Annotated in this window: 104 protein-coding genes, 14 tRNA genes and 5 pseudogenes (2 of these 123 only partly in view); 33 read left to right on the forward strand and 90 right to left on the reverse strand. The window is 44.3% G+C overall.

Going from position 1 to position 115,343, the window contains the following annotated elements:
* From FY534_RS09700 to FY534_RS09720, 5 genes are all read right to left on the reverse strand, one after another.
* Positions 1-1,084 carry the 5' portion of an aspartate kinase gene (locus tag FY534_RS09700; protein ID WP_238413487.1) on the reverse strand. The gene continues 170 nt to the left of window position 1, outside the view, so 1,084 of the gene's 1,254 nt are visible here — the first part of the coding sequence; it begins with the start codon at positions 1,082-1,084; the stop codon falls past the left edge of the window.
* 80 nt (positions 1,085-1,164) lie between these two features.
* Positions 1,165-2,544: an argininosuccinate lyase gene (argH, locus tag FY534_RS09705; RefSeq protein WP_203114438.1), complete on the reverse strand. Its 1,380-nt coding sequence runs from the start codon at positions 2,542-2,544 to the stop codon at positions 1,165-1,167.
* Entirely contained in the window at positions 2,541-3,845 is a 1,305-nt protein-coding gene (locus FY534_RS09710; protein WP_203114439.1) for an argininosuccinate synthase, read from the reverse strand. Before FY534_RS09710 ends, argH begins: the two co-directional genes overlap by 4 nt.
* Positions 3,842-4,909: an ornithine carbamoyltransferase gene (argF, locus tag FY534_RS09715; protein ID WP_072873397.1), complete on the reverse strand. Its 1,068-nt coding sequence runs from the start codon at positions 4,907-4,909 to the stop codon at positions 3,842-3,844. Before argF ends, FY534_RS09710 begins: the two co-directional genes overlap by 4 nt.
* A 275-nt stretch (positions 4,910-5,184) precedes the next feature.
* On the reverse strand, positions 5,185-9,717 hold the full coding sequence (locus FY534_RS09720) for a glutamate synthase-related protein (RefSeq protein ID WP_370541528.1): 4,533 nt from the start codon (positions 9,715-9,717) through the stop codon (positions 5,185-5,187).
* 181 nt (positions 9,718-9,898) lie between these two features.
* On the opposite strand from FY534_RS09720, the gene FY534_RS09725 reads away from it, so the two are divergent.
* Positions 9,899-10,396 (forward strand): N-acetyltransferase, encoded by a 498-nt coding sequence (locus FY534_RS09725; protein ID WP_072873398.1) that lies wholly within the window; start codon positions 9,899-9,901, stop codon positions 10,394-10,396.
* Between the two features lie 101 nt (positions 10,397-10,497).
* Here FY534_RS09725 and FY534_RS09730 read toward each other — a convergent pair whose 3' ends face one another.
* Genes FY534_RS09730 through argC form a run of 3 tightly spaced genes read right to left on the reverse strand, consistent with a single transcriptional unit; the run spans position 10,498 to position 13,508 of the window.
* Positions 10,498-11,619, reverse strand: coding sequence for an aspartate aminotransferase family protein (locus FY534_RS09730; RefSeq protein WP_238413488.1), 1,122 nt, complete (start codon positions 11,617-11,619; stop codon positions 10,498-10,500).
* A 19-nt stretch (positions 11,620-11,638) separates the two neighbouring features.
* Complete coding sequence (argB, locus tag FY534_RS09735; protein ID WP_203114441.1) at positions 11,639-12,433, reverse strand: acetylglutamate kinase; 795 nt, start codon at positions 12,431-12,433, stop codon at positions 11,639-11,641.
* Positions 12,434-12,452: 19 nt separating this feature from the next.
* The gene (gene argC / locus FY534_RS09740; RefSeq protein WP_072873401.1) at positions 12,453-13,508 is read right to left on the reverse strand and encodes an N-acetyl-gamma-glutamyl-phosphate reductase; all 1,056 of its coding nucleotides are present in this window, start codon (positions 13,506-13,508) and stop codon (positions 12,453-12,455) included.
* 210 nt (positions 13,509-13,718) lie between these two features.
* Here argC and FY534_RS09745 point away from each other — a divergent pair, with 210 nt between their 5' ends.
* Positions 13,719-13,952 (forward strand): hypothetical protein, encoded by a 234-nt coding sequence (locus tag FY534_RS09745; protein WP_129583518.1) that lies wholly within the window; start codon positions 13,719-13,721, stop codon positions 13,950-13,952.
* Positions 13,953-14,120: 168 nt separating this feature from the next.
* Here the strand turns inward: FY534_RS09745 and FY534_RS09750 are convergent.
* The 18 genes from FY534_RS09750 to FY534_RS09835 form a co-directional block, all read right to left on the reverse strand.
* Positions 14,121-14,196 (reverse strand) — tRNA-Arg (locus tag FY534_RS09750).
* A 125-nt stretch (positions 14,197-14,321) separates the two neighbouring features.
* Positions 14,322-15,029, reverse strand: a complete 708-nt coding sequence (locus FY534_RS09755) for a PspA/IM30 family protein (RefSeq protein WP_072873403.1) — start codon at positions 15,027-15,029, stop codon at positions 14,322-14,324.
* A gap of 65 nt (positions 15,030-15,094) precedes the next feature.
* A complete protein-coding gene (locus FY534_RS09760; protein WP_129583520.1) occupies positions 15,095-15,901 on the reverse strand; it encodes a heavy metal-binding domain-containing protein in 807 nt (268 codons plus the stop codon).
* 41 nt (positions 15,902-15,942) lie between these two features.
* The gene (locus tag FY534_RS09765) at positions 15,943-16,914 is read right to left on the reverse strand and encodes a heavy metal-binding domain-containing protein (protein ID WP_238413489.1); all 972 of its coding nucleotides are present in this window, start codon (positions 16,912-16,914) and stop codon (positions 15,943-15,945) included.
* 102 nt (positions 16,915-17,016) lie between these two features.
* Positions 17,017-17,403 carry a hypothetical protein gene (locus FY534_RS09770; RefSeq protein ID WP_072873406.1) on the reverse strand — a complete coding sequence of 129 codons (387 nt, stop codon included), beginning with the start codon at positions 17,401-17,403 and terminating at the stop codon, positions 17,017-17,019.
* A gap of 72 nt (positions 17,404-17,475) precedes the next feature.
* Complete coding sequence (locus FY534_RS09775; RefSeq protein ID WP_203114443.1) at positions 17,476-19,014, reverse strand: anthranilate synthase component I family protein; 1,539 nt, start codon at positions 19,012-19,014, stop codon at positions 17,476-17,478.
* A 44-nt stretch (positions 19,015-19,058) separates the two neighbouring features.
* Complete coding sequence (locus FY534_RS09780; protein ID WP_072873407.1) at positions 19,059-19,616, reverse strand: anthranilate synthase component II; 558 nt, start codon at positions 19,614-19,616, stop codon at positions 19,059-19,061.
* A gap of 233 nt (positions 19,617-19,849) precedes the next feature.
* Positions 19,850-19,926 (reverse strand) — tRNA-Ile (locus tag FY534_RS09785).
* Between the two features lie 14 nt (positions 19,927-19,940).
* Positions 19,941-20,017 (reverse strand) — tRNA-Asp (locus FY534_RS09790).
* 3 nt (positions 20,018-20,020) lie between these two features.
* Positions 20,021-20,096: transfer RNA gene (locus tag FY534_RS09795), tRNA-Met, on the reverse strand.
* 37 nt (positions 20,097-20,133) lie between these two features.
* Positions 20,134-20,208: transfer RNA gene (locus FY534_RS09800), tRNA-Val, on the reverse strand.
* A gap of 1 nt (position 20,209) precedes the next feature.
* Positions 20,210-20,284 (reverse strand) — tRNA-Glu (locus FY534_RS09805).
* A 7-nt stretch (positions 20,285-20,291) separates the two neighbouring features.
* A tRNA-Asn gene (locus tag FY534_RS09810) sits at positions 20,292-20,366 on the reverse strand.
* Positions 20,367-20,401: 35 nt separating this feature from the next.
* A tRNA-Ala gene (locus FY534_RS09815) sits at positions 20,402-20,477 on the reverse strand.
* A 4-nt stretch (positions 20,478-20,481) separates the two neighbouring features.
* Positions 20,482-20,564, reverse strand: a tRNA-Leu gene (locus FY534_RS09820).
* Position 20,565: 1 nt separating this feature from the next.
* Positions 20,566-20,642, reverse strand: a tRNA-Arg gene (locus tag FY534_RS09825).
* Positions 20,643-20,713: 71 nt separating this feature from the next.
* Positions 20,714-20,790: transfer RNA gene (locus FY534_RS09830), tRNA-Ile, on the reverse strand.
* Between the two features lie 151 nt (positions 20,791-20,941).
* The gene (locus FY534_RS09835; RefSeq protein ID WP_203114444.1) at positions 20,942-21,970 is read right to left on the reverse strand and encodes a ThiF family adenylyltransferase; all 1,029 of its coding nucleotides are present in this window, start codon (positions 21,968-21,970) and stop codon (positions 20,942-20,944) included.
* 200 nt (positions 21,971-22,170) lie between these two features.
* Here FY534_RS09835 and FY534_RS09840 point away from each other — a divergent pair, with 200 nt between their 5' ends.
* The 6 genes and pseudogenes from FY534_RS09840 to FY534_RS09870 all read left to right on the forward strand — a co-directional run bounded on the left by FY534_RS09840 (position 22,171) and on the right by FY534_RS09870 (position 25,327).
* Positions 22,171-22,845 carry a thiamine phosphate synthase gene (locus FY534_RS09840; protein WP_203114445.1) on the forward strand — a complete coding sequence of 225 codons (675 nt, stop codon included), beginning with the start codon at positions 22,171-22,173 and terminating at the stop codon, positions 22,843-22,845.
* A pseudogene (thiO, locus tag FY534_RS15045) lies at positions 22,842-23,970 on the forward strand (glycine oxidase ThiO). The gene FY534_RS09840 and the pseudogene thiO overlap by 4 nt, the downstream one beginning before the upstream one ends.
* Before the next feature lie 2 nt (positions 23,971-23,972).
* Positions 23,973-24,173: a sulfur carrier protein ThiS gene (thiS, locus tag FY534_RS09855; protein WP_203114448.1), complete on the forward strand. Its 201-nt coding sequence runs from the start codon at positions 23,973-23,975 to the stop codon at positions 24,171-24,173.
* Between the two features lie 52 nt (positions 24,174-24,225).
* Positions 24,226-25,005, forward strand: a complete 780-nt coding sequence (locus FY534_RS09860; protein WP_238413490.1) for a thiazole synthase — start codon at positions 24,226-24,228, stop codon at positions 25,003-25,005.
* A gap of 109 nt (positions 25,006-25,114) precedes the next feature.
* A tRNA-Gly gene (locus FY534_RS09865) sits at positions 25,115-25,189 on the forward strand.
* 48 nt (positions 25,190-25,237) lie between these two features.
* A tRNA-Ser gene (locus FY534_RS09870) sits at positions 25,238-25,327 on the forward strand.
* 148 nt (positions 25,328-25,475) lie between these two features.
* Here FY534_RS09870 and FY534_RS09875 read toward each other — a convergent pair.
* The 12 genes and pseudogenes from FY534_RS09875 to FY534_RS09930 form a co-directional block, all read right to left on the reverse strand.
* Positions 25,476-26,585: an MFS transporter gene (locus tag FY534_RS09875; protein WP_238413491.1), complete on the reverse strand. Its 1,110-nt coding sequence runs from the start codon at positions 26,583-26,585 to the stop codon at positions 25,476-25,478.
* 357 nt (positions 26,586-26,942) lie between these two features.
* Positions 26,943-27,923 (reverse strand): 5-oxoprolinase subunit C family protein, encoded by a 981-nt coding sequence (locus FY534_RS09880; RefSeq protein ID WP_072873414.1) that lies wholly within the window; start codon positions 27,921-27,923, stop codon positions 26,943-26,945.
* Positions 27,924-28,607, reverse strand: a complete 684-nt coding sequence (gene pxpB / locus FY534_RS09885) for a 5-oxoprolinase subunit PxpB (RefSeq protein WP_203114450.1) — start codon at positions 28,605-28,607, stop codon at positions 27,924-27,926.
* Between the two features lie 25 nt (positions 28,608-28,632).
* Positions 28,633-29,588 (reverse strand): annotated as a pseudogene (locus FY534_RS09890) (DUF979 domain-containing protein).
* The gene (locus FY534_RS09895) at positions 29,585-30,298 is read right to left on the reverse strand and encodes a DUF969 domain-containing protein (protein WP_203114451.1); all 714 of its coding nucleotides are present in this window, start codon (positions 30,296-30,298) and stop codon (positions 29,585-29,587) included. Before FY534_RS09895 ends, FY534_RS09890 begins: the two are co-directional and overlap by 4 nt.
* Positions 30,299-30,355: 57 nt before the next feature.
* Complete coding sequence (locus FY534_RS09900) at positions 30,356-31,141, reverse strand: IclR family transcriptional regulator (protein WP_238413492.1); 786 nt, start codon at positions 31,139-31,141, stop codon at positions 30,356-30,358.
* A gap of 361 nt (positions 31,142-31,502) precedes the next feature.
* Positions 31,503-32,662 (reverse strand): IS3 family transposase gene (locus FY534_RS09905; protein ID WP_255567365.1). Its coding sequence is split into 2 segments (ribosomal slippage): positions 31,503-32,404 and positions 32,404-32,662, totalling 1,161 coding nucleotides; the frame shifts between segments, so codons are not numbered across the junction.
* A gap of 17 nt (positions 32,663-32,679) precedes the next feature.
* On the reverse strand, positions 32,680-33,132 hold the full coding sequence (locus FY534_RS09910; protein ID WP_238413493.1) for a transposase: 453 nt from the start codon (positions 33,130-33,132) through the stop codon (positions 32,680-32,682).
* Between the two features lie 163 nt (positions 33,133-33,295).
* Positions 33,296-33,664: an LbetaH domain-containing protein gene (locus tag FY534_RS09915; RefSeq protein ID WP_238413494.1), complete on the reverse strand. Its 369-nt coding sequence runs from the start codon at positions 33,662-33,664 to the stop codon at positions 33,296-33,298.
* Positions 33,665-33,673: 9 nt separating this feature from the next.
* Entirely contained in the window at positions 33,674-34,432 is a 759-nt protein-coding gene (locus tag FY534_RS09920; RefSeq protein ID WP_203114453.1) for a nucleotidyltransferase family protein, read from the reverse strand.
* A 710-nt stretch (positions 34,433-35,142) separates the two neighbouring features.
* Complete coding sequence (locus tag FY534_RS09925) at positions 35,143-36,345, reverse strand: transposase (RefSeq protein ID WP_203114185.1); 1,203 nt, start codon at positions 36,343-36,345, stop codon at positions 35,143-35,145.
* 105 nt (positions 36,346-36,450) lie between these two features.
* Positions 36,451-37,011 (reverse strand): hypothetical protein, encoded by a 561-nt coding sequence (locus tag FY534_RS09930; RefSeq protein WP_203114454.1) that lies wholly within the window; start codon positions 37,009-37,011, stop codon positions 36,451-36,453.
* 185 nt (positions 37,012-37,196) lie between these two features.
* On the opposite strand from FY534_RS09930, the gene FY534_RS09935 reads away from it, so the two are divergent.
* On the forward strand, positions 37,197-37,475 hold the full coding sequence (locus tag FY534_RS09935; RefSeq protein WP_203114455.1) for a 3'-5' exonuclease: 279 nt from the start codon (positions 37,197-37,199) through the stop codon (positions 37,473-37,475).
* An 88-nt stretch (positions 37,476-37,563) separates the two neighbouring features.
* On the opposite strand, the gene FY534_RS09940 is transcribed toward FY534_RS09935, so the two are convergent.
* The 6 genes from FY534_RS09940 to FY534_RS09965 form a co-directional block, all read right to left on the reverse strand.
* Positions 37,564-37,878, reverse strand: a complete 315-nt coding sequence (locus tag FY534_RS09940; protein ID WP_203114456.1) for a glycoside hydrolase family 15 protein — start codon at positions 37,876-37,878, stop codon at positions 37,564-37,566.
* Positions 37,850-38,776 carry a hypothetical protein gene (locus FY534_RS09945; RefSeq protein ID WP_238413495.1) on the reverse strand — a complete coding sequence of 309 codons (927 nt, stop codon included), beginning with the start codon at positions 38,774-38,776 and terminating at the stop codon, positions 37,850-37,852. The genes FY534_RS09940 and FY534_RS09945 overlap by 29 nt, the downstream gene beginning before the upstream one ends.
* Positions 38,777-39,002: 226 nt before the next feature.
* Positions 39,003-40,394, reverse strand: coding sequence for an APC family permease (locus tag FY534_RS09950; protein WP_203114458.1), 1,392 nt, complete (start codon positions 40,392-40,394; stop codon positions 39,003-39,005).
* 115 nt (positions 40,395-40,509) lie between these two features.
* Positions 40,510-41,472 carry an NAD(P)H-dependent flavin oxidoreductase gene (locus tag FY534_RS09955; RefSeq protein WP_370541529.1) on the reverse strand — a complete coding sequence of 321 codons (963 nt, stop codon included), beginning with the start codon at positions 41,470-41,472 and terminating at the stop codon, positions 40,510-40,512.
* A 135-nt stretch (positions 41,473-41,607) separates the two neighbouring features.
* Positions 41,608-42,240: a trimeric intracellular cation channel family protein gene (locus FY534_RS09960; protein WP_203115590.1), complete on the reverse strand. Its 633-nt coding sequence runs from the start codon at positions 42,238-42,240 to the stop codon at positions 41,608-41,610.
* 138 nt (positions 42,241-42,378) lie between these two features.
* Entirely contained in the window at positions 42,379-43,815 is a 1,437-nt protein-coding gene (locus FY534_RS09965; protein ID WP_072873424.1) for an NAD-dependent succinate-semialdehyde dehydrogenase, read from the reverse strand.
* Positions 43,816-44,206: 391 nt separating this feature from the next.
* Between FY534_RS09965 and FY534_RS09970 the strand changes: the two genes are divergently transcribed.
* The 5 genes from FY534_RS09970 (at position 44,207) to FY534_RS09990 (ending at position 49,420) form a co-directional block, all read left to right on the forward strand.
* Positions 44,207-45,571, forward strand: a complete 1,365-nt coding sequence (locus FY534_RS09970; RefSeq protein ID WP_072873425.1) for an APC family permease — start codon at positions 44,207-44,209, stop codon at positions 45,569-45,571.
* Positions 45,572-45,842: 271 nt separating this feature from the next.
* Positions 45,843-46,553: a FadR/GntR family transcriptional regulator gene (locus tag FY534_RS09975; RefSeq protein WP_072873426.1), complete on the forward strand. Its 711-nt coding sequence runs from the start codon at positions 45,843-45,845 to the stop codon at positions 46,551-46,553.
* Entirely contained in the window at positions 46,550-47,299 is a 750-nt protein-coding gene (locus FY534_RS09980; protein ID WP_072873427.1) for a (Fe-S)-binding protein, read from the forward strand. The genes FY534_RS09975 and FY534_RS09980 overlap by 4 nt, the downstream gene beginning before the upstream one ends.
* On the forward strand, positions 47,296-48,717 hold the full coding sequence (locus FY534_RS09985) for a LutB/LldF family L-lactate oxidation iron-sulfur protein (protein WP_203114459.1): 1,422 nt from the start codon (positions 47,296-47,298) through the stop codon (positions 48,715-48,717). The genes FY534_RS09980 and FY534_RS09985 overlap by 4 nt, the downstream gene beginning before the upstream one ends.
* A 37-nt stretch (positions 48,718-48,754) precedes the next feature.
* Entirely contained in the window at positions 48,755-49,420 is a 666-nt protein-coding gene (locus FY534_RS09990; RefSeq protein WP_203114460.1) for a LutC/YkgG family protein, read from the forward strand.
* A gap of 30 nt (positions 49,421-49,450) precedes the next feature.
* Here the strand turns inward: FY534_RS09990 and FY534_RS09995 are convergent, their stop codons facing one another.
* From FY534_RS09995 to FY534_RS10025, 7 genes and pseudogenes are all read right to left on the reverse strand, one after another.
* Positions 49,451-50,209, reverse strand: coding sequence for a DeoR/GlpR family DNA-binding transcription regulator (locus FY534_RS09995; protein ID WP_072873430.1), 759 nt, complete (start codon positions 50,207-50,209; stop codon positions 49,451-49,453).
* 50 nt (positions 50,210-50,259) lie between these two features.
* Complete coding sequence (gene rhaI / locus FY534_RS10000) at positions 50,260-51,480, reverse strand: L-rhamnose isomerase (RefSeq protein WP_203114461.1); 1,221 nt, start codon at positions 51,478-51,480, stop codon at positions 50,260-50,262.
* Positions 51,481-51,515: 35 nt separating this feature from the next.
* Positions 51,516-53,562, reverse strand: a pseudogene (locus tag FY534_RS10005) (bifunctional aldolase/short-chain dehydrogenase).
* A 16-nt stretch (positions 53,563-53,578) separates the two neighbouring features.
* Positions 53,579-55,083: pseudogene (locus FY534_RS10010) on the reverse strand (rhamnulokinase family protein).
* Positions 55,084-55,272: 189 nt separating this feature from the next.
* A complete protein-coding gene (locus FY534_RS10015) occupies positions 55,273-55,584 on the reverse strand; it encodes an L-rhamnose mutarotase (RefSeq protein ID WP_072873434.1) in 312 nt (103 codons plus the stop codon).
* A 73-nt stretch (positions 55,585-55,657) separates the two neighbouring features.
* Positions 55,658-56,293 carry an MFS transporter gene (locus tag FY534_RS10020; protein WP_203114463.1) on the reverse strand — a complete coding sequence of 212 codons (636 nt, stop codon included), beginning with the start codon at positions 56,291-56,293 and terminating at the stop codon, positions 55,658-55,660.
* A complete protein-coding gene (locus tag FY534_RS10025) occupies positions 56,290-56,997 on the reverse strand; it encodes an MFS transporter (RefSeq protein ID WP_203114464.1) in 708 nt (235 codons plus the stop codon). Before FY534_RS10025 ends, FY534_RS10020 begins: the two co-directional genes overlap by 4 nt.
* Positions 56,998-57,231: 234 nt before the next feature.
* Here FY534_RS10025 and FY534_RS10030 point away from each other — a divergent pair, with 234 nt between their 5' ends.
* The gene (locus FY534_RS10030; RefSeq protein WP_238413499.1) at positions 57,232-58,743 is read left to right on the forward strand and encodes an L-fucose/L-arabinose isomerase family protein; all 1,512 of its coding nucleotides are present in this window, start codon (positions 57,232-57,234) and stop codon (positions 58,741-58,743) included.
* 51 nt (positions 58,744-58,794) lie between these two features.
* Here the strand turns inward: FY534_RS10030 and hpnE are convergent, their stop codons facing one another.
* The 9 genes from hpnE to FY534_RS10075 all read right to left on the reverse strand — a co-directional run bounded on the left by hpnE (position 58,795) and on the right by FY534_RS10075 (position 70,138).
* Positions 58,795-60,165, reverse strand: a complete 1,371-nt coding sequence (hpnE, locus tag FY534_RS10035; protein WP_203114465.1) for a hydroxysqualene dehydroxylase HpnE — start codon at positions 60,163-60,165, stop codon at positions 58,795-58,797.
* The gene (locus FY534_RS10040; RefSeq protein ID WP_203114466.1) at positions 60,144-61,001 is read right to left on the reverse strand and encodes a phytoene/squalene synthase family protein; all 858 of its coding nucleotides are present in this window, start codon (positions 60,999-61,001) and stop codon (positions 60,144-60,146) included. The genes hpnE and FY534_RS10040 overlap by 22 nt, the downstream gene beginning before the upstream one ends.
* On the reverse strand, positions 60,998-61,870 hold the full coding sequence (gene hpnC / locus FY534_RS10045; protein ID WP_203114467.1) for a squalene synthase HpnC: 873 nt from the start codon (positions 61,868-61,870) through the stop codon (positions 60,998-61,000). Before hpnC ends, FY534_RS10040 begins: the two co-directional genes overlap by 4 nt.
* A 12-nt stretch (positions 61,871-61,882) precedes the next feature.
* Positions 61,883-63,778 carry a squalene--hopene cyclase gene (gene shc / locus FY534_RS10050; protein ID WP_203114468.1) on the reverse strand — a complete coding sequence of 632 codons (1,896 nt, stop codon included), beginning with the start codon at positions 63,776-63,778 and terminating at the stop codon, positions 61,883-61,885.
* A complete protein-coding gene (gene hpnA / locus FY534_RS10055; protein ID WP_072873440.1) occupies positions 63,775-64,788 on the reverse strand; it encodes a hopanoid-associated sugar epimerase in 1,014 nt (337 codons plus the stop codon). The genes shc and hpnA overlap by 4 nt, the downstream gene beginning before the upstream one ends.
* Positions 64,773-65,366 carry a phosphorylase family protein gene (locus tag FY534_RS10060; RefSeq protein ID WP_072873441.1) on the reverse strand — a complete coding sequence of 198 codons (594 nt, stop codon included), beginning with the start codon at positions 65,364-65,366 and terminating at the stop codon, positions 64,773-64,775. The genes hpnA and FY534_RS10060 overlap by 16 nt, the downstream gene beginning before the upstream one ends.
* A 53-nt stretch (positions 65,367-65,419) precedes the next feature.
* Positions 65,420-66,427: an adenosyl-hopene transferase HpnH gene (hpnH, locus tag FY534_RS10065; RefSeq protein WP_072873442.1), complete on the reverse strand. Its 1,008-nt coding sequence runs from the start codon at positions 66,425-66,427 to the stop codon at positions 65,420-65,422.
* A gap of 114 nt (positions 66,428-66,541) precedes the next feature.
* Positions 66,542-67,630, reverse strand: a complete 1,089-nt coding sequence (gene fni, locus FY534_RS10070; RefSeq protein ID WP_203114469.1) for a type 2 isopentenyl-diphosphate Delta-isomerase — start codon at positions 67,628-67,630, stop codon at positions 66,542-66,544.
* A gap of 111 nt (positions 67,631-67,741) precedes the next feature.
* Complete coding sequence (locus FY534_RS10075) at positions 67,742-70,138, reverse strand: MFS transporter (RefSeq protein ID WP_203114470.1); 2,397 nt, start codon at positions 70,136-70,138, stop codon at positions 67,742-67,744.
* 332 nt (positions 70,139-70,470) lie between these two features.
* On the opposite strand from FY534_RS10075, the gene FY534_RS10080 reads away from it, so the two are divergent.
* The 3 genes from FY534_RS10080 to FY534_RS10090 all read left to right on the forward strand — a co-directional run bounded on the left by FY534_RS10080 (position 70,471) and on the right by FY534_RS10090 (position 73,251).
* Entirely contained in the window at positions 70,471-71,622 is a 1,152-nt protein-coding gene (locus tag FY534_RS10080; protein ID WP_203114471.1) for an MGDG synthase family glycosyltransferase, read from the forward strand.
* Positions 71,623-71,637: 15 nt separating this feature from the next.
* Positions 71,638-72,885 (forward strand): glycosyltransferase, encoded by a 1,248-nt coding sequence (locus FY534_RS10085; protein WP_203114472.1) that lies wholly within the window; start codon positions 71,638-71,640, stop codon positions 72,883-72,885.
* 290 nt (positions 72,886-73,175) lie between these two features.
* Positions 73,176-73,251, forward strand: a tRNA-Lys gene (locus tag FY534_RS10090).
* A gap of 32 nt (positions 73,252-73,283) precedes the next feature.
* On the opposite strand, the gene FY534_RS10095 is transcribed toward FY534_RS10090, so the two are convergent.
* A complete protein-coding gene (locus FY534_RS10095) occupies positions 73,284-74,321 on the reverse strand; it encodes an EAL domain-containing protein (RefSeq protein ID WP_203114473.1) in 1,038 nt (345 codons plus the stop codon).
* A 429-nt stretch (positions 74,322-74,750) separates the two neighbouring features.
* On the opposite strand from FY534_RS10095, the gene FY534_RS15050 reads away from it, so the two are divergent.
* Positions 74,751-75,182, forward strand: a complete 432-nt coding sequence (locus FY534_RS15050; protein WP_370541571.1) for a 3D domain-containing protein — start codon at positions 74,751-74,753, stop codon at positions 75,180-75,182.
* Here FY534_RS15050 and FY534_RS15055 read toward each other — a convergent pair.
* Positions 75,111-75,452 (reverse strand): annotated as a pseudogene (locus FY534_RS15055) (DUF86 domain-containing protein); the annotation flags it as partial. The gene FY534_RS15050 and the pseudogene FY534_RS15055 overlap by 72 nt on opposite strands.
* A 198-nt stretch (positions 75,453-75,650) precedes the next feature.
* Between FY534_RS15055 and FY534_RS10110 the strand changes: the two are divergent.
* Together FY534_RS10110 and FY534_RS10115 are read left to right on the forward strand one after the other, a co-directional pair.
* On the forward strand, positions 75,651-77,393 hold the full coding sequence (locus FY534_RS10110; protein WP_203114475.1) for a 2-oxoacid:acceptor oxidoreductase subunit alpha: 1,743 nt from the start codon (positions 75,651-75,653) through the stop codon (positions 77,391-77,393).
* Positions 77,381-78,247, forward strand: coding sequence for a 2-oxoacid:ferredoxin oxidoreductase subunit beta (locus tag FY534_RS10115; protein ID WP_072873450.1), 867 nt, complete (start codon positions 77,381-77,383; stop codon positions 78,245-78,247). Before FY534_RS10110 ends, FY534_RS10115 begins: the two co-directional genes overlap by 13 nt.
* 3 nt (positions 78,248-78,250) lie before the next feature.
* On the opposite strand, the gene FY534_RS10120 is transcribed toward FY534_RS10115, so the two are convergent.
* Positions 78,251-78,721 (reverse strand): NUDIX domain-containing protein, encoded by a 471-nt coding sequence (locus FY534_RS10120; RefSeq protein ID WP_203114476.1) that lies wholly within the window; start codon positions 78,719-78,721, stop codon positions 78,251-78,253.
* Positions 78,722-78,759: 38 nt separating this feature from the next.
* Here FY534_RS10120 and FY534_RS10125 point away from each other — a divergent pair, with 38 nt between their 5' ends.
* On the forward strand, positions 78,760-79,062 hold the full coding sequence (locus FY534_RS10125; RefSeq protein WP_072873452.1) for a hypothetical protein: 303 nt from the start codon (positions 78,760-78,762) through the stop codon (positions 79,060-79,062).
* Here FY534_RS10125 and FY534_RS10130 read toward each other — a convergent pair.
* Both FY534_RS10130 and FY534_RS10135 read right to left on the reverse strand, forming a co-directional pair.
* Positions 79,021-79,524, reverse strand: coding sequence for a divergent PAP2 family protein (locus FY534_RS10130; protein WP_203114477.1), 504 nt, complete (start codon positions 79,522-79,524; stop codon positions 79,021-79,023). The two genes, FY534_RS10125 and FY534_RS10130, sit on opposite strands and share 42 nt — an antisense overlap.
* Positions 79,525-79,570: 46 nt before the next feature.
* Positions 79,571-80,653: a M42 family metallopeptidase gene (locus FY534_RS10135; protein WP_072873454.1), complete on the reverse strand. Its 1,083-nt coding sequence runs from the start codon at positions 80,651-80,653 to the stop codon at positions 79,571-79,573.
* Between the two features lie 200 nt (positions 80,654-80,853).
* On the opposite strand from FY534_RS10135, the gene FY534_RS10140 reads away from it, so the two are divergent.
* Positions 80,854-81,174, forward strand: a complete 321-nt coding sequence (locus tag FY534_RS10140; RefSeq protein ID WP_072873455.1) for a YunC family protein — start codon at positions 80,854-80,856, stop codon at positions 81,172-81,174.
* Between the two features lie 5 nt (positions 81,175-81,179).
* On the opposite strand, the gene FY534_RS10145 is transcribed toward FY534_RS10140, so the two are convergent.
* Entirely contained in the window at positions 81,180-82,418 is a 1,239-nt protein-coding gene (locus FY534_RS10145) for a glycosyltransferase family 2 protein (RefSeq protein ID WP_203114478.1), read from the reverse strand.
* Positions 82,419-82,501: 83 nt separating this feature from the next.
* Between FY534_RS10145 and FY534_RS10150 the strand changes: the two genes are divergently transcribed.
* Positions 82,502-83,104 carry a DedA family protein gene (locus FY534_RS10150; RefSeq protein WP_238413500.1) on the forward strand — a complete coding sequence of 201 codons (603 nt, stop codon included), beginning with the start codon at positions 82,502-82,504 and terminating at the stop codon, positions 83,102-83,104.
* Here FY534_RS10150 and FY534_RS10155 read toward each other — a convergent pair.
* The 5 genes from FY534_RS10155 to FY534_RS10175 all read right to left on the reverse strand — a co-directional run bounded on the left by FY534_RS10155 (position 83,078) and on the right by FY534_RS10175 (position 87,222).
* Entirely contained in the window at positions 83,078-84,334 is a 1,257-nt protein-coding gene (locus FY534_RS10155) for an HD domain-containing protein (protein WP_083574087.1), read from the reverse strand. The two genes, FY534_RS10150 and FY534_RS10155, sit on opposite strands and share 27 nt — an antisense overlap.
* A 72-nt stretch (positions 84,335-84,406) precedes the next feature.
* Entirely contained in the window at positions 84,407-84,763 is a 357-nt protein-coding gene (locus FY534_RS10160) for a HesB/IscA family protein (RefSeq protein ID WP_072873459.1), read from the reverse strand.
* A 22-nt stretch (positions 84,764-84,785) separates the two neighbouring features.
* Positions 84,786-85,268 (reverse strand): thioredoxin-dependent thiol peroxidase, encoded by a 483-nt coding sequence (gene bcp / locus FY534_RS10165; protein WP_203114479.1) that lies wholly within the window; start codon positions 85,266-85,268, stop codon positions 84,786-84,788.
* Positions 85,269-85,272: 4 nt separating this feature from the next.
* Entirely contained in the window at positions 85,273-86,727 is a 1,455-nt protein-coding gene (locus FY534_RS10170) for an aminotransferase class I/II-fold pyridoxal phosphate-dependent enzyme (RefSeq protein ID WP_072873461.1), read from the reverse strand.
* Between the two features lie 24 nt (positions 86,728-86,751).
* Positions 86,752-87,222 carry a YwhD family protein gene (locus FY534_RS10175; protein ID WP_072873462.1) on the reverse strand — a complete coding sequence of 157 codons (471 nt, stop codon included), beginning with the start codon at positions 87,220-87,222 and terminating at the stop codon, positions 86,752-86,754.
* A 159-nt stretch (positions 87,223-87,381) separates the two neighbouring features.
* On the opposite strand from FY534_RS10175, the gene FY534_RS10180 reads away from it, so the two are divergent.
* Together FY534_RS10180 and FY534_RS14685 are read left to right on the forward strand one after the other, a co-directional pair.
* Entirely contained in the window at positions 87,382-88,017 is a 636-nt protein-coding gene (locus tag FY534_RS10180; RefSeq protein ID WP_238413501.1) for a SpoIID/LytB domain-containing protein, read from the forward strand.
* A 13-nt stretch (positions 88,018-88,030) separates the two neighbouring features.
* Positions 88,031-88,735, forward strand: coding sequence for a hypothetical protein (locus FY534_RS14685; protein WP_238413502.1), 705 nt, complete (start codon positions 88,031-88,033; stop codon positions 88,733-88,735).
* Between the two features lie 157 nt (positions 88,736-88,892).
* Here FY534_RS14685 and FY534_RS10190 read toward each other — a convergent pair whose 3' ends face one another.
* From FY534_RS10190 to FY534_RS10200, 3 genes are all read right to left on the reverse strand, one after another.
* Complete coding sequence (locus FY534_RS10190; RefSeq protein WP_203115594.1) at positions 88,893-90,047, reverse strand: aminotransferase class I/II-fold pyridoxal phosphate-dependent enzyme; 1,155 nt, start codon at positions 90,045-90,047, stop codon at positions 88,893-88,895.
* 86 nt (positions 90,048-90,133) lie between these two features.
* Complete coding sequence (locus tag FY534_RS10195; protein WP_072873481.1) at positions 90,134-91,312, reverse strand: FtsW/RodA/SpoVE family cell cycle protein; 1,179 nt, start codon at positions 91,310-91,312, stop codon at positions 90,134-90,136.
* Positions 91,313-91,387: 75 nt separating this feature from the next.
* Positions 91,388-92,197, reverse strand: coding sequence for a glycerophosphodiester phosphodiesterase family protein (locus FY534_RS10200; RefSeq protein WP_072873465.1), 810 nt, complete (start codon positions 92,195-92,197; stop codon positions 91,388-91,390).
* 94 nt (positions 92,198-92,291) lie between these two features.
* Between FY534_RS10200 and FY534_RS10205 the strand changes: the two genes are divergently transcribed.
* The 3 genes from FY534_RS10205 to FY534_RS10215 all read left to right on the forward strand — a co-directional run bounded on the left by FY534_RS10205 (position 92,292) and on the right by FY534_RS10215 (position 95,114).
* Complete coding sequence (locus FY534_RS10205) at positions 92,292-92,603, forward strand: hypothetical protein (RefSeq protein ID WP_203114480.1); 312 nt, start codon at positions 92,292-92,294, stop codon at positions 92,601-92,603.
* A gap of 102 nt (positions 92,604-92,705) precedes the next feature.
* On the forward strand, positions 92,706-94,106 hold the full coding sequence (locus FY534_RS10210; protein ID WP_203114481.1) for an FtsW/RodA/SpoVE family cell cycle protein: 1,401 nt from the start codon (positions 92,706-92,708) through the stop codon (positions 94,104-94,106).
* A gap of 45 nt (positions 94,107-94,151) precedes the next feature.
* Positions 94,152-95,114, forward strand: a complete 963-nt coding sequence (locus tag FY534_RS10215) for an MBL fold metallo-hydrolase (protein WP_203114482.1) — start codon at positions 94,152-94,154, stop codon at positions 95,112-95,114.
* A 45-nt stretch (positions 95,115-95,159) separates the two neighbouring features.
* Here FY534_RS10215 and FY534_RS10220 read toward each other — a convergent pair whose 3' ends face one another.
* Positions 95,160-95,648: a GAF domain-containing protein gene (locus tag FY534_RS10220; protein WP_072873469.1), complete on the reverse strand. Its 489-nt coding sequence runs from the start codon at positions 95,646-95,648 to the stop codon at positions 95,160-95,162.
* Positions 95,649-95,719: 71 nt separating this feature from the next.
* On the opposite strand from FY534_RS10220, the gene FY534_RS10225 reads away from it, so the two are divergent.
* Both FY534_RS10225 and FY534_RS10230 read left to right on the forward strand, forming a co-directional pair.
* Positions 95,720-97,135, forward strand: coding sequence for a Mur ligase family protein (locus FY534_RS10225; RefSeq protein WP_238413503.1), 1,416 nt, complete (start codon positions 95,720-95,722; stop codon positions 97,133-97,135).
* The gene (locus FY534_RS10230; protein WP_072873471.1) at positions 97,098-97,823 is read left to right on the forward strand and encodes a type 1 glutamine amidotransferase; all 726 of its coding nucleotides are present in this window, start codon (positions 97,098-97,100) and stop codon (positions 97,821-97,823) included. The genes FY534_RS10225 and FY534_RS10230 overlap by 38 nt, the downstream gene beginning before the upstream one ends.
* Positions 97,824-97,929: 106 nt before the next feature.
* On the opposite strand, the gene FY534_RS10235 is transcribed toward FY534_RS10230, so the two are convergent.
* The 10 genes from FY534_RS10235 to FY534_RS10280 form a co-directional block, all read right to left on the reverse strand.
* On the reverse strand, positions 97,930-98,703 hold the full coding sequence (locus tag FY534_RS10235; RefSeq protein ID WP_203114483.1) for an SDR family NAD(P)-dependent oxidoreductase: 774 nt from the start codon (positions 98,701-98,703) through the stop codon (positions 97,930-97,932).
* 45 nt (positions 98,704-98,748) lie between these two features.
* Positions 98,749-99,174, reverse strand: coding sequence for an acyl-CoA thioesterase (locus tag FY534_RS10240; protein WP_072872903.1), 426 nt, complete (start codon positions 99,172-99,174; stop codon positions 98,749-98,751).
* A 34-nt stretch (positions 99,175-99,208) separates the two neighbouring features.
* A complete protein-coding gene (locus tag FY534_RS10245; protein ID WP_072872902.1) occupies positions 99,209-99,613 on the reverse strand; it encodes a hotdog fold thioesterase in 405 nt (134 codons plus the stop codon).
* A gap of 31 nt (positions 99,614-99,644) precedes the next feature.
* Positions 99,645-100,733 (reverse strand): phosphotransferase family protein, encoded by a 1,089-nt coding sequence (locus FY534_RS10250; protein WP_203115596.1) that lies wholly within the window; start codon positions 100,731-100,733, stop codon positions 99,645-99,647.
* 123 nt (positions 100,734-100,856) lie between these two features.
* Positions 100,857-102,482 carry a long-chain fatty acid--CoA ligase gene (locus FY534_RS10255; RefSeq protein WP_203114484.1) on the reverse strand — a complete coding sequence of 542 codons (1,626 nt, stop codon included), beginning with the start codon at positions 102,480-102,482 and terminating at the stop codon, positions 100,857-100,859.
* Between the two features lie 118 nt (positions 102,483-102,600).
* Complete coding sequence (locus FY534_RS10260) at positions 102,601-103,056, reverse strand: MgtC/SapB family protein (RefSeq protein WP_203114485.1); 456 nt, start codon at positions 103,054-103,056, stop codon at positions 102,601-102,603.
* 2 nt (positions 103,057-103,058) lie between these two features.
* The gene (gene thrB / locus FY534_RS10265; protein ID WP_203114486.1) at positions 103,059-103,994 is read right to left on the reverse strand and encodes a homoserine kinase; all 936 of its coding nucleotides are present in this window, start codon (positions 103,992-103,994) and stop codon (positions 103,059-103,061) included.
* Positions 103,994-105,076 (reverse strand): threonine synthase, encoded by a 1,083-nt coding sequence (gene thrC / locus FY534_RS10270; RefSeq protein WP_203114487.1) that lies wholly within the window; start codon positions 105,074-105,076, stop codon positions 103,994-103,996. Before thrC ends, thrB begins: the two co-directional genes overlap by 1 nt.
* Positions 105,077-105,179: 103 nt before the next feature.
* Positions 105,180-106,097: an MBL fold metallo-hydrolase gene (locus FY534_RS10275; RefSeq protein ID WP_165611921.1), complete on the reverse strand. Its 918-nt coding sequence runs from the start codon at positions 106,095-106,097 to the stop codon at positions 105,180-105,182.
* Between the two features lie 133 nt (positions 106,098-106,230).
* Positions 106,231-107,847 carry a DHA2 family efflux MFS transporter permease subunit gene (locus FY534_RS10280; RefSeq protein WP_083574008.1) on the reverse strand — a complete coding sequence of 539 codons (1,617 nt, stop codon included), beginning with the start codon at positions 107,845-107,847 and terminating at the stop codon, positions 106,231-106,233.
* A gap of 224 nt (positions 107,848-108,071) precedes the next feature.
* Between FY534_RS10280 and FY534_RS10285 the strand changes: the two genes are divergently transcribed.
* Positions 108,072-108,830 (forward strand): tRNA threonylcarbamoyladenosine dehydratase, encoded by a 759-nt coding sequence (locus FY534_RS10285; RefSeq protein ID WP_203114488.1) that lies wholly within the window; start codon positions 108,072-108,074, stop codon positions 108,828-108,830.
* A 34-nt stretch (positions 108,831-108,864) separates the two neighbouring features.
* Here FY534_RS10285 and yfmH read toward each other — a convergent pair whose 3' ends face one another.
* From yfmH to FY534_RS14690, 3 genes are all read right to left on the reverse strand, one after another.
* The gene (gene yfmH, locus FY534_RS10290) at positions 108,865-110,145 is read right to left on the reverse strand and encodes an EF-P 5-aminopentanol modification-associated protein YfmH (RefSeq protein WP_203114489.1); all 1,281 of its coding nucleotides are present in this window, start codon (positions 110,143-110,145) and stop codon (positions 108,865-108,867) included.
* Entirely contained in the window at positions 110,142-111,440 is a 1,299-nt protein-coding gene (gene yfmF, locus FY534_RS10295) for an EF-P 5-aminopentanol modification-associated protein YfmF (RefSeq protein WP_203114490.1), read from the reverse strand. Before yfmF ends, yfmH begins: the two co-directional genes overlap by 4 nt.
* An 83-nt stretch (positions 111,441-111,523) precedes the next feature.
* Entirely contained in the window at positions 111,524-111,742 is a 219-nt protein-coding gene (locus tag FY534_RS14690; RefSeq protein ID WP_072872892.1) for a hypothetical protein, read from the reverse strand.
* 230 nt (positions 111,743-111,972) lie between these two features.
* Here FY534_RS14690 and FY534_RS10300 point away from each other — a divergent pair, with 230 nt between their 5' ends.
* Complete coding sequence (locus FY534_RS10300; RefSeq protein ID WP_072872891.1) at positions 111,973-112,209, forward strand: 4Fe-4S ferredoxin; 237 nt, start codon at positions 111,973-111,975, stop codon at positions 112,207-112,209.
* Positions 112,210-112,306: 97 nt separating this feature from the next.
* Here FY534_RS10300 and FY534_RS10305 read toward each other — a convergent pair whose 3' ends face one another.
* Positions 112,307-113,599 carry an MFS transporter gene (locus tag FY534_RS10305; RefSeq protein ID WP_203114491.1) on the reverse strand — a complete coding sequence of 431 codons (1,293 nt, stop codon included), beginning with the start codon at positions 113,597-113,599 and terminating at the stop codon, positions 112,307-112,309.
* A gap of 68 nt (positions 113,600-113,667) precedes the next feature.
* A protein-coding gene (icmF, locus tag FY534_RS10310; protein ID WP_370541572.1) for a fused isobutyryl-CoA mutase/GTPase IcmF crosses the window boundary here: on the reverse strand, positions 113,668-115,343 show its 3' portion. 1,648 nt of this gene lie beyond the right edge of the window; the window shows 1,676 of its 3,324 coding nt (coding positions 1,649-3,324); its start codon lies beyond the right edge, outside the window; its stop codon occupies positions 113,668-113,670.

Here is a 115,343-nt window from a genome sequence, read left to right on the forward strand (position 1 = left end):
TTTCTGCCGCAACGCCTGGATGAGTAATCATTCCCGCGCCTACGATGGAAACTTTACCGAGCCCTGTTTCCATTTGAATATCCGAAAATTGCAGTTCCGACTGTAAACTTTTTAAAGCATCCAGAGAACGCAAAGCATCAGACTCAGATACTGTAAATGAAACGTCTACAGTTTCTTCTTGAACTACACTTTGAACGATCACGTCAACATTGACACCAATGTCTGCAAGCTTGCCAAAAACAACAGCTAGTCCATGTTTTTGCAAGGGCACACCAATCAGAGCAAGACGCGCCACTTCTCGTTCAAAAGCGATCCCCGTCACAGACTTTTGTCTTTCTACCATCTCCACGGTCTCCACAACCATCGTCCCTTCTTCATGTTGAAACGTTGAACGCACAGTTAGAGGTACGCCAAACGCCTTGGCCGTTTCTACAGCACGCGGATGCAAAACCTGAGCACCAAGGCCAGCTAACTCCAGCATTTCATCATAAGATACCTGACTTAATTTTTGAGCTTGCGGCACTACGCGAGGATCTGTGGTAAAAACTCCCGTCACATCTGTATAAATATCACAACGTTTAGCTTTCAGAGCTGCTGCTAAAGCCACCGCTGTTGTGTCTGAACCTCCTCTGCCCAGCGTGGTGATGTTGCCATCCACTACCCCTTGAAATCCACAAACTACTGGAACCTTGCCTGCATCCAGCAACATTTGCAAACGGTCAGTGCGAATTCGCAACATACGCGCAGATCCATAAATGTGATTCGTCTCGATTCCAACTTGCCATCCTGTCAAAGAACAAGCTGGCTGACCCAGTTCAATAAGCGCCATAGCCAAGAGAGCGGCGGATACTTGCTCACCAGTGGCAAGAAGCGCGTCCATTTCTCTGCCATGCGGTCGAGAAGAAATTGTCTTGGCCAATTCTATCAATTCATCCGTGCTGTGTCCCATAGCTGAGACAACCACAACAACGCGATTCCCTTTGTCTATCTCTTCCATAACTCGACGTGCGACATGGCGGATACGCTCTGGATTACCGACAGATGTACCGCCAAACTTCTGGACAATACATGGGGCCGTCTGCAACTTCTCTCACACCCATCTCTGTTTTTTATTCAATATACAGCATTCTAAAATTTTATACAGCAACGTGAAGAGTGTTTCCCTTATAAGAACGATTGAAGCGTCGCTTTAGCTTCTAATAACTGCTGTTTGACGGCAACAGTAGCTGTTCCACCGTAGGAAGTTCTTGCTTCTACCACGCGCCGTATGTCCAACCACTCAAAAACGCGATCATCCAATTCAGGACAATCTTTCTGATATTCTTCAAGTGGCAATGTAGCTAATGTCAATCCCTGTTCTAAAGCACGCTGCACCCATTTTCCAACCAATGCATGAGCTTGGCGGAAGGGAATTCCCATGCGCACCAGTTCGTCGGCAACATCGGTAGCGGCAGAAAAATCTCTGGACAGTGCTTTTTGAAGTCGATCTCGACGCACTGAAAGTGTTGAAATTATTCCTGTAAAAAGTTGCAAAGCAGGAATTAATGTATCTATCGTATCAAATATACCTTCCTTGTCTTCCTGTAAGTCCTTGTTATAGGCCAGTGGCAGTCCTTTGAGCACGGTGAGTAATCCTATCAAATGGCCATAAACCCGCCCAGTTTTACCACGCACTAATTCTGGAACGTCTGGATTCTTTTTCTGGGGCATCATACTCGAACCTGTGCAATAGCGATCGGCCAATTCAATATAACCAAATTCCTCACTGGTCCAAAGAATCATTTCTTCAGCAAGACGAGATAAATGCATCATACAAATGCTTGCATGAGAAAGAAATTCCAAAAGATAATCGCGATCGGACACAGCATCCATAGAATTAGGATAAACCGTTGAAAAACCAAGAATCTCTGCTACTTGCTGGCGATTGACAGGGAACGTAGTACCAGCCAGGGCTCCTGCACCAAGCGGTAAACAATCCGTACGTTTCAGAGCATCGCGAAAACGATGCGCATCGCGTTGAAACATCCAGAAATACGCTAACAAGTGATGAGCGAAAAGAACTGGCTGAGCTCTCTGCAAATGCGTATAACCGGGAAAAATCACATCGAGGTACTCTTCTGCTGTAGTTACAAGCGCCTGCATAAGTAGGTGAAGTTCATTAAGAATGGTTTGAAACACCTCACGCATGTACAGATGCATATCAAGAGCTACTTGATCATTGCGACTGCGCGCTGTATGCAGTTTTCCAGCTAAAGGACCTATTTTTTCCGTCAATCTTCGTTCAATATTCATATGAATGTCTTCATCTTCAATTCGATAAGGAAAATTGTCTGTTTTGATTTCTTCGACAATCTCCTGCAACCCGGATTGAATGGTTTCTGCTTCTGAGTTTGTCAGAACACCAACACTGGCCAGCATCTGAACATGGGCGAGGCTGCCCGTCACATCAGCGACGGCCAGCCTCTTATCGAATGAAATACTAGCTGTGTAAGTTTCTACTAAATGATGGGTTGCTTCTGTGAATCTGCCTCCCCAAAGTTTCATAACTGTACCGTCTCCCCCTCGACTTCACCTGTTAAAGTTGGTGAAGCACTCTCATCTGAAGCGACTTGTATATGTTCGATAATGTCATCCGCACTAACACCTGGAACTTGACTGCCTTGAATGCTGGCTTGAACTTTCGTGGGCATGCCCCACAATTGAATAAATCCTACCGCATCCTGATGATGGAACATATCTCCTTCTGAATAGGTGGCCAATTGATGCGAATAGAGTGAATAGGGTGATTTTCTGCCAGTTACTTGCAAGTGACCTTTGTATAACACAACTCGCACTTCACCAGTCACGTAACGTTGAGTTTCTGTCACAAAAGCATCAAGAGCTGATTTCAGCGGAGAAAACCAAAGTCCATTGTAAATTAATTTGTGATATTGGAGTTCTACCTGAGCTTTATATTCGGCCACTTCACGAGGCAGCGTTAAAGCTTCCAATTCTTTGTGAGCTTGAATTAATGTCACAGCTGCTGGCGCTTCATAAACCTCACGCGACTTGATCCCTACAAGTCGATTTTCCACACAGTCAATACGTCCCACACCAGCTTGCCCTGCTATTTGATTGAGCTTTGAAATCAGTGTAGCTAAAGGCATCTCTTCACCATTTAAGGAAACAGGACAACCAGCGACGAAACCAATGGTCAATTCCACAGGATATTCTGGGGCATTTACGGGATGTATGGTCCAAGCAAAAGCATCTTCAGGCGCTTCTGCCCAAGGATCTTCCAGCACGCCACACTCAATAGCCCGTCCCCACAGGTTAGCATCAATCGAGAATGGATTTTCTTTGGTAATCGGCAATGGAATATTTCGTTCAGCAGCAAACTGAATTTCTTCGTCACGCGTAAATCCCCATTCACGAACAGGCGCGATAACTTTTAGTTGCGGATTGAGTGCTTGAATAGAAACTTCAAAACGCACCTGGTCATTCCCTTTTCCCGTGCAACCATGAGCCACAGCAACAGCTCCTTCTTTAGCAGCCACATCCACTAGAAGTTGAGAAATCAGTGGTCGCGAAAGAGCTGAAGCTAAAGGATATTTACCTTCGTAGAGTGCGCCTGCTTTGAGCGCTGGCAAAATGAACTGCTCGGCAAACAATTTGACACCATCGATGCGATACGATTTGATCGCCCCGACTTGTAAAGCTTTTTGCTGCACAGCTTCTAAATTTTCTCCTTCACCTACGTCGACGCACATGGCAACCACATCGTAGCCATATTTCTCTTTCAACCAGGCAATAGCAACCGATGTATCTAATCCCCCGGAGTAGGCTAATACTACTTTTTCACTCATTTCAATTCCTCCCCAAATGAACCTGCATCAGCCATCAAAGCGGCCAAAACTGCTTTTTGAGCGTGAAGACGATTTTCTGCCTGATCAAACACTTTAGAATGCGGACCATCTATAATTTCTGCGCTTACCTCTTCACCACGATGTGCAGGTAGACAATGTAAAAACAGATAATTGGGATTCGCTTTGGATACGAGATTAGCATTGACCTGATAAGGGGCAAATACCTGCAAACGCTCTTCGTATTCCTCTTCATCCCCCATGCTGGTCCAGACATCTGTGTAAATCACATCTGCTCCTGTGACAGCTCGTTCAGCATCGGTAGTTACTAAAACTTGGGATCTTTGCATAACAGCATGCATCTTGGCTTCGTCAACCACCGATTGTAGAGGGCTATAACCAGGAGGCGTTGCCACTCTAATATGAATACCAAGCTTCGGCGCTATTTGCAGCCACGAATGAGCCAAATTATTACCATCACCTACATAAGCGACCGTTAGTCCAGCAAGTGATCCAAAATGCTCTTCTAGCGTCAAAACATCTGCAAGTAACTGACAGGGATGATGTTCATCCGTCAATCCGTTAATGACGGGCACCGTAGCGTAAGAAGCTAATTCCTGTAAAGAAGCATGGGCAAATGTGCGTACCATGATGCCATCCACATAACGTGAAAGTACACGGGCTGTGTCTGGCAAAGGTTCCCCACGGGATAGTTGTGTCTGTTCACTCGAGAGGAAGAGCGCTGACCCTCCAAGTTGTGACATACCGACCTCAAATGAAACTCGCGTGCGAGTCGACGCTTTGTCAAATATCATGGCTAGTGTTTTTCCTTGCAGAAGATGGTGAGTAAAACCACTCTTTTGAGCTTCTTTCAACACATGAGCCAACTGTAGCAAACGTTTTAATTCCTCACTGGTTATATCGGAAAAATCGAGCAGATGGCGGCCTCGTAAACTGCGGTGCGCTTCAAACAACGCGGTTTGTAAACGCACAGACAGATACCCCTTACCAAGCGCCACTACTGAAGATTGGATAGATTCTACAGGCTGCCATTTTCTGATGCTCATGATTAGCACTCCTCCTCACCATGCTGATCAAACAATTTTGCATGGGGAATCACTCTTGAAGCGATCCATCGTCACTGAATTATTATACACCAATATGTATATTTATCAAGATAAAATTCATACCGATGAATAGCCGTTTTTTTTTTTACATTTCCTTTGATTCGTTCTCTTATATGCATTTCGTCAATTTCTCTATCAAAATAAAAAAAAGAGCCTCTCTTTAGTAAAAGAGTTTGGCTCGAAACAATAACTGCCCATCATCTTTTGTTCATTTCTTATTCGGTCGCAATATCTTGATCGGTAATATCTTGGCCCGGTTTGACCATCATAAAATGATCACTTGGCTGATTCGCCAATTTTTGAATCTTGGCCGCCTCTTCCCATTGGCCACTCAAGCGCAATACCTTCATATATTGTCCCAGCAATTCGCGCACATCATGATTTCCATCCGCATCCAAGTAACGTAAAGAGACTTTTGCGCCTTTTGCCAAACGCATGCGCAATGTTTGCTCCGTCAATCCCCAACTTGGGTTCCAGCGCAAATAAACCGTTCCGCCTGTCATACCTGCGCAAATCCAAGAACCGGGATCGCCAAGAACCAGAGCACGTCCGTTGGTCATATATTCAAAAGCAAAACCTTTAATATTGGCGTTAGCTGCCAGAAACGCACCGTTATCCACCGGTCCCTCAGGTTCACCAGCAATAATCACGTCTGCACCTGACAAGCGAATACCTGCGCGAGCGTCTGCGTTACCTTGAATGATAAACAAACCACTTTGTGCCCCGTAGGCCAAACTCTTACCTACGCTGCCACCCAGCCAACGTCCGTTTTTAGCACGCTGTTTGAGAATCAGGACACGCCCGCCAAAAGCGCCTTTACCTACACCGTCTTGTGCTCCACCCCACGCTGTATGCACCATTCCCGCTGTACTGTATGCGGCAAATCCACTACCGGCTACTTCATGCCACTCCACATGTTCATTGGCAACTATCCGTGAACGTACCGCCTGACCACTTTGCTCTGTACCGAGCGCTCTAACAAGACGCGGAACTCGAACGTTATCAGACGATGGTGCCGTTATTTCCGTCCCGTTATAACTTGAATGCGCTGTTACACTATCCGTTCCCGTTGCCTCGACCGCTAATAGATTCTCTTCAGCAAGCGATACCGATTCACGATAGATGATCTGACTGCCTACTCCTCTGGTTTTTTCATCCACTTTCAACCAATCTGCAAGATGAACCGTTTGCTGATGGGAAATTTGTTTCAATAAATCACGTCGTCCCACTAAATCCTGTGTCCGAGTGGCACCAAGCGCAGCAGTTAATTCTGCAACATGCTCACCGATAGCCCCAAAGAAACGAACCAGTTGATCTACAGCTTGCTCAAAATCACGAGGTTGAAATGCGGTTAGACCCTTTTCTCGAGCTTCCTCCATATCCTGCATTTGAGTGGCAATCCCCACGTGACAAGTATCTTTATGGCACGCACGGCAAGAAGTACAACCAATAGCTACCATTGCCATAGTACCAAAGCCAACTCGATTAGCTCCAAGCAAAACGGCTTTCATAACATCGGCACCAGATTTGATGCCTCCATCCGCCCAGATTTCGGCTACTTCACGCAATCCTGCCGCTACAAGCGCATCATGTGCTGCCTTGATTCCAATTTCCATTGGCAATCCAACGTGACGAATAGCATGGGCACGAGCAGCACCAGTTCCACCATCAAATCCGGAAAGCGTTACAATATCTGCTCCAGCTTTTACAATACCCACAGCTATCGTACCAATATTAGGAACAACAGGAACTTTTACACCCACTTTTGCATGTGGATTCACTTGCTTTAATTCAAAAATCACCTGCGCCAAGTCTTCAATAGAATAAATATCATGGTTATTTGAGGGTGAGATAAGATCCGTCCCCATAGTTGCATTACGAGCTTTCGCCACCTGTTCCGTCACTTTGGAACCAGGCAAATGTCCACCTTCGCCGGGTTTTGCACCTTGACCTATTTTAATTTCCAGCATATAGGCATCATTACAAAGTTCAGCATTGACACCAAAACGGCCAGAGGCGATTTGACGACCGCGATGATGGGGATAGCGGTGCAGTAAATCTTTAATTTCACCACCTTCACCATTGACACAAACAATGTTTAGGCGCTTTGCCGCTTCAATATAAGCCCTGTACGCCACTTCACTTTGCGAACCAAAGGACATAGAAGAAATCAAAATTGGATAGTCATGAATGTCGATCGCGGTATCTACATCCTTTTTATCTATCTTTGTCTCTGTAGTCCGAAAATCCATCACATGACGCAAGGAAAGTGGATTTTCTTTCTCAAACGCATCCAATTTGCTGAAAAATTGCTGATAGCTGGTTTGCCCTTCAGCCACTTGGCCCGCGCTTTTCCATATACGTGGATAAAGTTGAAAATTCTTTTGGCGGGGCAATAGTTTCTCCGATGCTACTTGATAAAGTTGCCTGCGCTTCTGGGAATCTTCTTCAAGCACATCAAAGGTCAATCCTATGCTTTTACCACCACAAAAATTAGGTACCCCAAGCCATTGAGCTATTTCTTCCGAAAGTCCGATTCCACCAAACAAACGCTCATAGCCCCTCAATTCATGAATGCCTAGAGTTGAGAGAACTTTTTCTAAGCCTTTGCATAGTGCCTTATAGAGATTTTCCAAAGCGGGTAATGAACCTTTGCGAGCTGCATATTCCCACATCATATATGGAACAACCGCATCTGCACCAAGTCCAAGAGCACAAACAACATCATGCAAATTGCGAAGCGCTCCGCTACGCAGAAGAATGCTCGTATGCCGACGCAACATTTCTCCATCATCGGCATGATTCTCCCATAGAACACGCTGAACTGCAGATAAGGCAAGCAGCGGATCGACAAACTCGCCCCGTCGAAATTGCAACCGATCGTCCAACACAAGACAAACGGCTCCCTGTTCCACTGCCCGCTTCGCATCTTGCCTCAAGCGCTGCAAAAAGTTTTCTAGAGACTCATCCGACTGGCGTACCAGCATCAACTCCGCTGTAGCTTCAGGGCGAGTATGCAAAGAATCGAGCGCATCTTCATAAAGCATGGTTCCTAATCGATGGGCCAGAGATTGCAGAGAGGCACTATCGAGATCAACATCATATGGCTGTTCTTCAAGCAAAAGAGGTGCCTGTATTTCTATACGCATTGCATGATCTTCGCGTTCCGTAAAACTTGGCCGACGTCCCAATACCGCTCTTGTGCTAAAATGCTCAATTTCACGTTCCCGATCGATAGCTGGATTAGTCACAACAGCTACCGATTCTTGCAAATAATCACTGACCAGTTTCAATCCATCGGCAAAAGGAGCCAATGGGCTATCATAACCCAGTGAACGAATAGGTTCAGCACCTGTATGGATATGGGCTTCCAGCAATTTCAAATCTTCTTCACGAAAACCTAAGGCAGCTGCACGAACAGCAAACGCCTGAGTATCGCGTTGTGGATGAGAAGCATGGTGTTCACGAACAAATAATCCAGAAAAACGCAGTGTTTTAGCCGACGTATGAAAGTCAAAACGCAAACTGGCTCGAGAGTATACGGTTTCCTGTACTTCTTTATAAGTTAGAAGCTTGCGTTCTTTGAGCAGAAAAGCAATTTTCTCTCCAGGAGAAAGCGGTTTGGGAGAAGAAACCCACTCTTGCGCAGGTACCAAACCTTGTTCCGACCCCAAAGTCCAAGCGTCTTCTGTTTCCATTAACCACATAGGACGCAAACCGAGCGCGTCCACTGAGGCAACCAATTCATCTCCATAGCGCGAAATAACTCCAGCCGGTCCTTGAGCAAACGGGCCCCACAGGGCACGATAAAACATGTAGAGATTGATCAGCGTTTTAGGCATACGCTTAATTTCAAATAGAATGGGAGGGAAGATAAGCTCCATACTTTCCATTAAACTCCAGTTGCGCATAGCCATTAACCCATGCATAAACCTATCCACCATTTGGGAATCACTGGCATCTGCCGACAGAGAAAATCCCGCCATCTTTGCTTCGGAATAGAAACGGCTAATGGTGTTAATTTCCCCATTATGCCCTAAGGTTGCAAAAGGTTGAACACGAGCAAAGGCAGTTGCAGTATTCGTGGAATAACGAGTATGCGCAAGCACTACACTGCTCTCTATAGAATGATCTTGCAAATCTTTATGATAACGATAAAGAGTTTGTTCGTCACCGACTACTTTATAGACCACTGTATCCGTATCGAGTGAAACCACATGTATTTGTCGATCTTCCTCTAACTGTAGAGCGAGCGTAAACAATTTTTCTCGCAACGAATGCTCTTCTGAATAACCTGCTATTTGCAAAAAGATTGGATTCTCACGACTTGCCGACTCACCTAAAGCCGTTTCATCCACCTCTTGATGACTCTCAAGCAAAATGTTGATGCCAGCTTCCTTGAAAGCTAGGTGAATTTTTTCCAACGCTTTCGAGCGTTGTGCACGTTGCAAATAGAAATGACCTACAAAAAAACCGTTTTCCCACACTGCTTCAGCATTCTGACCAGCCAACGCCAATTTTTTCTGCCAAAGCGCACGCGGGATGTCCAATTGCAAGCCACATCCATCACCTTCTTGGCGCACATAGCCGGCACGATGACGCATAGCTGCTAATGCTCGGATACCAGCAAGCACTGTTTCTCGCCTTTGTTTGCCATCTTTCTCAATCCTGGCAAAGAGACCACATGCATCGTGTTCACGGTCAATATTCTGGGTCAGTTGACCCATCCATTCTTTATTCTTCTCCACTTCTTCTCACCTTTTCTCTAAATATTTCAATAAATAGTGATAGACCACATTGGACGATCCCGCTGTTTACTGTATTACTGTAGACGCCTGACACGGTTGGATATGAAATAATATACGATATATTGCATATAAATACTACAACATGTTATAACTATTCTCAACACTGAAAGGAGGCCATTGCATGGAAATCCGCCAAGCAACGGTTCACGACGTCCCGCAAATGCAACATCTCATTCAGACATTTGCCAACGAGGGTTTAATGTTGCCGAGATCTGAAAAGTCTTTGTACGAAAACCTTCATGCTTTTACAGTTGTATCTGAAGGCAACCGTATTCTCGGTGTGGCTGGATTGCACATTCTTTGGAAAGATTTGGCTGAAATTCGTTCCTTGGCGGTTGATGCTGCCTCTCACGGTAGAGGCATTGGCCGAATGATTGTGGAACATCTCGCTGCGGAGGCTGAACAGTTAGGAATCCCGCAAGTCTTGTCACTAACTTATCAGACGACATTTTTCAAGAAATTGAATTTTCAGATTGTAGAAAAAGAAACATTGCCTCGCAAGGTATGGAAAGATTGCATTTATTGTAAAAAATTCCACAACTGCGACGAGATAGCCATGGTTTATTATACAGCATGTTATGAACAATTTAAAGAAACAAAATTGGCTGAAAACGCTTAATAAAAGAAAAAAGTGCCGTAAAATGGCGCTTTTTCTCTTATCAAGCGATTGAAAGCGATTACCTAAGGAAGAAACAACGCGTCTATACGACGCAAAATTATTCATAAGATAGTATAGATTCTTTTTGCAAACTCATCTACATCTTCCTCTTCTAAGATTAAAGGAGGAACCACGCGAATACGGTTTTCTCCAACAGCTGTCATCAATACACCAGCTACTTCTTGTGCATTTTTGACAAAATTCCGGGCATCTTCTGAGATGGTAAACCCCCACATTAATCCTTGACCGCTCACCTGCGTAAAATGTTCTTCTAAAAATTGTCTCACTTTATCTCCTACTCGCCTAACTTGCTCTAAAAGATTTCCTTTTTCTATTTCTTCGAGGACTGTTTTTGCCGCTGACATAGCTAATGGATTTCCACCAAATGTCGTTCCGTGCGATCCAGCTGTAAAAGTTTTGGCCACTTCTTGCTTGGCAAGAACAGCGCCAACCGGTACGCCACCACCCAACCCTTTAGCCAGAGTTACAATATCAGGATCTAGACCTGCACTTCTAAAAGCAAACCAGTCACCGGTTCTACCTATCCCTGTCTGCACCTCATCGACAATCAGGAGTGCATGGACAGCCTTGAGACGCTTTTGGAGTTCCTGCAGAAATTCATGAGGTACGGGTTGAACACCACCTTCACCTTGAATGACCTCGACTATACAAGCGGCTGTATCACTGTTTACAGAGGACAGGACTTCTTCAAATGAAGTAGGAGTATGACAATCCGGCAAAAGCGGTCCAAAGCCCTCCTGATACGCTGGCTTTGGCGTTACGGACAGAGCACCATAAGTACGGCCATGAAACGCCCCTGGCAAAGAAAGCAATATCGTTTTTTCAGCATGTTGAGTGGACGCATAACGCCGCGCTAATTTTAATGCTGCTTCATTTGCCTCTGCTCCAGAATTGCAGAAAAACGCAGCATCCAAACCTGAAAATTCAATCAGTTTTTTAGCCACTTCTTCTTGCTGAGGAATTTGATATAAATTTGAACAGTGCAGTAATGTGGCTGCTTGATGGGAAATAGCTTCCACCAGACGCGGATGAGCATGCCCCAGACTTGTAACTGCAATGCCAGCAGTCATATCCAAGTAGTCCCTGCCCTGTTCGTCGTACAACCAAACTCCCTGTCCTCGCACTATCGTAAGTTCGCGCGAGCCATAATTTTGAAACAACATGAGCGACACTTCCTCTCTACTATTCATTTAAATATCGGGTTATGCGAGTGCCCAATGCTCCAGACACCGGCTCTTCAGGATGGTTGGCAAAAGCCCATTCAATAGCAGCTTCATTTTCCCCATCAACTACATAAACCGCATTTACCTTATACCTGAGCGCATTCAATACAGCCTCCACTTTGGGCCGCATACCACCTTCAAACATCCCCTGCTGATATAACCTTTCTAATTTTTTGTCTGTGATGGAATCTATCCGATCTCCATATGGAAAATTTAGATAGATCCCAGACACATTTGTGCAAAAAACAAGTTTTTCAACTTGCAGCGAACCAGCCAAAGCTGCTGCTGCTGCATCTGCATTGATATTCATGCGTTGCCCTCGGGAGTTGTGACCAATCGGCGCGACTACTGGGATTTCATGACGCACAAAGGCTGCTTCAAGTGGTCCAGCGTAGGCTTCCACCCAATCCGCAGTGTGATCGCCCTCATAAGATTCGGCGAGGAAAAGTCCCGATTTTGCTCCATGCACAGGAACTGCCGCAATGCCGTTGGCACGTAATAAAGAAACCCATTCACTGTTAACTGAAAATCCGAGCACAGCGTCCACAATGACCATGGCTTGACTATGGGTACGACGCAATCCATTATGGAAAGGCAATTTCATACCAGCCGCTTCTAAAGCTGCATTGATACGGGGACCACCACCATGAACAATCACAAATGAACGAGATTGATTTTGTAAATTCTGTAAAGGACGAATTAATGGTGCGGCCTGTTCGCCCAGCGAACCGCCAACTTTAATGAGTACACTCAAGCTATCATCCCCTTGCCCATCAAGGCGCACTTCCTATCAGTGAAAGCCCTGTCTCCATGGGCCAACCCAACATTAAATTCATATTTTGTACCGCCTGTCCTGCAGCGCCCTTTTGTAAGTTATCTATCACAGCAAATATTTGCAGCATTTGGGTGCGATTATCAACATGCAGCGCAATATGACAAGTGTTAGCTCCTAAAACACTTTGAATTTGCGGCCATTCGCCACATGGCAGTATGCTAACAAAAGGTGTATCATGATATGCATTTTGATAAATTTCATATAAATCCGTAAAACTGATCGTTGAACAAAGCGGTATATAAGCAGATACAAGGATTCCTCGTGGAATAGGCAGCAACTGTGTAGTCAATTGAATTTGCAGGTCAGCTTGTTTGGATTCTTCCTGGAGTTTTTGTTCAATTTCAGGTGTATGTTGATGGCACCCCACACGGTAAGGATAAAAATTATTGGACAATTCACTGAGCAATAAATGAGGCTGCGGACTTTTGCCTGCTCCGGTTGATCCTGATTTTGCATCGACAACCCATACGCTCTGACTTTCCACAAGTTTTGTTTGACAAAGCGGCAAAAGAGAGAGCAGCGCCGCTGTAGCGTAGCAACCAGGATTAGAAATCAATGATTGATTAGCAATTTGCTCAGCTTGCCAGTCAGATAATCCATACACTGCGTGTGTGTCTTTTTGCGTGAGAGGTGAAGCTAGTCCATACCAACTTTCATACACCTCTTTGGGCAAGCGAAGATCGCCTGAGAGATCAATCACTTTTTTGCCAGCATGATGAATTTGCAAAGCCAAACGGCCAGATATGCCAGATGGTAGGGCAAGAAAAACGAGATCGCACAAATCCAGGCAGCGTTCTAAATCAAATGGTTCCAAAGCAGGCAGTTCTCCAAACTGGCGAAAAGCGCTGATTTTATGACCATACGTCTCTGACTGTTCTAGCTTTTGAGCTGCTAAGTACGTTATTTTCAGCAAAGGGTGGCGACTGAGAATACGTATTAACTCCACTCCGGCATAACCCGTTGCTCCAACAACGCCAATACGCGGTTGGTTCATAACCCATACCACCTCCTCATTGCGTATCTCTTCATAAAGAGCTGTACATATCCAGCCTCTTTGATAAATTTTTATTCATTATAACGTATATTTATTATTATCACCAGTAAATGATCCATAAATCTTTTTTCGAATCTCCGCTTTTGCCTGTGCCCGGCGGCGTTTGTCCCAGCATCTTCTGAACTATCTCACGAAGGAGGAATGACAGACATGGGAGCATTTGGAGTTTACACACGTTGGGCAGTTGTATTTCTTATCATCTTCGTACTCTTCTTCTTACTTTGTCCGACCGTTGAGGTTATCAAAACAGGTAAACACGTCACAATAGCGCATTACGACTCTTTGACCATGACACCTGTTTACACCCATATGCCACATATGAGCATGGGTGGCATGCATGGCATGCATGGTATTTACGGGTCTTCACCTTCCTCACTTAGCTAACACAGCTCATACAAGTTTTCATCCTATGTAAGAAGAGTTGATAAAGCGCTTTTCCCGCTTTATCAACTCTTGCATTCATTTTGTAATGTGAATATTCGGGAATTTTACGCAAAAGAAAAACTGTCCCTTTTGGCATTTCTGCTATTTGAGGACAGTTCCTAATTTTTATGGCGCGTCCGGAGGGATTCGAACCCCCGACCTCTGGCTCCGGAGGCCAGCGCTCTATCCACTAAGCTACGGACGCATTGTTTTTGCTGTATGCCCGAACATTATACTTTAGGCGTTACCAAGACGCAAGCACGAGCCCATTCGTTGGGTCAGAAATGCAAAGGGCCCGTGCTGCACAAATAGGATTTTCAACTTGCCAATTTATGATTTCTTTTCGGCCATTTCTGCTTTGAGGCGCTCCAATTCATCAGAAACAGATGCGTCTTTGCGAATTTTATCCAATTCTTTCTGCACAGCATCTCGGTTATCTAATGGATCGTCCAAAATCCCTTCATCTGCAAGGGACTGCATCGCTTCTGCGCGAGCCACCATACGTTCCGTTTTATCGTTGGCACGACGCAAGGTATCCCCCACGTTGCCTAATTCTTTACTGATGCCTGACAATGATTCACCCATACGAACTTCAGCCTGTGCGGCGGTATAAGTTGCTTTGGTAACTTCTTTCTCAGTTTTGAAATTTGAGATACGTTCTTGAAACTTTTGTTCAGCTTCCTTAAGACGATTGACTTGAGTTTCGATTTTAGTTAGGGAATCTTGGAGAGTTGCTAATTTGGCCATAGCAGACTGTTTGAGCTCAAGTGCTTTTTTGGCCAAATCCTCGCGTCCCACCTTAAGCGCCGCCCGCGCTTCTTCCTCTCTGTCGGCAATTTCTTTTTCTGTGGAACGAATTTGATTTTCGAGCGCTTTTTGCTCTGTGACTACATCTGCCAGATGACGTTTAACTTGTTGCAAGCCAGAAACCATTTTTTCATAAGAGAGATCGAGAGTAGCATTGGGATCTTCTAATTTATCCAATAGCTTATTGACTTGAGATTCCACAATTTCTGATGCTCTTTTAAATAATCCCATTTTTATTCCCTCCAACCATTTGTGATAAATTTACAATCTATTTCAAAGAAAAATTTAACTTATGGTCAATCGTTGAGAGAAAGTATCAACTGTGGTTTGCTGATATTGTGATCAGCCCGGATAGGCGTAACAGCCGTTCCTACAGCGAAAAATTCAATCACATGTGAACCCCATCCGTGTGATCGCTCTTCTAAGCGGACACCCACAATCCCTTCTGCTTTTTCTTCGTGAGCTTCAGTCTGCATTCGCTCCATGGCCAATTCACGAGCATCATAGAGTGCTTGCGTAAAGTTGGTCAGTTCAACATTCTGACCTACATTTTTTAAAGATTGAAACATACCTTGGTGGGCCACATGATAGACGCAACTGCCCATCACGAGCGAAAGCGGCCTGTAACCTGCTTGAAGCAAGGTCCAAAAATCCTGCCCAGACAAATCTGAAGTAAAGGGTTTCCCCGAATGAGACTTGTACGAATGACCGCCTTCTCTAGCTGCAACTGCCGTGCCAATCGCCAAAAACTCTGCCATATCGGCTCCCCACTCATAGCGCGTCACTTCCAGACGAACGCCTACTACGCCATCCGCTCCTAGCTCCGCTGCCTCTTCCTCCATTCGAGACATGGCAAGTTCACGAGCGTGATACATGGCTTGTGTCAAAACATCCATTTCCATACTTTGACGCCACATAGCCTGCTGATAACCAATATGATATATGGACGATCCGACAACTAAACCAATGGGCTCAAATCCAGCATCTCGTACGAGCAAAAATTCGTTGACTGACAAATCCGACGTGAATACGCCGCCAGGGTGACCCTGACTTCGCAATCCTCGCAAACGTTCAAGCGCGTGCTCGGGTAAATCATTGTTCACAGGCAAACAGATCAACTCCTTATATCCCTTTACAGAGCTTATCAAGTATTGAGCGATACTACCGACTGAGGTCGTTCATCCAGATGGGTCTTGCGATGAGAAATCGCTGTGCCCATTGCGAAAAATTCCACCACATGATTGAGACGGATATCGCCCTCCCCATACTCTACCTCTACTTCCTCTACCCGCAATCCAGTTTCATGAGCCAACACACCATTTCCGCCACTTTCTGCTGCGTGTCGGCGCATCTCCTGTACAGCCCGATGTCGGGCTTGATAAACCGCATCAGTATAACTATACATTTCCTGATTGCTATAACTTCCAGATTGCCAAACATCATTCCATTGGCTGACCTGATAATAGATTCCGACCCCAAGGGCTAAGCCAACCGGAATACTCCCTGCATGAACAAGTCGAACAAAATCTTGTGCACTGACCGTACAAAGAAGAGGCTCATCCACACTTGGCAAATCGAGAGTTATTGCCGTTCCCATAGCTGTCATTTCCAAACTGCTATCCACCGTGCCTGGAACCAGCTTGACTTTGACCCCAACCACTGCGTGCGCTCCAAGCAACGCCGCCTCTGCTCTCAATCTTTGCAAAGCAAGCCAACGCGCTTCATACATCCCTTGTTCTAATTCATTCAAAAAACAACTTCCGGAATATAAATTCACATACATCCCGTTAAAACCTGTATTCCATCCGCCTGCGTAACGATTCTGTCGACCTAAAACCATTTTCCATTCTGCCTGATGATACACTGTTGCTCCCATGACCTGACCTAAGGGTCGCAAACCATAGCGGGCTAACAGCGCCCATTCAGCAACCGATAAATTACTCGTCCAGGGGAGTTCATGCTGAACTTGCTTCCTCGCTCGCGCTTCGACATATTCAGGCAACTGCCCACGTTCAAAGGCTGCTATCGCGCGTTCCGAACGATAGAGAGCCGCATTTTCTTTTGCCAATCGTTCACTTTTGGACAAACCGCCTTGGTTTTTCCTGGAAAACCACACGCTTGGCATTCCCCCTTTATCATTTCGTTAGCAACGGATGAGGTGAAGGGTCAAATACGTTGTTGACCATGAAATGTCAAAACGACCCTTGGAAAAGGATCGTCAAGACATTAAAAATTGATAGAGTTTTTGTTGCACATCTTCGTGTTCAGCCGCCATCCGAGACAGTTCTACAGAAAGAGCGTCAAGCCATTCTCCAAATGACATCTCCTCTGTTTTTAAGCGGATACCGCGAACTACCTTTGCACGTTCTGCCAACAAACCGTGTGTTTTCGTCATGGTCAACTGAAAATGGTACATCTCAAACAGCACTCGTATTTGAGTCACACGCGGATGGCGGACAAAAAGACCATGTTCCCGAATTACCTCTGTTTGCTGAGGTAAGGCGGAACAAAGCCGCTCTGCCAACCCTTCCAAGAGCGCCTGCTCGTCAGCCGCATTTCGACGCCATTCTGCTGCCGACAAATCAAATTGTAAACTGTCTCCCATGACGGTTCCTCCTCAAACCTCTCCACAGATGTGACGTCTGCAGGTTTCGAGCTGGATGCCATTTTTAGTATATCACTTTTGCGTTGCCATGGGTTGCGACAAAATATCTAATATTGCGCCCGCTTTGCGATTACACTCTTGCCATTCTTGCTCGGCAACGCTATCCATCACGATACCCGCCCCGACTTGCACATAGTATGCTTGGTTTTCCTCTACCACTGAGCGGATGATAATAGCCGTATTGGCGTTTGCATCGAGATCGACCATACCTAACAGACCACCGTAAGGTCCTCGACGCAATGTCTCCAATTCATCAATAATTTCCATAGCACGAATTTTTGGAGCTCCCGATAGTGTACCCGCCGGAAATGTGGCCAAGAGAGCTGTGAAAACACTCACATCCTCTCGCAATTGACCACGCACTGTGGATACCAGGTGAAAAAGGTGAGAATACGGCTCTACTACCATGAAGTCCGGAACATGAACCGATCCTATGGTACAAACTCTGCCCAAATCATTCCGGCATAAATCAACAAGCATCAAATGTTCAGCCCGTTCTTTCTCATCATTCAACAATTGTTCAGCCAACGCCTGATCTTCAGCTGCGGATTTGCCTCTGCCTTTGGAGGTGCCAGCTATCGGCTTCATTTCGGCCAATCCATCAACCACACGCAACTGAACTTCCGGACTTGCACCAAAGAGTCGCATGTCGGGATATTCACTCATAAACATGTAAGGCGACGGATTCAATTTGCGCAATCGATCATACGCAATGTAAGGATGTAACGTAGCGCTCGCTTTCATGCGCTTGGATAACACGACCTGAAAAATATCCCCTGCGCGAATATATTCTCGTGCACGTTCGACATTACCCATAAAAGTTTCAGCCGAGACTTCATCCTCAATATCGACTGTATCTTGACTAGCCGCTGCTGCCTCTTTCAGTCTTCGGGGTTCTTCCGATGTGCCTTGGTCCAACAAGTTCAAAACTTGCATTTGAACGCTTTCTAGCAGGAGCATATTTTCTTTAGAAAGATAGCCTCTCAGTTCAGGCAACAAACTGAACATTTGCAATCGATTCACTTGCAAATGAATCGTAAAAGCATGGAGTTGTAAGCGAATGTCAGGCAAAGCGCGATCGTCCAATGTGGTTTTAGGCAGCTTTTCTAAATAATGCACACTGTCATAGCCAATATAGCCCAAGAAACCAGCCGAAAAGGGGATAGGTTGGTTTTCGGTAAAAATCTTTTGCCGCAACAAAAGGCGCAAACGTTCTAATACCTCCAGAGGATTATCCGTAAATACTGCACAAGGTTTCTCAGCGACAGCAGAAACAAAGCTTCCTTCGAATTCAATCACATTGGGCTGGAGTTCTTGAGCCAGCCATTCGGCGAGACCTGTTTTGGCATAAATAAACGTTTTTCCATCTTTCACAATTACTTCAATCAACGGCATTAAACCAAGAATCGAACGGGAAAAACGTGTATCAGCCTGTTTATCGTACGCCGCATCCAGCAAATACGCGTGAAAAGGTGGTACAATTTCCAAGCTGTGTAGATAAAAATAAAACGGATCGATCTCAAGAGTTTCTTCATATTTAAAGTTTTGCATCGTTCCAACTTCTCCTCTCGCTCATCGCGTTGTATAACCTTTCTTTAGCTCGCCAAAAAATTAGCAAGGATTTGTTTCCCATGTTCTGTAAGAATGGATTCAGGATGAAACTGAACACCCACAGCACCGCTTGGTTGATGGCGCATAGCCATGATTAGCCCATCCGCGGTTGCCGTAACAGAAAAGGAATCCGGTAAAGTGTCGCGGCGAACGACCAAAGAATGGTATCGCGTAGCAAGAAAAGGACTAGGAATTTGAGCAAAAAGATGGTCTTGTTGATGATGGATAGGAGACGTTTTTCCATGCATACATAGCGGGGCACGCACCACTTCTGCACCAAAGGCTTGCCCTAATGCTTGATGTCCCAGACAAACTCCCAGAACAGGAATGCGTCCTGAAAAATATTGAATAGCTTCTACTGAAATACCTGCTTCTGTTGGGGTACAAGGTCCTGGAGAGATGATGATTTGTGAAGGCGAGAGATTCTTTAGCTCATGAAGTGGTGTATCGTTGCGGCGCACAATGATATCAGCACCCAGTTCACCACAATAATGGACAAGATTGTAGGTAAAAGAATCAAAATTATCAATGACTAAAAGCATAAGATTACCCTCCTATGACAGAGGGGCCGAAGACAGAAAATACACAGACTCGATGCCCATGCATGGAATGAAACGCTCAACTCGGCCCAGCTCAACTCTGCTTACTCGTCTCAACTAAGCAAAACAATACCGGAAGAACATCATGACGTCAATCGATGAACGCCTCTTTCTCCATTGAAATATTGAATATTACTAAATGAAGAAATTCGGACATGAAAAAACCCACCATACTCTGGTGGGCCTAAGAGGACTTGAACCTCTGACCTCACGATTATCAGTCGTGCGCTCTAGCCAGCTGAGCTATAGGCCCGCGGTAGAGAAATTTGGCGGAGCTGACGGGATTCGAACCCGCGGTCTCCTGCGTGACAGGCAGGCATGTTAGGCCTCTACACCACAGCTCCATTTGGTTGCGGGGGCAGGACTCGAACCTGCGACCTTCGGGTTATGAGCCCGACGAGCTGCCAACTGCTCCACCCCGCGATATAGACTTTTCAGGCAATGCCAGCGACTCGTCCGCTGGTGGGCGGTGGCAGGATCGAACTGCCGACCCCTCGCGTGTGAAGCGAGTGCTCTCCCGCTGAGCTAACCGCCCATGGTGACCCCAGCGGGACTCGAACCCGCGTTACCGCCGTGAAAGGGCGGTGTCTTAACCGCTTGACCATGGGGCCATATATATGGCTCCCCGAGTAGGATTCGAACCTACGACCCTCCGGTTAACAGCCGGATGCTCTACCGCTGAGCTATCGAGGAATATACACATCCTGGTTGAGGCACAGGCGACCGTCTGGTGGAGCTAACCGGATTTGAACCGGTGACCTCTTGAGTGCGATTCAAGCGCTCTCCCAGCTGAGCTATAGCCCCACTGTGGTGCCGAAGGCCGGACTCGAACCGGCACGGTTTCCCGCACGATTTTGAGTCGTGTGCGTCTGCCAATTCCGCCACTTCGGCATGGCGTGCCCGGAGAGATTCGAACTCCCGACCTCTTGATTCGTAGTCAAGCACTCTATCCAGCTGAGCTACGGGCACATCAGATTCAGCGCTGACCGTGGAACTATACCACACTTTACGATTCCTTGCAAGTCGATTTTTTAAAAGCTTGGTGGGCCTAAGAGGACTTGAACCTCTGACCTCACGATTATCAGTCGTGCGCTCTAGCCAGCTGAGCTATAGGCCCAAGCAAATTTGCTTTTCTCTCGGCTCACTCTTCATCCGCCTCGTCCGAAGCGACGTTTTTGATAATAACAAGTCTGCAGAGAGATGTCAACGGCTTTTTTCAACTTTTCTTTTTTAATTCTTATGGACGAGTCTGATGAACGTACTCCGTTTTATAAACCTATGTATTGCGCGTAGATTCTCTTCGCTTCCCAAATATCATCCACACCATGAATTAAAGCGCGTCCATCAGCAAACAAACTGATGGTGCAGTCTGACGTTTCAAAGCGGAGCAAGTTGCGATTCGCTTGCACACGTCCCAATGCTTTCAAGCGCTCTGCAAGTATCGCCAGGGAAACGTTCAACTTTCCTTGTGGTTTAATTTGAATGGTATGTCGACCGCAAAAAGAAACCACCAATCCCTCGTCCTTGTGTTGAAGAGAAAGAAATTGTCTTTTTTGGCAGCATATACACTCTTCTTTAGGCGTTCCGAGACGTAAAGACCGAAATTCATTCTGCCAAATATCCACATGAGTTATCTCGCGTTTGAGCGCTTGCCTATTCCCCGTTAAAAATTTCATGATCTCCGCCACCTGCATCGACGCAATCATACTCACTATCGGTGCTAGAACACCTACTGTGTCACAAGTATCGTGTCCGGCCGATCCGTCATCTGCACCAAACAAGCAAACTAAACAAGGTGTCTGCCCAGGTTCAATAAATACCGTGGTTCCATAAGAACTCACAGCTCCTCCATAACTCCATGGAATTCCGTGTTTCACTGCTACATCATTGATAAGATATCGCACTTGTAAATTGTCCGTACCATCTACAATCACATCCACATCGCCAAGCAATTCTTCTGCATTCACAGCCGTTACGTCCGTCAAGACAGGTTCAATCTGAATCTGACTGTTAGCTTTGGCAAGGGCCTCTGCTGCAGCTTCCGCCTTCGCTCGCCCCGCTTCAGCATCTTGCTCAGTGTAAAGAAGTTGTCTTTGCAAATTTGAGACTTCAATCACATCGCGGTCAATGAGCCGTAAATAACCCACACCAGCTCGAACTAATTGACTGGACAATACGGTACCGAGCGCTCCAAGCCCAACAATGGCGACACGAGCAGCGGACAGCATTTGTTGCCCTTCTTTGCCAATGGGTTGAAAACGAATTTGGCGAGAATACCGTTCTGTAAAGTCCACCATTCCTCACTCCCCAACCTTACTTTTTTCATCATAGCATGGACCTCAGGACGAAGAGCATCCCTTCACCTTCTTGACGCAAAGTTGTGTGAATGAGATACTTGAAGCTGAACAATTTATGGCAAGGTTGCGTTTGCTGGGTTAAGAATGGAATCCCGCCGTACCTGTTTCTTCAGGTGCGGCTTTTTTATGTGAGGTGCATGATGACTCCAGTTTTACATATGATTAGCGATCGCGATCGTCACCAATTGCCGTTAATTGAAGCTCTTTCGGAAGCTGCTGAAGGTGGAGCGGATGTTATTCAAATTCGCGATAAAAAAATGCCTGTACTTCGTACACTTGAGTTAGTAAAAAACCTAAAAGAAAATTTAAACAGACTCCATCTCGCCACAAAAATTTTTGTCAACGACAGAATGGATTTGGCTTTAGCTGAGAAACTCGATGGCGTACATTTAGCGGCTCAATCATTGCCTGTTGCCACGGCGCATGCATTGCGCAATCAACTCAAATGGCAAGGAATGCTTGGCTGTTCCGTACATTCCTTGGAGGAGGCAATGTTTGCTGAGAACGCAGGAGCGGATTACGTTACGTTTGGTCACGTTTTCCCAAGTGCATCCCACCCTCAGCTGGCACCTCGCGGACTTGCCGCCTTATCACTTGTGGTCGAAAAACTCTCCATTCCGGTTTTGGCAATTGGCGGCATTGACGAGGAAAATGTTGAGTCGGTGCTTGCGACAGGATGCAGTGGTGTGGCTGTGATTGGCGCTGTGCTGGATGCCGAGAATCCAAAAGAGGCGGCATACAGACTCAAGCAAACGATGCTTGCTTGTCATATCGCTCCAAAAACCCCCTTTTTCAAGGAGGAGAATGAACGATGAGGCGCATCTATGATGTTATTGTCGTTGGCGGTGGTGCGATTGGGTCATCCATAGCCTGGCAAGCTGCCAAAAAAGGATTGAATGTACTACTCGTGGAACGCGGTAGAATAGGTCAAGAAGCTTCAAGCGCTGCGGCTGGAATGCTTGGCGCTCAACTAGAAGCGGATCGGCCCGGGCCTATGCTTGATCTCTGTGTATCGAGCCGCTCCATTTTCCCTGAATTTGCTGCAGAACTAAGAAAAGACAGCGGCATAGACATTGAACTCACTCAAAATGGGATTTTACAACTCGCTTTTAATGATGAAGAGAAATCCTTTTTGGAGAAAGAAGCTCAATGGCAAGAAGCCGCTGGACTTCGTTGCGAATGGTGGTCTGGCGAGAAAGTTGCCCGTCGTGAACCTTCACTTGCCCCTTGCCTGGGGGTCTATATTTGCCGGATGACGGAAATTTGCATGCTCACCGTTTCATGGATGCCCTGCGCATAGCTGTTCACCATTTTGCTTCGGTTTTAGAACAGACTGAAATTTTACGTGTGGAAAAGACCGCCGATTGTTTTCGTGTTTACACTCATCAAGATACCAGTTTTGAAGCTGAACGACTGGTTTTAGCTGCTGGAGCTTTTGCTACATCACTGTTACGGTCTCTTGAACTTTCCATTGACATTCATCCTGTGAAGGGGCAAATGATGGCTATTCGCCCCCGCGATTTACAACTTCAACATACAGTGTTTTCACAACACGCCTACCTGGTTCCCAAACGCGATGGAAAAATTGTAGTGGGAGCAACGGAAGAACGTGAAGCTGGATATGATAAATCTCCCAGTAGCGATTCACTTGCGTGGCTTTTATATTCTCTGAAGCGGATTGCCCCGGTCTTGGCCATTCTGAATTCATTCATACATGGACAGGTTTGCGACCTGAAGGGAGTGGTCCGCCACTTATTGGTCCCGTGCCCACAATTCCTGGACTGTTTCTCTCACTCGGACATTTTCGAAACGGAATTTTACTTTCAGCCATCACATCTGAAATTCTTGCTCATCTGCTCACAGGTCGTGATGTTGAAGAAAACTGGAAATCATTTTTCCCTACTGATATACGACAAGGGCAACTGGAGAGAAGGAGATAACTATGCAGATCCGTGTCAACGGCAAAGATATAAGCATTGAAGATAACTGGACGCTGCTCGATTTTTTAAATAGCTTACGTTTACAAGAAGAACGCATAGCAGTAGAACGAAACCAAGAAATTGTTCCTCGCGAAAATTGGTCCATGATTCATTTGTCAAATGGTGATGAACTGGAAATTGTACGATTTGTAGGTGGAGGTTGAAAATCGCTAATCATTTCCAAACTTACACTGTATAAAGAAAAGGAGCATGATTATGACAGACTTACTACATATTGCTGGACAGAAGTTTCATTCTAGATTAATGGTAGGAACCGGAAAGTACGCATCGAATGAGTTGATGAAGGAATCTTTAGCAGCATCAGGAACTGAAATCGTTACGGTAGCGGTTCGACGTGTGAATTTAGAGCAACCAGAGGAATCTCTGCTACATTACATTGATATCCATCGCTATACTTTGCTTCCAAACACAGCAGGTTGCCACACCGCGGAAGAAGCGGTACGTACAGCGCGCTTGGCACGTGCTGCCGGTCTCTCTAACTGGATTAAATTAGAGGTTATTCCCAATGATGGAACACTTTTGCCCGATCCGATTGCTACTGTAGAAGCTGCACACCAATTGGTTTCTGAAGGCTTTATTGTACTTCCTTACACAACTGACGATCATATTGTTGCTCGAAGACTGATTGAAATAGGATGTGCTGCGGTTATGCCACTCGGTTCGGCTATTGGAACCGGTCAAGGACTGCCTAATCCAGAACGTATTTTGCGTATTATTGAAGAAGCTAACGGACGTGTTCCGGTGATTGTAGACGCTGGAATTGGATCGCCATCAGATGCTTCATTGGCTTTAGAGCTTGGTGCGGATGCTGTGCTTGTCAACACGGCAATCGCCAAAGCAAAAAATCCGGTACAGATGGCTGCTGCAATGGCCAAAGGAGTGGAAGCAGGCCGACAAGCCTACTTAGCTGGACGCATACCCAAATCGCCTGTTGCATCACCGAGTAGTCCAGAAGAACAGAAAATTGGCAACTAATTCTGGAAAAATGCGGACACTTCAGTTCTTTGATACAGTGAGTTGACAAGCTGGGTGTCTGCGAATATAATTTCTCTTGCAGTCTTGCCCATCAGAGGCGTGGATGTATGCGGAAGTGGCTCAGGGGTAGAGCATCGCCTTGCCAAGGCGAGGGTCGCGGGTTCGAATCCCGTCTTCCGCTCCAAAAATGGGGCTGGGCTTTTTGCCCGGCCTCCCGTATGTTCTCCAATATGGAGAGGTGGTCGAGTGGTTTAAGGCAGCGGTCTTGAAAACCGCCGTGTTCGCAAGGGCACCGTGGGTTCGAATCCCACCCTCTCCGCCATCATAATCGTTCTGTAAGGGTGCGGCTTCTCTGTATTCTAGGGAAGCCGCATTTGCTTTATCTCAACTCAGTTTCACAATCTTTTTTGGAATGAATATAAAGAAAACTCAGGCAAAAGGTTGCCCATAGGCTACCTTATGAAAGGTGCTTATATTGTTCGAAAACTACGCCGAGACAATAACAGCAATCCGAGTACAACCACCGCGAAACCTGTAGCCCCGATGACACTTGACGAAGGAAACCATTGTCCAAACGCACCCCCAAAAAAGAACCAAGAGGCATGCCTAAAGCAATAATTGAACCACGAATACCCAAAATTCGTCCCATAAACTCTTTGGGGACCAATTTCTGAACGGTTGTTCTGGCTAGTGGTGGATAACCTCCGAAGAGAAGTCCTGCCAAAGCCATGGAGATATACGTGTTCCATAAAGAGTGAACCCACGAAATACGTTGTCCAAAAGCTTCCGAGAACGACTGCACTGCTTGCCAATTCGTTGTGCGTAAACAACGGCAGGGACACTTCCAATTGACCGTATGCAAGATGAAAACCCACCGCACCGAGTGTAATCCACAAAACTGGGGTTAACCCGTACAAAGTCTTAACACCTTCCCAAGTATCATGGAGGAACGAAATTCGTTGACTCGGTTCTTCTGACTCTCGGGATTCAAAGTGTTGTTTTGACCCTTTGACAACAAATACACACAAGGCAGCTGCCCAAAACGACACGCCATCAGCAAACACTGCGACCGTTGCACCAAATCGTGCAATCAACAATCCACCGAGAAGGGGACCAAGTAATGAAGCACCGTTCCAAATCGTTTCAACAATTGAGTTAGCAGGACCAAGATCATCTTCTTTGACAGGGTTCGGGATAACCACCATCCAGCCAACACTTGTATATGGAGTTAAACAACCCGCAACCAGGACCAGTGCAAACAGCACTAACATCGGCAATGCGTGTACTTGGTAAAGTAGCGGAATAGCCATAAACACGATACCAAGCAACACATTCGCAGTGACCAATACTTTCTTATGGGATGTGCGGTCAAGTACGTTTCCAACAACTGCACCGAGAAAGACACCCGGGAGTCCGAATGCAAGACCTAGCAATCCCATATATCCAGCATGTTTGGTCGTGACCATTGCGAACCAAAGAAGTGCGACCCAGCCGATCTGATCACCAAGCACCGAAATAGCGTCGGCCAATGTCATAAAGGCAAAATTTCGTTGTCGAAATAAGCCTAAATAAGTTAACATTTAACTTCCACCTCGTTAGGAGCCCCTTGACAGAAGCTCATATGTTCAGTACATGGGGATACCCCCAACGAGATGTATTAAATTGGGAATTTTCTAAACATCGGCTATACCTCCATGAACTACATGACTAGGATTTATTGTACTGCGATTCTAATGATTCTGTCGTTATGCCCCCAATAGTTCAAGAATGATGTTCCAAATTCAATAGTCAAAATTGTACTTTTGGCATGATCCACTTTTCATCTTGGACGGAAGTTTTAAAATACTTTCACCAAACATTTTCTTACTGTGGACGCATTGAAATTAGAAGGAGAGAGCTAGAGGATGAATGATTTATGATTTGACAACACAAAAATGTTACTTCTTATACCACTCAAGTGCCCAAAAAAGATTGGCTAACTGACGTTCCTGCTCCATAAGAGCGCTTCTTGCTTCTTCTAAAGAACAAAGTTGAAAACGTAACTTGTCTCCGGGACGAACTTGAGCCAATACGGGCAAATCTGCAGTAATGATTTGGGCTAGGCGAGGATAACCACCCGTAGTCTGACGGTCCGCCATGAGGATAATCGGTTGCCCATCAGAGGGTACTTGAACAGTTCCCATAGTAACAGCACTAGAGAGCATTTCTTCAGCCTTGGTTAATTGAATAGGCGGTCCTTGTAATCGATAACCCATCCTATCTGATTGTGGCATGACTAAAAAGCTCTGTTCCTGCCATTGTTTTTGAGCATCGTGATTGAATAAATGCCACTCTGGACCTGGTAGAAAGCGAATGGAGCGGTAGGTTTGATAACTAGGATTCAAAGTTTGACTGACTAAAGGATATCTTTTCGTTTGCGAGAACTGAAAAAAATTACAAAGCTGATCCATTCCTTCATGAGTCCCAGTTTGCAATCGATCTCCCTCTTGTAATTTTCGCCCTTTATAACCTCCCATAGCAGAGCGTAAATATGTACTCCTACTGCCTAGAACTTCCGTCACAACAAATCCTCCAGATACCGCTAAATAGGTGCGGCATCCGATATTTGGATAATTAAAAGATAACTCATCTCCTGGATGGACTGGAAACGGACGATACAAGGTAATGGTTTGGCAGTTTAAACGAGGAGACAAATCCGCACCCGTCAATACACAATACGTAAACTCTTCAAATTGGATGGTTGGTCCTTGCAGTGTAATTTCCAAAACAGCTAAGCCTTCAGGATTTCCAAGCAAACGATTTGCAATCCGAAAAGAAAGACTGTCCATAACGCCACCGACGACAACACCATAACGTTGCCATCCGTTCCGTCCAGCATCTTGAATAGTTGTAAGTAAACCAGGTTTAATGATTTTCATTTATTTCATCATTTCCATATATGACATAAACTCATCTAGCGATATCGGACGCCATTGAACACGGTCACCTAATTGTAAAAGAGAAGGAGGATTACGTTGTGTATCAAAGAGTACCCATGGTGTTCTGCCAATTATTTGCCATCCTCCAGGTGTTTCATACGTATAAATTCCTGTCATAGTTCCCGCAATACCAACAGAACCAGGTGAAATTCTTAATCGTGGCGTTGCACGCCGAGGGGTGGCAAGCTGTCCCGGAAGCCCAGATAAATAAGGAAAACCAGGTGCAAATCCAATCATTTGCACCTCATACACGGATGAGGAGTGCAAAGCAATAACCTGATCTGTTGAAAGGTGATGACTAGCTGCAACAAAATCGAGATCGGGCGCCAGAGAAGAATGATAACATATGGGTATCTCAATAAATCGTACATCCTCTTCTGTTATGACTGGCGTTTCTGCAAGCCACCTCAATAACTCCTTCCGTGCTGAAAAAAAGGAGTACTGAAGCGGCTGATAATAAAAGGTTAAATCGGTCATGCCTGGTACGCACTCCAGAAAACCTGTCGGTAGAGAACGTTCAATACACTGTCTGAAAAAACGCACTCTATTTTGCGAATGAAGAAAGTCGCTTGAAAATTTAACCAGAAGTGCGGAATCTCCATACGCTTCAATCTTGACTTCCATTTTAGTTCCTCTCTTTACTTGATGGCTAGATACGCGCAACAGAATACATGAGAGCAATATTTACTGCTAAAAGAATGACAGCGGTTGGCCATTGTACTTTAATCACGTGATATTTATTTTTTAAATCCAGTAAGGTAGCAGGGACGATATTAAAATTAGCAGCCATGGGTGTCATCAAAGTTCCGCAATATCCAGCAAACATGCCAATAGCAGCAATCCGGTCAGCTTGAATGCCAAAATGTTGAATAATAAACGGAATAGCAATCCCAGCAGTCATCACCGGAAAAGCAGCAAAAGCATTTCCCATAATCATGGTAAACAGTGCCATACTCACACAATAAGCAAAAACTGCCCAAAAAAGCGAATTAGATGGGATCACGTGATGCAAAAGTTTAGCAACCACATCTCCAACTCCCGCACTGTTAAATAGAGTACCTAAAGTTGCCAGCATTTGTGGAAGAACGGCAGCCCACCCAATCGACTCAAGTAGACGACGAGACTCTCTCAATGAAGTGATAGGATTGCTCCGTGTTAGGCCAAGTCCTACCAACAGAGCAATAAACGTCGCTACTGCTAGCGCAACCATCGTCACATTGGATGGATCGTAAAACAAGCGGCCTGCGATGCGCAGATGGCCAATCCATTCTACTCCTAATACCGTTAATATCGGGATTAAAAGAGCTGGTAGAAACAGTTTATTTCCGAATCGATTTCGATTCATCAATCTTTCTTGTACAGAAGCTTCACCATAACTTCCCGTTTTAACCATTTGTAATCCAGCTAGTAAAACAATTCCAATAACCATAAGTCCAATATAGAAGGGGGGATCCAATGACCAGAAATCAACGTGACCGCATACAAGAGATAGAACATACCTGTCGTCCAACGCCGTAGATTCTGTTTGTCAAAAAACGTAAAAATGCTGCCTATCAAAGTAATAAGTCCAATAAATACATAGACCGTCTGTGTAGACAAAATCATAACTCCATCTCTTTTCCATGCACTGTAGATGAAGTTTGATCAATGTTAGATGCGAATTTACGCGCTAACTTCTTGTCAAATAAGATGAGACGTATACTGTGCAAAATAAAGACTGCCAAAGCTGTAGGAATTGCCCATAACCCCATGTCAATCGGAGTCGCGTGAATATGATTCTGATCAAAAAATCCTTTCATTAACAGGACCGCTCCAACAGCAATAAAAATGTCTTCTCCAAAAAACAGTCCTATATTATCCGAAGCTGCAGAATGAGCACGAATTTCTTGTCGTGTATCTTCGTCCATATGACCGATTCGCGCTTCTGCCGCACCTTCTGCCATGGGAGCTATGAGTGGACGAACTGTTTGAGCTGCCCCGCCAATAGCAGTGATGCCAAGTGCAGCTGTCAATTCACGCAATAGCATATATAGAATTAATATTCTGCCAGTAGTAGCTGCTCGAATTTTAGCAATTAGGCGTTCTGCTTGTTCGCGAAGACCAAATCGTTCCAATAGACCAATGATAGGCAAAGTTGCAATAAAAATAGCCATGTAGCGGTTGGTTTCAAATGCGGTACCAAATTGAGTTAAAATATTGTATAAGGACTGATGTGCAAGAAATCCCGTGACAATTCCAGCAATTGTCACTACCAGAAGCGGATTAAGCCGAATGAAGAATCCCACCATGACAACGCCTACTCCAATCAATACCATCCTATTTCCCCCTCGCAAGTTGTCAGAAAACACCATACATCCTACTGAGGCAACGCTTTACCCATTTAAACGTTCTAGCTGGCTCTCTCTTTCTGGATAGCCAAGTAAGCACGAACATTCTTTGGCAGCTTGACGTACACTCATCGTTAGATTAGGTAAGCGTTCGTCAGAAAAATGACTTGTCAGTCCTGCTATACTTAATCCAGCTACCACTTCTCCCAAATGATTAAAAATTGGGGCAGCAACCGCTGAGGTATCATCTACCAGTTCAGCGTGGCTGATGGTATAGCCGACTCGTCGGGATTCTATAATGGTCATTTGCAAGTCTTGAATTTTTGTGATAGTGCCACTAGCAAATGGGCGAAGTTTAACATGCCTCAAGTATTCTGCCACTTCTTCATCCGGTAAAAAGGATAATAGAACTCGTGGGCAAGCACCTGCGTAAAGTGGAACGCGATCGCCCGGACGTTGATGATAAATTCGGACTGGATGAACTGCTTCCACTTTCTCTATGTAGACACCCTCTAATCCTTCTCGAACAATTAAATTAACCGTCTCCCCTAACTGATGACTCAATTGACGCATAACTGGCAATACCAAATCGCGAATATTCAGTCTCCCCAAGACAAGCTGCCCATAGTGCACAAAAAGCAAGCCAAGTTCATAACGACTGTCTTTACGTCGGGATATCCATCCCATACTTTGCAACGAACTTACCATACGATAGACAGTTGTTTTTGGTTGTCCCAACATTTCTACGATTTCTGTCAGAGTAAGACTTTCGTACTGTTCAAAGAGTCGCAATACCTCCATGGATTTGATAAGCGTTTGATTTTGATGCAAGCCCCTCCCTCCAATCGTTCCGAAATACGGAACACAAATTCCGATATTCGGTTCTGATATCAGAAATATTAGAATTCATAAAAAAGATTGTCAAGTAGAGCTTGTCAATCCATCAAAAACGGGGCTGTCCCAAAAGCGGTTGATGGTGTTAAGTCAAGTTTGTGGACACCCCAAAACCGAGAATGTTGTTCAATGTGCACGGATCGGCGTCGATATTGGCGGTCAGGGCTTGACATGGAGCCTCTGCGGGCATGACTTCGCGTTTTGTGCAGCCGAGCGACGCTCGCCCTCGTAAAGCCTGCCAGGCTATCATGCCCGCTTCTCCACATCAAGCCCTTCGGTATGAGCGGTTATCTCGTCCTCAACCCGTATTCGCAAAATAACACCGCTCCCATTCGTCCGGGGTATGGTATCCGATGGATGCGTGGATTCGCTTTCGGTTGAACCAGACTTCGATGTACTCAAAAATCCGCTGGATGGCCTCCGCACGCGTTTTGAATCGCTCCAGATAGATGAGTTCCCGCTTGAGAACGCTGTGAAAGGATTCCATGCAGGCATTGTCATAACAGTTTCCCTTTCGACTCATGCTTGGCACCATACCATACGCTCGTAGGCGATCTTGATACTCGTGCGACGCGTATTGGCTACCGCGATCCGAATGATGGAGCGTGACACATCCTTCTCTGCGCCGTCCTCGTCGATAGGCCTGATCAAGTGCGTCCAAGCAAAGTTCTTTCGTCATGCGTGCATCCGCACGCCATCCGACGATCTTTCGAGTATACAAGTCCTCCACGCTCGCCAGATACACCCACCCCTCGTCGGTCGGGATGTACGTGATATCGGCCATGTACACCTGACCGGGATGCTCCGTCACAAAGCGTTGGTCGAGCACGTTCTTGTGCACAGGATACGTGTGTTGCGACGCCGTGGTGGCCTTGTGCTTGCGCACCGTCCGGCTTCGGAGGCCGTGTTCTTTCATCCAACGCGCCACGGTCTTTTGAGCAATGCGTTCTCCTTCTCGACGAAGAAGTGCCGTAATCTTCGGACTGCCGTACAAGCGCCTGGACTCCACAAACAACTCGTGAATCCGTCGAATCAAGCGCTTGCGTCGCTTCGCACGTTGGCTTTCCGGGCGTTTGCACCAGGCGTAATACCCGCTCCGAGAAACCCGTAGGAGTTGGCACATCTTCTGAACCGAAAGCTCGGAGCGGTGTGCATGGATCCAAGCGAAGGCTACTTCCGGTCGTGCGTGAAGATGCGCACAGCTTTTTTTAAGATCTCGTTCTCCTCGCGCAAACGTCGGTTTTCCCGCTCCAAATCGCGTTGGGCTTGTGCATCCGGGCGCAGGTGTCCACTTCCAACAAAGGGGTGATCGGGATCCTCACGATACTTGGCGATCCACCCATACAAGCTCTTCGGGGAAATCCCGAGATCACGAGCCACTTCGCTCGCCGGTCTGTCACTCTCGAGCGCCAACTCTACTGCGTGCAGTTTAAATTCTTTGTCGTACTTCTGTGTCACAAGGGCTCACCTCGAATTCAACTTATTTTTACATTCTCGATTCGCCCTGTCCACAGTTTGATCCTAACATCATTCTCCAGCTTGACGTATCCCTCTTCAACCAGTAGTTCTAGTACGCCGGTGAAGATTTTCTCCAAAACGTCCTTCATGCGTTCCGTTCTGAATCTGTTAATCGTCCGGAAGTCCGGTGTTTGTCTTCCAGCTAACCACATGAACGGCACGTTCTCTCGAACAGCTTTGGCGATTTGGCGAGAGGAATATATACGTTGTGTATAGGCATAAATCACAATTTTGGTCATCATTTTGGGATGGTAACTATCCCGACCGCCGCCAGGGTAAGCCGTTTTAAAAATGGTGTCATCTAGGCGGTTAACGGCTGTGTTTACCACCCGAGAGATGTGACCAGGGGGAATGTCTAACTCCAAATCCATTGGGAGGTATTGCTGATCCATGTTATACTCAATAAACAAAGAAATCGCTCCTTTGGTGTTTTGGTTGCTCACACTTCCATTTTACCAAAAGGCGATTTCTTTTTGTTTACACCAAAGGGGCTATCCCTCAGTCATCTACGATGACTTTTGGGACAGCCCCATTTTTATCGAGTATGGATTCCTATGCATAGTTCTATCTGTGTTAAACTGAACTTGGTACTTGCCAGAACTCTTGCAATTGACTTGAATCTGCAGATAAGGAAGACTTTGACCAACCTGCCCGTTTCCCTGTACTCGTTATTCCTCGACTACCTTTACTCGCACAAATTGTGCCGCCCAACAGTATGACACCTGGTTCAATTTTTGTCCCATCCCCGAGCATAGAACCGGAGATAACGGACGAATCACCAATTTCCACTTGATTCCATACGATGCTATTTGCAATTTGAACACTCTTTCCAATCATTGTTTTATGTCCGATCACGGTATATGGTCCAATTTGCCCTTTTGACTGAATGATCGTACCATCACCAATAAATGCTGGACCATTCAACTTGACATCAGTATGCAATTGAACATTCTAACCCATCCAAACACCGTTTCTCAAATATTCTCCACCTACTCGAAGTGAAGTTTTGCCGCTTAACATGTCAATCTGAGTTTGTCTGTATTGATGAAGGCTACCAACATCTGACCAATATCCGTCTAAAGAATATCCATAAAAAGGTGCATTTTCTGCAACGAGACGAGGAAATAATTCTTTTCCAAAGTCGTAAGAAACATTGTTCGGTATCCAATTCAGAATTTCTTTTTCAAACACATAAATTCCAGTATTTACGGTATTGGTGAATATTTCGTTTGATTTTGATTTTTCAAGAAAATGCAAAATTTTCCCATCGCTTTGTGTTAAAACAACACCGAAATCACAAGGTGATTCGACTTGCGTCAAAATTATAGTTGCCAGTGCCCTCTTATTCTCATGAAAAGCCATAGCTTCGCTTAGATTGAAGTCTGTCAAAGCATCCCCGCTGATAACAAGAAATCGTTCGTCGAGAAATTCTTTGGCATTCAGCACGCCACCAGCTGTTCCCATAGGTTTATGCTCTTCAAAATAGTGCAGGCGTACGCCGTACTTCGAACCGTCCCCCAAATAATCCCGAATTACACTTGACAGATATTGAATTGTTATAGCAATCTCAGTAATTCCATGCTCTTTCAACAACTGAAGTGTATATTCAATACAGGGACGTCCCAATAATTGCACCATGGGTTTGGGAAATCGCGCCGTCAACGGACGTAATCTCGTTCCTTTGCCACCAACCATGATTACCGCTTTCATCAGCAACCCAACCTTTCCACTCACGCAATACTTCGCAATATATATCTGAGGTGCTCTTCGCAATTTGATCCCAGTTAAACTTTTGTATTTGAAGACTAGGTGTGCGCTATTTGACGCACACGTTTCTAATATGTTTTTTACAGCTTCGCTGACACCGGGGGACTAGAACTATATAATTATTCTTCTCAATATGGATGGGACGTTCTGTCAAATGGAATGTACAATGCTCTATACCAGTTGGGAGACTATACGCCAGTTTGGGCTACAAGTAAATATACTACAAATAATCTATTCGGAAGCGAAAGCAACCCGTACCCTTCAACAGTTTCCGGAAGTGGATTAGTCTACCTTATTCAAGTACATGGGTTACAAGAGTATGACTACGTATATAGTGGCTAAAAATATATAACAATAGGAGATACTATTTGGAGTCTTGAATGAAACCAAATAGTATCTCTTATTATGTTTTAGATTCCTTAGTTTTTGATTGGAGATAGGTAGGATTGGAGAATTGAAAAGAATCTAAAACATATGAAGCTAATTTTTTATAATCAGCTTTGTTGGGAATAATAATAGATGAGCGTTTTGCAGAATTGCATTTCTCTTTGAAGTGAAAAAAGAAACAGTACTAGTCTGAGGGCTATTATTTACTTTTTTTGTTTGTGTTGTCTAGATTTTCACATACCTTTACCAATAACAGAGTGCCAAGATTAAGCCGTCTTCAGTGAACTTGCCGTCGCATGTACCGCTAGTGCAGAAGCAAGTAGAATAATCGCATTGAGGTAGACGTATGTGGTGACCTTCTCAATACCCCGGACATGCGTGTCGTTGGCTGTAAGATTTTCTTTCAGCCGAGAATTACATCGCTCCACGGACGTTCGCTCCTTGTAGAGTTCCATCCAACCCCGCGTGTTTCGGTGTGGATTGGCGTATCGCCTTACATCGTCGGTGATGCTCTTCTTGACCACCATTCCGTAGTTGGAGTCCGAGCAAGCAGCAGTCCCAAGCGGGCAGTCAACCTTGCCTACTGCATGTGGACAACGGAACTTTAATCGGTCACCGTCGGCTCCCCAATAAACCATGTCGTAACCCATGGAGCAACGAGGTGTCCCATCGGATGTCATGCCTGCAGGTGGTTCCTTTTCTCCACGCTTATTGAGTGCAATGATTGCTTGCGCACCATAACCACGGGCAGCTTCGTAGTTTTTCACCTGGTCGTACCCGGCATCCATCATGACGTATTTGACCTTCCAACCGTAGTTTTCGACGACATCTTTCATGAGCGGAATCGCCATCTCACCATCATAAATATGAGCGGGTGTGACTTCTAAGGCTACCGGTAACTCGCTGGAGGTATCCACAGCGAGATGAATTTTGTACCCGAACCACGTGAGCTTATTGCCAAATGTGTCGTACTTGGCACCCCAGTTGGCATTACCTGTTTCTTGGCTACGCGATTTCGGTTGCTTCTTCTCATAGGCACCAATCGCTGTACTGTCAATGGCGAGGTGACTTCCATCGATGATTCCAGCCTCTTTGCACTGACTGACCAGGTCAATGAAGAGTGCCTTGGCAAGATCTTTATCCACTACAGCCTTGAAGACTCGACTGAGTGTGGCAATTGACGGTGCGGATTCATCTAACCGAAACCCGCATTGGTACCGGAACCGCAAGTCGCTAACCAAACGTTTGTGCAACTTGGTAAAGGTTGAAATCCCCTCAAGCGGAGCAGCGAGCAACGCTCGTAAAATCGCTTCACGGTTGATAGGCTTTGCACCCTGGGGTGATGAATTTCGTAACTTTGCGGCATACGGCTGAAGATCCAGAGCAGAAAAGAACAGTTCAAGTCGTTCACTGGGTTCGATTTCTAGCCACTCTTCAAAGGAAAACAGGGACTTTTGGAGAAGATACAAGTGGACTTCCCTCCTAGGAGAATTTTGGGTTTGGTCACTTGAAATCTTCTCCAAGTTGGGGTGAAGTCCTTTTTCATGCTCTGAAATCCTTTGTCCCACAAGGGCTTATGAATCTGCAAAACGCTCAGATAATTCAGCACGTGTATACTCACCATAATCTGATTTAGTAATTTCTAAAACATTATTTTTTTCAAGTTGATATTCAAGCAATGTAAATCCATAGGAGGTTTTGAATGGTTTATATAAAAGGACATTCTCACTTTTTTTGGGCACATAATCTTTTAAAGACTGATAGGATACGGGTACAACATTGTAACTACCTACAGCTAAAATCAATGCATCGTGAGATACATTATTCCAACCTAAATCATTAGAGAATGATTTTGATATAAATTTTGTAGCTTCTAAACCATCTCTATCCGTTGGTTGCGCTCCAATTTTCCAGCCATTATTATCAGGGAAATCGATTGAAAAACCATATGCCTGATTATGATAGAATTTACATTTGAATTTTGGATAATGAATATTCTTCACTTGTTGATGATTGGTTAAAGAATTGTCAATGCTCTTTACATCGCTAAAGCTTGGATGAGTCCCACACCCGGTCACGGTCAAACACGTCAATGCAAGCATAAACGCCGTCAGTCCCCAGATTCGTTTTTGCACAAAAACCACCCCTAGTTTCGATTGTTCACCTGTATAGACGTACCCGCTACACACTTTGTGACAGGAGCATTTTTCCATCCACACGGTATATCTTCGTGACCGTAGAACAAGCTTTGTCATCATCGGACGTGCTTACCCCAACATCCTATTTTGGTTACAATCTCCAAAAACGGAAGTGAACCTACATGCGTATACAGGATAAACGCTTTGTGATGCTGGATACAGAGACGACAGGTCTAGACCCAACCATCCATCGGATTGTGGACATTTCACTGGTCGAGTTGAGCAAAAACGGCATTCGCCGACTCTATCAGACGCTTGTCAATCCCCAACAAACGATATCGCCGGAAGCTTCGGAAATGCATCACATCACCAATCGACAGGTCAAAGACAAACCCACGTGGGAAGAAGTGTGGCCAACCATTCTGACGCATATCCAGGACGCTGTAAGGGCGGGCCCATAATGCCAATGGCTCCCCGGCGGGGTTTGCTTTCATATACGACTTTGCTACAGCATGAGGGGGGGAGTGCAAGGTGGGCGGGATTTGACATTCACGGGAAAGCTGTTTCATCTAACTGTTGACCAGTCCAGTAAGGACTCCCGTCCAACCAGGCATTCTGTGGAAAAGAACCGTCTTGCCTTTGCAAAACTTCATCCAAATAAGCCAGAACTCGTTGAGCTGTTGGATAATCACCAATTAAAACCAGTGCAGACGCCACTTCACACAAATCACGCGGCCAAATCAGATGATAGCCTCCTATGGGTCGATCTGCCGGTAAATGTGTACCCCACGGAATGCTTAATGAAGCGACAATAGCACCCGGTTGCTGCTTATCTTCATGCGCCCGTATGACCGGCAGCCGCATAATACTGTTGACGATGAGCGACGATTGGCGGTCGTAAATTCTTAACGTATGCACGCCAGCCTTGTTCGTATTGGTTCTTCAAGTCCGAAAAGGAATATGACAACGATTCGTCTAACATTTGTTTGGCAATATCCATTTGCTGAGCAAAACTAAGAGCAAGTGTAAGACTAGAAAAAGAACCGTCCCCATCCCATTGAATCATACCAAGATGTACAACATTACCACCTATCAAACCGCATTGAGATGGAAACTCAAATAATCTCCGCGAAGAAGCAAAAGTATCCCATGCTCTACCATCCATGACTGTCACACGTTGAAAAGAGGGTGTCGCACCAATGGTAAGGGAAAAGTTACAGTCCCAAGCTGCAAGAAGAGACCCACACTTTGCTAACTGTACAGTAGCAACATCATCCAGACTATTCCCGCCTAAAATAGGTTTGGCGCAAACCCAGAGCTGATAGTCCCGAACTGTACCTACTAAAGCCTCAAATTGAATGTGCACCAACACAGTATCTCGACCGGGATCGGCAATCCATTCTTTCCTTATCTTATACTTTCCGTTTTTTGCCGTGTTGATTTGCTCATAAAGAAGTGCGTCTTCTTTCACGAGACGTGTTTCATGATACATATCTTCAAGTTCTCGATCGATAAATGAGGAACCGTCCGTTACCCATAGTTCAAGCTGCTGTAACTGTGGATGGGCTACATCTGGATAATATACTTCAGTTAAAACTCCATCCGTTAATGTAAACCATACATGAGATGGACATTGACCGTCTTCGGGCTGGTGAATAGCCGTTCCAATTCCGTTTTTGGCCGCTGAAGTCCAATTGAACGCTGTTCTCTGAACATTTCGGTCGTTGAATATAAAAGAATTTGACAGTCCTTCACTGCACATGCCGCCATCACCCCTCATCATCATTCACATCAAACCCGTTCTTTTGGAGTGGCGATTTCCTTTCATCTTTTGCGTTTAGTCATCCATATTCAACTCCGCTCTATTCTGCGAAGTCTGGCTTGTACCATTTATCATTCCATTCTCCCCTGCTTGATGGCTTCAAATAAAAAAAGAGCGAATCTATCGCTCTTCAACAGACTTTAATAAAACTTAGCGCCACAATGAATTAGACTGTAAATTTCCCAGGTTTAGCAATTTGATCTGGCGATTGACGCACAATAAAAATCCAGCCAAGGATGAGCCAAACGAGAGTGACGATTGGAGCCAAGATGACAGGATAAACCATTGGTACGAGCGTGAAATAAATACCAAATAAAACGAGTATGCTCGCCAAGCTAGGGATAATTCCGTGCCAAATCAAACGAAATTCACGTAATCGCAGATAATACATTGTAACCGCCAAATTTGCTAGTAAATGCCCTACATAGAGTGCTACACTCGAAATCGTAACCATTACTAAAAATCCGTTGAAAGGACCAAAAATAGCCGCAAAAACAATTGTGACGAGTGTGGCAACCAACATCATCCAGTGAACTGCAACATATGGAGAGCGATTTCTTTGATGAATTCGTGAAAACGAAGACGGAAAAATCACTCCATCACGAGCATAAGCATACAGCATCCGTACGGCAGAATTTGCTGGTGCCAAAGCTCCCGCAAGAAAACTGTTAATCACAAAAAGAGCCAGGATAACAGCCCAAATAATTCCAAAATGATCCATAACTAATTCCACGCCCGGTACGGAAGCATTGGCAAACGAAGTCATCTTATCAGGACCCCAAGAAACCGTTTGTGCATAAGCAAGAAGTACAAAAAGTACCCCTACAAACGCAAAACTTGTCAGTACCGCGCGAGTAATGGTACGCTGCGGTGATTGAGTTTCTTCTCCAAGAGCGACGGCACCACTCGAACCCGACATGGAAAAAAGGGCAAGAATCATACCAATACCCACACCACTCCAACCATTTTTAGCTAGATGCGGCGTGATAAAGACCGTTCCTGTGTTATGTGAGCCTGCTACAATTATCAATCCTATGCCAATCACGAGCAAATAGATAATTTCCAATGTGCCGGTGGATAAACTGTACTTGAGTGAAGGTTTAATACCGGCCCATGCAAAATAATAAGTAAAACCGATAAAACCTAGTGTGATAAGATAGCCAATCCATTGTGGCATAACTATATGAAAGAGAAGCTGAATCAGCCCCGGGATAAAAACAGCACCAGCAAACAGCGATCCATTCGTCACAACTGTAAAATAAGAAAGTATGAAGAGCCAACCTGTCAAAATACCGTAGCGTGGCCCTACTCCATGACTGGCGTAGGCATAAAATCCACCTGCACTAGCCAATTTCCTAGAAAATTGTACAGTTGTGTTAATAGAAAAAGCAGCTGCTATAAATCCAATAATGTAAGTCAGGGGTAAGGCTCCTTGTGCATATACGGCTGCACCTGTCATTGTAGCAGCCATAGCTCCAGCCGGAGAAACGAGCGAGATAGATTGGTAGGCTAATTGCCAAAAACCAACTGCACTTCTATCTAATTCATGTTTTGCCATTCTACTCCTCCCCTTAATCCACTGGCATGAAAGATTTTGAAATGACTACACCTCCTCTTTTTGGATATATATGCTGAAGAAAAAAACTAAGGACAAAATTCATATACCCTTTATCCTAGACAGGAAAATTCATTTTCTCGATCCGTTTCAAAGCGAAACCAGCAGTGGATAACATCTCTTCAAACAATTCTGCAACTGTTGGCACGTTATGAATTAACCCCATAGATTGTCCTGCCCATGCATATCCCTCATTCAATCGACCTTCAATAATGGCTTTACGATTTCTTTCCCCTGAAATCAGCGGATAAATATCTTCTTGTGTAGTTCCCTTTCTTTCTTCTTCCAATATTTTTTCTACCCATAATGAAGGCAGTACACGTCCAGGCATATTCAATGAACGTTTGATAATCACAGTATCTTCCTCGCCACCCTGCACAATAGCTTCCTTGTACGCATGATGAGCTATGCATTCTTGGGTGGCAATAAATCGAGTTCCCATTTCAATACCGTCCGCTCCAAGCGCAAGTGCAGCCAGAAAACCACGTCCGTCAGCAATACCACCGCTAGCGATAACTGGAATACGAACTGATTCTACTACACGAGGAATAAGCACAAAGGTTCCCGTGTCAACACGGCCAATGTGTCCTCCTCCTTCTTGCCCAACCGCCATCACAGCATCTGCACCAAGTGCTTCCGCTTTTTGAGCTTGACGAACTGAGCTAACCAAAACCAATCTTTTAATGGACGTATCTGCCAATCTTTTTAATATGGGTTCTGGATTTCCTGCTGTAAGAGAAACTGCAGCTACTTGTTCCTCAATCACAACCTCAACCATGGCATCGATTGACTTGTGCTGACTAATAGCAAGATTTACGCCAAAAGGTCGTTCCGTGGCAGACTTCGTTTTGCGTATTTCTCTCCTCAAATCTTCTGCGGAAGACAAGGAGGTTGCGGTAATCTGTCCCAGACCTCCAGCCTTCGAAACTGCAACAGCCAATTCGGAATAGGCTAAATTGGCAAGCCCTCCTTGAATAATGGGAATTTGAATGCCAAGCAATTCTGTCACTCGCGTTTTCAACCGTCTCATCCTTTTTGAATAGAATTGGTTCTAACGTTATCAATTGATTTCCAAGCTATCATTAACATAGATTAAGAAAAAATGTTATTCCATCTCAGCAAAGAGTCATTCTGCAATGAAACTCTGAACCACTTTTTACTCTATTCCACTCTCAACCTGGTCTTGAGGATTGGACAACCACTTCTGAGGCAAGTGCCAGCCAAAACGCAGCGAAACAATGCGTAAAACAGCTACTATAACAAATAATACATATTGTAAGGCAGCATTCGGTACAAGTCCCAAGCCTACACAAGCTCCGGCTGCCAAAGCCCACAAAGCATAAATTTCCGATTGAAATACCAGTGGTTTGCGACGGGCAAGGACATCTCGCAAGATTCCTCCACCAATTCCTGTCATGACTGCTGCAAGCAATGTTGTCGTCAAAGTGCTGTGTGCGTCATGCGCATAGATTGCTCCTTCTATAGCAAAAGCAGATAGACCCAAAGCGTCAAAAAAGCCGCCCATCCTTTTCCAGTGGCGTAACCAGTGATAAGGCAGGAAAAAAATCAACAAAATAGTCAGAGTAGCCGTAAGAAACAGTCCTGGTTGATGCCATATATTCGCTACAGGCAAACCTATAATAAGATTTCGTATCATGCCACCGCCAAAGGCGGTCACAAAACCGAGTACAAACACACCCAGTAGATCAAATTGTTCTTCTATTGCTACTACTGAACCACTGATCGCAAATGAGATAGTACCTATGATATTCAAAACTTCCCAGACGATATAAATCCCCCCACAATAAAAGAGAAGCAGCACTTTTCATGCCGCCTCAACTATCATTTGATTCAGCCGCCTGTTCGCAACAACTTCTTCATCCATTGGTGAACATCCCTATCGAATTTTAACTGTTCAATCGATCCATCATAAACCGACTGACAAATATTTGATGTCTAAATATTCTTCAATTCCATATTTACTTCCTTCTCTTCCAAGTCCTGATTCCTTGACACCACCAAACGGAGCTTGCGCAGTAGACGGCATGCCGTCATTTGCTCCCATAATCCCATATTCCAATTGCTCAGCCATTCTAAACAGGCGGCCAACATCACGAGTAAAGAAGTAAGCTGCCAGTCCATAGCGACTATCATTGGCACGAGCTATAACCTCTTCTTCGGTCGCAAAAGAAGTAATCGCGGCTACAGGTCCAAAGGTTTCCTCCTGCATAATGAGCATATCTTCTTTTACCTCTGATAAAACCGTTGGAGGATAAAAATACCCAGTAGTATTTTCTAAAGGCTTCCCACCAAGCCATAAACGTGCACCTTTCTGAACAGCGTTTTGAACATGCCGTTCCACTTTCTCCACTGCAGCAGGTTCGATGAGCGGCCCCACAGATATTCCTTCCTGCAAGCCATTGCCCACTTTCATCTGACTCATTTTCTCTACCATTTTTTTGACAAACTGCTCAAGAATGTCCTGATGAACGTAAAATCGATTTGCTGAAACACATGTTTCTCCCATACCGCGCATTTTACAAAGTACCGCGTTTTCCACTGCAGCGTCGAGATCGGCATCGGGAAAAACAATGAACGGCGCATGTCCACCTAATTCAAGTGAAATCCGTTTCATGGTATCGGCTGCTTGGCGCATTAAAATTTTCCCGACTTCTGTTGACCCTGTGAATGAAATTTTTCGTACTCGAAAATCACTCATGATGGCTTCACCTAGCTGAGAAGCGTCGCTGCCAACAACTACAGAAAGTACCCCTTTGGGTAATCCGGCTTCCTCAAAAATGCTAGCCATTTCTAGAGCAGTCAATGGGGTCAGTTCGGAAGGTTTCACAATCATCGTACAACCAGCAGCAAGCGCAGGTCCAAGTTTCCGTGTAATCATAGCAGCAGGAAAATTCCATGGTGTAATGGCGGCAGAAATACCGACAGGACGTTTGATTACCAAAATCCGTTTGCTAGCCGAACTGGACGGAACGAGATCGCCATAAATTCTTTTTGCTTCTTCAGAAAACCATTCTAAAAATGATGCGGCATAAGCAATTTCTCCGCGCGCTTCAGCCAGCGGCTTACCTTCCTCACTGGTTAAAATTTTAGCCAACTTGTCTATCCGCTGCCGCATCAAATGAGCCGCCTCCAGAAGGATTTTGGAGCGTTCAGAAGCCACAGTATTTCCCCATTCAGGCTGCACTTTCTCGGCAGCGTTGACAGCTAATGCAATATCTTCAGCAACCGCATCTGGAACTTGTGCAATCACTTCCTCTGTTGCAGGGTCGATTACGTTCATCCAACGCTTCGAAACAGATTCTTTCCACTCGCCACCAATAAATAATGAATAGGTAGATTTCATGAGTTAGCACCTCGCCTTGTAAAAAAATAGAAAGTTGATTTTATGTTTTTCCTGGGCTCAAATGAAAGAATACATTGATGATGTTATATAGTGCTTATGTCTCTCATTCCATGATAACGCAATTATCGGGCTTGTAAAAATTGAGCAGTTTGATGTGCATTGAAAGATTCCCATTCTTTCTAAGCTTCAGCATTCGATATAATAAAAACTCAAATATTTGCATAATTATATTAAAATAAAAAAAATCAAACAGCTGAAGTACGGAGATAAAGACAAAAATCCTATGTTTTTGTTAGATTTTTAAAGCCTTAATACGTGATAGTGCTTTCATATCCATTGATTTTGATTTCATATATATGCATAATTATTCAATCGGAAAGGAGTGAAAACATTGTCCAAACCATCATCTAAAACATTGTATCAAGGACTGGGAATTGTCTTAGCAACAGCATTAGTGACGGGCAACATGATGGGTTCAGGAATTTTTATGTTACCAGCGACACTGGCACAAAAATCCAGCCCTGGTGCTATTCTTTTGGCTTGGATATTGACAGGAGCAGGTTCTCTATTGCTTGCTTTGTCTTTTGCAAAATTAGGCACTCGGTATCCACGCAGCGGCGGTCCATACGAGTTTTCTCGACAGGCTTTTGGTGGATTTACAGGCTTTCTTAATGCCTGGCTTTATTGGAATGGATCCTGGATTGGCAATGTTGCAGTCATTTTGGCCATTGCCAGTTATACAAGCAGTTTCTGGCCAGCTTTACAAACGTCTCATTGGTTAGGTTTTCTATTCACAAGTTCTATACTATGGATTTTCACTATCATTAATTTGCTTGGTGTACGTCTAGCCGGCAAAGTACAGACGGTGATTACCATTTTCGAGGTCCTATTGTTCTTAGGTTTTATTGCCGTTGCATCAATTCATTTCAACGCTAACAATCTTTTACCTTTGTTCCCTGTTCACAAAGGGCTCAGTACCACATCTAACGCGGCATCCTATACTTTATGGGCATTTATAGGTTTAGAGAGCGCTACTGTTGCAGCAGGTGAAATTCGCAATCCGAAAAAGAATGTAGCTCGAAGCACAATCGCTGGCATTGCCATTGCAACTTTACTTTATATGGCTATTAATCTATTTGCTATGGGTGCTATGAATGAAACACAATTAGCCAATAGTAGCGCTCCCATTGCAGATATTATGGAAAAATTTCTTGGTCATACAGTGGGTGAAATCATTACATTTGGGGCTATCATCAGTGTACTCGGGACCACTGTAGGATGGCTGCTTTCCACAGCAAGAGTAGCCTATGCTGCTGGCGAAGATGGTGTTTTTCCAAAGATTTTTGCCAAAGTGCACCCTACTTTCCATACACCTTATATGGCCCTCATCATTGGTTCTCTGCTGGCCAACTTGCTATTATTGATGAATTATACCAAAAGTCTCAGCTCAGCTTTTAATTTTGTAACCTTACTAGCCACACTTTCATATTTGCCTGTTTACGCCTTTACAGCAGCATCTGAAATTATGCTGGCACAGAGAACACAACAGAAAATAAAAATAGGAGGTTTCATACTGCGTTTTGCTGCACCTCTATTAGCCTTCATTTATACGATTTGGGCTATTTACGGATCGGGAGCACAAACTGTCATGTATGGTTTTCTGCTTATGCTCTCAGGAGTACCTTTTTATCTATATATGAATCGCAAACAAGCTTCCTTTAACCAAGAAAATACAAATCCTCTAGCTGATTTGTAAACTTTCATCCATCTGATTCATGTTTAATCCCCCATTCCACTTTCCACATGGATTGGGGGTTTTTTGTTGTCCTGTCAGCTTTCTTCTCCTAACACTTATCTATGATAAAAGAGGTGGATTGACAAAAATCGATTTGACAACCCGTCTGTACATCCTTGTATTGCATTCTTACTTTTACAATGTTATCCTTCAGTCATCAGATGACTAAATGACCGGATTTGTAGTTCGCCTTTTACCTGACTGAATCCATTCATGAAAGGATTTCTTCGCCTTGACACTCACTCCTGTTCAACAATCGAAAGCTTATGATTTGGTGACCGAACAGATAAAAAACGCTATTCTGGATGGAACCTTTCCTCCAGGTAGCCGTTTGCCTTCTTTAAAAACTCTTGCCCAATCACTTGGTGTTGGTCAAGCAGCCGTTCGGGAAGCCATCAGTGCTCTGCGTGCCATTCGATTGGTAGAAGTTCGCCAAGGAGATGGAACTTTTGTAGCTACGCTTGATACAAATGAGATTTCTAGAAGTGTTGAGCAGTTAGAAGAAAGTACGGCAAAAGATATTCAATCCTTGCTTGAACTTCGCATTTGGATTGAAACGGGCGCCGCCCATTACGCTGCTTTACGTCGAACTCGTCAACACTTGCTTGAAATGGAGCGCATCTTAGAGCAGATGGAGCAAGATGCTGGTCATGCAGAATTAGGAGAAACTTCAGACTGGGAGTTTCATTATGCAGTTAGTAAGGCTTCGCATAATCCCTACATGCAATCTCTAATGGAAACTATTGCAGAACGAGTTCAGTCAGCGCTATTGAAAAGCCGTCTAGCACTGTATCGAATTCCCGGCGAAGAACGGCGACTGATTGAGCAGCATCAAGCTATTTTCGAAGCGATTCAGGACGGCGATGGGGAGAAGGCAATGTTTGCCATGCAGCAACATCTTTTGCACGTGTCCATTCAACTGTCAGGAGGCGAAGTAGTTTGAAGGTCAGCTTATTCATTACTTGTATGGTTGACAGTATTTTTCCACAAGTAGGCGTATCTATGACGAAAATTCTTCAATCCCTAGGTTGTGAGGTTCTTTTTCCTTCTTCGCAAACCTGTTGTGGTCAACCCGCCTTTAACAGTGGATATAGTAAAGAAGCACGCAGTGTTGCCATCAGCATGATAAACGCATTCCAAGAATCTGATGTCATCGTCAGTCCGTCAGGTTCGTGCGTAGGTATGATAAGACACTTTTATCCAGAGTTATTTTCCGATTCTCCAGAATGGCATGAAAAAGCGTTATCTCTTGCAAATCGAACCTACGAATTCTCACAATTTCTCATTCAGATATTGAAAGTGGAAACATTAGGCGCTCGCTTCCCTTACACTGTAACCTACCACCCCTCTTGCCACGGATCACGCCTGCTTGGCATCGAAGACGAACCTATCCGTCTTTTAAAACAGGTCGAGGAACTGCAATTGATAGAATTGCCTTACGCTCAAGATTGCTGCGGATTTGGCGGAACGTTTGCCGTCAAAATGAGCGAAATTTCAGGTGCTATGGTAGAGGAAAAAACATCACATGTATTAGAAAGCGGAGCATCTGTTCTGGTGGGAACAGATATGGGTTGTCTTATGAATATTGGCGGTCGACTAAGCCGCAAGGGATCGAATGTGCGAGTTATGCATTTAGCCGAATTGTTATATGAAGGTAGGCAACTTGCCAAGGGAGTGGACGCACAGTGAAACATGCAAACTCTACTTCTCATCTGTCAGTGAAGGAACGAGCCAAAAACGCCGTGCAGGACGAATTTTTACGCAATGCTGTTCGATTTACGACTGATAGATTGCGTAACAGAAAGCAGGCTGTCACTGAGTCTTTTGGGCAATGGGAGGTATGGCGAGAACGCGGAGAGCAAATTCGTGCCCATACGATTGCCAATTTAGATGCTTACCTGGCTCAATTTATTGAACGTTTAGAAGCTGTCGGAGTACATGTCCATTTTGCAGTTGACAGCAGTGAAGCAACAGATGCAGTTCTTAGCATTATTCAATCCAAAAAAGCCCGCAAAGTTGTCAAATCCAAATCCATGGTTTCGGAAGAAATTCATATCAATCAACACCTTAAGGCCAATGGTATTACTGTAGTGGAAACTGATCTTGGTGAATATATCATTCAACTCGCAAAAGAAACACCTTCGCATATCATTATTCCTTCTATACACAAAAGCCGTGAACAAATTCGAGATTTATTTGAAAATGCTGGAGCAACTCAGTTGACTACAGAAACACGCGATTTGACAGCATTTGCTCGTCGCACACTGCGCTCCGAATTTCTCTCAGCCGAGATCGGCATTACTGGATGCAATTTTGGTATTGCCGAAACAGGTTCAGTTGTACTTTTTACTAACGAAGGCAATGCCGATATGGTCATGAATTTACCACCCACACATATTGTGCTCATGGGAATGGAGCGAATTTTGCCCACTCTAGCCGACTTAGAAGTCATGGCTCATCTGTTACCGAAAAGCGCTACAGGCCAAAATGTGATTACATACATGTCCATGTTGACAGGACCTAAACGTTCGGCCGATCGTGATGGTGCGACAGAGATGCACGTAGTCATCTTGGATAATGGCCGATCTCGTCAACTTGGAGATGAACAATTTCAAGCTGTCCTTCACTGTATCCGCTGTGGAGCCTGCTTAAATGTCTGCCCCGTATATCGACATATGGGTGGTCATGCCTACGGTTCTGTCTATCCTGGACCTATTGGAGCGGTGCTTTCACCCCTTCTGGAAAAAGGAGAACAATACAGCGATTTACCCTATGCATCAAGCCTTTGTGGTGCTTGTTTTGAAGCATGTCCTGTACGAATTCCATTGCATGATATGTTAGTTCAACACCGTCAAAAACTTGTTGCCTCAGGTCACGGAAACCCCTCAGAACGTATGGCATTTAAGAGATACGAAAATATATTTGCAAAACCCGGAAGATATCGACTCTCTATTAAAATGGCTCGGAAGTTTCTCTCACCACTTGCGAAAGAAGGAAAAATCCGTTCCTCTTTTGGCCCTTTAGCAGGCTGGACAAAAAGTCGTGACTTCCCTATGCTTCCCAAACAATCTTTTCGTGAAATATGGCCCTCTCTGAAAAGAGAATAGGATTCTAACGATCTCAATAAACGAAAGGAAGGTAAGCTTGGACAAAAATCATTTTCTTGAGAATATAGCCCAACGACTGGGCCGCTCGCTCGGACAACCGCCGCATATTCGCAAAGAAATGGCGGGAGTCCCAGAATTTTGGGCAGAGCGTTCCTTAACGCCTAGAGAATGTTTAGAGAAATGGATAGAAAATTTCACATCGCAAGGCGGCGAAGCTAAACGATTCGATTCCAAACAAGATTTAACCGAAAGTTTAGATTGTCTACTTACAGAACTATCTGTACAAAGTGTGGGAGCCTGGGGAAAAACGGCAGCTTGGCCTATTGATATCGAAAATATATTAGATAAATGGAAAGCCTTGCGTTGGGATGAGACTTGGCCCGAAAAATTTTCTCATGTTCAGGTTGGCATTACGGGATGTTTCTGGGCAATTGCTGATACTGGGACTTTGGTCATGAAAAGCGGGAAAGCAGAAGGTCGTGGCACTCATCTGATGCCCCAAGTGCATATTGTTATACTCCGTAGTCGACAAATTTGTTTGCGTCTTGGAGAAGTATTCTCAGCATTGCAACAGGAAGCCATGCTACCTGCCGCTGTGCATTTTATCAGTGGACCAAGCCGTTCTTCGGATATTGAAAACGATTTAAGTATTGGTGTACATGGACCAGCAAGAGTTATTGCATTTATTTTACAAGAAGATTAAAAAGCTGCCCTTCTATACAGGCAGCCCTGACTAGACTTGAAATACTTCAACACCAAACTTGCGAATGTCTTCTATCTGTTCTTCACGAACTTGTAAATCTGTAATCAGTACATCTACTTCATCAAGACTAGCAATACTTGTGAAATCGCGCACTTGAATTTTACTGTGATCGGCAAGAATATAAACACGCTCGGCAATTTCAATCATTTTGCGCTTAACCAATGCTTGCAAAGCATTGGATTCGCTGATGCCATAATGAGAATGCAGTCCTTTACAGGATAGAAATGCCTTCCCCACATGAAATTGATCGAGTGCTTCTTCTGCCATAGGGCCTACATAAGACAACGAACTGGTTCGCAAAATGCCACCCGTTGAAATGACTTCTATTTTATCACGCTGACTCAGTTCGAAAGCGACTTTCAAAGAATTGGTAAGAACGGTAAGTTGAATATCAGGCAAAGCGGCAGCCAAATGCCAAGCTGTGGTACTGGCATCCAGTATAATTCGATCTCCAGGAAAAATGTGTCGTACAGCTTCTCTCGCGATGGCCTGTTTTTCTGCTACATGAGCAATTTCACGTTCCAGATATGGTATTTCGCTCTGTTCTTCGTATATGCGAACCGCGCCGCCATGACTGCGGCGCAATTTCCCATCCATCTCTAAACTGTCCAAGTCTCGTCGGACCGTTTCCTCAGTGACTTCAAATATTTGACTCAACTCTTTGACACGAACGCTGCCTCTTGTGTTCACCAATTGCACAATTGCCCTCTGTCTTTCAGCAGGCAACATAGGATGACATCCTTCCTTACTCAAACGCAGGCTTTGCCAGGGTCATGGATTTACCAACTTGCCCCGCCAACACCACGCTCAAGAATCTGCTTAGGATAACCACTTGCCTCATAAGCTTGCAACGGATCGACAGGAACACCCATTTCTTCACGAACAACACGAAGCAAGGGCGACACATCGAACTCAAACGCTTCTCGCACAGCATTTTCTGCACCAAGTACATCATTTTCCAATTGTGCCTGGCGTACTTTGACAAAATCAATACAAAGTGCCTTGGCATATTGTGTTTGTACATTCATGACAGACCGAATCATAGCTGGTATTTTAGGCTCAATTACATGACTCTGATCGATCATATAGGCAATATTCTCTGCTGTTTCCCGAACCCCTGCGTCAACATCTTGTTCAGCATCAAGAATCTGATAAAATATCAAAAACAATTCATATGGATTCATGGTTCCAACAATTAAGTCATCATCTGCATATTTACGACTGTTAAAATGAAATCCGCCCAGCTTCTGCTCATCCAGCAAGTAGGAAACAATATGTTCTACATTCGTTCCCTGTGCATGATGGCCTGTATCCACTAATACTTGTGCCTGTTGACCAAGCTGATTGGCCAGGTGAAATGCCATACCCCAATCTGCCAAGTCTGTATGATAGAAGGCCGGTTCAAAAAACTTATACTCAATGAATAAGCGCATTTGAGGTAAAAGCGATGAGTATAATTCCGCTAAAGACTCATAGAGCCAATGTTTGCGCTGACGCAAATTGGCTTGACCAGGATAATTTGTACCGTCTGCTAACCACAAACTTATGTTATCTGACTGAACTTCTTTTGCGACTTGAACACATTCGAGAAGATGGGCGAGCGCTTTTTTACGCACAATCGGATCAACATTACAGACACTGCCAAGCATATAGTCATTGTCTTGAAACAAATTCGGATTGACTGCACCAATACGTAGACCCTCATGATGGGCATGTTCGGCCAACTGGCCATAATCCTCCACTTTATCCCATGGTATATGGATGGCAACTGACGGGCAAACACCCGTCAGTCGATGCACCATGGCGGCATCGTCGATTTTTTCAAACGCATTACGCGGAATCCCAGCTTTTTGGAATACTTTAAATCGAGTCCCTGAATCTCCATACCCCCAAGAAGGCGTCTCTATTGCAAGTTTTTTGATTTTCTCCTTTACCTTATCTATACGAATACCTCGATTGGTTTGTATTTCTTCAAACAAATAATAGGCTTTATCACTCACCTGCTTCATCCTTTCCCATATAGTCTGATCTCTTTTTAACGTGTAAATGCAGCCGCAACACCACCATCTACTGTCAAACTGCAACCAGTCGTTTTTGCAGATTTTTCAGAGGCAAAGAAGAGTATGGCCTCGGCAATGTCATCGGGAAATACATTGACTTTCAGCAAAGTGCGCCGGCGATAATAATCTTCCAGTTGGTTCGGTTCGATACCGTAAGTACGAGCTCGTTCCTCACGCCACTGCGAGTTCCAAATGGCAGAACCCTGCAATACAGCATCCGGCATGACTGAGTTCACTCGAATCCCATAGGGACCACCTTCAACAGCCAGACAGCGCGCAAGGTGGGATTCCATGGCTTTAGCTGCACTGTATGCTGCTGCATTAGCACCAGCGTATACCGCATTTTTCGATGTAATAAAGACCATGTTGCCGCCAATTCCCTGTTCTTGCATGACAGTGAATGCCGCACGTGCAGCAAGAAAGTAGCCCGTACCTAGCACAGCCACATTCTTATTCCACTCAGCCAGACTGGTTTCACTGATAGGAGCAGAACTTGCTAAACCTGCATTAGAAACCAGTAAATCGATGCCTCCATACTCTAAGATGGCCTGTTCCATAGCTTGTTGTACTTTTTCCTCTTGTGTGACATCGAGTGCTACAGCCGTAGCAACACCCTCACCATGTGTTTCCACAAGTTCGGCAGCTAATTTTTGCGCATTCTCAAAAGCGAGATCGGCCACTACAACATGACCCCCGCTTGAACAAAGCGACGGCATGTAGAACTGCCAATCCCCCCGCTCCACCAGTGACAAACGCAACTTTACGAGCCATATCAAGCTCTGGCGGAGCCAAAGACAACTTGTACAGTTCAAGCGGCCAATACTCTACGTTAAAAGATTCTTTCTCATTCAGAGAGACAAATTCTCCTAGTGTCGTTGCTCCTTTCATGACAGCAACGGCTCGATGATAGAGTGCTAAAGCAATACTAGACATTTTTTTGTTTTTTCCAGTTCCAATTGCACCAATACCTGGGATTAAAATGACTCGCGGATAAGGATCATGCATTGTATCGCCAAAGTTTTTGTTTTTTTCAAAATAGACTTGATAGTTTTCTTTATAATCAGCAAGACCAGCTTTTAATTTTTGAATCAAATGCTCAACGTTTTCACACTGTGGATTCCAGTCTATAAACAAAGGTACTCTTTTCGTATGCACGAGATGATCTGGACAAGCTGCTCCTACCTGCGATAAAGCGGGTCCAACATGACTGCCTACAAACTCCAAAAAATCTGGAGAGTCATCAAAAGTAAGGATCATACGCTGATATTCTGAGACAATGCCACGAATGACAGGCAATATTTTTACAGCTATTTGCATACGTTCTTCTGCAGCGAGTGGCGTATAGCGTTGACCACCAAATACCTTTTCTGGATGGATACGCTTTGCAATATAATCTCTAACTTCCTGAATGACGCTCAGAGTATGTTGATAACAAATTTCAGAAGTTTCACCCCAAGTAATCAAACCGTGTTTTTCCATAAGGACCAATTCGCAAGAAGGATTAGCCTGCACAGCCAAAGCAATTTTCTTGGATAGTTCAAATCCTGGTCGAATATAGGGTACCCATACCATCCGTTCGCCAAAGATTTGCTCCGCTATCACTCTGCCATGATCAGTGCAGCAAAGCGAAATGATACTATCTGGATGGGTATGATCGATATGAGTAAATGGCAGAAAGGCATGTAGCAGAGTTTCGATGGAAGAACGAGGATGACGACTATCCATCATGCAGTGAGAAAGATAATCTACCATTTCCTCATCGGTCATGTTTTCTCTGTCCATTAGCGGCAAAATATCTTCCAAACGCAATGCAGTAAAATTTTGATCTGTCGCTTCAGCCAGATCTGAACCGCTACCTTTGACCCATAAAACATCCACCAGCTTACCGCGAAAGTCTATTTCTTTACTTTTCATCGAGGTGTTTCCACCTCCCCAGTTGCAAACGCTACGATCGGCACCCAACTGATTGGAACGCTCTACGAGTTGCGCTAAAGTGTGCTTTTTGGCTTCTGTTATTTGCATATCACTATCCCCTTTTCTATGAACAAATATTTTGTCGAGCACGATTTGACAGGCGTTTCCCTGTACTTTCGAGATATAATTTGTATGCTTCTCCCCATCTTTTTTCCAATAAAGGCTCATAGAGTTTTGTGATTACAGACCTTTTGACAAGTTCTTGCAACTCTGAACTGTTACGAAGTTCATCTTGCGCTAGTAATTGCATACCTAGATTACCTATTGCGCTCGCTTCTATAGGTCCTGCTATAACAGGTCGACCCGTTGCGTCAGCAGTAAATTGACAAAGTAATTCGTTTTGTGCTCCACCCCCACAATATGGATGACTTGAATTCTTCTTTGTAAAATTTCTTCGAGTTGGTCGAGTACATAACGATATTGAAAAGCTAAATTTTCTAAAATGCCGCGCACCAGCGTACCTAAATCAACAGGTGGGTTTTGACTATTCTCTCGACAAATTTCATAGATCCTTGAAGGTATATCTCCAGGAGGAAGCAATCGAGTGTCCTCAGTATCAAAGTAAAAAGCGAATGGTTCCCCATTTTGGGCCAAGCGGAGCATATCTGGGATACTACAAATATTTCCACGTTTTTGTTCGGATAATTCTGTTTGCTGGAGCAACCAAAGTCCCATAATATTTTTTAAGAGTCGATAGTTTTGATAACCACCTTCATTGGTAAAATTCATTTCGGCGGTCCGTTCATTGATGATCGGCTCTGATACAAGCGTGCCAAATAGAGACCAAGTACCAGAGCTAATATAGGCAAATGATTCGCTTTGTACAGGAATACCAAGAACTGCTGAAGCGGTGTCATGGGAAGCAACATGAATCACTGAAGCTGCTGCAACCCGGCTATCCTGAAGTAAATCGAGATCGGACAAATGACCAAGCGAAGTTCCAGGGGACACTATCTTTCCTAAATAGTGTGAAGGCAAGTCAAGTTGCTGTAATAGATCCATATCCCAATGCTTCGTACCTGCGCAAAGTAATTGTGTTGTAGTCGCATTGGTAAATTCCGTCCATTTTTGACCAGTCAGAAAATAATTTAATAAATCAGGAATCAGCAACAAATGAGTAGCTCGAGATAAACGTTCAGGGCTCTCAACCTGTTCGGCCATTAACTGATAGAGCGTGTTAATAGGCATACGTTGAATGCCTGTTCTTGCAAATAATTGATTGCGATGAATTCGTTCTTCGACTCGTTCCATCATACCTAGAGTGCGACTATCCCTATAATGACGAGGCAGGTTCATCAATAAACCATCTTTATCTAACAACCCATAATCTACAGCCCAGGTGTCGATACCCACACTCTTCACACTCTTGCTTTCTGCAGCCAAGCGACGAAGACCGTCTTTGATTTCTGCATAGAGACGGTAGATATCCCAATACATTCTGCCATGAACAGTAACTGGTTGATTGGAAAAACGATATAACTCGCACACTTGTAATTGATTACCATCAAAACTCCCTCTTATTACTCGGCCACTAGATGCGCCAATATCGATAGCAGCAGAATGAAACAACAGTGCCCCTCCTTCCTCTTATTTTTGTTTATGTTGTTTTATATTTTTTTATTTGATAAATATGGCCATATTTTTTTTGAAATGTCAATTCTCTTCAAGTAAAACATGATTAGAGAAGATATCTCCCACACAACCAACTCAAAGATTGTGTGGGAGTTTTTACTACATTACATATAGAAGATATCCAATTTAAAACTTACAATGGAATACTTCTGACAAAATATGAACTGTCTTCCCTTCCATATCAGCAATCAGGATATCTTCCATATACTTCTGCCAACGTATGTTAGCAGGATGTCTTTCAATGGCTTGCATCGATTGTTCAATATCCTCGGCTTCCAGATAAGCAAACAATGTTGTTCCATCCATAAATATGCTATATGTTTGAATTCCGTTTTCTTGAAAAGCTTCAATTAATTCCGGATAAACTACTTGATGGCGGCGCTTATATTCTTCCTCAGCACCGGGGCGAATTTGCAATTTGAAACCCAAACGAGCCAAACCAAACTCTCCTTTCTATCACACCAACAGAACTATGTCCTGAAGAATAGATGAGATCAAAACGACTGATTAGTTACTGAGTTATCTCTTCTAGCGATTTTCCTCCAGTCTTGGGGCCAAACAATCCACCCACAATGAAATTGTAGGCAAACATCAATGCCATAAGCAGTGCTACCGCCTTGAAACCGCCTAATGCTCCCAGAATCAACGGTGTAAAAAGACTCCATAAACCAAGTATGACACGCATAGCTCCCCAGAGAACTCCCTGTGAAGTATTGCGAATTTCCGTAGGGAAAAGTTCAACCGACCATACACGTTGCAATGGCCACAAACCAATACCTTGCCCAAAACCAAAAATTACAACATTAGCAAGTGCAACTACAGGATTAGAAATAGGAGCAAAAAGCGGTATAACAAAGGCCAAACCACAGCAAAAAGCACTGATAGCATAGAGAACACGTCGATTCACGCGATCATTTAACGGCATAAAAACAAATACGACACTGAGAATGGCAAGACCAAAATAAAGAATCTCCATTAAATCACTTGTTACTGTGCTTGAAGCACCAACCGTTTTGAAAATGTAAGGAAAAAAGAAGCCGTAAGTTCCAGCTGGTATTCCCCAAAGTACATAAATCGGCATGATAAAAAACAATTTGCGCAAATTTTTCCCTCTCAATAAATCGCGCAAACCGTAATGCTTACTCACAATCGTCGAGTTAACGTCAATATGCCCCCAATGGCATGTTCCATTTTTTCTATTTCTTCGCTTTTACCATGAGCTGCTGACCAACGTGGTGACTCAACTAATGAACGGCGAAGGATATACGTAATAAAAGCAGCTATAAACAAAGCAACGAACAAAAGACGCATACCAAAAATTCCAAGAGGATTAAAAGCAAGTGCTAAAAGCAGAATAACAATCGGTCCAATGTACCAAAATATATTGGTCATTCCCATAAGCTTTCCCCTACTTCTCTTGGGTGCATACTCCGCAATCAATGACCAGGATGTAGGCACATCAGCACCAACTGCAAAACCAAGCACCATATATCCAGTAATCAACATAGGAGCGTTAGCGGCAAAAATAATAATGAGCGCTCCTAACATGTAAAGCAGCAAATCAACATTATAAATAAACTTTCGTCCAAACTTATCCCCGAGAAAACCAGCAACCAGCGCACCAACAGCTGTAGAAATGCCATTTGAACTAAATGCAGAGATAATACCAACAATCGATGTACTCATGTGAAAGGCATGAATCCAAGTCAAAAGCGCAGTTCCACCTGCCACAATGGAACCTGCATCCAGAAAATCCCCCATCCCTGACAAAACTGTCCATTTCCAATGTGATCGCGATAATGGCACATCGTCTATGGCGACCATAGCCGATTGTGTAGCCAGCTGTGTCATATTTTTTCCTCCTCTTTTATTGATTTCTGGACTTTTCATGAAAGTTTTCTCCCTTCCATACGCTACATTCGGAAGGATAACCATCTTGCAAGGGCTTTCATGTTTGAATTGTATGTTAATTCGCCCATACTGTCTACTGTTTATTTGATATTATTTATATTATATTTTTGTTATTCTTTTTTTATGTTGTTTTCAGAAGATTGTCGACGCTATTCAATTAGGAGGCGAACTGTATTGGCAAACCATTTTCAAAAAAAATCCATAAAAAAAGTTAGAATTGGCTTATATTCCATCGGACTCCAAACATACTGGAAGCAATTTGATGGTCTCAAAGAACGTTTGCTTGGTTATGGACAATTTATTGAACAAAAAATGAGTAGTTACGGGGAAGTACACAACTACGGCATGGTTGACACTGAAGAAGAAGGAAGAAGAGCTGGTGAATGGTTTAACCAGAAAAATGTGGATTTAATCTTCTGTCACTCCGCTACCTATGCAACGAGCACAACAATCTTACCTATCCATCAAATTTGCAAAAAACCTGTTATCGTATTAAACCTGCAGCCCACTGATCAACTTCAATATGAAAATACGACAACTGGAGAATGGTTAGCTAACTGTGGAGCTTGTCCTGTACCAGAAATCTCTAACGCTTTTCACCGCGCTAAAATCCCGTTTCGGGTAGTCAATGGATTACTTGGTTTAGAAGAAACTTCTGCCATCTCTATGTCTAATGAAGTAACCTGCAATCACTCGCAAGCTAAACGTGCTTGGCTTCAAATTGAAGAATGGTTACAAGCCGCTTCAGTCTTACGCACGCTTCAACATTCCCGTTTTGGTTTTTTAGGTAACACATATAGTGGCATGCTTGACATGTACAGTGATTTTACTCTTCTGCAAAGCAAGTTTGGCATACACATAGAAATTCTTGAAATGTGTGATTTGCACCGCTTACTGCAAACGGTTACTGAAAACGAAGTAGCCAGGAAACTAGAAGAAACATTAGAAATGTTTACAATTCCTGATGATTCGCCGTCTGATCCAATTGCCAGAAAACCCACTATGGAACAGTTGAACTGGGCATGCAGAGTTGCAGCAGCAGAAGAAAAATTGGTGGATGAGTACCATTTGGACGCCTTATCCTATTACTACCACGGGTCACCAGAAAATACTTATGAAAAAATTCAAAGTGGTTCCATCTTAGGTCATTCTTTGTTAACAGCACGAGGCATTCCTTGTGCGGGTGAAGGAGATTTGAAAACTGCGATTGCCATGAAAATTTGCGATATTCTTGGTATTGGGGGAAGCTTCTCGGAAATTGTTGTTGTAGATTATGTAAATGAAACCATTTTGCTTGGACATGATGGACCATTTCATATAGCCATATCAGATGGAAAACCTATATTGCGAGGTATGGGACTATACCACGGTAAGCAGGGATCAGGAATTTCAGTTGAAGCAAAAGTAAAAACCGGACCTATTACTACTCTCAATGTAACCCAAACCCATAACGGAGATATCAAAATGATTATGGGTGAAGGTGAGTCAATAAACGGCCCCATTATGAAAATTGGTAATACACAAACTCCTATTCGTTTTCGATCACATCCAGACATATATATGGAAAAATGGTTTAAAGAATCCCCTACCCATCACTGTGCTTTAGCTATTGGTCACCATTCTTCTGTATTACAGAAAACGTCGGAACTGCTTGGATGTCAATATATTATTTTAGATAAGGAATAGGAATGGTTAAAAAATCGATAAAATGTACATCTGGAAATAAATTTTTCAATTTTAAATTCCATTTTCTTCAAAAAAAGATTGAGAAACTGCTCGTGCAGCAGATTCACCACTTCGGACGGCACCCTCAAGGCAAGCTGGCCAACCTGTGTCTGTCCAATCACCGGCGAGCCATAAACCTTTCACAGGTGTCTGACTTGAGCGACGAAACGCTCCTGTTCCAACAGACTGCAGAAAGGTTGCCTGGGGCTGCCAAACAACTTTTGCCGAGATTAAAGTGGCGTCTCTTGCCTCAGGCACTGCTGAACAAAGCTCATGTATGACCATTTCTATTAAATTGTCAGCAGTTACTTGTCGTAAATGGTCAGCTGCACTAATGGATACTCCAATGAGTTTTCCATCTTCCTCTGCTATTCCTAACAACCGTCCTCGATTAAATAGAAATTGGCAGACGCCTTCAGCAAAAGCTATCACATCTCCCTTGATAATGGGACGATTAAAATGTAAATAAACGTTAACGATTGGACTCCAGGATAGTTGGTGAAGTTCATGAAAATATGAAATTGAACGTATATTTTCTGGTAATACACGCAACAATGCGTCAGGTGGTAGAGCAGCAATGATATCATCAGCCTGTTGATGGCTGCCATCCTTAAATTTGACACCCTCAACTATGTCATTCCGTACAATGAGTGATTGAACCGGGCAGTTTAAACGAATAGTCACATCTCGTTTACGTAAAGCACAGACTGCCTGTCTGCCAATATCGCCAAGTGGTACCTGAAAAAAACCGAGCCTTGCAGCCTTCCATCCATTAATAATGCCAGTTTGAAAAGCGCGTATCGCCTGCCGAGCACTCGCATGCTCTGCTCTAGTATTGAGAACCGACACACCAACCAGATCCCATAGCCGATGGATGGACCGTTCACTTTGACCATGCATCCGTAACCATTCAAAAAATGAAATGTCTTCCATTTCGTTCGGATTTTCTTCTAGAGCACGTATCATATTGATCATTTGCAAACGTTCACGAAAGGAAAGATGGCGATAGTTGGTGAGAGTAGGCAGCAAATGAAAAATACCAGGCAATGAAAGACTAGAAATGGTAGACCAGCGTCCCTGACAGTAAACAGGTACGCGCAACAAGGGTTGGAATCGAACGGCTTCTGGCATACCCATGGCCGCAAGGAATTCTAAGAAACGGTTACAACAACCTAGCAAGATGTGCTGTCCATTGTCAAGATGATGTAGACCATTTGAATCAATGAATGAAAACGCCCGTCCACCTGCGTAAGGCCTGCTGTCTACCAATGTAATGGAGACATCTTGGTCTACGGTTTCGCTGAGTTGCCAAGCAGCTGCCAACCCAGAAAAGCCTGCTCCAATAATGAGGATATGGCGGTTTATACCATTTTGGGTCGCCATAACGTTTCTCCTACCAACCATAATTTACGTGGCGTTGAAATGCGAATTCTACGCGCTAACACATTATAGCCATCTTCCTCAATTCGTTTCAGCAAATTAAAATAGACCATATACAAAACACGCATACAACGCAGGGAATCAGGTTCAACCATAGAGAAAAGAGGACGTACACGATGATAAAATTGGTATGCTCGCGAAACCTGAAAAGACATCAATTCAATAAACGCTGGTGTATGACGCAATGCTTTAAGATCTCCCATCGAGTACCCAAACCGTTCAAAGTCTTCCTGGGGAAGATAGATACGACCACGTTCCACATCTTCTTTCAGATCGCGTAGGATATTGGTAAGTTGCAATGCAATACCCATATCAACAGCCATTTCTGAAGCGTCTCCTTCACGAATTCCAAAAATTCCGATGCACATCTCGCCAATCGTTCCAGCCACTCGTTTGAGATATTCTTTTAATTCATCAAACGTTCTATATATTTGTGGTTGAATGTCCATTCGCATGCCTTCCAGCAATCCATAAAAAGGTGCGATAGGTAAATGAAATCGACGAATTGAATCTCCAAGCGCATAGACGATAGCATCTGTTTGCTGTTCATAATCGTCTGCAAGCGCGCGTTCCAATACCTCTTGAATACGATTTAACTGGCTCATCGCTTCTTCACCGCTAAATTCATCAACGGCATCGTCACACAATCGGCTCCAAGCATAAACAGCGTACATGGAACGACGTTTGACAACCGGTAGCAATTGAAGACCATAGTAAAAACTGGTGCCTGACTGACGAGCAATGCTTTTGCATACAGAATAGGCTTCATCCAGCGTCAATGGGATTCACCTCCAATGTGCCGAGGACTAATGAACAGTTTCACAATAAGCATCGCCTTCGCCAGCGCACTGACAGTAGGTCTGGGAAAAGGGTTGCCACCTCTGCGACGCAAAGCTTCCAAGATGGCCTGTCCCCCGAGCCGATAAAGACGCAATTGCTTTCCAAGTCGAGTCGGAACCATATGTTCAAGTGGCTGCCCAGAGCGAAAAAACTGTTCGGTTCTCTGTATTTCAAAATCCATCAAGCAAGAAATTTGACGATTAAAATGCCCCGCTTGTAAATCAGTCAGGTCAACGTCAAACTGCCGCAAATCTTCAAGCGGAATATACAGTCTGCCACGTGGAATATCAACACTGAGATCCTGAAGAAAATTAGCCAATTGAAGAGCTGTACAAATATCATCAGAAAGCTTCTGACGTCTGTCATCTCGATAACCAAAAAGTTGCAATACCAGACGTCCTACAGGATTAGCCGAACAAGCACAGTAAGCGGCCAGATCCGAAAAAGTTTCATAGCTGGAGATACTTTGATCCATGCGATTGGCTTCAATCAACGCCAGAAAATCACGCTTTTCAAGATGATAGGTTTGAATGCTTATCTGCAAAGCGCGAAAAATTGGATGGGTTGGCCTTCCATTGTAGCAAAGATCGAGCTGTTGCTCCCATTGATCCAGCGCCTCCAGCCTATTCCCCGTCCATTCATCACCGAGATCGTCCACACCTCTACAGTAAGCATAGAGAGCACAGAAATGGGGTCGCAAATCTTTAGGAATGAACCAGGAAATGACTGAAAAATTTTCGTAATGTTGTGCAGTCACATCTGCGCAATAAGCAAATTCCTTTTCCAATCCTGCTGTCAACGCCTGCATGGTGCACAACTCCTAACGCTTTTCTAACGCCTGCTTGTAACGGCCAAGTGCAATGAGCGGAAAAACATGCGCATACAGCCGGTAACCAATGAAAAAATCTTGTGGGAAACCGGTACCTGTGTATAATGTCTCATCCCATCCGCCATCTGATCTCTGTGTATTTCGAAGATAAGCTACAGCCCGCGTTGCTGCTGGAGTATTAGCCCGCCCTCCTGCCACAAGCCCGATGAGCGCCCAAGCTGTCTGTGATGGCGTACTTTTGCCGCGTCCAATCCAGGCCGGATCTGCATAAGAGAGACAGGACTCTCCCCAACCGCCATCTTCATTCTGATGCCCTGTCAACCAATCCAGTGCCCTTTGTACCCATGGTTCTTTCATATTCACTCCAACAGACGCTAACGCGGGCAATACAGCGCCTGTACCATAGATGTAATTGACACCCCAACGCCCAAACCAGGAACCATCTGTCTGTTGCGTCCGTTTTAAATAGTCTACGCCTCGTCGAACGACATGCCAAGCTTCATCGTAACCGAACATGCCGTAGCACTCCAGGACATGCGCAGTCACATCTTCTGAAGGCGGATCGGTTACAGCGCCAAAATCGCAAAACGGTATACGACAAGGCAAACTCGTTATATTATCAGCGTCAAACGCTGCCCAACCGCCATTTTTGCTTTGCATAGCAGTCATCCACTGAAAACCGGCCGTGAGGGACTTTTTGCGGCGTTCCTCATCCGGCAGACGAAGCTTACTCAGCGCCATCAAAATAACAGCCGTATCGTCCAAATCGGGATAGCAATCATTCATAAACTCGAAGGCCCAACCGCCTCCCTGCGCTTTGGGGCGTCGTATTTTCCAATCCCCATGCACGAAAATTTGTTGCTGAAGCAGCCAATTTCCAGCCTTTAGCAGAGATGGATGATTGCTGGGTAGTCCAGCAGATGTCAGCGCCAGTACGGACAATCCTGTATCCCAGGTTGGGGAAATACAGGCATGAAACCACCAGCGACCATCATCCGTTTCCACCCCAAAAGTCTCCAAAGCCTCCCAACCTTTGCGAAACGCTTCACTCTTCTCCATACCAACAACTTTTAAAGCCAGTAAAGAATAAAACCATGCTGGTTGAATTCCCGCCCAGTTTCCATCCCGTTCTTGATGACGGAGAATCCAGTCGATGGCTTTTTGTTCAGCCGCCTTTCGACCTATATGAAAAGGAAACCTTTGATAAAGGTGCAATAACTCATCGATTCCACGAAAAAATCTTTCCCATCCGTCCTCCCCTCTCAATGGAGGTGATGGTTGTTCCCTGACAAACAATTCATCAATAGAAAGCCCGTTCTCCAATGGAAAGACAGGGCGTCGTGACATGACAATCGAAAGCGGGACCATTGTGGAACGAGCCCAACTGGCAAAATCGTATATATTTAATGGTGCCCAACGCGGAAGAAACATCATTTCTACGGGCACAACAGGAATGGATTTCCAAGGATACAACCCAAGCAAAGCTAACCACATACGTGTAAAAACTCTTGTACACTCTACGCCACCGTGATTTTGAATAAAATTACGTGCCTTGGCAAGGGGTTCATGTTGCTCCTGCATACCCAACATTTTTAAAGCGAGATAAGCTTCCACTGTACAATTCAAATCCCCTGGTCCACCAGGAAATAACGTCCAAGCCCCTTCCTCTGTCTGACCAGCCAGGATATGACGAACCAGTTTTTGTTCCCGATCGCGATTGCACCGTCCCATACAGTGTAATAAAAATACATATTCAGCTTCCATCGTCACGTTGGTTTCAAGCCACGCCATCCAGTATCCTTCTGCATGTTGCAGATGGAGTAAATAACGACTGGCGGCCTGTATCACTTCTTCGGCAAGCAGCGAATCTGACAGTTGAACGCTCAAAGGTTCATCATCCTTTCCGGAATATCCTGTAATACTTCGCTACGGAACCATTCCACTGCATTTTTCAGTGCTATATCAATCGATGTCTGCGGCAACCCCAATTCTCGAACAGCTTTTTGCGCGGTAAAATACATTGGACGTCTGGCGAGTTGTACGCCAGCAAGCGGCACACGCGGCGTGTGTCCCGACAAAGCTGATAGGACAAACTCATCCATGACTGCCGCCGTCCATGCCACCCATAACGGAATGCGCAAGCGCGGAGCAGCGCAACCAGCAATTCGAGCGATACGCCCAACGAGATCGCCAAATGTTAGATTTTCATTGCCCAGTATGTAACGTTCTCCCGTCTTACCTCGTTTCCAGGCTAAGAGATGCCCTTCTGCAACATCCTCCACAGCCACCAGATTCAGACCTGTTTCCACATAAGCTGGCATTTTCCCAGTCATGGTATCAAGGACGATGCGGCCCGTCGGAGTCGGCTTGATATCCCCCGGACCGACAGGAGTGGAAGGATTGACAATGACTATATCCATTCCTTCTCTGCAAGCATCGAGCACTAATTCCTCAGCTAATATTTTAGAACGCTTGTAATCGCTCTTTACTTCCCGGGGATTCGCAAACAACGTTTCATCGGCCGCTCTGCCATCTTCCATAAGTCCCACTGTAGCTGTGCTGCTTGTATAAACGATGCGTTCAATCTTCGTTTTACGTGTTGCTTCAAGCAGACGACGCGTTGCTTCCACATTCACAGCCATCATTTTGTCACGATCGCGTCGATATAATGAATAGTGGGCTGCCACATGAAAAAGAACATCGCAAGTTCTCATTGCTTCACTAAAGCTATCAACATCTGTCAAATCTCCATAAACCTTATCCATTCCGAGTCTCTCCAGACGTTGGGTGGATGTGCCGGGGCGAACCAAAGCGCGCACTTCATGACCATCTCGAAGCAGAAGGCGGGCAACATGATAACCTATGAATCCTGATGCGCCAGTTACGAAAGCCCGCATATCCATTGCCTCCCAACATTGGCGAGATTTTTTTGTGCCATCCAAACACGCAAAGGCAACTTAACAGCGTGTCGCCAAGAAAAAGGCTGGCGCCAGTCGGGCAAATAATCTTCCGCAGTATCAAGCACTGAACGGATAGCCAAAAAAGGTACACCGACATCAGAAGCGGCTAGCGCCCAACTGTAACTTTCTTGATCCACCCAATGTGCTGTATATGCTTCCTGTAAACTGCGTTTGCTGATGGGAGTCGCTGCAACTCGTCGTACAGAAAGCATGCGTCCACTGGTTTCATAGGATTTATGGAGACCTGCCTTCAACAACACACTTCCTTCATCAGATACAAATTCTAAAGGAATTGCGATATCTCCCGGTCTATACTCTCCATCCAGCGCCCCACAGACACCAACCCCAACAATCCAATCCGGCTGATGATGAGTCATCAATGACTTTATTTGATAAAGGGCGGCTTTAGGGCCGATTCCTGTCACAGCAAACTGCACCTGCAAATGTTTGGGCCACTCCATACGACGAAACGGGGCAATTTCAAACGGCATGGCGGCCAAAAGCAAAACACGCATCTTTTCCCCTGCTCTCTTGCCATAATGATGATTCACTTTGCCAAGAAAGCACGTTAAGAGGCAAACATCCAACGCATCATGCGCCACATGTCGACAGGTGACATTTTTTCGACGGCAGACGCTTCATAGCCACTATGCATCATGCAACTCGCACAACGCGGATTTTTTCCATATCCATAATCATCCCAATTTGTTTTTTGCATAAGTTCTTCAAACGTATCGTAGTGTCCGTCCGTCAGTAGGTAGCAAGGCCCTTTCCAGCCTTTAGGATTGCGGTTGGGCATACTCCATGGTGTACAACGCAAATCACGTTTTCCCTGAAGAAAATCAAGAAACATGGGTGTATTGTAATAACGCACTTTAGGACCCGCCAGACGAACAATCTCACTAACCATGGCTATTACTTCTCGGCGGTGCAAAAAGATTTCCGAATTTGCCCCATTGACTTCTTCATAAGTAAATGCGGGAGAGAGCAGACAATTATCCACACCCATTTCCGTAAGCTGTTGGAGTAAAGTGGCAATTTCCTGAGGATTGACTCCCTTGTAAAGCGTGGTATTTGTAGTCACCCGAAATCCTCGACGTTTGGATTCCTCTATACCTTTCATAACAATGTCAAAAACACCTTTGCGCTCCACCATGCGATCGTGATGCTCGCGTGGTCCGTCTAAATGAAAAACGAAGGTGAATCTTGGATGAGGTTCGATTTTGTCCAGAATTCGATGCAGTAAAATGCCGTTGGTGCAAAGCATTGTCAATTTACCACGCGCCAGCATTCCTTTTACAATATCTACAATTTCAGGATGTACCAAAGGTTCCCCACCAGCAATTGAAACTCCAGGCGCACCACATTCGTCAATCGCATCAAAACAGTCCTGAGCTGTGAGTCTCATCTTTAGAATCTCTTCGCTTTGGCGAATTTTTCCACACCCTGTACAAGTAAGATTGCACAACTCAGTAGGTTCAAGCATGAGGACCATTGGATAGCGTTTGCGCCCACGCAGTTTCTGGCGCATGACATACTTAGCCATATCTATAGTCAGGCTGAGCGGCTGACCCATTCCCCATCCCTCCGTAAATCGTTTGTAGGCGAATTGTCGAAAGAGAAAGCAGCAGTAGGTCTACAACCGAAATGTATGTAGATGCACTCCAAGTATCACCATTTATTGAAAGATTTATGGTTGTCCACGTCTCCCCAGTCGCCTCACCCATTTGTCCAGTCCACGTATGGATAACCACTCTCGAACGCGCCCTCCTATCACGATGGGCCGTTGGCGCAATGCATGCCAATTTTTACTGCCTGTCATGACAAGAAGAGCATGCAAAGTCCAATGCAATTCCTCTATATAAGCATCAAGCGCTTTCTCACCCTCAGGTTGACTGAGAAGTCGCAAAAAAGGCCCAGCAATACCTACTGCTGAAGCTCCTAAAGAAATGGATTTGGCGATATCATGACCGTTTCTAATTCCTCCTGAAGCCACAACATCAATTTTGCCGCCAACTGCGCCAAGAACTTCACACAACGTAACAGGTGTAGGTAATCCCCATTGTTGCCACTGATCACTCAATAAATGATTCCTGCGCCATGCCTCTACAGCGATAAAATTGGTTCCTCCGCGCCCACCTACATCAATAGCTGAAACTCCCGTAGCAACAAAACGCTCCGCTTGCTCGGAAGCTATACCTTGCCCCACCTCTTTAGCAATGACCGGGACACCCACACTCTGCACCGTTTGATGAAGACGCACTAACGCACCGTGAAAATTGCGATCTCCCTCTGGCATAAATAATTCTTGCGCTACATTCCAATGTACCTGAAGCAATTGTGCGCCAATCAGTTGAACAGCCCGTTTGGCAACATCTGGGTCAGTGTTCATACCTACATTGGCAATAACGACCCCATCCGGATTCTCTTCACGGACAACTGTGTAAGTACGCGCCCACCTATCGTTACTCAGACCTGCCGTTTCTGACCCTACAGCCATAGCCAGCCCGTGACGACGCGCAGCAGCCGCTAATTTTTTATTAATTTCATAAGCTTCTTCGGTACCGCCTGTCATAGCGTTAATCAGAATGGGTGAAGGTAGGCGAATGCCACAGAGATGCGTTTCCAATGCTACATCTTCCCAAGCCAATTCAGGGGCGCAATTGGATAACAGGGATATATCTTCAAACCACGAACTACCCCCTGTGTCTCCCAATTGTTTGACTGCCTCAAGATGTTCTGCTTTACGTCTGCTACGAATATCCGAATGGACAAGCAAATGCTATTCACCTCCTCGCAGTAGCAAGCAGAGTGCAGTCAACAGTCTGCGATCAGCACTACAACTCGCAACGTTGTTTGGCAAATTGTCATGAATTGTCCAAGATTGATTTCAGTTTACGTCAACGTGAGTTTTTTTGTCAAACCTCTCCAATTGTCGATGAGCTGTTACGGTCTCTTCCCATTGGTTAATTAAATAACTGTATAAATCTTTCACATGCGAAAATCGTTTGTCTTTCCATGGAGTTGCTACCTGATAGCGACTCTCCCAAGATAATGTGGTGGCTTTGACATCCACATGACTTTCAACCTGTTCTAACCACTGCAATTTGACAAGTCTACGAAAAACACGTGTGAGTATTTTCTCCCGATCTCGTTGCAATTTGAAAGCTAGATGGACCCCTGACGGCAAATGGGCAAGTTCAGCTATAGCCTGTTTGACAACTTCTTGCTCTGTACCTTTACCACCAAGAACAGCCAATGCGTGAGCTATCGTATGACTGGCATTGATAGGGCGAATGGCAGCCAATGCGGTTGTCAGGTCTACAGTATGGGTATATGAAACAAGTGAAGCATCAATGCCAAGCCTCCCTGGACAAAGAGGGTCGTAAGCGACCGCTGATAAAAAAACAGCATCCGCCTTATCTCGCAAAGGTTCGAGCACAAAGCGAAACAGTCCAATAAGCCCATCTGGCGTTAATCGTCCTTCTGGTGTCACAAATACTTTTCGTTTCTGTTCAAGCAAACGACAGACAGACGATATCTGCTCATTGATTCGATCTCTTACTTTTGATCGTAGTTGTTGTCGAATCGGTTCCTGAATCGCACGCAAAGAAACCGGTTGATTGGCAAGATGAAGCCAACGAGGTTGATAGAGATGAGAGAGGTAAAGACCTTTTGCGCCAACTTGATGCAAAAATGTATGTTCAAACACTTCTTCGAGTGGAAGATTTCCCTGCATCCTGCGAATTTCCGATGCCCAACTGTAGAAGGGTCGCGTGCGTGGAGTATCTTCAATTGGACGAATGCCAATGAGACGCAAGATGGGTCCGGCATTGAAACTACGCATCCACACTTTTAACCAGCGGGGACTTCGCACAGCCAAGAAGCCCGACTCAAAAAGCCTTTGCGATGCCACCGTATAAATGGGATAGCGCCAGTTTCCACGCAAATAGAGTCGCGGCGGAATAAAAGCACCATCGAGATCGTGCACATGATTGGACACAATGAGCAAAGCACCCTGCTTGGGCAGATGACCCGTGAGACGGACTCGACAACGCAGAGTTACAACAAGACATAAAACAGAAGCTACTGTAAGGCTGAGTATAACGGTTAACCAACTATCCTCCTGAATCCCTCCTGCAAACCAAACAACCACTGCACCTGCAAGTATGGTCAAGCCAGCCAGCCAAAAGAGATAGAAATAAGAATGAGCGAGCGGCACTGGTCGATGGAGCATAAAACCTCCTACTGCTGGCGCAATGACTGTTGGAAGTGTTGCGGCAATTCCCCAAACCCCCAATTGTCGGGCAATATTTTCTAAACTTGGCATGGTATCCAGAGCCAACGCCCAGTCAACGGATAAAAAGGCCCCATATCCAGCACCATAAAGTACCGCAAAAGCAAGCATCCAAGCGACAGAAGATGTATATGCGAAAGCGATAGTCGCTACTGCCATAGGAAGAGTAGCGACAGCTACAATATGGGCGCGATGAAGACGATCGGAAAGTGAACCGACAACGAATGATGAGAGTGCAGCGCCAACAAGGGCCAACAGGGAAAGCTCGGCTGTACTAGCTGTAGGACGAGGTGTGTGCAACACATCCTGGAAGTAGTAAAGAACATAGGTCATCAACAAAGTTTGCCCAAACATAACCAAAAACCGGGCTATGAAGACCCAATAAAAAGCTGTGGGTTTTTGTCTGGGACGAACATTGAAGAGCATGGCTGACGATGGAGATTCATGAATTCCGAAAAAAGTATAGAGAGCGCCAACGATAGTCACCAAAATCATGACCACATACGCTGCAAAGATTGGGAGAAAGCCTGTTAGAGCCAAACCGAGGGCATTGCCAAGCAATGTCGCTACGCCTATATATCCTGATGCCTTTCCCCACTCTGCTGGTCTGACAAGTTCTGGCATGATAGCCTGAAAAGATGCCCCCGCAGCACTTAACCCAAGAATTGCAACTAAAAAGCTGCAAGCAAATACCCAAACATGAAGTGTAGAACCTCCAACTGCTAACCCTAAAACATTGGCAGCCGACCCAAGGACAATCATCTGACGCCGCTGACCACCTTTTGCACGAACGCGATCGGACAAAGCCCCTATCAACGGCAAAGTTACCATTGCTATGAAATCACCTAGCGTGATGAGTTGCGACAAAAAAACGATATGTCCAGCATGGGTCAACCGTGCTACGGTAGCGGGAATCACAATGGTTAGAAGAGCGGCTTGTTGAAAACTCAGCGTAAACCAAAAGGCAGCAAGGGAGATGTGCTTCTTCACATCCTCACTCCTCTCATTGGCAAACTGCTGAAAGACGAATGACAAATATGTATAGACCGTTATAAGTATTCCTTACTCTATTCTTGATTCTCCATTCCCACTTTTTAAACACCATTTGCGACGATTATAGCGAATTGAATATGATAAACATAAATCTCTCAGACAAAGTCTATTTCATCAAAAACAATTACAAAAAGCAGAGAAATATCCCTCTTTTCGGTCTCCGACTCATCTTATCCATGTTGATTTTATTGCATCAAATATGCCTGACACCCGCAATAAAGGCATAAGTTTCTAACTGGAGACAGAGTAAATGGGAGGCGCGCTTCAATATGGAACAGCAACTTGACGTCCTATTGCTGAGTGCCGGATACGGTGAAGGCCATCATCAAGCAGCTCGCGCCATTCAGGAAAATTTACAACGAATCTGGCCCGGTTGCCAAATTACCATGATGGATTATCTGGAGTACATACCTGATTTTATCGGTCAAGCTACTGTTGGGCTCTACAAAGCCATGTCGAAACATTCACCATGGATGTACGCTGGCGTTTATCACTTGACTTCCCAAATTGCAGGCATGTGGGGGTGGAGCCATATTGAATACAGTCTCGGACGCCGTCATTTGCGCCATCTCATCCAGACGGTTTATCCCAAAGTTATCATCTGCACACACCCGCTTCCGATGGCAGTTCTCTCTACAATGCGACGTCAAAATGAGAAGTTGCCGCCGGTTTTTGGTGTCGTTACAGACTATGTTCTACATGGAGAATGGATCCAATCGGATTTAGACCGCTACTACGTTCCTACACGCCGGATGCAACAACAACTATCGGAACATGGAATCGACAGCAAACGAATCATTGTCAGCGGTATTCCTGTACGGGAGGCATTTTCTGAAACCATCGATACACATGCTGCTCGAGCCGCGCTCAACTGGCCAGACGTACCCACTGTGCTTTTTCTGTCGAGTGCCCTCGGAACTTTGGGAGGAGTGGTAGAAGCTTGTCAAGAACTTCTTCTCTCACGCGAGTATTTTCGCCTTGTGGTCATCTGCGGTCGAGACAAGACATTAGCCGAGAAACTTCGTCAATTAATTGCAAAAGACACATTCCACCCCATTGAAGTTTTAGGCTATGTCCACAATATTGCTGACTATATGCGTGCCTCCGACATCATTGTCACCAAAGCCGGCGGCATCACGTTGTCGGAAGCCTTATCTTTACAGCGAACCATCGTCATATATCGTCCGATTCCAGGGCAAGAATCCGGCAATTCTCGCTGGGCTGCCCAGCGTGGCGCAGTGGTGATAGCCAAAACACCGGAGTCGCTTTGCGAGCAAATAGAAACATTACTTGCCAATGATGCTCTACGGATAACTTTATCCACACGCGCTGGACATTTGGCAAAACCTCATGCAGCCAGACGCATTGCCAGCGACGCTTGTGAAGCAGCGGGAAAAATAAATCGTATGACTCGTAACTAGGATGGTGGGGCAAAGATGTGGACGATCGCTATAGGAGCGCTTACATGCCTAGCCTGGTTTTGTCTGCTGTTCTTTCGCGGACGATTTTGGCAAACCCATTTACAGTTGACCGCGCAGCCATTGTCAAAAAAGCATCAGACGTTTAATTGGCCCAGCGTATGTGCGATTGTACCTGCACGAAATGAGGCTGACATGATTCCTCAAACGTTAGGTGCTCTGCTCAATCAATCCTATCAAGGACACTTTTCAGTCATTTTAGTGGACGACCAAAGTCATGATGAGACTGTTCAGGAAGCAAAAAAGACGGCCGTTTTGTCAAAACATCCAGAGCGACTGACGATTGTATCGGCTCCCCCTTTACCAGAAGGTTGGGCAGGAAAAGTGTGGGCTATGCAGACAGGACTGCTGCATGTGCCCGTGGACACTGATTTTCTATGGTTTACAGACGCCGATATTTTTCACCCTCCTCACTCCCTGGAACGTCTAGTGGATAAAGCATGTTGCGAGTCGTTTGATCTCGTTTCCATCATGGTTCGCCTCCACTTTACTGGGTTTTGGGGCTCCCTTATGATTCCAGCCTTCGTGTACTTTTTTGCTAAACTATATCCTTTTCGTTGGGTGTCTCGTGATCATCACCCCAAAGCGGCGGCAGCAGGTGGCAGTATATTGGTCCGACATTCGTTCATTGGAACAGAAGACGGATTGGCTCCCATAGCCGGAGCACTGATTGATGATTGCTCACTAGCGCGACTCGTTCAATCTCGAAAAGGAAAACTTTGGATTGGATTGGGTAATGAGGTAACAAGTCTACGCGCCTACCCTGGGCTTGGTGCTGTTTGGAAAATGGTAACCCGTTCAGCCTTTGTCCAATTGCGTTATTCACTCTGGCTTTTATTGGGTACGGTGCTTGGTATGCTGCTACTCTATGTTTGTCCGGTTGTGTTAGCTTGTACGTCATTGTTTCGCATAGTAGAAAAGCTGATATCACCAGCAACAGAAAATTTTTTACATATTCCAGGAACACAACTGTTGCTTAGCGCCGCTCTAAATGTAAGCGCATGGGTATTGATGTCCATCAGTTTTATTCCCATTTTACGCTGGTATCGAGTCCAAACATGGCGGGCGGCTCTATTACCTCTGTGTGGTTTCTTCTATACATGCATGACAATAGATTCAGCGCGTCGCTTCTGGCAACAACAAGCGGATGCTTGGAAAGGCAGACCATTCCAGCCAATGCCAAACAAACCTACTCGCCATCCTTAATAGGAAGCATCTATGCCCGACAAAGTATAAGCCCTTACGTCAGCGATTGAATCTCATCCTGGAGTTGGAATCACGCCTTTCCGAAGTAATACTGAGTTCCACAGAACCATCCCACTTACATCTTTCATGGCTTGTTCTATATCAAAATTAAAACATATAGGATGAATGATGCATCCACCCTTTCTCTGAACAGAGTAATTAAAAAAGAAAATTTTTCTTTTCAACTATGGGCAAAAACCACTTGCAACCATTCAACATTCATGATATGATACATCTCGTTGTCCCGATACGAGCCATTAGCTCAGTTGGCAGAGCACCTGACTTTTAATCAGGGTGTCCCGCGTTCGAGTCGCGGATGGCTCACCAAAAAGCCGCACAGTTGATGCGGCTTTTTATTTTCATAAAAATACTTCAGAATTTGATGAAGGTGAGAAACTCGGCTTACCGTAATAGTATCCCTGTTGCCAATCGTATCCGATTTCCCTTAAAATTCGAGCCTCTTCAGCAGATTCAATCCCTTCCGCCAGAGCTATAGCATTCATAGAAGAAGTCAGTCGATAAATTTTCTCTGCTCGATCGCGTTTTTCTTTATCCAAATGTATATTTTTAACAAATTTTCGATCCAATTTGACAACATCTGGCTCTAAGGCGAGCAAGGTAGATAGATCATTAAAACCCTCACCCACATCGTCGAGCGCATATCGAAAACCTTCTCTTCTATAATAAAGGAGAATACGTTTCAGGTGTTCCAAATTGTCTACTCTTTCTGTCTCCACAACTTCAAATACGATGCGTGAATTATCAATTCCGTTCTCGTAAGCCGCCTTCATCGTTGTTTGTAAGCAGTGTTCTGGTATGTAAATAGACGTAGGTATAAAATTTACAAAAATCAACTGTTCTTGACTCAGTTGTTGCCCTGCTTGAATACCCTTGATGCGGCATGTTCGATCTAAACGAAAAAGCTCACTTTGATTGCGGGCAGATTCAAATAAGAGTGCTGGTGAAATCAAAGACCCATCTGGCCTCAGAGCTCGAGCAAGCATTTCATAGCCAATCGTTTGCTTATACTCAACATGAACAATCGGTTGATACATCATATGAATTTGATCGTGTTGGATAATCTCATCAACCCACAGCACTGGTCTTCTGGCTACCACCTCATGGAAAGTCATATGATTCATTTTTTCTATTTCACTGCCTAATTTCACGGCTCCGTAAAAATCCCAATTTTCTAAGGAGTAATATTCACTCCAAAACGACAAACAGTCGAAAAATAATCGATTTCCTACCCATAATTGCGAATGATTAACAGGCTGCCATTCTTTTTGCGAGTGCTGAGAGAGCGATTGAATCACTTCTTGCAAGACGGACGGACGATCTACCTCAATCATATATCCCTTTACAGTTTCCATACATAACGGACAATTATCTTGCATGAACTTCCCCCCAAATAAGTAGAATTTCATTCATGTCGATCATTCGTCACTTGTCTCCATTTTCCTCATTCATTCCGATTAAAATCAATTTATTTCATACCATGTATAAACTTCATCTAATTTTGGCAAGGTACAAGCATGATTATTTCTCATAAAATGCATTCCATCATTGCATGTATCATCAGTTTGTGCAGTGGATTGGCTTGTCCTGCTTCGCTTGAAACCCATCCACTTCATGAAGCTGGAAAACTGAAGCAGGAGAAACAAGCAACGAGTTTAAAAGCAACTCCAGATGTCCATTTACAAAGTACAGTTCCTAAACATCCTGCATTACAAAAGGAAAAAATTTTATTGAAAGAAGAAGGGCAGGGAGATTTTACACTCACCGCTTACGCTCTAGATGCAGGGTGTACGGGCAAAGCTCCTGGCATGCCAGGGTTTGGAGTAACCTCAACAGGAGCTAGGGCAACCGTAGGCAGAACCATCGCTGTTGATCCGCGCTATATTCCTTATGGAACCCTTGTCTATATTGAAGGACTTGGTTGGCGTATTGCGGAGGATACAGGTGGCGCTATCCGCGGCAGACATATCGATGTCCTGTTGCCCTCCCATCAAGCGGCTATTGAGTTTGGAGTTAAACATCATCAAAAAGTAAGATGGTTTCATATTGCAACCGAACCATCGAAAGAAAATGTTTCTTCAATAAGGATGCTCCATATAGCTCCGGAGTTGTTTGCAAAAGTTTCGCAAATATCCACGCTGACTCTGCAAAGCGAAAAAGATATCCGCATTGGGAATACGCGCGAGCTCTCTGAGCAAACGAGTTCTCAAATCGATAAGCGGGAGGAGTTGTTCAAATAACGATTGACTCAAAATTTTTTCCTCAACCAGCACAAGCAGAATATCTGAGTATCCTCCAGGATCACGCATAACCATAGCATCAATAATGTCTGAAGCTGCGTTGGTCATTAATTCTACTGCGATATAGAGGGCTCGCTCGGCAGCAAGTTTCTGTGTCCAATCCTCCTCCTTCTCGCCTTGCTCGACTTGCGAGTCCATCCACCCAATCATTTGTTCTAAATCATCCAATTGAGCCTCGATTTTTTTCTTCATTACATCCGTCAAATACATTCATTCCAGCCTCCCGTTTCTCGGTTCACTCGCGTAAAGTATAATGAAACCCAATAAAATCGACAAATGGAAAGGAGGACACAGACTTATTTTTGTAGAATAGTCTAAATCTATCGACTGTATGATGATTTAGATAAGTTTTAAGACCTTTCCTTTCAAACTTTGTATTTGACAACCTCATTAAGGAAGTGAAGCTGCTTGCTAACTGAACTGTCCTGGAAAGTTGGCGGTCAACAAGGTGAAGGTGTTGAGAGTACTGGTGAAACGTTTGCCGTAGCACTCAATCGTCAGGGGTATTATATCTATTCTTTTCGTCATTTTTCTTCAAGAATTAAAGGCGGGCATTCTAACGACAAAGTGCGCGTAAGTCTTATCCCTCATCGAGCTATTGCTAGTTACACGGATATTTTATTGGCATTTGACCAAGAAACCATTGATCTGAACGCTTCTGATGTAAGAGAAGGCGGCATAGTGATTGCCGATGCTAAATTTAAGCCCACTGCTCCCCAACATGTTCAACTTGTCAGTATTCCGCTGACACAGCTTGCTGAAGAAAACGGATCGGCCATTATGAAAAATATGGTGTCACTCGGTGCCTCCTGTTATCTACTCGGGTTGTCTCTCAATGTATTTCGATCTGTGATAGAAGAAAAGTTTTCCCGCAAAGGTGCAGCGGTTGTTGAACAAAACATGCGGGCGCTACAAAGCGGATACGATGCCATCAGAGAGCAAGCCACACCTGATATGCTCATGCCACTAGCTCCCGCTGATGGTGTGCCACGACTTTTTATGATGGGCAATGATGCTCTTGGTCTTGGCGCCTTAGCTGCTGGTGCTAGAGTGATGGCTGCTTATCCTATCACTCCTGCTTCTGACGTGATGGAATACCTCATTAAAAAGATGCCTAAAGTGGGCGGCGCAGTGGTTCAAACAGAGGATGAAATTGCAGCTATGACCATGACTATAGGCGCAAACTATGGCGGAGCGCGAGCTTTCACTTGCACATCTGGTCCGGGGTTAGCATTGATGATGGAAGCTATTGGACTTTCTGGAATGACTGAAACGCCAACTGTGATTATTGATACACAACGCGGCGGCCCTTCTACTGGTCTACCTACTAAACAAGAACAATCTGATTTTCTCGCAGCGCTCTTTGGCACTCACGGCGAAATTCCTAAAATTGTGCTAACCCCAGCCACTCCTGAAGAGTGTTTTCAAGCGATGGGTGAAGCGTTTAATTTAGCTGAACAATACCAGTGTCCGGTCATTGTCATGACTGATTTGCAACTTTCATTAAGCAAACAAACAACAGAACCGCTCAAGTTGTCCGATATTTCCATACAAAGAGGTTCCACCTTGATGAACGACATACCTTCTGAAAACATCCATGACCAATTCAAGCGGTATGAACTAACTGCCAATGGCGTGTCACCTCGAGTTTTGCCTGGCACGAAAGGTGGATTACATCACGTAACGGGTGTAGAACACAGTGAAATTGGACGCCCTAACGAAACCTCGCTGAATCGGCAAAAAATGATGGAAAAACGCATGCGAAAACTGCAGGGTGTTGAACTCAATCACAGTGTATCCTGTCACGGCAATCCAAACGCAAAGACTGTGTTGCTTGGAATTGGTTCTAATTTTGGCGCTCTGGAAGAAGCGGTTGAAATATTAGAAAAACAAGGTATCTCCGCCACTCATGTTCATATTCATAAACTTTTACCCTTTCCTGTTCAAGCCCTTCAAGAAGCATTTGCTCATAAAGAAGAAATTTTTGTGGTAGAAAACAACGCAACTGGACAAATTCGTCATTTACTCGGATTTTTTAACGTTTCGACGAATGGCGCCCTACACTCAATTTTAAAATTCGATGGTAGCCCATTTTTACCAAAAGAGATCGCCGAAGAAGTCGCGAGGAAGGTGAGCGTATGGCAAGCATGAAAGATTTTCGAAACGAAGTCAGACCCAACTGGTGTCCCGGTTGCGGAGATTTTTCTGTACAAGCAGCTATTCAACGCGCCCTTGGGCAATTGGATAAAGAACCGCATGAGGTCGCTGTTATCTCTGGCATCGGATGCTCTGGAAGAATCTCAGGCTACATCAATGCTTACGGATTTCATGCCGTTCATGGTCGAGCTTTACCAACAGCTCAAGGAGTCAAGCTAGCTAACCGCAATTTAACAGTCATAGCCGCTGGGGGAGATGGAGATGGATTTGGCATTGGGCTCAACCACTTCATCCATGCGGCTAGACGCAATATGGATATTACTTATATTGTTATGGATAACCAGATTTATGGTCTGACGAAAGGGCAACATTCTCCAACATCTGCGCATGGTTTTCAAGTCAAAACAACACCGCATGGAAATATTGAATACCCACTGATGCCAGCACAATTGGCTTTGGCAGCAGGCATCTCCTTTTTAGCGCAAGGATTTTCGAGTGAGGTAGGCAAACTGGTAGATCTGATTGCTGCAGGTATTCAACATAGAGGTTTTGCGTTAATTAATGTGTTCAGTCCATGCGTCACTTATAATAAGGTGAATACTTATGAGTGGTATAAAGAAAATTTGATATCTGTAGACGATCTCCCTGACTATGATGCTGCTGATTATGGTCGCGCCATGAATCTTGTACGTGAACACCATGGACTTGTAACGGGTCTCATTTATCGTGATGCGACTCGGCCAGCATATGAAGATATGATTCACAACTATGCCACGACACCTCTGGCCGCAAGTGAACTGCAACTAGATGCATCCTTGTTTGAAGAAGCTGTTAAGGAATTTGCCTAAACTTTAATTTTTTTCAAAAAAACTCTTCGCCAATTTTCTGTAAAGTTCAGTATACACGCCATCTTTGACTACAAAAGACATATCAGGCCGATCCTTTACCGTATCCGGTGAAGGAGTCGGCCGAAAACAGCGTACATCAACAATTTCACTGCTGGCAGGTCTTTTTTGTATATCTTCCAGTTCACAGAGATAAACCCATTTCACATGAAAAGAATCTTTCTCCACGGGTACTAAATACTGCATGATTAATTGTGGATTCGTAATAAGCGCACCCGCTTCTTCAAAAACTTCGCGGCGTAAGGCTTGTTCTGGTGGCTCATTGGATTCTCTTTTTCCTCCAGGCAATTCCCAGCCACGCTGAGGATGCTTCACCCAAATCCAGCCTCCGGAAAAAGGAATAACAGCCAATATTGCCGCAGGTTCTCTAGCTGCACTAAACGGGAACCATTCCCATTCAATGGCTCTACTAAACATATCCGATGCTCCATTCATTAAGGAAAGGATGAAAGAATTTGCGAGATAAAAAAACAGAAGATGAACTACTCAAATCATTACCAGATGGGCACAGATTAACTCATAAAGAATTTTTTGTGTACACTACAGAAAAAACATCTTATGAGATTGAGTTGTATTCAGAAATAAACGGACCCTATTATGCTGTGGGTATTCCTCAAGACGGACCCATGGTGATTTACGGCTCTTCACGTACAGATAGCGCTTATAATGCCATTCAGATGGTTTTAGATAAAATTCAGCGTGAAGAACATCACTTTTTACCAGATCCACCATTTTCCAAAGACGATGCCAATGAGTAACCCAATCACAGCTCCCAGTATGACTTCCTGCGGCTCATGACCTAAGATCTCTTTTAATCTTTCCCCTTCTTGTTCAACAGAAGAAGATGAGCTGTCTGATTCTGAATTAAGAGAAAGCTCCATGGCAATGCGATTCAATAAAACGGCATGCTCTCCCGCATGACGACGAATCCCCCCCGCGTCATACATAACAATCGCGGTAAAAACTACCGACGTAGCAAATATGGGAGATTGTGGACCAACCACATAAGCCAGCGCGGTTGTCAAAGCCATTACGCCAGCGGCATGCGAGCTCGGCATGCCACCAGCGTCTATAATTTTATGCAATTCCCATTGGCGAGTACGAAAATAATGAATCGGTATTTTCAGTATTTGGCCAACACATATGCCAACCAAAGCAGCCATTAAGGGAGCATTTCTCCATAGGCCCTCCAAAAAACTGACCAAATCATGGTGTATCATGAAACTCCCCCACTCTGCTCGTCAGCTTTACAACATCCATCCCATTTTAATACTGGTTTCGAATTCGTTCTACTGTCTCTTTATCTAACCTTTTGACCAGTTCTGTACAAAGTTTGACACCCTGCTCAAAATCATCGTGGCAGTAAATTGACGTATGACTATGAATATATCGGGTTGGATAGCCAATGGCCACAGACGGAACTCCGCTGCCGCTGATATGGAAACGCCCAGCATCTGTTCCGCCTCCTGATATAGATTCCACTTGGCAAGGTATCCCCACTTCTGCTGCTGTATCTAAAACAAAATCTCGGAATACCGGATTGGGAATCATGGAAGCATCAAAGATAACTAGCAAAGGTCCTTGACCACATTTGGACAAAGCATCCGACTTCGTCAGTCCTGGTGTATCACCGGCTATTCCAACATCTAGCGCAATTGCGATATCCGGCTGAATTTCATTCGCCAATGTGACAGCGCCGCGCAAACCAACCTCTTCTTGAACAGTCGCACCAGCATACAGAATATTGGGATGTTCCGTATTTTGCAAAGCATCCAATACACCAACCGCGGTGGCACAGCCAAGTCGATTATCCAAAGCTTTAGCGCAGTAGAAATGACCATTTCCCAGACGAGTAAACGGACTCCAAGGAACAATGGCATCTCCAGGACGAACGCCTAGTTCTTCCGCTTCCGCTTTGTTCTTGACACCGAGATCGATAAACAAATCTTTGATATCCACTGCTTGTTTGCGTTCTTCAGGTTTCAAAATATGTGGCGGCTTAGAACCGATGACTCCTGTCAGTTTGCCTTTTCTCGTATGTATCGTCACTCTCTGAGACAGCATGACTTGAGACCACCAGCCACCGAGTGTCTGAAATTTAACAAAACCTTCGTCCGTCAAGTATGTAACCATCATGCCGATCTCGTCCAAATGCCCTGCAAGCAGGACGCGTGGTCCATCTGCTTGTCCGACTTTCTCGCCAACCACCCCACCCATACCATCTTTAATTAACCGATTGGACAGTGGGTTAAGATATTGCTCCATTAAAGACCGAACCTCTTTTTCAAACCCAGGGACACCATCAGCTTCTGTCAGCGATTGAACAACTTTCAACATATCAAGCGACATTCTTTTTCCTCCTCACCATACGATCTTAAGGAAGTGAATTTCTAATTCTTACCCCACTCTTCTGCTTTTGTTCCCTATCGTACCACATCCTCCACACAGAATGCCTTGTGCAGGCAAATCACCTACAAGGATTTTGTGCATTTGTCATATTATGAATAGGCAGAAACAAAGTTAGGCAACTCAACAAGGAGGAGAAAACCTTGGTACGACTGTATCCGATTCAAATTGACGAACAAACATTTACAGCCGTTGAAGTTCATTTACCCAAAACCACACTCCTGTCCATATCCAATGAAGTTGGCTATGTCATGTGTGGAGCACTCGATGTAGAGTTGCTGCGAACACGTTTAGCTGCACGAGAAATCGTGGCTGCACGAGCTGTAGGTGTAAAAACCATCGAAGAATTATTGATGGGACAGGTGGAAAGTTGCACACAATCAGCGGAAGCACTGGGTATCTTTCCTGGAATGTCTATTCGAGAAGCTCTACAACGTATGAGTACTGTCAAAAGTCAAGCATGAGCCTGTTACAGTTCATCCATACGTATACTGCGTTTATGTTCTGTATGACTCCATCGTTGATCAGAACAGGATAAAAACGCATAGAGTGTAATTGGCCCCCAGGTCCAAAGAAATATAGGCAACAAAGGAAGCGCAAAATATGCACGCCAATTTACTTTCTCAAGAAACAATGCAAAGGGTATCTGCAAATAGAGAATAGCGCTTATCAGAATCCAAAAATAAGTTGGCAATAAGCCAGACAGATGGTTTATACCCATATCGCTAGAGATGGAGATATGAAAAAACACCATAAGAGATATGAGAAAAAGGATTATAAAGCGTATGGGTTGAAAAAGATAGAGCGCCGCATCCAATTGACGAACGTCACGTTTTTGCAATGCTTTGCTAAGAAGAGGAAAAAAATTTCGCTTTGCACAATAAAAATGACCTCGCATCCATCGTATCCGTTGACGTAGGGAAGAAACAAGGTCTATTGGTTTTTCGTCATATACCCTAGCTTCATGCGCCCACACAGGATAAATACCACGCCTAATACAACGCACGCCAAACTCCAGATCTTCCGCCAATCCAGTGGCGTGCCAGCCCATTTCTGCTAAAAGGTTGAAATCCACACATACACCCGTACCACCGAGTGAACAAGCAAGTCCCAGATTATTCCTGGCTTTTTGCCACATGCAATTACTAAACCAATATGAAACAGCCTGTGATACCGTAACCCAACTGTCAAACGGATTTTTCACTCCTAGATAACCCTGAATAACTCGATGGCCTGTACATAAATGATGATTCATTGCTTGTAAAAAATCGGCTTCTACCAAATTATCTGCATCAAAAATAAGTACAGCATCATAAGAGACAGACATCTCTTGGAGTCGTTTCAACATCCATTCAATAGCATAACCTTTGCTGCGTTGTGTCGATTGTTCCCGGCAGTGCACCTTAGCACCGTGGGCTAAAGCTACCTCCGCTGTATGGTCAGAACAGTGATCAGCAATCACATGAATGTCATAGAGATGGCTGGGATAGTCCTGAGCAAACAAACTATCCAGCAAAAAGCCAATCACTCGTTCTTCATTATGAGCTGGAATCAGAATGGCGAATTTTTTTTCCGGAGAATGGGTATGCGGTTTTTTGGCAGGGAAATAACCAGGGAAGGAAAGTAAAGTTTGATATATTCCTAGTAGGCTGGCAAAGATTTGTATTCCTAAACCCATCGTTTGGACAAAAAAGCGCCAAATATCCATACGTCACTCAACCCGTCTTTCAGATTGTCAGTCATACTCTCATCGTTTACGATAGTAGAGGTATCACAAAAAGGAGGAAGACTGTGTCTAATCATTTTAACCTATGGATTGCCCACGATGGCTATTTCGGCTTATTTCTGCTTATGCTTTTAGAAAGCGCCTGTATCCCTATACCCTCAGAAGTCGTTGTTCCATATGCCGGCTATCTTTCACACCAGGGTGCCCTTTCCATTGTTCCTGTCATTCTAGTCGCAACTTTAGCTAATGTGGTTGGCGGTTATATCGCCTATATGATTGGCTATTATGGCGGTCGACCCTTTGTGCTTAAATATGGACGATTTATTCTCCTGAATCCCCACCACCTCGAGAAAGCCGAACAGTGGTTTGCAAAATATGGGGAAATCACCGTATTTCTAGGCAGACTAGTTCCTGCGGTGCGCACCTTTGTTTCCCTGCCTGCAGGTATGGCGAAAATGCGTTTAGGAAAATTTTTATTTTATTCGTTTCTCGGTTCCTTACCCTGGAATATCGCTTTAACCATCGCTGGTTATCAGTTGACCGCACATTTTGATATCATTGACAAACATTTGAAACCATTGAGTACCATAGGCGCCGTTATTCTAGGATTAGCAGTTTTATGGTTTTGGTTTGGGCAACGTTCAAGACGGATAAACAGAAACTTGTAAGAGGCGGCGGATTCGTTCCGCTGTCTCTCCATTCTCCAAAAAAATCTCACGTGGCAAGAATAGACAAAATTCCTCTGAGGTTGAGAGCTCACGCACCAGTTTGGAAAGTCGGCTTAGTTCTACTTTGTCACCTTTTTTCGTAGCAATTGAAATACCTTCCCCATGATAGATATAAGCAGTAATTCCAGAAGTTCTCCCGGCAAAGTAATACTCTGGATCGTAGCCGTTGGCCCGTATCAAGGTGCGCAACTGAGCCCTGATCTCCAAAGAAGGTTCACTGCAGACAATCGGATAGAGTAATCTTCTGTACAGAAAACGCTTGGATAAATCCGCCAAAACCTCATCTTTACTTCCACTCCATAAATGAAACGCATAGGTAAGCGTAGACTCATCCAACGCAAGGTATTCTTTTACGGAAAGCGGGCGAGAATCTTCATGAAGTATAGCCGTCAACGCTTTTGGAAGATACAAAGCTGCTGTCTCCTGCTGCTCGCGAGCGCGTTTGAGAATATTCGCCACAAGTACATCGCTGCCAATTGTAACGGGATGCAAATAGACTTGTGCATACATGAAATACCGCGCAAGAATATATTGCTCGACTGTATGAATGGCATTTTCCGAGATCGCGACCTGACCATCACTAATCACTATAGAACGAAGAATTCTTGCCAATTCAAAACTTCCGTAAGATACACCCGTATGTAAACCATCTCGCAGCAGATAGTCCATCCGATCAACATCCAATTGACTGGATATTAACTGTTGTATTATTGGAAACTTCCCTCTTTTTTCTAAAACACCCACTAAATCTTGCGCAAAATCTGTGTCTATTTCGTCCAGCCTTCGACGAATCTCTTCATCTTCCAAGAGAATTCTCCGAGTCCAGTCCTCGTGGTGATAAGCGTACACCTTTTCAAAAGTATGCGAAAAGGGGCCATGTCCCACATCATGCAAAAGCGCAACAGCTAAGGCAAGTTTCCGATCGCGATCGGAATGCGGCCAGCCAAAGCGCTTCTGCAAATGCTGCAAAAGTCGTCGCATCGTCTCATATGCGCCTAGAGAATGACTGAAACGGCTGTGCTCAGCACCATGAAAAGTGAGATAGGAAGTGCCCAACTGACGAATTCTGCGCAATCGTTGCACAGCAGCCGTATTGACGAGTGACCAAATCCAGGCATCGTCCACCACAATTTCATCATGTACTGGATCTTTCAACACTCGCTCAAACACAGGCATCGTCCTCTCAAACGTCAAAGAGGGCTTACGGAAAACCCGCAAGACCCTCTGGTGTACGCTAATTTTTCAATCACAAGAACCAGGCTGGCCTGCTTCAGTGGCAGTACGAAAACTGCTTCCACAGCCGCACATGGAAGTTGCGTTGGGATTGTTAATTTTAAAACCTTGTCCTGTTAAATCGTCCACATAGTCAACCTCTGAACCATCTATCAAATGAAGACTTTCTTGATCCACCAAAACTGAAACACCATTGAGGGTAAAACGTAAATCGCCTGGTTTTTCAGAGTCAAGCGCCATACCATAAGAGAAACCAGTGCAACCCCCAGGCTTGACAAAAAGACGCAGAGCGTTTTCATCGGGGCGATTTCGTTCCTCAATCAACTGCTGGATTTTTTCAGCCGCCGCTTCTGTCAGCGTGACCATATCCATCCCTCCCCCATACAGTTTACTCCTGAGCCAATGACCTGACAACTTCCAGAACTTTGTCAGCGTGACCATCCACGCGAACGCGCCGAAAAACTTTCGCTATTTTGCCTTCCGAGTCGATGACAAACGTTGTCCTTTCTAAACCAATGGTCTTTTTCCCATACATGTTTTTCTCACGAATTACACCATATGCATTGCAAACTGTTTCATCAGGATCGGACAAAATCGGAAAATTAAGTTGATATTTCTCGCTGAATTTTTCATGAGATTGCACATTATCACGAGAAATACCGTAGATTTTAGCCCCAATTGCAGAGAATTGGCCTGCTAAATCGCGAAAAGCACACGCTTCCTTTGTACAACCTGGTGTATCGTCTTTGGGGTAGAAGTAGAGCACCACCGGTTGTCCCTTCAATTCAGACAGATGGACTGTCTCTCCATATTGATTCGGCAAAGAAAAATCAGGAGCATCCATGCCAGGTTTTAAATCGACAACGTCCATACTTTCACTTCTCCTTTACAACTTTTAAAGTGCGAATTTCCGGATCATCAGGTCCTTGAACAGGAAGACCGGCTCTCAGATTGGCTTCAATATATTGGAGGCTTTCCCGGGTAATCGACTCACCCGGCATCAGTATTGGAATACCCGGCGGGTAAACCATAATCATTTCAGCAATAATTCTGCCTTCCGACGCTTCAATGGGCACCACTTCTGTCGCCGCATAAAAAGCTGAACGCGGTGGCATGCAGAGTGTTGTCTCAGGTGGTGTGCGAACTTCTAACGCTCGAGTTTGGCGACGCTCTTCATAGGTTGCGGAAATATCCTCAAGGGCCAAAACCAGGCGCTCTACATCTTCTTCTGAATCTCCCCAAGAGAGAATGCAGAGGATGTTATAAAGATCGCTTAATTCTACCTCAATGTTGTATTCTTCACGCAAAATACGTTCTACATCGTAACCTGACAACCCCAAATCTTTCACAGAAACGGTTAGTTTTGTAGGGTCAAAGGCAAATACCGCGCTATTGCCCGTCAGCGGACGAAGACAAGTGAGGCCGGGAATTTGATCGATTTTCTCACGGGCGTGATTGGCTAATTCGATGGCTCGTCCAATCGCTTCGTGTCCGTGAAGAAAAAGTTCACGGCGCGCCACATCCAATGAAGCGAGTAACAAATACGATGTAGAAGTTGTGGTGAGCATACTCAACACCACCTGGGCGTGACGTGCATCCACCATGCCTTCACGAATATTTAAGACACTTGACCCAATGAGACTGCCGCCTAACTTGTGTACACTTGTCGCCGCCATATCTGCTCCTGCCTGCATCGCGGAAATGGGTAACGCCTCATGAAAGGCGGTATGAACACCGTGTGCTTCATCCACCAATACTGCAACACCGTATTGATGCGCCAGCGATACAATGCTTTCCAAATCTGCTGCCACACCGAAATAGGTGGGATTGATGACCACCAGAGCTTTGGCCTGCGGGTGCTGTTCTAAAGCGGAAGCGACTGTCTCCAGTGAAACGCCATGAGCTATGCCAAAATCGCGATCGACCACTGGTTGCAAAAAAACGGGACGAGCATCAGCTAGAATAATGGCCGTCAAGACAGATTTATGAACATTGCGCGGAACTAAAATGGTATCACCTGGTCCCACGACGCTCAGAACCATAGTCATAATAGCTGTGCTTGTCCCTTGTACTGAAAAGAGCGTCACATCCGCACCAAAAGCTTGTGCGGCTAATTCCTGAGCCTGCTTGATTGCGCCTGTAGGTTGGTGCAAGTCATCCAAAGGGGCAATATTGACCAAATCTATACTGAGCGCATTCTCACCAATAAACTCTCGAAATCGGCCTGCCATTCCCCTGCCACGCTTGTGACTGGGAATGTGAAATTGCGTAGGTTGACGCGATGCATGATTGAGCAGCATATCAAAAAGCGGCGTATTGTCTTGGTTCAATGAAGAGAAAGCCTCCTAATGATTCTAATCACCGAGAGAAGTCATGGCCTCAAGAAAGGCAGGTTGTGCATGCTGCCACAAATCCGGGCGTACTTTTTGAAGATATTCAACAATTTTTTGCCGCGCTGCTTGTGGAACACCTGCCAAATTGACTTCACCGCGCACAGCTTTTTCCATACCTTTGACTTGCTCAACAAGATTTTTGTACCCTACTTGAGCTTCTTTGTCCAGAAACAATTCAAATGGTTGGACACCGTAAAATCCTTGTCCTTCCGGAAAACGATGGAGCGTTATCCAAAGACCCAAGACTGTCCTGCCATTGGGGACCTCGGCACGATTCTGGACAAATTTAACTCCTGTTTCCAGACGGCTTTTTCCATGAATAGCGCCGTTGTCTATAAAAACTTCATCACCATCAAGAAAGAGTACGGACAATCCTCGCAATTGATCATCCGCAGCATGTTTGGTCGATCCGGTTAAGGAGAGCTTTTGCACACCCATCACCCTTCAAAAATTGACGTTGTTCTCTACAGCTTTATTTTACATGCATACAAACAGCCTGTCACATGATGGAGAATGCGCCCAAAACCTGCATAGCCAAAAAGAAGTTGGGCAATGTAACTTTATCAGTCTGAACAAAGGATGGTTCAGCCCATGTATAAGCCAAAACTTTATATTTCCTTAATGTCGTTGGTTGGCAGTCTATTCTTCGGCACTTTTGCAAAGCCCGCCGTTCACGCGCAAGTTACGTATACCATTACCAATACTGCAAAACCGAGTGTCATACGAGTAGCTATCCGCGAAAACAACCCTTGGGGAGAGCCTGACCCGCGAGGGCGAATACTTTATGTTCAGACCGTCCCCTTTGATCAGTATTGTCGGGATGTGCTGCCCAACGAATGGATTCCATCATGGAGTCCAGAAGCCTTAAAAGCAGGCGCCATGGCAGTCAAAATGTTTGCCTGGTACCATCATCTCCACCCAATTACATTGGATGGCTTTACATTTGACGTAGATAACACTGTCAATTTCCAAACTTTTCGATACTTGTCCAATCAGCCAGAAACTGATGCCGCGTTAAACGCCATTAAAAATTTAGCCTATGTGCAGCCGGACGGAACCATTATTGAACTAAATTATCGCGCAGGCATTCCCAACAACCCCAACTGGCAATACCGCAATGCACAAAAGATGGCGCAATGGGGCTCAGAGTATTGGGCAGCCAAAGGACAAACTTATTTGCAAATTCTGCAATTTTATTACATGAACCGCGCGTTACGAGGCTATTGAGGAGGTGTGAACATTGTTTCGAAAAAAAACGTTTCAATATCAATTTTATCGCTTATTGATGAGCATGAGCGTGATAACGGCAGGCACTTTTTCAGCTAGCCCAACGGTAGCAGCAAACGAATTGCCTTCTTCCTTCCACAGTATAGAACAGGAAGTCAATAAGCTATGGGATGAAGACACACTTCCATGGTTGAAACAAATCAAACAATTAGGGACACCGAACAAGGAACAATCGTCCCTTCCATCCTCACAGTTGCCGAAACAACAGTTCACACCATCACAAAAAAGTACAGGCTCTGCTAAGTTAGCCAAATTGCGTGTGAGGGTTATTGACGGTCGAACATTGTCACCCATTTCAGGAGCGGAAGTGGTTTTAATTGAAACTGGAACACGCACCGTGACAGATAAAATGGGTTATACACCCTATTTCGACGCGCCTATCATTCGAAATCCAAAGTATTTCCCTCTCGTTGCTGAACTTCACGGTCAATTAGGTGTGATTGTTTACAAAAATGGTTATCACGATTCTGTGCATCTAGGCATTCGTATGCATGATGGTATAGATGCACAAACTACCGTCTGGATGTACAAAATTTTACCTGGCGAAAGAATAGAACCTGTGTTGTATGAAGTACCCTACCATCATTTGTGGGTTCTGGAACTCGCAAATCGTTTTCGGAGCAAAACTCAGCCTGGTGAAGGACCTGAGCGACCTTGAATCTTGTTTGCTGAAAGTATTCTGCTTTCAAAATAAATTTTTTAAAACGGCGCTCTAGAACTAAAGTCCTCTAAGCGCCGTTCAAAATCTATGCTTAAAGATTATCAATACATTTTTACATGAAGAATGGAATATTCGTTTACTCTACCCTCATCAATCAACCATTTTGATTCTGTATCATCCAATCCGCAATCCTGTGAGCTGCTTCCATTAAACGTTCTTCCCGATCAAGGAAACCGACTCGAACATAGCCTTCTCCATGTTGTCCGAACCCAACACCTGCTGCTACTGCTACTCCTTTTTCCTGCAATAGCCGCGATGCAAAATCAAGTGAAGAAATCCCTTCTGGGAGAGGAAGCCATCCAAAAAAAGTACCTTGGGGCGGCTTAGCGGAAATCCCTTTTTGGTGAAGCGCTAGGTAAAATGCATCACGACGCTTTTGATAAATCTTGGTACGTTGATGCACTTCATCTTGAGGACCCAGTAAAGCGGATTCCGCAGCCTTCTGAATAGCAGGGAATAGGGAAACGTATGCGTGATTATGATATAGCTTCAGTGCCGCAATCGCTTCTTTTTGTCCGACTGCAAATGCGACACGCCAACCTGCCATGTTATACGTTTTACTCAAGGTATAAATTTCAATACCACAATCCCGTGCACCTTCGACTTCCAAAAAGGACATTGGGCGTATACTGTCAAAACCTATGGAAGCATAAGCAAAATCATGTACAACAAGCATCTTTCTGGACTGAGCCATGCGCACAACTTGCTCGAAAAGCGAACTATCTACCACAGCACCCGTAGGATTGGAAGGATAGTTCAAAAACATCATTTTTGCATCAGGTTCAGAAGCAAGAGCAGCCTCCAAATCGGGCATAAAATGTTGTTCAGGCACAAGTGGCATCGTAGCCATTCTGGCGCCCGCTATTTTTATACCACTTTCATAATCTGGATATCCTGGATCAGGAACTAAAGCTACATCTCCTTCATTTAAGTATATTTGACTGATTTCTATTAGCCCTGCTTTACCTCCAAAGAGTATGGCAACTTCAGAATCCGGATCGAGTACAACTCCGTATTCACGACGGTAAAATTCAGCACAAGCACTGCGTAAGGAGGCTAATCCGTGAAATGGTCCATATCGATGCGTGGCCGGATCTTGAACAGAATCACGCAAGGCTTCCACAATGTGGGCAGGAGTTGGAAGATCAGGATTACCCTGACCAAGATTAATAACATCCCGACCTTGTTCTATAAAAGCTTGTACCTGCTGAGTCAGTCCTGCAAAAAATTGACTGGGTAAACGCTGCATGCGATTGGATAAGGGTAAAATGGGTCGCAACAAATATCCACCTCAATGTTTGATAAACTGATATTCATTCCAAAATCTAACTGTACTTAATTAAAGCGAAGTTTTTTCCTGCGCAGTGCGACCGAAAGCGCCAATCCCACACCCATATAGTCAATGACTAGCGAGCTACCTCCGTAAGATATAAACGGAAGTGTAATCCCAGTTGATGGACTTAGATACATATCTGCGCCAATGTTTTCAAATACCTGAAAAGCTATTAAAGCTACAATACCTGTAACAATATAGGTTCCAAAACTGTCTTGCGATGTGCCAGCAATACGAATCAGTCTATAACAGAGAATCAGAAAAAGTAACACCAAAAGACTCGAACCTACAAATCCAAATTCTTCAGCAATGGCAGTAAATATATAGTCCGTCCACTGATTGGGAATCCAGTTGCCACGAGTTTCTATGCCGTTGAAAAGTCCTTCACCAAAAACTTGTCCTGAACCTACAGCAATCTGCGAAATGCGGATATTATAGCCGTAGGAAAGCGGATATTCTTGAGGATTGAGCCATGTTATGATTCGATACGCTTGATAAGAATGTAAAAGATGATGTTTAATCAGCACATTTTCAATGAGTTTAGTTGACTCTTGGGGATACATGACAGCTACAACACCTATCCCCGCTACCAGTGCAATAGTGAAGAAAATCAACATAACAAAATGCCAACGTTTGGCGAACACGCAATACATGGTTACAAATATCGCCAACAAAACCAAAGCTTGCCCGAGAGCAGGTTCCTTAAAGGTTAGGACAAACGGAACAATAAACATAATAAGAAGCGGCCACACTCTTCGGAATGAATAATCCGGCACTTCCGATTCATCAATATCCGCCATAAACACAGCCATACCAATAATCATGGCCAACTTAGCGACTTCAGAAGGCTGAAAAGAGAAGGGGCCGAGTGGAATCCAACTATGCGCACCATTTCGTCGAGGCATAACAAACACAACGAGCAGTAAAAATCCTGCGCCCCCAATAATCCACCAGTAATTCTTGCGCAAAGAACGGTAGTCATAAAGCGTAATGGCAGTCATGGCTATCCAGCCTATCATTTCAAATAATATCTGACGATATATAATGTGCTTAGGCAAACCCACATCGGTCTTACCATAAGTGGCTGCCAATATGGCAACACAGCTGTATACAGCAAGCAAGACAAGCACTCCAAGCACAGTAAAATCCATATCGCGTATGTTTCGACGCAACGTTTCCACAAAACATCGTCCTTCCATTTCATCAAGACAAGCCAAAACCACTGTTTTCCCTAAAACAAATAGACCAACCTTAGCTTAACCGATTCTCTCAAGAAACTTCCGGCGTACTTGGTTGGCTATGTCAACCCGGTTTGTGACAATACCACGAATCCCCAATTGAAAAAGTCGCATGATATCGGAAGGTTGATCGACGGTCCAGACATCAACTGATATTCTTTCGCGACTTGCATATTGTATCATCTTTTCCGTAGCAATTGTCCATTTCAAAAAACGGTAAGGAATTTGTAAAGCACAAAACGGCCAATCTTGACGAACTCCCAATCCGCGTGCAAAAAGCCAAAATTGCGCTACTTCCCATGTTGAAGCGCTAGTTGGTAAATCTTTTTGCAAACTGCGTACACGCTGCAAATGGTTTGTATGAAAGGAAGCTACAATCACTCGCTTCATCGCATTTGCATCATCAAGCACACGCAAAAAAGACTGGATTGAAATACCATTCTTCGGTTTTAAATCAATATTAAATAAAGTTTGAGGAAACTGCTGAAGAGCCTCCTCCAATGTCGGAATGCGTATCCCTTTACCACGAAAAGGGTGAGTTTTTCCCCCATCCGTTGTGAAGCGATAACCAAAATCAAGACGTTTCAACTCACTCAACGTCAAATCAGAGATTTTTCCAGTGCCATTACTAACTGTCTCGACAACCGGATCGTGCGCAATGACAATCTGAGCATCTCTCGTCCAATGCACATCGGTCTCAAGAATGTCAGCACCTAAATCAACGGCCATTTGAAACGCTGTAAGCGTATTGCCTGGTGCAGCCGCAGAAGCTCCCCGATGGGCGAAAATCAACGGCATGGTTGGCTGGAAAATTCCATATCTCCTCAAAAATTATACCCCCATCTGCTTATCCTTCTGTGCATTCGCCCTCTCTCCCTGTGCAAAAGACCCATAAACTATGGCGAAAAGGAGGCTAAAACCCATGCACTATAAGCTTATTCGAAAAATGTTAGGGCAACCTGTGGCATGCCACACCCATTTTGGTATTTTTCACGGAGTCATTGTTCATTGCACGAAACATCACGTTATTCTAATGCGACAAACACGAGCTGAAGACTGGAATGCTATTCCAGCCGAATTCCATGCTTATCCTTCTCAAGAACATAGACCTTTTGGTATGCCCCCGTATGGTGGCGGGCCTGGAACACCACCTGGTTGGGGAGGCGGTGGATGGCATTTTGCAATTCCGTTAGCAGCCATCATCGGGATTGCTGCTGTAGGGATGCATTGGTAATGAGGAAGCTTAAATCTGCGTAAAACTTGCAGGGAATAGCCAAACGCTGTCGAATCCTTAAGGCGACCCTTATTAGGCCATTGCTTTGGGAAGGTGGCAGACGTGCAAAAACAGTCCCATCAGCCAGACTTTTTGCTTTACTTTGCGGTGCTCGCACTGACTGCCATTGGCATTGTTACAGTCTATTCAGCGAGCACCGTCATTGCTTTGGAACAGGGTATGTCGGCAGCTCATTTTGCCTTGCGCCAGTTGATTTTTGGCGGCATAGGTGTAGTTTTAATGACTGTTGTTACCTTTATTCCCTACCAAATTTTTTATCGATATGCAGCTAAGTTGATGATTATTTCCCTTTTTTTGCTTTTTTTGGTTTTAATTCCAGGTATAGGACATCGCGCAGATGGTTCCAGACGCTGGCTTGGACCTGCAAGCCTGCATATACAACCATCAGAATTGGCGCTTATCGCTTTAATTCTATATCTAGCTTTTTTCTTCACAAAAAAAGTGACTATCATCCATTCTACAATGCGTGTACTTCGTCCAGCACTTTTGGTAACCGTAGCCACCGCCTCGCTTATTTTCCTTGAACCAGATATGGGAACAGCCTTTACCGTCGCGGCGACTGGTTTTATTATGTTGTTTATCTCAGGCATCCGTCTCAAGCCTGTTATCATAACCTTTATCGCGAGCATTCCCGTATTGTATGGATTAATTGAAATGGCAAAATATCGCTCAAGCCGTTTAGAAGTTTATTTCCATCCATTTCAGCATCCCGCTCATGCGTATCAACTGATCAGCGGTTTAACAGGAATAGCTAGAGGTGGACTCATTGGCACTGGGTTTGACGCCAGCATTGAAAAAGCTGGTTATCTACCAATTCCCCAGGCGGATTTTATTTTCGCAGTTTTTGTAGAAGAATGGGGATTACTTGGAGCTATAGCATTACTGGCCATCTTTGCTCTTTTGGTATGGCGAGGATTTCGAATTGCTCGGTTTGCTAAAGATCGCTTTGGGTCTCTGTTAGCAGTGGGTATTACTGGAATGATGATTGTGCAAGCTTTTGTCAACTTGGCTGCCGTAACTTGGCTGCTGCCCATCACGGGAATTCCACTTCCCTTCATTTCTTACGGTGGTACTTCCTTAATTATGATGCTGCTCGCTTCTGGCATTCTACTCAGCATTTCTCGGCAAACATTGGATGTGGCTCCGGAGGCGGACGAGTTGGCTGATGTCTATGATGTCAGTGAAGTACTCCGAGAACGTAAAAGATTGCCGATTGATCCAATGTATCAACAGCAAAAGAAAAAGAAGCCAGCTACGGTAGCACCGATTAAACGCAATAAATCAACAGCCAAATCTGCGATTCATTATGAAAAGACCCGCAAAAATAGAGACGGTAGAGCTTCCACTATGCAAGTCACTACTTGGCGAGAGCGATCTATGAGATATGATAATCGCTTACCCAACAACCGAAAACAAGGCAGCAACAAGAATGATCGAACTTAATATAATGGATTTCTGGGTAACCCTACATGAAAGGATGTAATTTTTATGAAGCCACTGTTAGTCCGAGAACCGGAAGCATTTGGTAATGAAGTCTACGCTATCGATCTGTTTGAACAAGGCCAAGCTTACCGCACCGCTTCCTATCTCGTTTTAGATGAAAAACCAACACTGATTGATACCGGTTCGGCAGCTTCTCACGAGACTTTGTTAGAAAGTTTGAAATTACTAGGAGTTAAACCGGAAGATTTAGCTTATGTAGTCGTTACGCATGTCCATCTCGATCACGCTGGCGGAGCTGGGCAAATGATGAGACTTGCCAAAAATGCAACTCTGGTAGCTCATCCTCGTGCTGCCCGTCATATGGCGGATCCCAGTAAGCTTTGGGCAGGTGCAAAACTTGTTTACCAAGATCAGACGGAGCAGCTTTTTGGAAGTGTTGAACCAGTAGATGAACAGCGCATTCTCATTCGACAACACGGGGAAACGTTGAATATCGGGCAACGAACATTTACGTTCTTTGATTCACCCGGACACGCCAAACATCACTTCACACTTCTCGATGAATTATCCAATGCTCTCTTTGCCGGTGATGCTGTAGGTTTACGGTATCGTACAGGATTGACTGGCTGGGATTTTGAATTTATTATGCCTTCCTCCTCACCAGTTGATTTTGATCCTATAGCGCTTCACAAAACACTTGATTTTTTGCGAGATCAGCCGTTTTGTTGGGTCTACCATTCACATTTTGGACGATCTGAAAAAGAAGAAGCCATTTCAGAAACTTTACGAGTTGGAGATGCTTTTGATAAATTAATTCGTGAAATTTACTATCCAAATTTGACACTTCAGGAAACCATGGATGCTTTGCGCCAATGGCTTTTGAACGATTTACACAGTAGAGGGCTGCAACCAGGCTCTATGGAACGACTGAACATCGATCTTACGCTGGATTCACTCGGTTTAATGCACTATATCCAACAAATCAAAAAAACTGAGACGCAAGCATAATGGCTTGGCGTCCTCCGTTTACGTTTTCCTGCAGAGTGGGTCTTTTCAAAGACAACTCTCTGCGATTTTTGCAAATTGTTCTAAACCCTTTTCATCATCTTCATCAAAGCGTGACAAAATGGGACTGTCAATATCAAGGACACCTATCACTTGACCATTTTTACAAAGCGGAACAACGATTTCACTCTGACTTGCACCATCACAGGCTATATGTCCTGGAAATTGGTTAACATCATTGACACGCAAAGTCTCATTCTTTGCTGCTGCGGTACCGCAGACTCCTTTACCTATGGGAATACGTAAACAAGCTGGCAAACCCTGAAAGGGACCAAGAACCAGTTCGTTAGAAACGGGATCGAGCAAATAAAATCCAGCCCAATTGACATCTTGCAAGTAAAATTTTAATAGAGCTGAGAGGTTACTGAGATTGGCAATCCAGTTTGGCTCCCCTTCAACCAAATGTTTTGCCTGCTCAACCAAAGATGTATAAAATTCTTGCCTGGATAAACTATCCAACTGCTCGGCAACAAACATCATTCTTCTCCCTTTCTGCACTTCAACTGTGTACCTGCACATCAATCATAGTATAATCCGTGAAGAAGTACTTGACAAAAATAAACCCCGTAACGGAAGAACAGGAGTTACAGATGATTGGACTGTGGATTGCCAAATGTATCAGCTTTATATTACGTTGGATGGGAAAATCAGCCACAAGTTTCCCTGGTAAAATAGCGCTTCGTCTCTCACCTCATCTACTTGATAAACTTGGCAGCCAACTCTCCCGAGCTATTGTCATTACGGGTACAAACGGTAAGACGACTACGACTCGTTTGCTCGCCAGCATGCTGAAGCAAGAAGAACCCATTGCCACGAACGCAGAAGGCGCTAATTTAAAACAAGGTATTCTTTCTGCACTGATGGAAAAAACAAGCTGGCGTGGAAGACTTTTGGTTACCACCGCTCTACTGGAGATTGACGAAGCGACTTTGCCGCAAGTCGCTTCCAGCTTACCGATTCAACTGCTTGTTGTAACCAACATCTTTCGCGATCAACTTGATCGATACGGGGAGTTGGATACCACTTTGCAAAAAATCCGTGAAGGCGCAGAGCAAATCCAAGGTACATTATTGGTCAATGCGGATGATCCCTTGGCTCGTTTTATAGGACTTCATCACAAGGGACAAACTCTCACATACGGATTTGACAACAGCATGGCCAGAGAAGAAGACCGCCAAGTGATGAAAGATGGCGCCTTCTGCTTAGAATGTGGACATTTACTCAACTACTCGGGTTATTTCTATGGCCAACTTGGTGTCTATAACTGTCCATCTTGTAGCTTCGGACGTCCTGACCCGGATTTTGTAGGCTCTCTCGACCATCATCACTTGCAAATATACAACAGTCAAGACCAAAATAAGTGGACCGTACCTTTACCAGTGAAAGGCTTATTTAACGTCGACAATGTACTGGCAGCAGTAGCGGCAGCCCATGTCTGTAAACTTCGTATAGAATCTATGCTTAAAGGATTGGCTACTTATCAAGCTCCAACAGGCCGGATGCAGGTTTTCCAAACAACACCTGTTTCTATTTTAAATCTGATTAAGAATCCAGCAGGCTGTAATGGCGTGCTTGAAACTATATGTAGAGAAGGAGACGCTAAAGTTATCTGCCTTGCCATTAATGACGAAGCTGCTGATGGTCGAGACGTCTCTTGGCTGTGGGATGCTGATTTTGAACTTTTGGCAAACGACGAGTCCATTGTCTCTATTGTCACTTCAGGATTGCGCGCAAGAGATATGGCAGTTCGTTTAAAATACGCAGGATACCCTGTCAAACAATTGTATGTTGAGACGGATTTTACCACAGCTCTTGACAAGACTCTCGAATTGGCCAATAACATGTCCATTCCTTCGGCCTTCGTAATGACCACTTATACACTCGTTCACCGTGCTGCCGAATTGCTCAAAGAAAGGAGCGATACCAATGTCGAGGGCGCTTATCATCGCGCATCTGTATCCTGATTTACTGAATCTTTATGCCGATCGCGGCAATATTCAAACTTTACTCCAGCGCCTGCGTTGGAGAGGCATTGAAGCTCGTGTGGTCAGTGTAAAGAAAGGCGAACCAGTTCGTTTACATGAGTATGATTTCGTTCTTTTGGGCGGCGGATCGGATAGGGAACAGAAACTTGTAGCAGAATCCCTGCGTCAGCAGAAGGAAGATTGGCATCATGCAATGCAAGCAGGTCTACCTATCTTGGCGGTTTGTGGTGGCTACCAATTATTGGGCAGCTACTATGAGTTGGCAAACAGTGAAAAAGTAGCTGGCCTGGAACTGCTTGAAATGACGACCCAAGCATCCAATCAACGTTTGATTGGCAATATTGCCATAGAATCCGAATGGTGCGGTACGGTAGTCGGATTTGAAAATCATGCTGGCCGAACGGTTCACCATCACACTCCACTCGGCAAAGTAGTGGCTGGACATGGCAACAATGGTCGTGACGGCTGGGAAGGTGTACAACACCATCATGTCATCGGGACATATATACACGGCCCTCTTTTACCTAAAAACCCTAAATTAGCTGATTTATTACTCTTATCAGCGCTCGAATATGCGAATATGACCGTAGATTTTTACGATCTCGATGATGAATTGGAATGGTCTGCTCATCACTCCGAATGGTCACGCTGGACAAAAGTGAAGTGAGAACATAAAAAAACGCCCCGCCCCGTATGGGGCGAAGATCGATAAAAGGATGTCGATTATTTTATTTTTACAATTTTTCTTTTCACTCAAACGTATGCCAAACCATCTAAAACCCGTAAATCGTCATGCCGCCATCCACAAATAATGTCTGTCCAGTAACGTAACTAGAAGCTTCCGACAAGAGAAATACTGTTGGGCCTATCAACTCATGCAGCTCTCCCACCCTACGCATAGGTGTACGAGCAATAATTTCCGAGTAATAATTTTCATCATTGAGCAAGTGTTCAGTAAGAGGTGTTCGAAAATACCAAGGACCAATACCATTGACACGAACACCTTGTCCAGACCATTCAAGCGCAAGTACTTTGGTCATTTGAATAACCCCTGCTTTAGCAGCCGCATATGCAACGCCAGTACGTAAAGCGACATGTCCTCCCACTGATGAGATATTGACTATAGAGCCACCACCCTGACGCAGCATGGCCCGTCCTACAGACTGTGCTACAAAAAAAGCGCCGCTCAAATCAGTATCCAATACAGCTTGCCACGTTTCTGGCGTTACATCAAGCGCAGGCTTACGAATATTCATACCAGCATTATTAACCAGTCCTTGAATCTGGCCTGTTTGACAAATTTGATCCAATTGCAGAGATAACTGTTCCAAATCACGTATATCACAAATGATTTTCTCAACTTCAGCATGGGGTGCACTCTGTCTAATCAACGTTTCCGTTTCGGACAGAGCGTTTGAATCCCTTCCCATTAACACTAAATTTGCACCAAATTCACTAAGTCCAACAGCAAGTGCACGGCCAATGCCTCGACTCGCTCCTGTGACCAAAATCCTTTTATTTTGCAAAGAAAAACAGGTTTGATCCATTCTTTTCACCTTCTATGGAAACAAGGATATCTCACACAAAATTCATTAAGATTCGTGCAGCGAAGGAGCATCTATCGGTGCATCGAGATGTTCCTGAAGGTGACGCCGAACATCTTCCGGTATGCGCATAGCTGCTTTTTTCGAATAATCATAATGTAACAAGGTTGCTTGTCCTCTCGCGACCCAGATCTGATTCGCAGATTGTAAAGCGTGTTCTAGTACAAAACTACTATTGCCAAGTTTGCCCACCCATGTATAGACATGAATGGTTTCACCATAAGTCATCTGAGCTAGAAAATCACATCTTGCCGAAGCGACAATCAGATTCCATGAGTCCAATGAAAGAGATGGATTAAACCAAGCAAATACTTCCCGACGGGCTTCTTCCATCATGGTAAAATAGACCGCGTTGTTGACATGTCCTAATCCGTCACAATCACTGAAGCGAATAACATGTTCATAATGCAGCATGGATTTGCCCCTTTCCAACCCTTTAACTCATGAATCATGAGGTTCTTCTTTCATGTCGGCGTTGAATAATACCCACCGTGCAACGAGATATGCAAATTAAAGTTCCGTTGTCGTCATATAATCGGACATCCCAAACCATGGTCGTTCTACCCCGATGCAAAGGTATACCAACTGCCGTTACAGAACCTTCGTGTACCGATTTCATATGATTCGCATTAATTTCGATACCTACAGCTTGCTGTGTTTCACTATCCACATTCTCCTGTGTACCAATGGAAGCTACAGTTTCTGCCAGAGCAACAGAAGCTCCTCCATGAAGAATACCATACGGCTGATGGGTGCGCTCATCGACTGGCATGCGCATGACCACTTTCTCTTTTGATAACTCAATCAACTCCATACCTAAATGAGACATGAGTGTATGTTCCGGAATATGCATGTATGGGTCCCCTTTGTTTACTGAATGTGATTTATCCTGCCTGTTTGGCCAAATGAGCAGCATGTTGTATCAAAAATGCAACTGCGGCACCAAAAGAACGAAACCGTTCATCTCGAGTTGCTCCTTTTTTGTACCGAGCATAAATCTGCTGAAGGATGACGGCAAGTTTAAAATAGGCAAAAATTTGGTAATAAGGAAGATTAGCTACATTTCTGCCACTCTTTTTGGCATAGGCCTCTATAAGTTGTTGACGTGAAAAAAATCCCTTCTGAGTAGTGACAGTTGGAAGCCACTGTTGCATTTCAATTGGATCGTCAGCATCTACCCAATAACTGAGGGCTACTGCCAAATCTAAAAGTGGATCACCAATAGTGGCCATTTCCCAATCAACAATACCCGTTACTCGAATCAAACCATCGTTATAAGACACCAATAAATTATTTAATTTGTAATCATTGTGAATCATTGTGAAAGACTCCGAAGCGGGCAGCGAATGGCTCAGCCAGTCCATTAATGCAGAAGCATCGCTATAATCATCTGTCTTTGCTCTCTCATATCGTTCAATCCAACCTTTGACCTGTCTCTCCAAAAATCCCTGGGGATGTCCAAAATGTGCGAGACTCTCATCACTAGCATCAATACTATGTAAATCAACAAGTGCATCCACAAGCGATTTGGACAATTGCTGTCCAATCTCTTCATGGGTTGGCCAATCAACAGGAAATTTTCTATCAATGGTAACACCTTTACGAAATTCCATCACATAGAAAGGAACACCCAGTACTTCTCCACTATGTTCAAGCCAATACGGCTGTGGAGCCAACGGGAAATGCGGGTGTAACGCGCGCAAAAATTCAAATTCACGAACCATATCATGCGCTTTCGGCGGAAGAGGTCCAAATGGCGGCCTGCGCAAAACCGCAAACCAATCGTCGTTTTGCAGTAGATAGGTTAGATTAGAAGCGCCCGATGGAAATTGATAAATTTGAAGATGAGCATACGACTGCTTACCGTCTTGTTGAATGAGCCAGTTACGGATACGTTGAACATCCAATTCTTCACCTGGACGCATAGCTATTGTACCTGGCACTGGAGATGACAATTTATCCAAAAGAAACATCCCCCTCACTTTTCGGACCTGGTCTTGATTAAGACCAGGTCCAACAGCTAGGTACGCACCATCCTTAACTCGATTTGGGATTTGGCGCACAAATATGAGTTTGTTTGAGTTGCGACCTTTTATTTAATTCGCTGCAGCAATTAACTGACCTGCTTCAAACAGTTCTCGCAACGTCTTTTTTGAAAATTTACCGACACTTGTTTTGGGTATCTCACTAATGAAAACGAGATCGTCCGGAATCCACCATTTTGCAACTCGTTCCGAAAGATATTGAAGCAACTCTTCTTTGCTCACTTCCATACCTTCCCGTTTCACTACACAGGCAAGTGGTCTCTCTTGCCATTTTTCATGCGGTATGGCAATTACAGCAGCTTCCGAGACTGCAGGATGACTCATCAATGCATTCTCTAAATCAACAGAAGAAATCCATTCACCACCAGATTTAATTAAATCTCGGGTACGATCAACCACTTGCAGATATCCACGTTCATCTATTGTAGCAATATCCCCCGTGCGAAACCATCCATCTAGAAACGCCTCTCGACTACGTTCTTCATCTTTATAATATCGACCTAAAATCCAGGGCCCACGCAACAATAATTCTCCCATTTGCTTACCGTCACGCGCAACATCGTTGCCCATTTCATCTACCAAACGCATTTCCAAGCAAGGCAACAGTAAACCGGTTTTCGCACGATAACGATATTTCTCGCTACCCGTCAGTTCTCTCTCCGCTTTCTTTGGATAACCTGAAAAAGTGACGGGTGATGTTTCCGTTTGCCCATAACCTTGATAAACCATGATACCAAACTCTTCTTCGAAAGTCTGAGCTAACGAAGAAGGTAAAGCCGACCCACCTGAGATAAGAAAACGAATACTACTCATATCATATTTATTTGGATTCGCGCGCAAAACACCAAGAACTCCCATCCAAACTGTTGGTACACCAAAACTCATGGTCACGCGTTCATGATGCATGAGCTCTACCAAGTCCTGTGGAGTTGGTCGCACGCCAGGATATACCTGTTTAGCCCCAGCCCAAGCATCCGTATACGGTCGACACCATGCATTGACGTGAAACATTGGCACTACTGGCATAACAACATCTGATTCATCTGTACCTATCCAGCCTGCCAAATTGGTTAGACAATGCAAAAACAAGCCACGATGCGAATATTCCACTCCTTTCGGCATGCCGGTCGTCGCTGACGTATATCCGAGAATCGCTGTTTCTTGTTCAGAAAACTCAGGAAATTCATATTGCATGGATTGACCTTTCAAAAGTGACTCGTATTCTAAAGCACCACGTAATTTTGTTTGTGGCAAATGATCTTTATCAGTCATGACAATAAACGCTTTAACGGTTGGCAATTCATCTTGAATATCTTCCATGGTGGGAATTAAGTCTTCATCGACGAAAATATACTCATCTTCAGCGTGGTTAATGACATGTATTAACTGGTCCCGAAAAAGTCGAATATTGATGGTGTGCAAAACACGTTGGGAACATGGTACTGCATAGTAAAGTTCAAGATGTCGATAATGATTCCAAGCAAAACTACCGACTTTAGCCCCAGTTTCAATACCTAACTGATCTAAAGCATTAGCTAACTGGCAAACACGGTGATGTAAATCTCGGTAAGTATATCGAAAAATTCCATCCGCAGTTCTGGACACAATTTCTTTTTCTGGAAAAATCGTATAAGTACGATAAAGAATAGATTTTAATAAAAGCGGATAGTCCATCATAAAACGTTTGACCTCCCTATGAACGAGATTATCAGTAAGCGCTTTCTTCTTATCCTATCATGATTCCTACGAAAAATGATCAAAAATTCAGCCGAATCAAAATGACAATCTGGCAACTTTAACTTTCATCAGACTCTTTTTGTGCTTCTTTCGGAATAAGATTGAAACGTACTGCCCAATCGTGTGAATTGACGGCAACGAATATGAGAAAAGCTGTAACCAACATGACACCATACATACCGTAGCCTATTGCTAAACCTGCAGCAGCAGTTACCCACAAATTGGCAGCTGTCGTGAGGCCACGTTTAACATTTTGCCGATCCATCCAAATGACACCGGCACCAAGAAAACCAATGCCACTCACCACTTGTGCAGCTAGACGCATCATGTCTTTATTGGGCCCATTCGGCTGAGCACTGGAGATGACCATAACCAACGCTGACCCTAGGGCCACCAGCGAATGGGTACGAATTCCAGCCGTTTTTCCGCGCCTTGCCCGCTCCAAACCAACAAAAAAACCGAAAAGTAGTGCAATTACCAACCGCAAATAAAGTTCCCAGTGGAAAACAAACATCTTTATTCCCCTTTCTCCATTTGCACAACCGGAGCTTCTAATTCTGGGTAAAGAATATGTGCGACACAGGAGATACCGAGATTTTGCCACGTCATTGTCATTTGATCGGCTACTTCCTGAGCATCTGCCGAGGTTAAGCACCAAGCTAAAAGAGTTGGGCCTGCACCACTCAGTGTTGTGGTCAAGGCACCTGCCTGCAACGCTGCTTTTTTAACCTCAGCGTAACCTGGAATCAACTTTTGACGATAGGGCTCGTGTATTTTGTCAGCAAATCCACCACGCAGAAACTCCAGTCGATTCGTTGAAAGAGAAAGAATGAGACGAGCTGTCTGGGCCACATTAAAAATGACATCCTGACGACTGTAAGTTAGAGGAACAACCTGTCTTGCTTTTTCTGTTAACAAAGGAAAATATGGGATAGCCGCTACAAATCGTAACGTATCAGGCACAGGTACACGCAAATGTCGCAAACCGAGATCGTCCCACCAACTAAGAATCGAACCCCCAAAAAGTGCAGGCGCCACATTGTCTGGGTGTCCTTCCATTTCTGTTGCAAGTTCTAGCAACTTTTGCTTCGACAAAGGTTCGACACTATGTCTCTCCAGCCATGCGTTGGCTAAAAGCAAACCAGACACAACTGCAGCCGCACTACTGCCAAGACCAGAAGCAATAGGAATACTGCAATCAATATGCAAAGAAAATCCTTCAGCGAGATGAGCGTAACCGGCATACCTAAACAGCTTGTCCATAGCTTGAACTACTACGTTCTCCCGGCTGTTTGGCAAGGCCTGACGAACCTCTCCACCTATCGTGATGGAAAAACTGTCCGATTCACTTAAGATAACTTGATTATACATTTGAAACGCTAACCCAAGACAATCAAAACCTGGCCCAAGATTGGCAGTAGTAGCCGGTACACAAACCGTCCAACGCCTCATCACACCGACTCTCCTTTTAGGGCCTTTAGTACTTCTTGTGTATTGTTCTCCACCACAATGGGTTTGGAAGCCGTCAACTCAATAGCTGTATTCGGATCTTTAAGTCCATTGCCCGTCAATACACAGACAACGGTCTGCCCCTTTTCTAAATTCCCTATTTTCGTTTGTTGCAATAGCCCGGCCACAGATGCGGCGCTGCCCGGTTCAGCAAAAATACCTTCTCTGGCAATCAAACGATAGGCTATACGAATTTCTTCATCACTTACTGCGAAGATACCTCCGTGAGACTCATGACTTGCCTGCACAGCAAGATGCGCAGAAGCTGGATTACCGATGCGAATAGCTGTGGCAAATGTTTCGGGATTGGGGATAGGATGTCCTTGAACAATCGCTGCCGCTCCCTCAGCTTCAAAACCTAGCATGCGAGGTAAATGGTGAATTCGTTGATGGTCATGGTAAGTCTTAAAACCTTTCCAATAAGCAGAAATATTTCCTGCATTCCCAACCGGAACACATAGAATATCCGGCGCTTTTTGAAGAGCGTCGCAAATTTCAAACGCAGCAGTTTGCTGACCTTCTAAGCGAAATGGATTCACAGAGTTTACTACAGTCATGCCAGCTTCATCAGCCAAATGACGAACGATTTCCAATGCTTCATCAAAATTTCCTCGTATTGCCACAATTCGAGCGCCATACATCATGGCTTGGGCCAATTTCCCTAGGGCAACGTATTTATCGGGTATAACAATGACAGCTTTCATACCAGCTCTAGCTGCATAGGCGGCAGCAGAAGCAGACGTGTTGCCTGTTGATGCACAAATGACTGTGTCGGCGCCGGCTTCTTTAGCTTTAGCGACTGCTAGAACCATTCCCCGATCTTTAAAAGAACCCGTAGGATTCGCACCTTCATATTTCAAATAGACTTGCATTCCAGTATATTCACTCAATTGATTCGAATAAATTAACGGGGTATTGCCTTCATTCAGTGAAAGCTGAGGAGTTTTCTCATTAATAGGGAGCCACTCACTATACGCCTGCAAAAGACCTGGCCAAAATACGTGTGGAAAGGTTCCTTGCGACATGTTCTATTCTCTCCTTTATTTATTTTGAACAGCCAGTAAACTTACAATTCCACTACTTTAGTTTGATTCCGGATTGACATGCATTGTAACAGAAAATAAAATCCTATGACCAGCTAAATTCTTCACCAATATTACGAATGACAATTCGTCCTTCTTCCGATCCCGCTTCTTGTAAGAGACGAGTCATAGGTTCATCAACCGGCTCCTGTGAAAGAACAAAAGTTCCCCAATGAATAGGAACCATATATCGAGCGCCTGTTTGCAAAAACATATCCCAAGCTTGCTCAGGTGTGCAGTGTGCCCCCTGAAAATGAGCAGGATTATAGGCTCCAATGGGTATGCAGGCAACATCAAGTTCGCCGACATCACGTAATGCTGAAAAAGTTGAGACATGTGCAGTATCACCTGCAAAAAACACTGAACGATCTTTCAGCCGAATTAAGTAACCACAAAATCCATAATGACGATTCCAAGGATACCGATTGCCCCAGTGTTTTACAGGAATCGCTGTAATTTGTAAACCTTCTTCTAAGGAGACCGTCTCTTGTACAGCTAATTCAATGACTTTTCCTTTTCCAATTCGACGAATCAATTGAGCTGTCCCTTGTGGTACAACCACTGTGGTGTCTGGTGAAAGTACAGCACGCAAACTGCGGACATCCCAGTGATCCAAATGAGCATGTGAGAGAAGTACAAGATCGGGTTTAGGCAAACGGGAGAGCGGCAACGCAAGTGGTGTGTAACGTTTTGGGCCGATAACCCAAGGACCAATTCGCACACCCACTCGTTCATAGAGAACGGGATCCGTCAAAATTGTGGATTTATGGAGACGTAAGAGTAAAGTGGAATGTCCAAGCCAAGCCAAATGGGCTGTATGATTCCATAATTCTGGTTGAGGTGATTTGTCTAAATTTCGATAATCCGGGCTGGGCAAGCGACGTCTCCAAGAAATATATTGCCAGAAAATCCAACTCACTAAGAGAAGCGCCACAATGAAAATCGCTAAAAAAAGGAACAGCATGAAGATCATTCAGCTCCAAAACAGGTTCCGACTTACCGTATCAGGTTCAACACACATTACCACTATGACATGAGCGCCGCATCCTTTACAAGAGGCGCGGCGCTCTCACAATCCAATAAACAAAACATGATCCCTATTCGAGCAACAGCTGATTTCCTGAGTTTTCAGCAGGTTTTAGTTTTTGTGCTTGCCTGCGCCCAAGGCGAATTTCACGTTCTTTCTTACTTCCATAGAATAGAACAAGCACCCATGAAATGGCAAGTAAAATTGTGGATATGAAGAACGTATCATTAAGTCCTGCAACAAAAGCCTGTCTTTGAATCAGTTCATTCATCATTTGTACTGCCGCACTTTTGGCAGCAGCTAAGGACATACCATGTAACTGCATCATCTGCTGAATTTGATACAGCATATTTCCAGCTGGAGAATTACTCGTTACCTGTGCAGCCATATGGTATTGATGCATTTTAGAGCGATTCGTCATGTAACTCGTTAGAATGGCAATTCCCAGTGATGAACTGACTTGACGAACTGTGTTGCTCATGGCTGATGCTTGCGAGACCAGTCGAACATTTACTGTATTCATGCCGGCCGTCATGACAGGCATCATGGTCAATGACATGCCAAGAGATCGGAAGATATAGAGCCACTGGATAGTCGTCTGCGTAGAATCGGTGGTTAATGAACTGAATCCGTAAGTGGCTATGGTTACAATCGCAATGCCAATAATACCAAGTGGACGCGCTCCAATGCGATCCATTAATCTACCGCTGATGGGCATAAAAGCTGCTGATACCAATGCAGCAGGCGTCATGAATAATCCTGTCTTGAGAGCTGAAAATCCCATGATATTCTGCAAATAAAGAGGCAAAAGAAAAATACCAGAAAACAGCGCAATACCGATAATGGAAGAAATCACAAGACTCATACTGAACATATAACTGTTTAAAACCCGCAAATTTATTACTGGATTTTCAACATTTAATTCTACAAAAACAAGCGCGATCAAACTGATAATACCAAACAGCAAGCAGAGAATAACGGTTTTAGAACCCCATCCGTCATTAGGGACTTCATTAAATCCATACAACAAGAGAAAAAAACCGACTGTTGATAAAGCAAATCCTAAAACATCCAACTTTCCTTTAGCCTCATGCGGAAACTCATGCATGAAGATAACTCCTAATATGGTACCAACTATACCAATGGGGACGTTGATATAAAATATCCAGCGCCAGCTTGCGTATTCAACCAGATAACCTGATAGTGCGGGTCCAAATGCTGGTGCAGCCATCATAGCAATACCGAGTGTTCCCATAACGACTCCGCGTCTGTCGGGAGGGAAAATCCGATAGACCATAGCCATGGAAACCGGCATCATAAATCCTCCACCAACAGCTTGAATAACCCGGAAAAAAATAATACTGCTTAAATTCCAAGCGGCTCCCGAAAGTGCCGAACCGATTGTGAATGCAATCAGCGAGAATATAAACAGCTTTTTAGGGCCAAATTTATCTGTCAGCCAACCAGAAATAGGCACCAAAACGCCGAGAACTAGCATATAAGCCGTTAGCACCCATTGAATTTGTGCCGTGGACGCGCTCAATTCTGTCTCCATGGTCGGAATGGCGACATTGACGACACTCGTGTCCAAAACCGCCATAAAGACCCCAAGAATAATAATGGCCATTTGTAACCATGGAGCCTTTATCCGATGGATCTCATAATCGGAGTACTGCGCTTTTTGCAACTCTGTTCCCTCCTGCCAATATCCGGCTCAACCATCATACTTTGACGTTCCTAAGCGTACTTCAAGTTCCTCAATATTTCAATGTCTGAACTAAAATCTTTACCTGAAGTTCACGGTTCTGTCATAACCACCATCGACCCTTTTCTTTTTGCTTCCCAATTAGATACAAATTATACTGAGCAGAAGGTAAATGTGAGTCAGGCAATGTATGGAGGAGGTATTTTGTGCTTACGCAGTTTTCTAGAACAGAACTAGTCTTTGGACCTGAAGGTGTCGAACGCCTGCGCAATAGTTCCGTAGCTGTACTCGGAGCTGGCGGGGTTGGATCCTTTGCGATGGAAGCTCTCGCACGCATAGGTATTGGACAATTGATCTTGATCGATCGCGATGAAGTAGATGTGACCAACATTAATCGCCAGATCCCTGCCCTTCATTCGACCATTGGACAGGCCAAAGTTGAGATTATGAAGAAAAGGATTGCAGATATTCAGCCTGATTGTCGTGTCATCGCACATCGCATTTTTTTCTTAGAAGAAACAAAGGATACGCTTTTTCAATATCCACTAGACTACGTCATTGACGCCATTGATACTGTCTCGGCAAAGATACTCTTAATTAAAGAATGCTATGAACGCAAGATACCTATTGTTTCCTCAATGGGAGCTGCCAATAAAATTGATCCGACGCAATTCCGCGTTATGGATCTTTCCAAAACACGCGTGGATCCGATAGCCAAAGTCCTGCGACGAGAATTAAGGAAATATGGAATTGAACGCGGTATCAAGACCGTCTGCTCCCTGGAATCGCCGAGAACACCGCGTGAAGATGTGCGAAAAAACATTGTATCTCCCGAGACAGAAGAAAATGCGCCCGCTCGTAAAATGAAAATGCCTCCCGCTTCTGTTTCTTATGTTCCTTCCGTCGCAGGACTGATATTGGCAAGCGTCGTAGTTCATGATTTGCTTGGCATTGGAACCTGTTAATAATAGTCCATTCCTTTTGGTCTATATAAGCATCTCACAAGGACTTGACAATAGAACAAGAAACTCGTTCTTTTGAATAAAGTTCCTTGAGGCGTTGCTCAGCTTGTTCACAAGTAAATGAAGAACATACATCAATAGCATGGAACGGAAGAATAGATTGTAGGCCATAGGAAGTCATATCTCTGGCTAGACTGGCGAGACTGTCATATGAGGTATAGATTCTGCCAAGAAGTTTCTTTCTGCTTCGTTCAAACGTTTCTGCCTCAATACCGTCACTCAAGGCACGTTCAATGGTTTCTACAATCGCTTTTTGTAGTTCTTGCGGACTTTCAGTGTTTCCACCAATCATAGCGTGTGCGTAATTCTTTGTAACTTCATACTCCCAAGAAAAAGTTTGGTCAATTAAACCTGATTGAGAAAACGTTTCATAAAATACACTGGCTTTTCCAAACAATCCGTCCAAAACTATGCCTGTCAACCAATCTTGTCTGAGCATAATTTCTCCGTCTGTGACAGGAAAATCTTTTAACCCGAGAAGACATTTTGGACGGACAACATCTAGAGAATGGAGAACCTGTTGCTGATAAACAGTTTCAGGTTCTTTCGGGTACTGACGAACAATAGGTGAAAATGCAGGAAAACTCTTCTTTTGCTGATTTTGTTCTACCCAATCGAGTGTTTGCTGTGGATCAATCCCCCCCACAACAACGAGTAGCATATTTTCTGGATGATAGAAGGTATGATAACAATCGTAAAGCGTATCCTTAGTAATTTCTTGAATGGATTCCACTGTTCCAGCGATATCAATACGAACAGGATTTTTTTCGTACATTGCTTTCATTAATTCACTATAGCAACGCCAATCCGGATGATCATCATACATGCGAATTTCTTCTGAGATAATACCCTTTTCTTTCTCTACATTGGCATTCGTAAAATACGGATGTTGGACAAAATCCAAAAGCACATTAAGATTTTCTTGAACAGAATCCGTACAAGAAAAGAGATAGGAAGTTTGCAAATACGTAGTAAATGCATTGGCAGAAGCACCGTATTTCGCAAAGCGAGAAAACACATCCTCATCTGGCTCTTCAAACATTTTGTGTTCTAGAAAATGGGCTATGCCATCGGGAACCTTGCGAATCTCCGACTCACTTTCTGTTCGAAAACTGTTATCACATGAGCCATAGGCAGTGGAAAAAAGGGCATACACCTGTTGATATCCAGGGCGCGGAATACAAACCAAACGCAATCCGTTGGAAAGCTGATGTGAATATATTTCAAGATTCAGCGACTTTACTTCTGTACGCTTCATACTTGTTCCCTCCTGGCGGTTAGCAAAAACTCCTGTTGAAACGTCAAATGCTCAGCTACCTTTTTAATATCTTCCACTGTCACATCAGAAATTTTCTTTTGTAAATCCTCCATGGTGAGTTTCTGCCCCGTCAATTGTCCATTAAAATCAATTTCTGTCCAACTGGCTGGCTGATCTTCCAGTTGTTTATATTGGTTCAGCAGTCCCGATTTTGTGAATTGAATTTCTTGTTCAGAAATTTTCCCTTTTTGTATCGCCTCTACCTGTTCTTCCATGACCAGGCGAGCCTCCCCCACTTTACCGGGTTGAACACCTGCATACAAAACAACAAAACCAGTCATGCTGTCATACTGACTGGATGCATAGTAAGCTAGAGAACGCTTTTCACGGACCTCTACAAACAACTTGGAATGTGGAAATTTACCGAGTATGCCGTTCATAACAAGTGCCGCAGGATAAAGAGGATGCGCGTATCCTATGCCCGAACAATAAACTAAATTGAGTTTGGCTTGATTTACACGCTGATATTCAATATCCCTCAATTCTGCTCTATTTTCCATATGACTTTTTTGAATGGGCTCGACCAACGGATTTAAAAAATTCGTCATGGACAATTGACTTTCTAGTTTCTGTTGAAAATCTATCCACATATCTTCGACTTGATATAATTTCCCTGATACATAAATATCGATTTTTGCATTTTCAAGCAAGCGACGATAGGCTGTATACAGCAATGGCGCCATATCATTCTCAAGTTCATCTAAATAACCAAGACGAGGCAAGGAAGCAGGCAGTGGTCGACTTGCTCTTTCCATCGCTTGCTCAAAAGCATAAGTGGTTTTATCGTCATGAAGATTGCGAATTCTATTTTTTTGAAGTTCAATGACTTTGCTCACATGTGTGGATAAAAAACTTCCATCTTCATTGGTTGCCGGAGCCATCAACAATTCCATTAGAAGTTTTTCCAGTTGGTTCATGGCTGCACGATTTTCTTGATTACCATGAATATAGGGCATTGCAGCTGATATCTCCACAACCTGCAATCCGCCTCGTTTACTGACGGAACTATGAAGAACAGTTCCATATAGCGAATCTGTCAACTGCATAATTTTTCTGGCACTGGGATAGCTTTTACTACCTTCTAACCACAGATAAGGCAAAACAGCAGTAGAAGTTATAAATTTTGCGTCGAGTGGTATGGTCAATTTTATGCTGTAATGACGAGTGTAAAACTTTTCCGTATGTAGGGCATGCATTCGAAGTCTTTTATCTCCAAAATGCTGCACTGTAGGCATCTGTTTTCCCCCTCAAAACCTGACTTCAAAATCAGTATGATCTTTAATCCGTTTACTTATCAATATATAGAGAGAGAAAACTTTTACTTTGAGAAGAGTTTACGCGAAAAATTTTCTAAAGATTGACGAACCGTGGTTGTTTCCTGCAGCCAATGCTCAAGTTCTTTTGAAGGAAAATGGAATATATATTGAATTCGACCATACTTTGCTATAAATTCTGAACGATTCATTCCATGATGAGACAGACAATGAAATTTCGTTAGAGCCTCCATATATTCACCACAAGCAGGGCAACGAAACATGGCTGTTCATCCTTTCGCTCAAGGATTGTTTTAGATAGTCAACAATTGCTTTATAACACGTTCTATGGTTTACGCTTTCAAGATAGACCTGGTTTAAAAGATATATTGAAAAGCCTGAATCTCTCAGGTATCATTGTAGCGAATACCAAATCAGTTCTTGGACTGTATACTCGGAAAGAGTCCATTCATGAGCATTCTTTCCAGTCACCCATCTTTAAGGAGGAGTACGCGTGGCCTTTGTTATCACGTCGCCCTGTATTGATGAAAAAGCTGCGGACTGTGTGGAAACCTGTCCAGTAGATTGCATTCATGAGGGAGAAGACCAATACTATATCGATCCAGACACTTGTATTGACTGTGGCGCGTGTGAGGCCGTGTGCCCCGTTTCAGCCATTTACCAAGAAGACTTTGTACCAGAAGAAGAAAAAACATTTATTGAAAAGAATCGCGCCTTTTTCCAAAAATAATCTTATTTTCCGCTTTGATTCACTTACCATGGAACTTATCCCGGGCACTTTGCTACAAGTGGCAAGTGCCCGGATCATTTTGTAACCCATATTTTTCTTACGGCTGTCGATATTTTGATTTGGTAAAACCTCTAATGGAAGCTAGTTTATGATCGGAAACATGCTTGACTCGTACCGGCTCACTCCACTTAAAGAGTATCCAGGTTCCTAACTGCACACATCCTAATCCAAAGGCTAGCATGGCAATTCGATGAACTTGGTGACCCCCTATGAGGAGAAGTAAAAAACTCACAATTCCTAGTACCCTACCTGCATTTTCAAAAATTTCCCTGGTGATAATGTGTTGATGTCGAAATAGTTTCTCTTTCTCCTCCATCTCATCCATTTCTGCATAGATGAGCGATTGCATTGGAACGAGAAAAAATGGTAATGTGGCAGACAGTAATGCTCCATATATCCATAAATGCATGGCATTGACAGGCAAAAGAAAAATCGTTGCGGCCGCAAACATGCCTAATGCACCACTACCCATCAAGAGAATACGACGACGTTTTTGTGCAAGCTTTCCGGAAACAAAATTAGCTACAAAGGCAAGACCCGATTGCAAAAACAAGAATTCTCCTAAAGTGAATTCGCTTCCCGTGGCTATAAAGAACAATAACCCAATTAAAAACAAAAACAATCCTTCACGCATTCCATAAAATAAGCAGCCGAAGACTTTCATCCGCCAAGAGCGTATTTTAAGACTTTGCAAGGCTTGATTGAACATAAAAGAATTTTCCAAGCACTCCGTATTTATTTTCCAACTTATTACTGTTCCTGCCGCAAATAAAGCAATAGATAAACCAAATACCAGATGAAATCCTGTCAGTCCTCCCCACAAGAGATCTTCACGACTAATTAAAAAACCTGCTACTGGTGGGGCAATCATCCCTGCAATTGCTGCAAACACTCCATTCATTCCCATAAAATTCGATCGATGAGCATCTGAGGTAAAGTGGATGGAGAGGACGTTAAATGAAAACCAGTAAAATCCTGCGGCTAAACCCATCCCAATACCAAGTACAATGGGATATCGAGCTAACTGTTGTCCCCAAAAAAGCACCAAACAGTAAAAAAGCGCATGTCCTGCAATACCTATTCGTAAAGGAATGACCACACGGAATTTTTTAGCTAACCAAGACGCTGCTACAAACGCAATTGGAATACACACATACATCCATAAGTTGTACCAAGCTGTACTGGTATAATTTCGATCGATCTTCCAAATAAAGATATTCACAAATGTGTTGGAAAGCCCAACAGCCAAGCCAAAAAGACCGCCGATGGCCAAAAGCCACCATGCGGCGGAATGCAATTGAAATGTCAATTTTCGAGTCCAGTTGAACACAGGCAAAACCTCCAGACAGCATACCGAATACCATTGGCACGCTGACTAGAGTACCCTTTTTTATTGAATTACATGTTTCTTCGATAACGTCCTCCCACTTCATACAAAGCCTGTGTAATTTGTCCTAAACTCGCAACGCGTACGGTTTCCATCAGCTCCGCAAAGATGTTGCCACCACTTCTCGCAACCTCTTTCAAACGCTCCAATGCCAAAACACAATCATCACGATGTTCTTCCTGAAACTGCTTCAGCCGTTCAATCTGTTCCCGTTTCTCTTCTGCTGTCGCGCGAGCCAATTCAATTTCAGGAATTTGATAAGACTCTTTCAGAGCATTCGGATTGAGGAATGTATTAACCCCAATAATCGGTAGTTTTCCAGAATGCTTGAGATGTTCGTAGTACATAGATTCTTCTTGTATTTTGCTTCTTTGATACTGTGTTTCCATAGCCCCCAAAACGCCACCGCGATCGTTCAACCGTTCAAATTCTTCTAATACTGCGGACTCCACTAAATCAGTGAGTTCTTCAACAATGAATGAACCTTGAAGTGGATTTTCATTTTTAGTAAGTCCGAACTCACGAGAAATGATCAATTGAATGGCCATGGCTCGACGAACCGATTCTTCTGTGGGAGTCGTAATGGCCTCGTCGTAAGCGTTGGTATGCAACGAATTACAATTATCGTAAATCGCCAACAATGCTTGCAACGTCGTACGAATATCATTAAAATCAATCTCTTGGGCGTGCAGCGATCGGCCTGAGGTTTGAATATGATACTTCAATTTTTGACTGCGATCGTTGGCACCATAGCGTTCCCGCATAACAATTGACCAAATGCGCCTTGCAACACGGCCAATGACCGTATATTCCGGATCCATTCCATTCGAGAAGAAAAACGATAGGTTGGGTGCAAAATCGTCAATCTTCATACCGCGACTTAAATAATACTCCACATACGTAAAAGCATTTGAAAGTGTCAACGCTAGTTGTGTAATCGGATTGGCTCCAGCTTCTGCAATGTGATAACCACTGATTGAGACAGAGTAATAGTTACGAACCTGATGCTCAATAAAATACTCCTGAATATCACCCATCATTTTTAAAGCAAATTCAGTTGAGAAAATGCAAGTATTCTGTCCCTGGTCTTCTTTTAATATGTCAGCCTGTACCGTACCTCGGACTGTCTGCAACGTCTTTTCCCGAATCTGGCAAATTTCTTCCTGGCTAGGTTCGCGACACTCGCGATTTCTGAAAATATCTATTTGTTGATCGATCGCGGTGTTCATATACATCGCAAGTAAAATGGGAGCAGGACCATTAATGGTCATAGAGACACTCGTCATGGGATGACAGAGATCAAATCCGTCATACAATTGCTTCATATCATCCAACGTGCAGACACTTACGCCACTCTCGCCAATTTTGCCATATATATCTGGCCTTTCCGCCGGATCTTCACCATATAGCGTGACTGAATCAAAAGCTGTCGAAAGCCTTTTGGCTGCATCATTCTTAGACAAATAATGAAACCTTCGATTGGTGCGGCTGGGCGTACCTTCACCTGCAAATTGTCGTTTCGGATCTTCCTCTGTACGCTTCAATGGAAAGACGCCAGCCGTAAAAGGAAATTCTCCTGGAACATTTTCCATCAGTGACCAGCGAACAATTTCTCCCCAATCTTCATAACGCGGCAAACAAACTTTAGGAACCCGCGTACCGGAGAGAGAAACTGTCACTAAAGGTG

Source organism: Alicyclobacillus sp. TC (genome assembly GCF_016804365.1).
Classification (GTDB): domain Bacteria; phylum Bacillota; class Bacilli; order Alicyclobacillales; family Alicyclobacillaceae; genus Alicyclobacillus_I; species Alicyclobacillus_I tolerans.

Bases quoted from the DNA above. Each gene is read 5' to 3' on its own strand.
- FY534_RS09835 (WP_203114444.1), bottom strand. From the start codon at position 21,970: ATGGTGGACTTTACAGAACGGTATTCTCGCCAAATTCGTTTTCAACCC.
- FY534_RS09775 (WP_203114443.1), bottom strand. From the start codon at position 19,014: ATGCAAAACTTTAAATATGAAGAAACTCTTGAGATCGATCCGTTTTAT.
- FY534_RS09840 (WP_203114445.1), top strand. From the start codon at position 22,171: ATGACTCCAGTTTTACATATGATTAGCGATCGCGATCGTCACCAATTG.
- FY534_RS10160 (WP_072873459.1), bottom strand. From the start codon at position 84,763: ATGGTCACGCTGACAGAAGCGGCGGCTGAAAAAATCCAGCAGTTGATT.
- FY534_RS10250 (WP_203115596.1), bottom strand. From the start codon at position 100,733: ATGTTTCTTTTGGATAAATTGTCATCTCCAGTGCCAGGTACAATAGCT.
- FY534_RS10255 (WP_203114484.1), bottom strand. From the start codon at position 102,482: ATGATGGACTATCCGCTTTTATTAAAATCTATTCTTTATCGTACTTAT.
- FY534_RS15050 (WP_370541571.1), top strand. From the start codon at position 74,751: ATGCCAGGGTTTGGAGTAACCTCAACAGGAGCTAGGGCAACCGTAGGC.
- thrC (WP_203114487.1), bottom strand. From the start codon at position 105,076: ATGTCGCAAGGAACCTTTCCACACGTATTTTGGCCAGGTCTTTTGCAG.
- FY534_RS10245 (WP_072872902.1), bottom strand. From the start codon at position 99,613: ATGCATATTCCGGAACATACACTCATGTCTCATTTAGGTATGGAGTTG.
- FY534_RS09940 (WP_203114456.1), bottom strand. From the start codon at position 37,878: ATGCGGCTGCCGGTCATACGGGCGCATGAAGATAAGCAGCAACCGGGT.
- FY534_RS09935 (WP_203114455.1), top strand. From the start codon at position 37,197: ATGCGTATACAGGATAAACGCTTTGTGATGCTGGATACAGAGACGACA.
- FY534_RS10235 (WP_203114483.1), bottom strand. From the start codon at position 98,703: ATGGATCAAACCTGTTTTTCTTTGCAAAATAAAAGGATTTTGGTCACA.
- thiS (WP_203114448.1), top strand. From the start codon at position 23,973: ATGCAGATCCGTGTCAACGGCAAAGATATAAGCATTGAAGATAACTGG.
- FY534_RS10190 (WP_203115594.1), bottom strand. From the start codon at position 90,047: ATGCAGCGTTTACCCAGTCAATTTTTTGCAGGACTGACTCAGCAGGTA.
- FY534_RS10060 (WP_072873441.1), bottom strand. From the start codon at position 65,366: ATGCGTGTTTTGCTTTTGGCCGCCATGCCGTTTGAAATTGCCCCGTTT.
- FY534_RS10120 (WP_203114476.1), bottom strand. From the start codon at position 78,721: ATGTTTAGTAGAGCCATTGAATGGGAATGGTTCCCGTTTAGTGCAGCT.
- FY534_RS10180 (WP_238413501.1), top strand. From the start codon at position 87,382: ATGTATAAGCCAAAACTTTATATTTCCTTAATGTCGTTGGTTGGCAGT.
- FY534_RS10275 (WP_165611921.1), bottom strand. From the start codon at position 106,097: ATGCTGTTCCTTTTTTTAGCGATTTTCATTGTGGCGCTTCTCTTAGTG.
- FY534_RS10135 (WP_072873454.1), bottom strand. From the start codon at position 80,653: ATGTCGCTTGATATGTTGAAAGTTGTTCAATCGCTGACAGAAGCTGAT.
- FY534_RS09875 (WP_238413491.1), bottom strand. From the start codon at position 26,585: ATGTTAACTTATTTAGGCTTATTTCGACAACGAAATTTTGCCTTTATG.
- argF (WP_072873397.1), bottom strand. From the start codon at position 4,909: ATGAGCATCAGAAAATGGCAGCCTGTAGAATCTATCCAATCTTCAGTA.
- FY534_RS09725 (WP_072873398.1), top strand. From the start codon at position 9,899: ATGGAAATCCGCCAAGCAACGGTTCACGACGTCCCGCAAATGCAACAT.
- FY534_RS09965 (WP_072873424.1), bottom strand. From the start codon at position 43,815: ATGAAATCTACCTATTCATTATTTATTGGTGGCGAGTGGAAAGAATCT.
- FY534_RS10215 (WP_203114482.1), top strand. From the start codon at position 94,152: ATGAAGCCACTGTTAGTCCGAGAACCGGAAGCATTTGGTAATGAAGTC.
- hpnE (WP_203114465.1), bottom strand. From the start codon at position 60,165: ATGGCGACCCAAAATGGTATAAACCGCCATATCCTCATTATTGGAGCA.
- FY534_RS10205 (WP_203114480.1), top strand. From the start codon at position 92,292: ATGCACTATAAGCTTATTCGAAAAATGTTAGGGCAACCTGTGGCATGC.
- FY534_RS10025 (WP_203114464.1), bottom strand. From the start codon at position 56,997: ATGACACAGCTGGCTACACAATCGGCTATGGTCGCCATAGACGATGTG.
- hpnH (WP_072873442.1), bottom strand. From the start codon at position 66,427: ATGGGTCAGCCGCTCAGCCTGACTATAGATATGGCTAAGTATGTCATG.
- hpnC (WP_203114467.1), bottom strand. From the start codon at position 61,870: ATGCAGGCGTTGACAGCAGGATTGGAAAAGGAATTTGCTTATTGCGCA.
- FY534_RS10095 (WP_203114473.1), bottom strand. From the start codon at position 74,321: ATGCAAGATAATTGTCCGTTATGTATGGAAACTGTAAAGGGATATATG.
- argH (WP_203114438.1), bottom strand. From the start codon at position 2,544: ATGAAACTTTGGGGAGGCAGATTCACAGAAGCAACCCATCATTTAGTA.
- FY534_RS10260 (WP_203114485.1), bottom strand. From the start codon at position 103,056: ATGTTTGTTTTCCACTGGGAACTTTATTTGCGGTTGGTAATTGCACTA.
- FY534_RS09770 (WP_072873406.1), bottom strand. From the start codon at position 17,403: ATGGGAGACAGTTTACAATTTGATTTGTCGGCAGCAGAATGGCGTCGA.
- FY534_RS10080 (WP_203114471.1), top strand. From the start codon at position 70,471: ATGGAACAGCAACTTGACGTCCTATTGCTGAGTGCCGGATACGGTGAA.
- FY534_RS09920 (WP_203114453.1), bottom strand. From the start codon at position 34,432: ATGAAAGCGGTAATCATGGTTGGTGGCAAAGGAACGAGATTACGTCCG.
- FY534_RS10145 (WP_203114478.1), bottom strand. From the start codon at position 82,418: ATGGATATTTGGCGCTTTTTTGTCCAAACGATGGGTTTAGGAATACAA.
- FY534_RS10230 (WP_072873471.1), top strand. From the start codon at position 97,098: ATGTCGAGGGCGCTTATCATCGCGCATCTGTATCCTGATTTACTGAAT.
- FY534_RS09895 (WP_203114451.1), bottom strand. From the start codon at position 30,298: ATGGTATTGATTGGAGTAGGCGTTGTCATGGTGGGATTCTTCATTCGG.
- bcp (WP_203114479.1), bottom strand. From the start codon at position 85,268: ATGGACGTTGTCGATTTAAAACCTGGCATGGATGCTCCTGATTTTTCT.
- FY534_RS10115 (WP_072873450.1), top strand. From the start codon at position 77,381: ATGGCAAGCATGAAAGATTTTCGAAACGAAGTCAGACCCAACTGGTGT.
- FY534_RS09950 (WP_203114458.1), bottom strand. From the start codon at position 40,394: ATGGCAAAACATGAATTAGATAGAAGTGCAGTTGGTTTTTGGCAATTA.
- FY534_RS09780 (WP_072873407.1), bottom strand. From the start codon at position 19,616: ATGCTTTTAGTCATTGATAATTTTGATTCTTTTACCTACAATCTTGTC.
- pxpB (WP_203114450.1), bottom strand. From the start codon at position 28,607: ATGGAAGTCAAGATTGAAGCGTATGGAGATTCCGCACTTCTGGTTAAA.
- FY534_RS10220 (WP_072873469.1), bottom strand. From the start codon at position 95,648: ATGTTTGTTGCCGAGCAGTTGGATAGTTTATCCAGGCAAGAATTTTAT.
- FY534_RS09995 (WP_072873430.1), bottom strand. From the start codon at position 50,209: ATGTTGCCTGCTGAAAGACAGAGGGCAATTGTGCAATTGGTGAACACA.
- argC (WP_072873401.1), bottom strand. From the start codon at position 13,508: ATGAACCAACCGCGTATTGGCGTTGTTGGAGCAACGGGTTATGCCGGA.
- yfmF (WP_203114490.1), bottom strand. From the start codon at position 111,440: ATGCCTACAGTGCAGCATTTTGGAGATAAAAGACTTCGAATGCATGCC.
- FY534_RS10130 (WP_203114477.1), bottom strand. From the start codon at position 79,524: ATGATACACCATGATTTGGTCAGTTTTTTGGAGGGCCTATGGAGAAAT.
- FY534_RS09745 (WP_129583518.1), top strand. From the start codon at position 13,719: ATGGGAGCATTTGGAGTTTACACACGTTGGGCAGTTGTATTTCTTATC.
- FY534_RS10085 (WP_203114472.1), top strand. From the start codon at position 71,638: ATGTGGACGATCGCTATAGGAGCGCTTACATGCCTAGCCTGGTTTTGT.
- FY534_RS09755 (WP_072873403.1), bottom strand. From the start codon at position 15,029: ATGGGATTATTTAAAAGAGCATCAGAAATTGTGGAATCTCAAGTCAAT.
- FY534_RS09860 (WP_238413490.1), top strand. From the start codon at position 24,226: ATGACAGACTTACTACATATTGCTGGACAGAAGTTTCATTCTAGATTA.
- FY534_RS09945 (WP_238413495.1), bottom strand. From the start codon at position 38,776: ATGTGCAGTGAAGGACTGTCAAATTCTTTTATATTCAACGACCGAAAT.
- FY534_RS09710 (WP_203114439.1), bottom strand. From the start codon at position 3,845: ATGAGTGAAAAAGTAGTATTAGCCTACTCCGGGGGATTAGATACATCG.
- thrB (WP_203114486.1), bottom strand. From the start codon at position 103,994: ATGAGGCGTTGGACGGTTTGTGTACCGGCTACTACTGCCAATCTTGGG.
- hpnA (WP_072873440.1), bottom strand. From the start codon at position 64,788: ATGCGGGCTTTCGTAACTGGCGCATCAGGATTCATAGGTTATCATGTT.
- yfmH (WP_203114489.1), bottom strand. From the start codon at position 110,145: ATGAAGCGTACAGAAGTAAAGTCGCTGAATCTTGAAATATATTCACAT.
- FY534_RS09880 (WP_072873414.1), bottom strand. From the start codon at position 27,923: ATGAAAATCATTAAACCTGGTTTACTTACAACTATTCAAGATGCTGGA.
- FY534_RS14690 (WP_072872892.1), bottom strand. From the start codon at position 111,742: ATGTTTCGTTGCCCTGCTTGTGGTGAATATATGGAGGCTCTAACGAAA.
- FY534_RS09730 (WP_238413488.1), bottom strand. From the start codon at position 11,619: ATGTTGTTTCAAAATTATGGCTCGCGCGAACTTACGATAGTGCGAGGA.
- FY534_RS10240 (WP_072872903.1), bottom strand. From the start codon at position 99,174: ATGCTGCATTATGAACATGTTATTCGCTTCAGTGATTGTGACGGATTA.